The 105,857-nt window shown below is 50.7% G+C and carries 79 protein-coding genes; 56 read left to right on the top strand and 23 right to left on the bottom strand.

Going from position 1 to position 105,857, the window contains the following annotated elements; translation table 11 throughout:
* The 4 genes from MO867_RS01455 to MO867_RS01440 form a co-directional block, all read left to right on the top strand.
* Positions 1–256 (top strand): hypothetical protein (locus MO867_RS01455; RefSeq protein ID WP_252464162.1); only part of this gene is annotated, 256 nt, incomplete at its 5' end.
* Between the two features lie 336 nt (positions 257–592).
* Positions 593–883 carry a serine hydrolase domain-containing protein gene (locus MO867_RS01450; RefSeq protein ID WP_252464161.1) on the top strand — a complete coding sequence of 97 codons (291 nt, stop codon included), beginning with the start codon at positions 593–595 and terminating at the stop codon, positions 881–883.
* Between the two features lie 269 nt (positions 884–1,152).
* Positions 1,153–1,629 (top strand): hypothetical protein, encoded by a 477-nt coding sequence (locus MO867_RS01445; protein ID WP_252464160.1) that lies wholly within the window; start codon positions 1,153–1,155, stop codon positions 1,627–1,629.
* 319 nt (positions 1,630–1,948) lie between these two features.
* Complete coding sequence (locus MO867_RS01440) at positions 1,949–2,278, top strand: hypothetical protein (RefSeq protein ID WP_252464159.1); 330 nt, start codon at positions 1,949–1,951, stop codon at positions 2,276–2,278.
* A gap of 443 nt (positions 2,279–2,721) precedes the next feature.
* On the opposite strand, the gene MO867_RS01435 is transcribed toward MO867_RS01440, so the two are convergent.
* The 9 genes from MO867_RS01435 to gshB all read right to left on the bottom strand — a co-directional run bounded on the left by MO867_RS01435 (position 2,722) and on the right by gshB (position 11,312).
* Positions 2,722–3,762 (bottom strand): alpha/beta fold hydrolase, encoded by a 1,041-nt coding sequence (locus tag MO867_RS01435; protein WP_252464158.1) that lies wholly within the window; start codon positions 3,760–3,762, stop codon positions 2,722–2,724.
* An 86-nt stretch (positions 3,763–3,848) separates the two neighbouring features.
* Positions 3,849–5,099 (bottom strand): heme biosynthesis HemY N-terminal domain-containing protein, encoded by a 1,251-nt coding sequence (locus MO867_RS01430; RefSeq protein WP_252464157.1) that lies wholly within the window; start codon positions 5,097–5,099, stop codon positions 3,849–3,851.
* Positions 5,096–6,403 (bottom strand): uroporphyrinogen-III C-methyltransferase, encoded by a 1,308-nt coding sequence (locus MO867_RS01425; RefSeq protein WP_252464156.1) that lies wholly within the window; start codon positions 6,401–6,403, stop codon positions 5,096–5,098. The genes MO867_RS01430 and MO867_RS01425 overlap by 4 nt, the downstream gene beginning before the upstream one ends.
* 120 nt (positions 6,404–6,523) lie before the next feature.
* Positions 6,524–7,306 carry a uroporphyrinogen-III synthase gene (locus MO867_RS01420; RefSeq protein WP_252464155.1) on the bottom strand — a complete coding sequence of 261 codons (783 nt, stop codon included), beginning with the start codon at positions 7,304–7,306 and terminating at the stop codon, positions 6,524–6,526.
* A 1-nt stretch (position 7,307) separates the two neighbouring features.
* Positions 7,308–8,225 carry a hydroxymethylbilane synthase gene (hemC, locus tag MO867_RS01415; protein WP_252464154.1) on the bottom strand — a complete coding sequence of 306 codons (918 nt, stop codon included), beginning with the start codon at positions 8,223–8,225 and terminating at the stop codon, positions 7,308–7,310.
* Between the two features lie 66 nt (positions 8,226–8,291).
* Positions 8,292–8,714: a Holliday junction resolvase RuvX gene (gene ruvX / locus MO867_RS01410; protein ID WP_252464153.1), complete on the bottom strand. Its 423-nt coding sequence runs from the start codon at positions 8,712–8,714 to the stop codon at positions 8,292–8,294.
* 20 nt (positions 8,715–8,734) lie between these two features.
* The gene (locus tag MO867_RS01405) at positions 8,735–9,319 is read right to left on the bottom strand and encodes a YqgE/AlgH family protein (protein ID WP_252464152.1); all 585 of its coding nucleotides are present in this window, start codon (positions 9,317–9,319) and stop codon (positions 8,735–8,737) included.
* Between the two features lie 34 nt (positions 9,320–9,353).
* Entirely contained in the window at positions 9,354–10,262 is a 909-nt protein-coding gene (locus tag MO867_RS01400) for an energy transducer TonB (protein WP_252464151.1), read from the bottom strand.
* A 93-nt stretch (positions 10,263–10,355) separates the two neighbouring features.
* On the bottom strand, positions 10,356–11,312 hold the full coding sequence (gshB, locus tag MO867_RS01395; protein ID WP_252464150.1) for a glutathione synthase: 957 nt from the start codon (positions 11,310–11,312) through the stop codon (positions 10,356–10,358).
* Positions 11,313–11,664: 352 nt separating this feature from the next.
* Here gshB and pilG point away from each other — a divergent pair, with 352 nt between their 5' ends.
* The 6 genes from pilG (at position 11,665) to MO867_RS01365 (ending at position 22,409) form a co-directional block, all read left to right on the top strand.
* On the top strand, positions 11,665–12,060 hold the full coding sequence (gene pilG, locus MO867_RS01390; protein ID WP_252464149.1) for a twitching motility response regulator PilG: 396 nt from the start codon (positions 11,665–11,667) through the stop codon (positions 12,058–12,060).
* 231 nt (positions 12,061–12,291) lie between these two features.
* Positions 12,292–12,654, top strand: a complete 363-nt coding sequence (gene pilH, locus MO867_RS01385) for a twitching motility response regulator PilH (RefSeq protein ID WP_252464148.1) — start codon at positions 12,292–12,294, stop codon at positions 12,652–12,654.
* 17 nt (positions 12,655–12,671) lie between these two features.
* Positions 12,672–13,211 (top strand): chemotaxis protein CheW, encoded by a 540-nt coding sequence (locus MO867_RS01380; RefSeq protein ID WP_252464147.1) that lies wholly within the window; start codon positions 12,672–12,674, stop codon positions 13,209–13,211.
* Between the two features lie 153 nt (positions 13,212–13,364).
* Complete coding sequence (locus tag MO867_RS01375) at positions 13,365–15,506, top strand: methyl-accepting chemotaxis protein (protein WP_256473671.1); 2,142 nt, start codon at positions 13,365–13,367, stop codon at positions 15,504–15,506.
* Between the two features lie 161 nt (positions 15,507–15,667).
* Positions 15,668–21,883 (top strand): hybrid sensor histidine kinase/response regulator, encoded by a 6,216-nt coding sequence (locus tag MO867_RS01370; RefSeq protein WP_256473677.1) that lies wholly within the window; start codon positions 15,668–15,670, stop codon positions 21,881–21,883.
* 46 nt (positions 21,884–21,929) lie between these two features.
* Positions 21,930–22,409: a chemotaxis protein CheW gene (locus MO867_RS01365; protein ID WP_252464145.1), complete on the top strand. Its 480-nt coding sequence runs from the start codon at positions 21,930–21,932 to the stop codon at positions 22,407–22,409.
* Between the two features lie 71 nt (positions 22,410–22,480).
* On the opposite strand, the gene MO867_RS01360 is transcribed toward MO867_RS01365, so the two are convergent.
* The gene (locus tag MO867_RS01360; protein ID WP_252464144.1) at positions 22,481–25,138 is read right to left on the bottom strand and encodes a penicillin-binding protein 1A; all 2,658 of its coding nucleotides are present in this window, start codon (positions 25,136–25,138) and stop codon (positions 22,481–22,483) included.
* A gap of 148 nt (positions 25,139–25,286) precedes the next feature.
* On the opposite strand from MO867_RS01360, the gene MO867_RS01355 reads away from it, so the two are divergent.
* The 11 genes from MO867_RS01355 (at position 25,287) to MO867_RS01305 (ending at position 41,002) form a co-directional block, all read left to right on the top strand.
* Complete coding sequence (locus MO867_RS01355) at positions 25,287–26,363, top strand: pilus assembly protein PilM (protein WP_252464143.1); 1,077 nt, start codon at positions 25,287–25,289, stop codon at positions 26,361–26,363.
* A gap of 1 nt (position 26,364) precedes the next feature.
* The gene (locus MO867_RS01350; RefSeq protein ID WP_252464142.1) at positions 26,365–26,940 is read left to right on the top strand and encodes a PilN domain-containing protein; all 576 of its coding nucleotides are present in this window, start codon (positions 26,365–26,367) and stop codon (positions 26,938–26,940) included.
* Positions 26,941–26,952: 12 nt separating this feature from the next.
* Complete coding sequence (locus MO867_RS01345) at positions 26,953–27,573, top strand: type IV pilus inner membrane component PilO (RefSeq protein ID WP_252464141.1); 621 nt, start codon at positions 26,953–26,955, stop codon at positions 27,571–27,573.
* Positions 27,570–28,100, top strand: coding sequence for a pilus assembly protein PilP (locus tag MO867_RS01340; RefSeq protein WP_252464140.1), 531 nt, complete (start codon positions 27,570–27,572; stop codon positions 28,098–28,100). Before MO867_RS01345 ends, MO867_RS01340 begins: the two co-directional genes overlap by 4 nt.
* Positions 28,100–30,268: a type IV pilus secretin PilQ gene (locus tag MO867_RS01335; protein WP_252464139.1), complete on the top strand. Its 2,169-nt coding sequence runs from the start codon at positions 28,100–28,102 to the stop codon at positions 30,266–30,268. Before MO867_RS01340 ends, MO867_RS01335 begins: the two co-directional genes overlap by 1 nt.
* Positions 30,265–30,789: a shikimate kinase AroK gene (gene aroK, locus MO867_RS01330; protein ID WP_373565855.1), complete on the top strand. Its 525-nt coding sequence runs from the start codon at positions 30,265–30,267 to the stop codon at positions 30,787–30,789. Before MO867_RS01335 ends, aroK begins: the two co-directional genes overlap by 4 nt.
* A gap of 73 nt (positions 30,790–30,862) precedes the next feature.
* Positions 30,863–31,948 (top strand): 3-dehydroquinate synthase, encoded by a 1,086-nt coding sequence (gene aroB / locus MO867_RS01325; protein WP_252464138.1) that lies wholly within the window; start codon positions 30,863–30,865, stop codon positions 31,946–31,948.
* 339 nt (positions 31,949–32,287) lie between these two features.
* Positions 32,288–36,736, top strand: coding sequence for a glutamate synthase large subunit (gltB, locus tag MO867_RS01320; protein ID WP_252464137.1), 4,449 nt, complete (start codon positions 32,288–32,290; stop codon positions 36,734–36,736).
* A 20-nt stretch (positions 36,737–36,756) separates the two neighbouring features.
* A complete protein-coding gene (locus tag MO867_RS01315) occupies positions 36,757–38,175 on the top strand; it encodes a glutamate synthase small subunit GltD family protein (protein ID WP_252464136.1) in 1,419 nt (472 codons plus the stop codon).
* 216 nt (positions 38,176–38,391) lie between these two features.
* The gene (gene hemE, locus MO867_RS01310; RefSeq protein ID WP_252464135.1) at positions 38,392–39,471 is read left to right on the top strand and encodes a uroporphyrinogen decarboxylase; all 1,080 of its coding nucleotides are present in this window, start codon (positions 38,392–38,394) and stop codon (positions 39,469–39,471) included.
* Between the two features lie 172 nt (positions 39,472–39,643).
* Complete coding sequence (locus MO867_RS01305) at positions 39,644–41,002, top strand: cyclic di-GMP phosphodiesterase (protein ID WP_252464134.1); 1,359 nt, start codon at positions 39,644–39,646, stop codon at positions 41,000–41,002.
* A gap of 55 nt (positions 41,003–41,057) precedes the next feature.
* On the opposite strand, the gene asd is transcribed toward MO867_RS01305, so the two are convergent.
* The 3 genes from asd to rsgA are packed head-to-tail and all read right to left on the bottom strand — an operon-like array spanning position 41,058 to position 43,777.
* The gene (asd, locus tag MO867_RS01300) at positions 41,058–41,921 is read right to left on the bottom strand and encodes an archaetidylserine decarboxylase (RefSeq protein ID WP_252464133.1); all 864 of its coding nucleotides are present in this window, start codon (positions 41,919–41,921) and stop codon (positions 41,058–41,060) included.
* Positions 41,922–41,945: 24 nt separating this feature from the next.
* Entirely contained in the window at positions 41,946–42,740 is a 795-nt protein-coding gene (locus MO867_RS01295; RefSeq protein ID WP_252464132.1) for a sulfurtransferase, read from the bottom strand.
* Positions 42,737–43,777: a small ribosomal subunit biogenesis GTPase RsgA gene (gene rsgA, locus MO867_RS01290; protein WP_252464131.1), complete on the bottom strand. Its 1,041-nt coding sequence runs from the start codon at positions 43,775–43,777 to the stop codon at positions 42,737–42,739. Before rsgA ends, MO867_RS01295 begins: the two co-directional genes overlap by 4 nt.
* Positions 43,778–43,863: 86 nt before the next feature.
* Here rsgA and orn point away from each other — a divergent pair, with 86 nt between their 5' ends.
* Positions 43,864–44,403 carry an oligoribonuclease gene (gene orn, locus MO867_RS01285; protein WP_252464130.1) on the top strand — a complete coding sequence of 180 codons (540 nt, stop codon included), beginning with the start codon at positions 43,864–43,866 and terminating at the stop codon, positions 44,401–44,403.
* Here the strand turns inward: orn and queG are convergent.
* Positions 44,400–45,512 carry a tRNA epoxyqueuosine(34) reductase QueG gene (gene queG, locus MO867_RS01280; protein ID WP_252464129.1) on the bottom strand — a complete coding sequence of 371 codons (1,113 nt, stop codon included), beginning with the start codon at positions 45,510–45,512 and terminating at the stop codon, positions 44,400–44,402. The two genes, orn and queG, sit on opposite strands and share 4 nt — an antisense overlap.
* A 134-nt stretch (positions 45,513–45,646) precedes the next feature.
* Here queG and MO867_RS01275 point away from each other — a divergent pair, with 134 nt between their 5' ends.
* The 13 genes from MO867_RS01275 (at position 45,647) to MO867_RS01215 (ending at position 61,121) form a co-directional block, all read left to right on the top strand.
* On the top strand, positions 45,647–47,128 hold the full coding sequence (locus tag MO867_RS01275; protein ID WP_252464128.1) for an NAD(P)H-hydrate dehydratase: 1,482 nt from the start codon (positions 45,647–45,649) through the stop codon (positions 47,126–47,128).
* Positions 47,128–47,658, top strand: coding sequence for a tRNA (adenosine(37)-N6)-threonylcarbamoyltransferase complex ATPase subunit type 1 TsaE (tsaE, locus tag MO867_RS01270; RefSeq protein ID WP_252464127.1), 531 nt, complete (start codon positions 47,128–47,130; stop codon positions 47,656–47,658). Before MO867_RS01275 ends, tsaE begins: the two co-directional genes overlap by 1 nt.
* Positions 47,659–47,677: 19 nt before the next feature.
* Complete coding sequence (locus tag MO867_RS01265; RefSeq protein WP_252464126.1) at positions 47,678–48,988, top strand: N-acetylmuramoyl-L-alanine amidase; 1,311 nt, start codon at positions 47,678–47,680, stop codon at positions 48,986–48,988.
* A 54-nt stretch (positions 48,989–49,042) separates the two neighbouring features.
* Positions 49,043–50,917 carry a DNA mismatch repair endonuclease MutL gene (gene mutL / locus MO867_RS01260; protein ID WP_252464125.1) on the top strand — a complete coding sequence of 625 codons (1,875 nt, stop codon included), beginning with the start codon at positions 49,043–49,045 and terminating at the stop codon, positions 50,915–50,917.
* Between the two features lie 70 nt (positions 50,918–50,987).
* Positions 50,988–51,911, top strand: coding sequence for a tRNA (adenosine(37)-N6)-dimethylallyltransferase MiaA (miaA, locus tag MO867_RS01255; protein WP_252464163.1), 924 nt, complete (start codon positions 50,988–50,990; stop codon positions 51,909–51,911).
* 190 nt (positions 51,912–52,101) lie between these two features.
* Entirely contained in the window at positions 52,102–52,386 is a 285-nt protein-coding gene (gene hfq, locus MO867_RS01250; protein ID WP_252464124.1) for an RNA chaperone Hfq, read from the top strand.
* 134 nt (positions 52,387–52,520) lie between these two features.
* Complete coding sequence (gene hflX / locus MO867_RS01245) at positions 52,521–53,819, top strand: ribosome rescue GTPase HflX (RefSeq protein WP_252464123.1); 1,299 nt, start codon at positions 52,521–52,523, stop codon at positions 53,817–53,819.
* 186 nt (positions 53,820–54,005) lie between these two features.
* The gene (gene hflK / locus MO867_RS01240; protein WP_252464122.1) at positions 54,006–55,154 is read left to right on the top strand and encodes an FtsH protease activity modulator HflK; all 1,149 of its coding nucleotides are present in this window, start codon (positions 54,006–54,008) and stop codon (positions 55,152–55,154) included.
* A 12-nt stretch (positions 55,155–55,166) separates the two neighbouring features.
* The gene (gene hflC, locus MO867_RS01235; RefSeq protein ID WP_252464121.1) at positions 55,167–56,120 is read left to right on the top strand and encodes a protease modulator HflC; all 954 of its coding nucleotides are present in this window, start codon (positions 55,167–55,169) and stop codon (positions 56,118–56,120) included.
* Positions 56,121–56,293: 173 nt separating this feature from the next.
* A complete protein-coding gene (locus tag MO867_RS01230; protein ID WP_252464120.1) occupies positions 56,294–57,487 on the top strand; it encodes an ATP phosphoribosyltransferase regulatory subunit in 1,194 nt (397 codons plus the stop codon).
* A 116-nt stretch (positions 57,488–57,603) separates the two neighbouring features.
* Positions 57,604–58,926 carry an adenylosuccinate synthase gene (locus MO867_RS01225; RefSeq protein ID WP_252464119.1) on the top strand — a complete coding sequence of 441 codons (1,323 nt, stop codon included), beginning with the start codon at positions 57,604–57,606 and terminating at the stop codon, positions 58,924–58,926.
* A gap of 141 nt (positions 58,927–59,067) precedes the next feature.
* Positions 59,068–59,721, top strand: a complete 654-nt coding sequence (gene trhA, locus MO867_RS01220; protein WP_252464118.1) for a PAQR family membrane homeostasis protein TrhA — start codon at positions 59,068–59,070, stop codon at positions 59,719–59,721.
* A 179-nt stretch (positions 59,722–59,900) separates the two neighbouring features.
* Positions 59,901–61,121, top strand: coding sequence for a lytic murein transglycosylase (locus tag MO867_RS01215; RefSeq protein ID WP_252464117.1), 1,221 nt, complete (start codon positions 59,901–59,903; stop codon positions 61,119–61,121).
* Position 61,122: 1 nt separating this feature from the next.
* On the opposite strand, the gene MO867_RS01210 is transcribed toward MO867_RS01215, so the two are convergent.
* The 3 genes from MO867_RS01210 to MO867_RS01200 form a co-directional block, all read right to left on the bottom strand.
* Complete coding sequence (locus MO867_RS01210) at positions 61,123–62,145, bottom strand: succinylglutamate desuccinylase/aspartoacylase family protein (RefSeq protein WP_252464116.1); 1,023 nt, start codon at positions 62,143–62,145, stop codon at positions 61,123–61,125.
* A 198-nt stretch (positions 62,146–62,343) separates the two neighbouring features.
* Positions 62,344–65,427, bottom strand: coding sequence for a DUF6531 domain-containing protein (locus MO867_RS01205; RefSeq protein ID WP_252464115.1), 3,084 nt, complete (start codon positions 65,425–65,427; stop codon positions 62,344–62,346).
* A 23-nt stretch (positions 65,428–65,450) separates the two neighbouring features.
* A complete protein-coding gene (locus tag MO867_RS01200) occupies positions 65,451–66,314 on the bottom strand; it encodes a Stp1/IreP family PP2C-type Ser/Thr phosphatase (RefSeq protein WP_252464114.1) in 864 nt (287 codons plus the stop codon).
* Positions 66,315–66,504: 190 nt separating this feature from the next.
* Here MO867_RS01200 and MO867_RS01195 point away from each other — a divergent pair, with 190 nt between their 5' ends.
* From MO867_RS01195 to tssH, 18 genes are all read left to right on the top strand, one after another.
* On the top strand, positions 66,505–67,224 hold the full coding sequence (locus MO867_RS01195) for a transposase (protein WP_252464113.1): 720 nt from the start codon (positions 66,505–66,507) through the stop codon (positions 67,222–67,224).
* 80 nt (positions 67,225–67,304) lie between these two features.
* Entirely contained in the window at positions 67,305–68,801 is a 1,497-nt protein-coding gene (locus MO867_RS01190) for a type VI secretion system contractile sheath domain-containing protein (protein WP_252464112.1), read from the top strand.
* Positions 68,802–68,931: 130 nt separating this feature from the next.
* Complete coding sequence (tagH, locus tag MO867_RS01185) at positions 68,932–70,779, top strand: type VI secretion system-associated FHA domain protein TagH (RefSeq protein ID WP_252464111.1); 1,848 nt, start codon at positions 68,932–68,934, stop codon at positions 70,777–70,779.
* Positions 70,757–71,419, top strand: coding sequence for a type VI secretion system lipoprotein TssJ (gene tssJ / locus MO867_RS01180; protein ID WP_252464110.1), 663 nt, complete (start codon positions 70,757–70,759; stop codon positions 71,417–71,419). The genes tagH and tssJ overlap by 23 nt, the downstream gene beginning before the upstream one ends.
* Before the next feature lie 72 nt (positions 71,420–71,491).
* On the top strand, positions 71,492–72,829 hold the full coding sequence (gene tssK, locus MO867_RS01175; RefSeq protein WP_252464109.1) for a type VI secretion system baseplate subunit TssK: 1,338 nt from the start codon (positions 71,492–71,494) through the stop codon (positions 72,827–72,829).
* A gap of 1 nt (position 72,830) precedes the next feature.
* Entirely contained in the window at positions 72,831–73,694 is an 864-nt protein-coding gene (gene icmH / locus MO867_RS01170) for a type IVB secretion system protein IcmH/DotU (RefSeq protein ID WP_252464108.1), read from the top strand.
* Between the two features lie 56 nt (positions 73,695–73,750).
* Positions 73,751–77,293 carry a type VI secretion system membrane subunit TssM gene (tssM, locus tag MO867_RS01165; protein ID WP_252464107.1) on the top strand — a complete coding sequence of 1,181 codons (3,543 nt, stop codon included), beginning with the start codon at positions 73,751–73,753 and terminating at the stop codon, positions 77,291–77,293.
* A gap of 14 nt (positions 77,294–77,307) precedes the next feature.
* A complete protein-coding gene (gene tagF, locus MO867_RS01160; RefSeq protein ID WP_252464106.1) occupies positions 77,308–77,985 on the top strand; it encodes a type VI secretion system-associated protein TagF in 678 nt (225 codons plus the stop codon).
* A gap of 17 nt (positions 77,986–78,002) precedes the next feature.
* Positions 78,003–78,728: a SapC family protein gene (locus MO867_RS01155; protein ID WP_252464105.1), complete on the top strand. Its 726-nt coding sequence runs from the start codon at positions 78,003–78,005 to the stop codon at positions 78,726–78,728.
* Between the two features lie 155 nt (positions 78,729–78,883).
* Positions 78,884–79,654, top strand: coding sequence for a hypothetical protein (locus MO867_RS01150; protein WP_252464104.1), 771 nt, complete (start codon positions 78,884–78,886; stop codon positions 79,652–79,654).
* Between the two features lie 179 nt (positions 79,655–79,833).
* A complete protein-coding gene (tssA, locus tag MO867_RS01145) occupies positions 79,834–81,126 on the top strand; it encodes a type VI secretion system protein TssA (RefSeq protein ID WP_252464103.1) in 1,293 nt (430 codons plus the stop codon).
* Positions 81,127–81,170: 44 nt separating this feature from the next.
* Positions 81,171–81,692 carry a type VI secretion system contractile sheath small subunit gene (gene tssB, locus MO867_RS01140; RefSeq protein WP_252464102.1) on the top strand — a complete coding sequence of 174 codons (522 nt, stop codon included), beginning with the start codon at positions 81,171–81,173 and terminating at the stop codon, positions 81,690–81,692.
* Positions 81,689–83,176, top strand: coding sequence for a type VI secretion system contractile sheath large subunit (gene tssC / locus MO867_RS01135; RefSeq protein ID WP_252464101.1), 1,488 nt, complete (start codon positions 81,689–81,691; stop codon positions 83,174–83,176). The genes tssB and tssC (MO867_RS01135) overlap by 4 nt, the downstream gene beginning before the upstream one ends.
* Positions 83,177–83,285: 109 nt before the next feature.
* A complete protein-coding gene (tssC, locus tag MO867_RS01130) occupies positions 83,286–84,800 on the top strand; it encodes a type VI secretion system contractile sheath large subunit (RefSeq protein ID WP_252464100.1) in 1,515 nt (504 codons plus the stop codon).
* Between the two features lie 5 nt (positions 84,801–84,805).
* On the top strand, positions 84,806–85,279 hold the full coding sequence (gene tssE / locus MO867_RS01125; protein WP_252464099.1) for a type VI secretion system baseplate subunit TssE: 474 nt from the start codon (positions 84,806–84,808) through the stop codon (positions 85,277–85,279).
* Positions 85,279–87,108 carry a type VI secretion system baseplate subunit TssF gene (gene tssF, locus MO867_RS01120; protein ID WP_252464098.1) on the top strand — a complete coding sequence of 610 codons (1,830 nt, stop codon included), beginning with the start codon at positions 85,279–85,281 and terminating at the stop codon, positions 87,106–87,108. Before tssE ends, tssF begins: the two co-directional genes overlap by 1 nt.
* Positions 87,072–88,202, top strand: coding sequence for a type VI secretion system baseplate subunit TssG (tssG, locus tag MO867_RS01115; protein ID WP_256473668.1), 1,131 nt, complete (start codon positions 87,072–87,074; stop codon positions 88,200–88,202). Before tssF ends, tssG begins: the two co-directional genes overlap by 37 nt.
* Before the next feature lie 39 nt (positions 88,203–88,241).
* On the top strand, positions 88,242–90,905 hold the full coding sequence (gene tssH, locus MO867_RS01110; RefSeq protein ID WP_252464096.1) for a type VI secretion system ATPase TssH: 2,664 nt from the start codon (positions 88,242–88,244) through the stop codon (positions 90,903–90,905).
* A 155-nt stretch (positions 90,906–91,060) separates the two neighbouring features.
* Here the strand turns inward: tssH and MO867_RS01105 are convergent, their stop codons facing one another.
* From MO867_RS01105 to MO867_RS01080, 6 genes are all read right to left on the bottom strand, one after another.
* On the bottom strand, positions 91,061–92,227 hold the full coding sequence (locus tag MO867_RS01105) for a lipase family protein (protein WP_252464095.1): 1,167 nt from the start codon (positions 92,225–92,227) through the stop codon (positions 91,061–91,063).
* 233 nt (positions 92,228–92,460) lie between these two features.
* Positions 92,461–92,880 (bottom strand): DUF6795 domain-containing protein, encoded by a 420-nt coding sequence (locus tag MO867_RS01100; protein WP_252464094.1) that lies wholly within the window; start codon positions 92,878–92,880, stop codon positions 92,461–92,463.
* Positions 92,881–92,939: 59 nt separating this feature from the next.
* On the bottom strand, positions 92,940–93,233 hold the full coding sequence (locus MO867_RS01095; RefSeq protein ID WP_252464093.1) for a PAAR domain-containing protein: 294 nt from the start codon (positions 93,231–93,233) through the stop codon (positions 92,940–92,942).
* A gap of 3 nt (positions 93,234–93,236) precedes the next feature.
* Positions 93,237–93,815: a DUF6931 family protein gene (locus tag MO867_RS01090; protein ID WP_252464092.1), complete on the bottom strand. Its 579-nt coding sequence runs from the start codon at positions 93,813–93,815 to the stop codon at positions 93,237–93,239.
* 16 nt (positions 93,816–93,831) lie between these two features.
* A complete protein-coding gene (locus MO867_RS01085) occupies positions 93,832–95,739 on the bottom strand; it encodes a type VI secretion system Vgr family protein (protein WP_252464091.1) in 1,908 nt (635 codons plus the stop codon).
* 160 nt (positions 95,740–95,899) lie between these two features.
* Entirely contained in the window at positions 95,900–96,388 is a 489-nt protein-coding gene (locus MO867_RS01080) for an Hcp family type VI secretion system effector (RefSeq protein WP_252464090.1), read from the bottom strand.
* Between the two features lie 586 nt (positions 96,389–96,974).
* On the opposite strand from MO867_RS01080, the gene MO867_RS01075 reads away from it, so the two are divergent.
* The 3 genes from MO867_RS01075 to MO867_RS01065 form a co-directional block, all read left to right on the top strand.
* On the top strand, positions 96,975–99,626 hold the full coding sequence (locus MO867_RS01075; RefSeq protein WP_252464089.1) for a bifunctional serine/threonine-protein kinase/formylglycine-generating enzyme family protein: 2,652 nt from the start codon (positions 96,975–96,977) through the stop codon (positions 99,624–99,626).
* An 81-nt stretch (positions 99,627–99,707) separates the two neighbouring features.
* On the top strand, positions 99,708–101,669 hold the full coding sequence (locus tag MO867_RS01070) for a ShlB/FhaC/HecB family hemolysin secretion/activation protein (RefSeq protein WP_252464088.1): 1,962 nt from the start codon (positions 99,708–99,710) through the stop codon (positions 101,667–101,669).
* A 59-nt stretch (positions 101,670–101,728) separates the two neighbouring features.
* Positions 101,729–105,857: beta strand repeat-containing protein (locus tag MO867_RS01065; RefSeq protein WP_252464087.1), on the top strand; the 4,129-nt coding region annotated here is incomplete at its 3' end.

Here is a 105,857-nt window from a genome sequence, read left to right as displayed (position 1 = left end):
TATCTGGCCGTGGTTCCTACCTATTTCGCCCCCTAAAACTGTCCGAAGTATTGTTCTATTTAAGGTAGATAATCTGCATATAAAAGACGAAAAAATCACGCCTAGACATCTGGCCGTCACTCCGCAGCAATTAAAGATTACTATGACTACGCCACTTGCTCTGAAAATCGTAATCGCTCCATTAGCTGGGAGCGGCACCTTCGCTTTCTTCTTGTTAAAGGAGGAGGCCTGTATGGTAGTGGGGATTATTATTTGAAAAATAAATCCGGGGAGCACAGGCAATACAGTAATCTTTCTGCCGGTTTGGCGGGATACTTTATTTCGCAGTTGGGATATGGAGAGTACCAGTTGGAGACTGAATGGACTAGATCTGGGGTCTATAACAGCACCCTATAAAGTGGAACAATGTATACCATTTGTTGGCCTGTGTACTAGTAGTGAATCTGGAAAGCTGAATTATTCAACAGGAAGATTTATCAATCCCCCTTTTAGCTATAAGAAATGTATCCGTATGCCCACAGTGGGAATCTAGTATCCACAGTATCCTGATGGTGCTGTTCGAATAAGTATTGCCGACCCCAGAGATTTCTTATTGGCGGTACTTAATAACCGTGACAAATCTGGATCTCAGATTTTATCAGAGGCCATGTGCCAGGAAATGTTTCGTCTGCAACTACCTGAGTCAATTTCAGGTTCACAGCGCTTCTTTTGGGGAGACCGTAATGGAATTGTGGCGCATATAGGAGCTGACCTGGGCATATTTTCGGATAAGTATTTTGAACCGGAACATAAGGATGGTTTTGTTATCTTGATGAATCGTGATATGGATAGTAAATCTGAAAATGCGATGAAGGGAATTGCCAATCGGCTCATGAACATTTAAATATAGGAACTGATCTGGTAGCTCCATAATGCTATGGGGCTACTGTTTTGCAAAATCTATTTTCTTGGTGGGTTTGTATTAAATTTTTTAGGGCGAAATTAGCTAAATTCGGTATACTCCTCTATCGACTGAAATCGAGTTGAAAAAGTAGATGGTAGTATTTAGTCCCACTTTAATTCTATTCGTTATATTGCCGTAACTACTTTGTTTATTTTTTTGTGTAAGGAAAGGATGGCTGAGCTATTCTGATTCAGAAAGTACAGGTATTTTTGATCGCTCTCTCTTTGGTGTCGGTAGCGACGACGGCAAATGAGTTTGATCTGCAAAAAAAAGAACCATTCGAACGAATGAAGTCCCTGCTAGGGGATTGGGAAAAAGAAGGGGGAAATGGCGAGAAATTTCACATAAAATTTTCCCAGACGGCTGGAGGCACAGTAGTAGTTGAGGATTGGATAAGTAGAGGAAAATCCCATTCGCTTACTCTCTACCATATGGATAACGGCAGCCTGTTGGCTACCCACTATTGCCCTCAAGGGAATCAGCCTCGTTTGCAGCTGGAAGCTGATAACAGGAATGAGCAAATTATTTTTTCTTTTAAAGATGCTACAAATCTTGTGGATTTAGACGCAGATCATCAGCATAGCCTAACCTTTGAGTGGTTAGAGCATGACAAGATACTTCGCAAGGAAAGCTATCTCCAGAATGGGAACATTACGCCTTCAACAATGACGCTTGTACGTAAATAAGCTGTCAAGCCGCTATAACCGAGCATTTTAAAGCGTTTAATTATTTAAAACTGGCGTGTATTTCTCGCCAGTTTTTACACGTGGGCGCCACGGCTTTTGGGGATGGGTGTACAGTGCGGCTACATAAATAGTGTGTCATAGAGTAAATTACAGGGTACTTTAATAAACTTGGCTCAGGATGGTTAAAAGCACTTTTCCTGACGCATTATTTTTCATTTGGCGACATCCTGGTGTGCCAGCAGTACTTTTTGAATTGATAGGGAAAATAGACGTCGTAGAAAGTACTTCAAATAACTAAAAAATTATGGAGTGGTAAGAAATGGAATTAATCATATTTGTACTGATTATGGTGGCGGTACTTGTGCTGCCGCTCAAGATGGCGGCGGCGCTCCTCGGCGCGAAAAACACGGGTGTGTTTTATTGCTTATTTGCCTTGCTGCTCGCGTTGATCATTCAGAGAATAGTTGGCGGTATGTTGCCGGGTGTGACAGACAGCGCCGGTATTCTGATGACGATTCCGCTGGCAGCCATTGCCTATATGCTTGTGCTCGGTACTGGCTTTTTAAAGGCTATCCTAATTGCACTTTTGCAGGGCGTAATTACCTACTTTGCCATGCTTATTTTTGCCAGTATGCCCTTGAATATCTAGTAATCGTAACTTAATAAGCATTTCTTATCTCGGGTGTGGAGAAACTATTATCAAGCTATTGGAAATTTAAGAAAAAACATTGAATCTCTGTATGTCAAACCTTAGTAAGGTTTTCAGTATTCGAATGCTTAAGTTAAACTTCCACAGAAAATTTATTAGCATTATCTGTCTGTTTTTCGCAGCATCGATTTCTATAGAGAGAGGTATTGTCAATACTGACTACGGTGCTTGCAGACCATTGAAATAGCATTGATCGGCAGATTACGAATGTGAATAGGGGGCTCGGGCTAAGGAAAATTTCTGAATAATTTTTCAACAAGCTGCTAGTAATCTAATCTTCCATTTGTTGATGCCAAGATTCACTTTTTAGCGGTTTTTGGCTCACTGCTTTTCCTGATGTCCGGCTTGTAATCGGGTTTACTTGGGCCATATACATGTAGGTGCTATTGAGGTGCAGTTTTAGGTGTAGGAGCCTTCAGAAACTGGCTGAGGGCCCCAAAATAGCTGGGGAAGGCTTCAAATTGCGGCAGGTGTCCCACGCCGTTCATCTCTACCAGTTCGGCATTGGGAATGGAAGAAGCTGTTTTTTTACCTAACTGGTCATATCGTCCCAGTTTGTCTTGTGTCGTTGGGGTGGCGCGGGCGCGACCGACTGCAGTGCGGTCGCGGGTGCCAATAATGAGCAGGGTGGGCACTTTCAGGTCGGCGAATTCGTAAAGTACAGGTTGGGTAAATACCATCTCTGAGGTAAGGGCATCTACTGTGGCCATATGTTTGGCATCGGGGCCCAGGGTCCAGCCGGCTTGGATGTCCAGCAAAGGGTCGTACGGCTTGCGCCACTGGCCGGAGAAGTAAGCGTTGCTCATATAACGCTTTATACTCTTGGGAGTTTGTCTACTTTCCCGTGCAATGGCCTCTGGTAGAGGTTCATAAGGCACCCAACGTTTCCAGTCTTCCAAGCCAATAGGGTTTACCAGTGCCAGTTTTTCGACGGATGCCGGGTACATCAATGTAAAGCGGGTAGCCAGCATTCCCCCCATGGAGTGCCCGACCACGGATACCTTTTTCACCTTTAATGCATCCAATAACCTCTTAGTATTGTTGCTCAGGCTGTGTAGGTTGTATTGCATCAGCGGCTTGCTGGATTTACCAAAACCGATTTGGTCCGGCGCAATGACTCGGTAGCCCAATTGGCTAAGTGAAGCGATAGTGTCTTTCCAGTAAGCCGAAGAAAAATTCTTACCGTGTAACAGCAGTACAGTGCCTTTAGGTTTATTGCCTTTAGCGGGTGGTATATCCATAAAGGCCATTGTCAGCGAGTAACCTTGAAGCTCAAGCGGGAAGTTGTTAACGGGGTAGGGGTAGTCATAATTACTCAAGAGTTTGTCTTGAGGGCTTATAGGATGTTCTGCGGTAGCCCATGAAGAGTAAAGTAGGGCGAGGAAGCATATCGTTATGGCGCTGTAGCGCGTAGGGGAGGTCACAATGGCATCCTTGTCGGTGGGGAAGAGTTTCGCACTAAAGTTGTATTTGCCGAAAGGCCCTTTTGCGGGTCTTTCGGCAAAATGGATTATGCGTGTGCGCCCAGGAGGGGGGTGTCCTGGCTTGGCATCGGGAGCTGGGGTAAATCACTGACGGCTTGCATCAAGCCCTCTTTGTAGAGCTTTGCTGCTTTTTCTTTCTCCCCGAGAGATTGAAACAATCGTGCCAGCTCAGCAGAGGTAACTGGGTCCTGACGCAGTAGTAGGCTCTTTTCAAAATATTGTTGCGCTTTACCCCACAGTTCATTGCGCATCGACAGGCGTCCAAGGCATGTGAGTAAGTTGGCGCTCTCACCGTATTCTTTAAGCCAGCCCTCGGCAGCGGATATTTGTGCGGATGGGTCGGCACCGATAAGACATCCGTATAGCTCGGCAAGCTCTGGATTCCAGGCCCGATTTAGTAGCCAGCGCAGGTGCTTCTCTGCCTCCGTATCTTCTCCTGTTCGATGAAGTTGCCGGGCATACAGGCTACGCAGCGCCTCGTTGCGTTGCCAGCGCCCGCTCAGGCTCTGCCAAGCATTATGCAACTTATCGAGATCATTGCGGTTGGCCGCTTCTGTCAGTTGGTGTTGGTAGACTTCCAGCTCCAGCTGTTGCAGTTCCCCATCTGGCATATTGGCGTGCTTTTCAAGCTCTGGCAGCAGTGCGCGAAGATTGCTCCAGTCGCCCAGTAAGTAATAGGCCTGCTTGAGCAGTTGCAACAGAGCTGGATGTTTGGGTTCCAGCTGTTTGGCGCGCTCGAGGCTGGCGATACATTGCTCGTAGTGCTTATCCAGCAGCTGCATCCGCGCCTGACTTAAGGCAACCGCAAGTCGAGTGTCCTCGCCGCAGGCTTCCGCTTTTGCGAGTAATTCGTTGGCTTCCTCGCGAAAGCCCAACTCAAAGGCGCTGCGTGCCGCAGCCAAATAATTGATCAAGGGGGCTTCGGAGCGCGGTGCACTTTTCAATAGTTGGCGGCGGGCGCGAGACCAGTTGCCCTCCATAAACTCCACAAGGCCACTGGTAAGACGCCGGCGCGCGACGCGCTGACGGCCAAACCGCAGGCGGTCGACACTGCCTCTGATACCGCGGAACAAGCTGCGTGCCAGCCAAACCACAAAGAACAGGATGATCAGCACGGCCACCAGGGTGAAGGCTGCGAACCAGAGGTTCATTTCGTAGCCTTTGTTCAGCTCACCGCCGATACCGATAACAAGATAGCCGGGATAATTATTGATTGCTTCAGGCAGGAAGGCGCCGAGCAGCAGTAATACCAAGGCAGTGAATAACAGTTTCTTCACTGGCTGTCCTCCTGTTGTGGCGCAGAGGTTTCCTGGCCTGAAGTCTTGTGCAGTCGCTCTATATAATTGCGCAAGGCTAGTTGAGAGGCACTCAAGTCGGGAATTTCCACCTGGATTCGCTGCTCGCTGAGCTCGGTCAGCTGCTGGGCCAGCGCCTTTCGCTGAGGGCTGGCGGTGCTGTAGGTCAGTAAAAGGTCTCGCGCACTGTCCAAGGCATCTTTGTAGACAGTAGTGTCACCGCGCAGTAAGGCCAGCTGGGCTTGCTCCATGTACAAACGCAGGGTCTGGCGGAAACGGGCCTCACTTTGTGGCGACAGCATGACCGGGTTGATATCACCGTCAATGGGGCGTACGGAGTCGCGCATAAAGCGAGTAAAGTTGTGCCATTCGCGTTCCCATAGAGGGGCACCATCATCACTGGTCGGTTGCATTTCGCGGGGCTGCTTAACCGACTCCATATTAAATTGAGGCTGGATATTAGCGCGTATCAGTTGCTCTTCCAGTGCGCGTAGGCGCAGATAGAGGCCCTGCCGGTCGATATTTTGGACCAGCTTCAGGGCGGTAATCTCTCGGGCCAGCTGCTGGCGTACACCGTAAAGATCTGGCAGGTCCACCTCACGCAATATCTCATCCACACGCTCCACCAGTCCCAGAGCTGCACGGCTGTCATCCTCGAGAAGCAGGCGCTGGTTGGCGAGGCGCAGTAGATAATCGGCCTCCGCCAGTAGCCAATCGTCACGGCTTACATTGCCAAGCTGGCCCAGCCGGCTAGCTTGGGCAGTGACGCTGCGTTGCATCACTGCCAATTGCTGTCGCAGTCCGGCGATAGCTCGATTTTGGTGTTCCATTTGATCGCGCAGGGTGGCGTTAGCCTGTTCCAGTTGATGAAAGTCGCTGGAGTAATCGGGAGCTTGGGCTTGGGTGGGGGCCGGCGCAGGATTCTCAGGGGCAATATCAGGAGTTGGGGTTTGTGTTGCAGCTTCGTTGCTGGTTGGTGTTTCTGCTTGTGGCGCACTCTCAAGCGGAATTTCAGAAGTTGGTTGGGTGGTGGGAAGGAAATCCAGGTGGGCACCGACACGCTCGCGGAATTGTGGCCAGTTAAACCAGGCGAGGGAGGCCAGTGCGATTAGTACAACGATAAATAGCAGCCACCAACCGTATCCGCTGGATTGGGCGACAGTAGCGCCACTTTTGGCCTTCTCTCCCTGAGTCGAGTTTGCGAAATTACTCTTGCTATCCGCTGTCTTGGCACCTTTTGGGGATTCGCTGGTTGCGGCTACATTTTGATCTTTCTTTTCGGTCATGGGTATGGCGGCGCAGATGGAAAATGTCGTCAGATTATAGCGAGTGACGTGGGCCTTTATAGGAGGCTGAACGCCGTTTTAAGATTTTTACCGCAAAGCGACAAAGAATTCGACAGCAAATTAGCAGACCGCTTTGCGCAGTGCTTCCAGCATAGCGCTATCACCGGCATTTAGCGCCGCGTGACAAGCGGTGAAGCCGAGCTCCCCAGCTAGTTTGGCGACTCGCACGCTAGGGCAGACTAGGGGTGTCTGAAAAAGTGTACTTTGGCCGGTCTGGTGGATGCAAAAGGTCAGGTTTGTGAGGGTCTCGCCACTGTGAACACAGATGGCATCGGGTTGAAACCCGTACTGTGCCAGGCTATCGGCGGCTTCCTGAGGCAATATCCGACGATAGAGTTCACAGTAGTTTACCCTTCCGCCCCTTTTACGCAGTGTATCGCCAATCAGGGTGCGGCCACCCAATCCGCGAAAGATCAGGATGCGTTGGCCGTTGAGCTGCTGCAGCCCGGGCAGTAGTAGCAACTCCTCGGAGTTCATTGAGATCCCACTTTGCTCGCAGGGGATACCGCAATCCTCGAGTGCTCTCGCAGTGGCTGCGCCAATTGCTAAAAAGCGTGGCCCTTTGGGGAGTTGTGGCCAGTAGCTATCGAGCCAATCCAGCCCGTAGCGCACGGCGTTTTGGGAGACAAAGATAGCTTTGTCGACTAGATCGAAATCGAGTATCGATTTCTTAATGGCTTGCGTGGATTCATCGTCCTCAAGGGGGGCGATAGCGAGCATCGGGATATTATCTACCAGGGCACCGCTATCGCGCAGGAAGACACACCAGCTTGCAGATTGCTGTGTAGGTCGCGTACTCAGAATACGCTTGCTGCGCAGCAAATCAGGTAGGACTTTATCCATCTCAGAGGGCGGCGAGAATCTTGTCAGCACCGTCGGTCAGTAACTGTTCTGCCAGCTGAGTACCGAGTTGCGATCCGTCGGCGGCGTGGCCGTGATTCTCAGCGCGTATCATGTTTCGACCATCGGGGCTGCCAACGAGCCCGCGCAGCCATAGTGCGTCACCTTGTAGTTCCGCATAGCAACCGATAGGAACCTGACACCCGCCGTTGAGGCGTTTTACGAGTGCGCGTTCGGCCGTCAGTCGGCTTGCGGTCTCACCACAGTGCAATGGTTGCAACAGAGCTTCGAGCTGACTGTCACGGCGCGATTCGATACCAACGGCACCTTGGCCTCCGGCGGGAAGGAGAACATCTGTTGGCAGAAAGGTGCGGATACGCTCGTGCATTTCTAGCCGTAACAATCCGGCGGCAGCGAGAATAATTGCGTCGTAATCGCCTGCGTCCAGCTTAGCTAGCCGGGTATTCACATTGCCGCGAAGGAATGTCACCTGCAGGTCGGGGCGACGGGCAAGTACCTGGCATTGGCGGCGCAGGCTTGAGGTGCCGATCACTGCGCCCTGGGGTAGATCGTCAAGGCTGTCATATTGGTTGCTGACAAAAGCATCGCGAGGGTCTTCACGCTGGCAAATAATCGGCAGGTGAAGTCCTTCGGGGAACTCCATGGGGACATCTTTCATTGAATGTACGGCGATGTCCGCACGACCTTCAAGCATCGCTACTTCCAGCTCTTTGACAAAAAGTCCCTTGCCGCCCACTTTTGTTAGCGGGATATCCAAAATTTGGTCGCCGCGACTGGTGAGGGGAAGTAATTCAATCTGCAGATCGGGATGCTCCCGCTGCAGTCGATCTTTGACAAAGTTGGCCTGCCACAAGGCCAGAGCGCTCTGGCGTGTGGCGATGCGAATGCGGTCTATAGGCATGCTGCTAAATCACTTATTAACTGAAGGGCAATTCTAACAGAGTCAGATTGCGGTGACTTTTACGGTTTATGCCCGGGCACGTAACCAATCTTCGAGGATAATCCGTGCGGCAATGGAGTCGACGGGGTCCTGTGCATAATTGCCCCGGTGCCCGCGTTCAAGGGCTTCCTCTTTGGCGGCACGGGTACTTAGGCGTTCATCAATCAACTCCACGGGCAGGCCATAGCGGCCGTGAAGACGTTGGCTGAATTTGCGCGCGCGCACGCCAAATTCGCTTTCACTGCCGTCCATATTGAGGGGCAGTCCGACTAACAGAAGCTGTGGTTGCCACTCCTTGATCAGGCTTTCGACCGAATCCCAATTCGGCTTGCCATCTTTTGCCGGCAGTGGCAAAAGTTCCCGCGCGCTAGAGGTGAGGCTCTGGCCGAAGGCGACGCCAATGGAGCGGGTGCCGAAGTCAAAGGCTAGGGCGGTGATGGGTTTACTCATAGTGTTCCGGTAATGTTTTATTAGGCGTGGCCCGCTTGGGAGCCGAGGCCGGAGAGGTCTATGCCGTGTCGGGCAGCGGCGCTTTCCCAGCGTTTCTCGACGGGAGTGGCAAAGAGGATCTCGGGCTCTGCCGGCAATGTGAGCCAGGCATTTTCAGCCAGCTCCTGCTCGAGCTGACCGGGCCCCCAGCCGGCGTAACCCAGAGCGAGCAGCACGTCGTCAGGGCCGCGTCCGGTTGCCAGTGATTCGAGAATATCCTTGGAGGCGGAGAGGCTGATATCGGTGTTGATTTCAGTGGTCGAGTCAAACTGCATTCCAGTGCCGTGCAGCACAAATCCTTGCTCTGGGGACATGGGACCTCCAAGCAAGACCGACTCGTCACCGCGCAGGCTGATATCTTCTAGCGACAGCTGCTCAAAAACCTCGCGCCAATGCACTTTGCTGAGGCTGTTGATCACAATTCCCATGGCGCCGTCGCTATTGTGCTCGACGATGAGCGCGATAGCGTGCTTAAAGCGAGGATCTTCCATTCCGGGCATCGCCAGCAAGAACTGTCCCCGCAGGTTCCCGTGAGTCAGGTCGCTATCGATATTCGAATTAGGCATATATTAGTAATAAGCCGCCAATGGAAAGCCAATTCTAGCCTCGGCTGGGCGGATCTCCCGCTGAAGTGGAAAACCCGGTCATTTCGAATTGCCAGGTACGGATGATTTCCAGGCGATCGGCCTCGCGGCTTATCTCCGCCGGGAAGGGCGAGAATGGCGCTGCCAGGCGCACAATCTGTTGGGCAGCATCGTCGAGAATGCGCTCACCGGAAGATGCAAGAATAACAACGTCCTCCACGGCTCCAGAGGGTAACAGTCGCACCTTCATGCGCAAGCTGCCGGTAATCTGATTTCTGAGGGCCTCCTCGGGAAAGTTATCGTTCCCGATGGCCTCCACTTTTTGTCGCCACTCATGTAAATAAGCCGCATCGGCAGAGGCCTTGGTTGCCACTGAAGTAAGGCGGCGGACTCGGGGGCGCTGGGCAATAGTCTGTCGAATTTTGTCCAACCGTGCTTGCAGGCTGGCAACTTTGGGGTTGTTCTGTGCCAAGTCGCTGGGCGCATCGCCGCGCTTTTCTTTAGAAAACTTGTCTTCGGCGGGGAGCTCTGGCGCCTGGAAAGAACTGTCGCCAATCGTGGTAATTATCAAGCGGCGCTGATCCGCTGGGCGCGCAGCTTGTTGTTGTGGTAGTGGATTGACATCGTGAATTTGAGTGTCAGCAAATTCTGCGCGGCGGTTGGTAGATAATTCCCTGGGTGAATCTGCACTACCACTGGCTAATTGGTTATGTTGTGCCAGGTAATCCGCGTCTTCCGGGGCTTGTGCTGAGCGGTGCTGGGCCAGGGTGACTTCCAATGTCGGCGGTGCTTGTGAGCCTTCTGGGCGAGTGAAATCCAGCCCTACAATAATTAGCACGTGAAACGCGGTGGCAAGGAAAAGTAAGAACACAAAGCGCTCGCGTTGTATCGCATGAGTTTGTGTCGCGTTGGCAGAGGAATTCATTATCTATTATCAACTACTACTTGTTCTGGCTCAGCGTTTCAGGCAGCTTTGTGCTCAGTGGTAAACAGCTCTGAGAGTTTTCGAGCACCCAGTTTACCTTTTTTGTGCCAGCCGGTGTGTGATCGCGCTCATTAGTCGTGAGCCTACATCAGTATTGTAAGCCGCATCAATTTCACGAACGCAAGTGGGGCTGGTGACATTAATTTCTGTTAGGAAGTCTCCGATAACATCCAGGCCGACAAATAACAGCCCCTTTTCTTTTAACGTGGGGGCGACTTGTTTGACGATCCAGCGATCCCTATCAGTTAAGGGACGTGCTTCACCGCGACCACCGGCGGCAAGATTTCCGCGAGTCTCACCCGCTTCGGGAATACGTGCCAGGCAATAGGGTACCGCCTCACCATCGACGACCAGAATACGCTTGTCGCCATCCTTAATTTCGGGAATATAACGCTGCGCCATAATTTGCTGGCGGCCATGGTCGCTAAGCATTTCCAGGATTGCACCCAGGTTGGCACCATCGGGTTTGCAGTGGAAGATGCCAGCGCCCCCCATTCCGTCGAGAGGTTTGAAGATGACATCCTTGTGCGCCTGGTGAAACTTCCGCAGCCTGGCCATATCGCGGCTGACCAGGACTGGGGGGCAGCACTGAGGAAAAGCGGTAGCAAAAATCTTCTCATTGCAATCGCGCAATGCTTGGGGCTTGTTAACCACCATGGCGCCGTCACGCTCTGCCGCTTCGAGAATATATGTCGAATAAATGTACTCATTATCAAAGGGGGGGTCGACGCGCATCAGGATGACATCCAGATCGCCCAGAGGTATCTCTCTGGGTGGCTCCAGTGAAAACCACTGCTGTGCGTTATCAAAAACCTGCAACAGGCATCCGCGGCCAACCGCACGGCCGTTGTCCAGATAAAGATCACTTTGTTTAAAATAAAACAGCTGAAAACCACAATCTTGTGCGGCTTGTAACAGCGCGAGCGTCGTATCTTTTTTAAAATTGATCTGGGCGATGGGGTCCATCACCACACCGAGGGAGTATTTCATATGGGTTTCCATATCGTTGGGTATTTCTATCCCGGTCACTGGTGGTTATGGTCTCACTTTTTGTGACCACTTCCTGTACTCATCGAAATGATAAGGTAAGAGCAGCTTTGCTTGGGCGCAACTTTTTAAAGCAAAACCCTGAGTAATTCCCGAAGTGACGATAATTTGAACTGCGTCGCTTGCGGTGTGTCGACTCCGGTAGATTCGCCTGGGGTTCTGTGATAAAAGTTCGTTTCAGTGTGCGACCTTAGCCAGGCTAGGCACCCAGACCCCGAAAGCGGTTTGAAAAAAAGGGCGCAACTAAAATTCTCGCGTGCCCGAAAATAAGTAAACAGGGGATTCAAAAAAGACTATGGAGCTTAACTGGGAAAGTCTGACTGTAATGGTGATCGACGACAGTAAGACAATTCGCCGCACTGCGGAGACGCTGCTGCAAAAAGCGGGCTGTACTGTTGTCACTGCGACAGACGGTTTTGATGCGTTAGCAAAAATTGCGGACTCCCGTCCGGATGTCATTTTTGTGGATATTATGATGCCGCGCCTGGATGGCTACCAAACTTGCGCATTGATTAAAAATAATAGCGAATTCCGCTCTACTCCAGTGATTATGCTGTCAAGTAAGGATGGATTGTTCGATAAGGCAAAAGGACGCGTTGTTGGTTGTGATCAATACTTAACCAAGCCCTTCAGTAAAAGTGAATTATTGGGTGCTATCTCTGCGCATGCCAAACCGCATCATGCTGCTTAAATGGTACGATTAAGAAAAGATAAACAGATTTTATCGTAGGCCTGCGAGCCGAGTACCATAAATTTAATGAAGTACAGGATCTTGAGGTTTTCGATAACCCGTCGGATTCTGTACTCGGACAGACGGTAGTCATAGTGCGGCCTTGGCACATGCTAGCGAAAATAATCACAACAAAACTGCCGAGCGCTTTACTTGTTGCGTAGTTGCCGAATAGATGTCATGGGGGAAATGATGGCAAGAGTACTAATAGTTGATGACTCTCCTACCGAAACACACAAGCTGACTACCATTCTGGAAAAGAATGGCCATGCCGTAATCACGGCTACGAATGGTGAAAACGGAATTGAAGTGGCTCGCGCTGAGCGTCCAGATCTGATCTTGATGGATATTGTGATGCCGGGTCTTAATGGCTTCCAGGCGACCCGCCAGCTGAGCAAAGACAGCAACACCGGTGAGATTCCAATCATTATGGTGACCACCAAAGACCAGGACACTGACCGCGTTTGGGGTATGCGTCAGGGCGCCAGAGCTTACCTGACCAAGCCTGTCGAAGAGGGTAAGTTACTGAATGCTATCGAGGAGGTGTTGGTCTAACTGGCCAGCTGCGAAAAGTGCAGTCACAAACACCATATTTAGCACTGGTTGATATCGCGCGGCGCGCCAAAGCGCAGGCCTCGGGGTTGCCCGGCCGCCGGGAAATCAAACCTTATTGGACCGGTATCGGTTTCTCGCTTCTAGATAACCACTTTGTCGCCTCTATGGACGACGTGGTGGAACTACTTGAAGTGCCACAGCATACCTTTATTCCCGGCGTTCAGCCCTGGGTAAAAGGTGTCTCCAATGTACGCGGCCGCCTGCTTCCTCTGATCGATCTCGCAGCCTTTTACGGTGGCCATCTTTCCGGTCCTCGGCAACAGCGTCGGGTATTGGTGCTCGAGCGCGATAAAACCTATGTCGGCTTGATTGTCGATAGCTTGTACGGAATGCAGCACCTGGCATTTGAATATGCTCAGGAGGCACCGACAGATTTAGTTGAGCCGTTCGCACCGATGGTGCACGGGCAATTTGTTTTGCAGCAGCAGCGCTGGCTTGTACTCGATATGCGCGCGCTGATCAAAGATGCGCGATTTATGGATGCGGCTATACGCTGAGTAGCCCAGCTTTTTCCCCGGCTGTCGGTTGGCCGAGGTGGCCCGCATTTAGTGTAAGGATGTACAGCACTGTCTGAGGGGTCTTGTCGTTTAAGCGTTAAAACAATAGTGGTACTAAACCGGCCTAATACAATGGCCCGCTAGGAGTAAATTATGAAACCAGGCTCCCAGAGTTCCTTTTCCGCGCTGCGCAGTAACCCTGCCGCGTTGGTATTAGGTCTACTGGTACTCGCCACGCTGGCGGGGCTTATTGTCAGTATGTATTTGGTGCAGACCCGAGACGACCAGGACAAACAGTATCTGCAACAAGTAGCGGAGTTGCGGGCTCTCTCCTATCAGGTGGCCTCGTTTGCCTCGGCGGCAACGGCAGGTGATGCCGAGGCTTTCGTTGAGCTTGAAACTGTCACTGAAGAAATGGCTGATACTTGGAGTCAGCTAAACAGTATGGAGAGCGTTAGTCGTCGCGCACTGGGTGGGCAGCTGTCAACCTACGGTCAGGTATGGCGCAATCTGCGCGGGCAGGTTGATACCATCATTAGCAACAGGGAGACCATTGTCTTTCTTAACGATATTGCCTCCACGCTGAGTGACTCGCTCCCGGAATTGCAGGCAGAACACAACAACATTGTGGAAATCCTACTGGCTAACAATGCCCCGGCAAACCAAGTGGAGCAGGCCCAGTTACAAGTTTGGCGTGCTGAACGTATCGGTCGGAATATCGATAAAATGTTGCAGGGTGGCGATGACGCTGAAGCTGCTGCTGACCAGTTTAATACCGATGCCAGCCTCTTCGGTAAAGTGGTTGATGGTATGAAAAGTGGCGACGTCGTGATGGGAATTTCCCGCATTACCGATGAAGAAGCTCGTCACTCTCTGGATGAGATCACTGAACTATTCGGATTCGTAAGTACGTCTGTGCGCGATATCTTTGAGGCGACACCGGCTCTGTTTGCCACCCGCCAGGCTTCCGATGGCATTATTGTGTCGTCACCAGAATTGATTGAAGCCCTCAGTACCCTGAATGACCGAATCGTAAACCTTTCTGATGATCGTCAGCCGAATAACCTGACCATTGCCGCGCTGGCACTGGTCTTCGTTCTTCTGATCTTCGGTATGATGGCGATGGCCTTCTCCGGTACCCACCGTAACCTGAAGAAAGAGGAAGATAATAACTATCGTAACCAGCAGGCAATTATGCAGTTGCTGGATGAGCTGGGAGACCTAGGCGATGGTGACTTGACAACTTCTGCAACGGTAACCGAGGCCTTTACTGGCGCGATTGCCGATTCCATCAACTTTACCATTGACCAGTTACGCGTGCTGGTATCACGAATCAACAGCGCTGCGCAGGAAGTATCCGGCCTGTCGCAGGAAACCCAGCAAACCGCTCTTCACCTTGCTGAGGCTTCCGAGCACCAGGCGCAGGAGATCGCTGGAGCCTCTGCTGCAGTTAATGAAATGGCCGTGACCATTGATCAGGTATCTGCCAACGCCTCTGAATCTGCCCAGGTAGCCGAACGTTCGGTACATATCGCGGGTAATGGTGCAAAGGTGGTACAAAATACCATCAAAGGAATGGATAACATCCGCGAGCAGATTCAGGATACGTCGAAGCGAATCAAGCGATTGGGTGAGTCCTCGCAAGAGATTGGCGATATCGTAAGCTTGATTAACGACATTGCCGATCAGACCAACATCCTGGCCTTGAATGCTGCGATCCAGGCAAGTATGGCCGGTGACGCGGGTCGAGGCTTTGCGGTGGTTGCGGACGAAGTTCAGCGACTTGCAGAGCGCTCTGCCGCAGCAACGAAGCAGATTGAGGGCCTGGTAAAGGCGATTCAGTCTGATACCAACGAAGCGGTGATTTCCATGGAGCAGACCACCAGTGAGGTGGTACGCGGTGCCCGATTGGCTCAGGATGCGGGTGTTGCTCTAGAGGAAATTGAGAGCGTATCTAACAACTTGGCATCGTTGATTCAAAACATCTCCAACGCGGCTCGTCAGCAGGCTTCCTCTGCAGGCCACATTTCCAATACGATGAACGTGATCCAGGAAATTACCTCGCAAACCTCTGCCGGTACACAGGCTACGGCCCAGTCTATTGGTAACCTGGCGCAGACTGCTAGCGCACTGCGTGAATCTGTTGCTGGCTTCAAGCTGCCTCAAGAAGAAAGCGTTGAGAGCAACAGCGACCTGTATGATGTGGAATTACCGGAAATGGATACGGATACCTTCACTATTGAGGGTGAAGGAACTCATTCATTGGAGTCCCGCGAAGACCGGGCTTTGGCCTAACCCACACAATAATGCCCGGCTGTGTACAGATCGGCCGGGTGCAAAGGGGCGCACGGAATTGCTTCCGAAAATCCACGAGTTTTTGCTCGCAGCGGACTGTAGCGCCTGAGTACTGAATAAATTATTGGGGACTTGGCGTGAGTCACTACAGTCCGAACTTCATGGCCTTGGATTGGCTGATCGGTGAAATTAACGAGACACTGGCGCAAGCCCGTCAGTTTCTCGAAACTTTCGCTGTAGAACCCGATACGGGTGTTTCTCTTCTGCAAAACAGTTTGACGCTGGTACATCAGGTGCACGGTAGCCTGCATATGGTGCAGCTAAATGGCGCGGCTATGCTGGCTGAAGAGATGGAGCAACTTATCCAAGCTCTCGCCAGCGGAGCCGTTGAGAATACCGATGAAACGCGCGAATTTCTTATGCGCGCACTGCTGGAACTGCCGCTCTATCTTGAGAAGGTTTCCTTTCAGCGCCGTGATAATGCAGTGCTTTTATTGCCTCTATTGAACGATTTACGTGCGGTGCGCCGCGAGCGTTTAATCAGTGAAAGTGCACTTTTTTCTCCGGAATTATCTCCACTGGATAAGGTGGTTGGCAAACGCCAGCCCCTTACTGCAGATAGCGCGCGTTTAAATGACCTGGTCACAAAACTGCGCAAGATGTATCACGTCGCTGCTGCGGGATTGATCAGAGATGTAAATAGTGGAGAGAGCCTCGCCTACCTCGCTAAAATCGTCGAGAAAATGCAGCTGCTCTATAGTGGCAGCTGCCGGCAGTCCTTATGGGAAGTACTGCTCGGCATCCTGGAAGCCCTCGGCGAACACCGTATTAATGTACAGCCGGCTCTGCGCCACCTGCTGCGTAAGGTTGATATAGAGTTCAGGTTGTTACAGGGGCGCGGTGTAAAAGTACTGGATGCGGGTCTCGACACAGGTTTCCTTCGCAACCTGCTTTTCTATGTTTATCTCGCAGGCCCCAGCGGCCCTCGCTGCGAAAAAATCTACCAGAGATTTGCCCTCGATCAGGCCGTTCCCGGAACACCGCGCCCGGATACTGAAGATGTGCTTGCTATGGGCCCCGAAGCCCTGGGTAGTGCGATTGTGGCTGTGCGTGATGAATTGCAGTTGGTTCGCGAGGCCTTGGAGCCCAGTACAACAGGTGCCGAGCAAGCTTCGCTGTCTGAGACGGCTGCAGTCGCTAAACGACTGGCGGACACCCTAGGCATACTGGGCCTGGAATCCCAGCGGGCCCGCGCGCGTAGTGTTTATGAGTATCTGCGAGATGCCTCCCGCGGTACGGATGTAGAAGAATTTCTGATGCGGGCGGCTGGTGAGCTGGTGCAGCTAGATTCTGCACTCGCTGCAACCGTTGATCGAAACAAAAATGTCGACGACGAGCAGCCCATTATGGGCGACGCCACCGACTCGGTACTGCGTGAAGCCAGGCTTGCTCTTGAGGCCGTTAAAGAAGCCGTAATGGAGTATGTTGCCAGTCACTGGGATATCAGTTATCTGAGCCGTGTACCTCAGCGCCTCCAGGAAGTCTGTGGCGGCTTGGAAATGGTCGGATACCAACGCGCCAGCAAGATTATTTCAGCCTGCAATCGCTATATTAGTAAAACCCTTATGGAGGCTGCAGAGCAACCAGAGTGGACGATGCTGGATACTTTGGCCGATGCCATTACCAGCGTCGAATACTACCTGGAGCGTCGTGCTGAAGGCCTGACCGACACGGAAATGCTATTGGCTCTGGCCGAGGAAAGTATTACAGCGCTCGGTGTTTCGATACTTGGCGATGAAGAGGTCGCAGCAACGACGACTGCTGATAAGCCTCTGGTCGATCAAGAGACAGTGCAGAACCTCGTCGATGATGAACTACTGGCCGTCGCAGAGGCCCCTGTTCTGATTGACGAGGGTGTACATAATTTTGTTGAGGAAGTGTCGTCAGCGGTCACTTCGGACCTGGCAGAAACTGCCCAGAGCGGATTCGAGGCGGAAGAAGCGGCAATTCCAGCTGAGCGCGAAAATGAGTCGATTGTCGAGGCATCCTGGTTCTCGATTGAAGATTCCGCAGCTGACAATACTCTTGCTCCACAGCCTGAAGTTGAAGTCTCTGGTTTAGAAAATAAAGCCGCAAAGGCCATTGATATTGCTCCGACTGTGGCGCAGATAGATCACCAGGAATCGTCTCAAGTAGAGCAAGTTACAACTGAGGCTGGGGAACTCGGTGACGATACTGAGAGCCTTATCGACGATGAAATCATCGAAATATTTCTGGAGGAGGCGAATGAAGTTCTAGGGAACATCAGTGGCTATTTCCCGGAATGGGCCGCCAATTTTTCCAATCAGGATGCGTTAATTGAGTTCCGTCGAGGGTTTCACACCCTGAAAGGGTCCGGCCGTATGGTCGAGGCCGTGGATATCGGTGAGCTGGCTTGGGCGGTGGAAAATATGCTCAACCATGTGATTGACGCTAGCGTAACACCCGGACGCCCTCACGTTTACCTGATCGAACAGGTCTACCAAAAGCTGCCCTCCATGATCGAGGCATTCAGGCTTGGTCAAAATGATCCGGATCAGCAGCTTACCCTGCAGTTACAGGCCTGGGCGGAGCAGCTAAGTGCCGGGCAAATTCCGGCTGACCTGGAACTACAAAGTGTTGATGGCACTACAGCGATTATCCCGGAGGAAGAAGATTCGAGCGAGGACCTCGCACAGCTGTGGGAGATTTTCGCCCAGGAGGCCGAGACACACCTCGTGGTTGTAGATGGCTACTTGGAAGAGATGCAGGCTACGGCTCCCGTATATGGTGTCCCGAGTGATCCATTACACCGTGCATTGCATACACTAAAAGGCTCCGCACATATGGCGGAAGTCAAAGTGGTTGCCGAGATTATGGCGCCCTTGGAACGCTTCGCTAAAGAATTGCGTATCTACCAAGTGCCGATCGATGCGGATATTTTTGAGCTGCTCAGCGATGGTGCGATTTATGTGCGGCAGGTTTTGGAGCAAATCCACTCCATTGAACCTCTCGCGATTGAAAAATCTGAGCAATTTCTTGCCCGTGTAACTGAGTTGCAAGAGCGTTCTGTGGGCCACTTGATCAGGGAGCGCGAGGGTGATGAGCCCCGTGCGGTGGACCCGCAGCTACTCGAAGTTCTGATGGCCGACGGCATGCGGGTGCTGCTGGATGCAGACCAGATGCTCGCTGAATGGCGTGCTAACCCCACAGATAAAAGCCGTGTGGTACTGGTTGCCGAAGAACTGAACGTATTGTTGGAAGCTGCCAGCCGTGCGCAGTTACCCACCCTGGCTGAACTCTCAGAGTTACTGTTGAATGTCTACGGTAAAGTGCTCGCTGGTGAATTGGAGCAGGAACCCGCATTCTGGGCGTCCCTGGAACAGGGCCACAATGAGCTTCTCGACTTGGTGGATGCGGTCGCTGCGGCACAGGATTTGCCAGAAGTCAGTGAAGCTGTTGAAGAAGCACTGCGCTATTTGGTCCAGGGTGAAGATAATGCCCCTTCTGACGATGATTACGATTTATGTGAGCTGGGAATTGATAGTGACGCGCTAACTATCGCAGAAGCCCAGGATGAGCCCGCGAAGACTGACATCATTGAAAACGAAGATCCGGTGCTGCTTGAGGCGGATGAAGCTTCGACTGTTTCTGTAGACGAGTGGATCGAATTCCCGGCTACCGAAACAGAGGACGAGCGCGTTTTGCCAGTTGCAGAGCCGGTAACGGAGCTGGAGTTCCCTTATTGGCAGCCCGGTGAAACCGATCTGGCAGCGTCGGAAGAAGCACAGATTACCCCGATCATTGAGGTGGAAACAGCGGAAGATCTCGCCGCAGATTCAACCGATCTATCACCAGGGGCGGTCAGTGTAGCGGATTTGCAAAAGTTACTGGCAGACATTGATCCGGATATTGTCGATGTATTTATGGAAGAGGCTGATGACCTCAACGATGAGCTTGAGGAGCTGATCCAAAGCTGGGAAGAAGCGCCGGAGAGCCACGAGCAGGCGGAAGCTTTAAAACGCGTGTTGCATACCTTTAAGGGTGGCGCTCGTATGGCGGGTTTGATGGGGCTAGGAGAAGTAGCGCATCGCTTCGAGACCGTCATTGAAGGGATGCGCGATAACGCCCGCCCTTCAGCAGACTTTTTTGCAGATGCCCACGGCATTCACGATCGTCTTGTTGATGGTGTAGACACGGTGCGTGCCTGGATGACGGGTGAGCAGCTGGAGGCTTTTGCTCAGCTGGTCAGTGCAAATTGGGCAGACTTGAAGCCTTCTAAGACCGCCGTCGCTGAGCCAATCGTTGAACCTTCTGTAATTCCGGAAGAAGTTGGCCTTGTCGCCGGAGCCGAGATGGTTCAGGGCCCCGAGGGCTCTGAAGGCAATATAGTTGCTGCACAATTGCCTGAGGTGGTTGCAAATCCAGATAGCGACAACATTTTGCCGTTTATTCGCAAAGCGGGTAGCTCTGATCAGGACGTGGCTACCCCGGGTAGGAACCAGCCCCAGGAAATGGTACGCGTTGCAGCTGAACTTCTTGAGGAGCTGGTAAACCTCGCCGGTGAGACGGCAATTTCTCGCGGTCGTCTCGAAGAGCAGATGAGTGAGTTCGGTGTTGCCCTCGATGAGATGGACATGACACTACTTCGCCTCAATGAGCAGTTGCGTCGTCTCGACCGGGAGACGGAAGCTCAGATACTGTTCCGACAGGAGCAGCTGGCTGAACAAGATGGCGATTTTGATCCACTGGAAATGGATCGCTATTCGTCTATTCAGCAGTTGTCGCGCTCACTTTTGGAATCCACCTCTGACTTGATGGAGCTTCGCTCCACTCTGGACAACAAAGCACGGGACACAGAGACTCTGCTACTTCAACAGTCCCGGGTAAATACCGAGCTACAGGAAGGCCTGATGCGCAGTCGCATGGTGCCTTTCTCTCGCCTGGTGCCCCGTTTACGTCGGATTGTACGCCAGGTCAGTGCCGAGCTCGGCAAGCAGGTTGAGTTGGCGTTTTCCAATGTTGAGGGAGAGCTGGATCGCTCTATGTTGGAGCGTATGGTGGCCCCGCTGGAACATATGCTGCGCAATGCCGTGGACCACGGTATTGAAATGCCAGAAGAGCGCTTGGCTGCCGGTAAGGCTGAACGAGGGCACATTGATGTTGCCCTGAAAAGGGAGGGCAGTGAAGTTGTTCTCACAATCCGCGATGACGGCGCCGGCATCAATCTGATCCGGGTACGTGAAAAGGCAGTGGAAAGCGGCCTGATGAGACCGGATGCAGAACTCTCCAACAATGAAGTTCTGCAGTTTATTTTGCAGGCTGGTTTTACCACTGCAGAGAAAGTTACCCAGATATCCGGTCGCGGTGTGGGGATGGATGTCGTTTCCGCCGAGCTGAAACAAATCGGTGGCAATGTTCACATCAATTCAGAGGCTGGTGCGGGCACAGAATTCGTGGTGCGACTACCATTTACCGTATCGGTCAATCGGGCGTTGATGGTAAAAATTGGCGATGATCTGTTTGCACTGCCGCTGAATACGATTGAAGGTATTGTGCGTCTCAGCCCCTTTGAGTTAGAGCACTATTATCGCTCCGATGGTACGCGCTTTGAATATGCTGGAGAACACTATCAGGTCAGCTATTTCGGTACCCTGTTGAAGTCCGGTGCTCAGCCAAAACTCAGTGTCGATGATATGCAGTTGCCGGTATTGTTGGTGCGCTCTGAGGGGCATGCTATGGCCCTACAGGTGGATGCGATCAAGGGCAGTCGAGAGATTGTGGTGAAGAGCCTCGGGCCCCAGTTTGCGGGAGTTCAAGGGGTGTCGGGCGCGACGGTAACCGGTGATGGTAGCGTCGTGGTGATTCTGGATGCGCATGCTCTGTTGCGTCGCCAGGCTACTCAACTGGCCAGGCCGGAAATGCCACAACTTGAAATTCAGCTGCAAGCCGATACACCGCTTGAAATCGAAGCGCGGCAGCAGACAGTGATGGTTGTGGATGACTCGGTAACCGTGCGTAAAGTAACCAGTCGCTTCCTGGAGCGTGAAGGTTATCTGGTTAGTACGGCTAAGGATGGTCAGGATGCAGTGATTCAGCTACAGGACAAGATTCCCGATCTGATACTACTGGATATTGAGATGCCGCGTATGGATGGCTTTGAAGTAGCGAGACATATTCGCTCCAGCAGCCGCCTGCGGGATATCCCCATCGTTATGATCACATCCCGTACAGGCAATAAGCACCGCGATCACGCCATATCCTTGGGTGTGAATCACTACTTGGGTAAGCCCTATCAGGAAGATGTGTTGTTGGCGGCGATCCGCGAATATGCAGACGCCGAAGCGGTAGGCGGCTGATCTGGTCTGCCCATCAAGCGGCAGGCTGTAAAATAAGAGATAGGCAATGAGTGAAGTTGAAGCACTGTCAGTCGATGTACCTGAGGAGGTTAGCAGCCTGCTGCTGCCACTTGAACAGGGGCAGATATTGGTGCCGGTGGATAGCCTCTCGGAGGTTATTGCAATGCAGACGCCAATGGCGGTTCTCGATGTCCCGGAGTGGTATCTCGGAGACCTGATTTGGCGGGAACAGCGCCTGCCTCTAGTGTCTTTTGAGGTGATGCGTGGCGGCACTTTGGGCAATGTTGCCGAAGAGGAGCGCATAGCTGTACTGAGCAGCGGAAATCCCGATGGTGATCTGCCATTTTTTGCGTTGATACTGTGCGGCACGCCAAGACTGGTCAGGGTGACCCCTGAGGAGTTGGTGCTGCGTGAGCAGGCATTAAATCCCGGTGAATTGATGCATGTGGCGCTGTCTGGAGAGGAGGCGGTTATTCCCGACTTACAGGGGGTGGAGCGGGCCTGTTTACGCTACCGGAATGCATAAACACGTTTATTAATGCGGAAAGTAGATAAAAAGGGGCCCTCAGGGCCCTTTTTTCTGTTTGGCAAATCCAACTAGAAAAGCTCTTCTGGAAGCGAGTCGCCCGGTGCATCCTGGTCGGGCATATCCCTATCTTCATCAGTGTACCGATGTCGATAGGGATTGTAGACCTCACGGCCCGGGACACGATTGGTTCTGAAAATTTCAAACATGCCATCGTAAGATGTGCGGAGGCCATTTTTGGGATTGATGCGAACGGTGACTATATCGTCGGGTTGGGGCAAGTGCCGCTCGGGAAGCCCCTCCAAAGCGCTGCTCATGAAGTCGATCCAGATCGGCAGCGCAGCAGAGCCACCGTATTCATTTTTACCCAGCTCGCCATAGGAGTCGAATCCGACCCACGCACTGGTTGCCAAGTGGGGGCTGTAACCCGAGAACCAAGCATCCCGTGGGCCATTGGTTGTGCCGGTCTTGCCGGCAATATCACCGCGCTTCATCGAACGAGCCCGGCGCCCGGTCCCCTTCTTGATAACGTCTTTTAGCATGGAGTCCATGATATAAGCCGTTTGCGCGGACATGGCTCGGGGCGCCTGGGGCCGAGCTTGATTCTTGTTGGGGTCAAGTGGCTCCAAGGGCAGTATGCGAAGTTCTGCCGGCTCTTCTCCCGGATTCGGTGCCTCTCCCTCCATTTGCAACTCAGCCAGACCGACAGGCTCAGATGAGAGGCGCTCCGAGCCGGTACCTGGCTGTGGGCAGCCCCTACACACAGTCAGGGGCTGGGCTTGATAGCGGACTTCGCCATTGACATCCAGTATCCGGTCTACCAGGTAGGGCTCTACGCGATAACCTCCATTGGCGAAGGCGGCGTAACCGCGCACCATATCCAGAGGTGTGAGAGCGGAACTCCCCAATGCGATTGTCAGGTTACGCGCCAGCTTGCTGCGTTCAAACCCGAAGCCTTCCACAAAACCCAGCGCGTAGTCGAGCCCAAGGGATTGCAGTAATCGGATTGAGACCATGTTGCGGGATTTATAAAGCGCCATGCGCAAACGAGTGGGCCCGAGGAAAGTGCCGCCGTCATTCTCTGGGCGCCAGACATCCTGCAGGTTGGTCTCCTCAAAGATGATGGGGGCGTCGTTGATAATGCTTGCTGCGGTATATCCGCGTTCGATGGCGGAAGCGTAGATGAACGGTTTAAAACTGGAGCCGGGTTGCCGTGCGGCCTGGGTGACGCGGTTGAAGTGGCTTTGACGGAAGTCATAGCCCCCCACCAGAGCACGGATGGCGCCATCCTCGGGCTCAATGGATACCAGGGCACCCTGTGCCTCGGGTACCTGTGTCAAAACCCACTCTTCGACTACTTGGGGTTCAGTGGGTTCAGGTTTTCCGCTGGGGTCTGCTAAGGGATCAGGCTGGGGGGGCTCGTCCACCGCGGTCACTATGGTTTCGCTGTTGCTTTCGGTGGCTTTGGTATTTTTTTCAACTCTGCGGAGCCGGATTACATCTCCCGGTGCAAACATCTTATCGGCGGACTGTAGGCGGGCACCGCGCGTGCTTTCGGAAATATAGGGTCTGATGGAATCGAGCCCGTTGCTCCAGGGTACTTCGATAACGCGTCGGTCCCGCAGTTGAACCTGTAGTTTTTTAGGCTCTACTACCGTCACCACGCCGGGTTCCAGCCCCCCGAGAATTGGGATTTCATTCAGTAAGTCGATCAGTTGGTCGCTGTCGTGCAAAAGTTCAGCTGGCAAGCGCTGCTCGGGACCCCGATAGCCGTGTCGAGCATCATAGGTTTCCAGTCCGTGTTGCAGTGCGTCGCGTGCGGACTCTTGTAAGCGGCTATCTATCGTCGTTATGACTTGGTAACCATCGGTATAGGCATTGTCGCCAAAGAGATCTACTGCCTCTTTTCTCGCCATTTCGGCGATATAGGGAGCATCCAGATCCAGATCGCGGCTGTGGTAGCTGGCGGTGACTGGTGCAGTAATAGAGTTTTTGTATTCGTCTTGGTCGATATATCCCAAATCCAGCATCCGCTTCAGAATCCAGTTGCGGCGTACCAGAGCGCGGGTGGGGTTGGCGATAGGATTGAACGTCGAGGGGGCTTTGGGCAATCCGGCCATCATCGCCCACTGAGCCAGGTTCAGGTCTTTGATGCCCCTGCCGTAGTAAACCTTTGCGGCCGCTTGGAAACCGTAAGCGCGGTTGCCGAGAAATATTTTGTTGATATAGAGCGCAAGGATTTCATCCTTGGTGAGTTCCTGTTCAATCTGGAGAGATAGTAAAATTTCATTGAACTTGCGCACAAAACGCTGCTCTCGACTCAAAAAGAAGTTGCGCGCCACCTGCATAGTCAGTGTACTACCCCCTGATTGGATAGATCCTGTCTTAATCAGCTGCGAGGCTGCCCGCATCAGGCCCTTTATGGAGACCCCGTTGTGGGAGTAAAAGCTTGAATCCTCCGCAGCGAGAATTGCTTTGATAAAGGGTTCTGGCGTTTGCTCGATCGTGATAGGGTTGCGCCGCTTTTCACCGAACTCACCGATCAGTTTCATATCGCTCGAGTAGACCCTCAAGGGTGTTTGTAAGCGAATATCGCGAAGGCTCTCCACAGAGGGCAGTCCTGGCTTTAGATAGAGATAGATGCTGGCCAGGGCCATAGCGGTAGCGGCTACACCGGCAAGGCCGAGCCAAAGCAGTGCGAGCAGACGATTGCGGACTTTTACGGTCATGAAACTGCTTCTTTGTACTTCATCAAAGTGATTAGGTGAATAATTATACGAATATTGTGCGCTATTACCTATGCAAATGCAGGTTGAAGCGGTAATTTAAAGTGCTATAACATCAAACTCTCATAACCCACGGAAAAGATAAGAAAAAATGGGAATTTTCCCTTTTCTGAGTAAAGGCCCTAAGGCCATGTTGGGACTCGATATTAGCTCTACAGCGGTCAAGTTGCTGGAGCTAAGTCGCAACGGCGATAAATATCGTGTCGAAAGTTACGCCGTGGAACCCCTTCCCCCCAATGCTGTGGTTGATAAAAATATCAACGATGTCGGGGCAACGGCTGAGGCTATCCGCAAAGTGGTACGCCGTTCCAAAACACGTCTACGTCAAGCCGCTGTCGCCGTATCCGGGTCAGCGGTCATCACTAAGACGCTTGAGTTGCCGGCAGACCTCTCCGATGAGGGACTGGAGGCTCAGATTGCGTTAGAGGCAGATCAGTATATTCCCTATCCGCTAGAAGAGGTGAGTCTGGACTTTGAAGTGCAGGGACCCTCTGAAAAAGGGGCTGATCAGATGGAAGTTCTCCTCGCTGCGTGTCGTACGGAAAATATTGAGCAGCGGGTGTCAGCACTGTCGGAAGCCGAGCTGGAAGCGGGAGTGGTGGATGTAGAAGCCTATGCAATAGAGCGTACCTACACCTTACTAGAAGATCAGTTCCCCCCCCAAGAGCAGCTGGTGGTTGCTGTGATTGATATCGGTTCCACCATGAGCGCCCTATCAGTCTTAGTGGATGGCAAGACGGTATACACGCGCGAGCAACTTTTTGGTGGGCGCCAGCTGAGCGATGAGATCCAACGCCGCTACGGACTGTCAGCGGAAGAGGCGACTCTGGCTAAGCGCCAAGGTGGTAGTGGCTTGCCAGATGATTACTTTGCTGAGGTTTTAGAGCCGTTCCACGATGCGGTGGTTCAGCAGGTAACCCGCTCTCTTCAGTTTTTTTACTCCTCAACTTCGTACAGCGATGTGGATTACATCCTCCTCGGTGGCGGTGTCGCTGCGATGGAGGGATTGGGCGATCTTATCAGCGAGAAACTGAGCCGGCCTATTTTGGTGGCCAACCCATTCCTCAGAATGAGTGTCTCATCTCGAGTGAACCAACAGGCGCTAGTGAGTGAGGCACCCTCGTTAATGATTGCTGTAGGCTTGGCAATGAGGGAGAAGGATTACTGACATGGCAAAAATTAACCTTCTCCCCTGGCGCGAAAAATACCGTGCGCGTAAACAAAAAGAATTTCAGCAGGTGGCTGTGGTGGTGGTTATTGCTGCAGCGGTTGCGGCATTTCTTTGGATGAAGACTGTAGATCAGCAGGTGCTTCTTCAAAATGAGCGAAACCAGATTTTGCAAACCAAGATCAATGCGCTAAATATTCAGGTTAAAGAAATTCAGGAGTTAAAAAAACGGCGTCAGGAACTCATTGACCGCATGCGGGTGATTCAAGAATTGCAGGGCAATAGGCCACTTGCCGTACGCTATTTTGATGAGATCGTTCAGGCAACCCCAGAGGGGTTGTGGCTGAGTAGCGTGAAGCGAGAGGGGGATCGATTAGACCTGTTAGGCGTGGCCGAATCCAATAACCGGGTTTCCTCTTTTATGCGTAATCTGGATCAATCAGACTGGTATGAATCTCCCAACCTGACCGGAGTAACCGCAACTCCTCAATTTGGTGACCAGGCGAGCGAGTTCAGGCTGACGGTTGACGTCAGTGGGCGCAAACAAGGCGATGATAAAGATAGTGCAAAAAAGTAAAGGATTTCGGTCATGGCATTGGCAGATACGATAAAACAGCTGAATGAACTCAGCGTCAATGATATCGACCCCTCTCGAATGGGGATTTGGCCCTTGCCGGGCCGTATTGCTGTATTGACTCTTATTGCAGTTGTCATAATTGGCGGTGGTTATTACTTCTTTATCAAGGATTTATACGGGAAACTTGATTTAGCAGTTAACAAAGAGAGGGAACTCTTTACTCAGTTTGAGCGAAAACAGTTTGAGGCCGCAAATCTTGAGGCTTATCGAATTCAGTTGGTCGAAATGGAAGAAACTTTTGGCGCACTACTAAAGCAACTGCCAAAAGACACAGAGGTGCCTGGATTACTTGAGGATATTGATGAATATGGTCGGGGTGCAGGTCTAACGATCAATAAAATTGCTTTGCAAAAAGAGCGAGTTGGCGAGTTTTACGTTGAATTGCCGATTAGAATAGAGGTCGAAGGCGATTACCATGGATTTGGAGCATTTGTCAGCGGTATTGCGGGTATGCCTCGAATAGTCACCCTCCACGATTTCAATATCTTAAGTGATCGGGGTGAGAGGGGTCTCCTGAATATGGTGATAAACGCAAAAACTTATCGCTATAAAGATCAGGGTGAAGAGGGATGAAGAGATATCTACCTATATTAACAACCCTGCTTTTTGTTTCTGGCTGTGATTTAAATACGGATCATGGCGATCTGCATACAAAAATGGCTGATGTCGAACGTAAGCCGAAAGGGCAAATTGAACCGATACCCACCTTTACTCCTTATAGTCCGTACATATACCGTGCTACTGCGCAACGAAGCCCTTTTTCTCGACCAATACTGGAGTCTGAGCAGCGTATAGTGGGGCGCAGGCTCGATGTTGCTCCGGATGTGACTCGACAGCGAGAGTTACTTGAGGGAATTGGTATTGATCTCTTGTCAATGGTGGGTAGCCTGTCCCGTGAGGGGCAGATTTGGGCCCTAATTAATGATGGTGGAGGTGGGATTCATCGAATTACGGTGGGCAATTACTTGGGTAAAAACCACGGCCGCGTAGTGAACGCGACAAGTTCACAGCTCGATATTCTTGAAATTGTACCGGATGGCACCGGTGGCTGGATCGAACGGCCGCGGGCACTGGCGTTGGAAGAGAGGGACAACGGATAATGAACAACAAGCAGTTCGCCATTTATATGGCTCAATTCCAGCTGTTGCTATTGGGGTTGTTGGTATTTCCAGTAGCTTTGTATGCCCAGACAAATCAACTAAATGATATCCAGTTTGCTGAATTGCCAGGCAGCCGTGTGCAGCTCCGCCTTACTTTTAGCGATACGCCTCCAGAACCTACCGGCTATACCATAGAGCAGCCGGCTCGTATTGTTTTGGACTTCGCTGGGGTGGAAAGTGTTCTGCCACAGAAAAAATACTCATTGGGTATCGGCGCCGCTCGAAGTGCCGTAATTGTCTCCAGTGAAGATCGCACGCGCCTTATCGTTAACCTGGACCAGCTGCCGGTTTATTCCAGTGAGCGACAGGGTAACCAGTTGGTGATGGAAATCGGCGTAGAATCTTCTGAAAGCGCTGCTTTGGCTTCGTCCGCTCCACAACATAAAAACGGTTCGACTTTGGGTCTCAAAAAGCAGTTCCAGACCGCGGAAAATATAGCGGTTAACAATGTGGATTTTCGTCGAGGAGAGGAGGGTGAGGGCAAGGTTATCGTCAGCCTGACAGACCCGGCGGTGAATATTGATGTAGAGCGCACCAATGGGAAAATTTACTTAACCTTTTTGGGCGCGGAACTGCCCGAGTCCCTGCGGCAGAAATTGGATGTTACAGATTTCGCTACTCCGGTGAGCAGTATCACCGTAGATTATGATGGGCGTAATACGGTAATTGCGGTGGATCCAAATAAGTCTGAGTATGATTATTTAGCTTATCAGGCTGATACTGAATACGTGCTGAGTGTTAAGCCTCTCACGGCCAAGGAAATCCGTGAAAAAGAAAAAGAGTTTCAGTTCAATGGAAAAAAATTGTCATTGAACTTTCAGGATATTGAAGTCCGTTCCGTGTTGCAGGTGATTGCTGACTTTACAGATCTCAACTTGGTAGCCAGTGATACCGTTCAAGGGCGTATTACACTTCGCCTTGACGGGGTGCCATGGGATCAGGCTTTAGCCCTGATTTTAAAAGCAAAGGGATTGGATAAACGTCAGGAAGGGAGTGTTATTATGGTGGCGCCAGCAGCTGAAATTGCTGAGCGCGAGCGCCAGGAGCTCGAGACCCGCAAGCAATTGGAAGAACTGGCTCCGCTACGTACAGAGTTTGTCAGTGTTCGCTATGCTGACGCGGGAGAGATATTCAATCTATTTTCAGGTCAGGGCGGAGCTGAGGGTATTGCTGGAGGTAGCGGCGGCAGTGCGAATCAGCAAACCAGTATCCTTTCTTCACGCGGCAGAGCGATTGTTGATGAGCGTACAAATACAATCATCCTCACCGATACCGAGGACAAAATTGCCCAGTTTCGTGAGTTGATCGAGGCCATTGATATTCCGATCCGTCAGGTTATGATTGAGGCGCGTATTGTAAATGCCAACAGTGATTTCCAAAGAGAGCTGGGGGTCCAGTGGGATTTTGTTGATGGCACTGATATCAATGATGATGCCTATGGCGTTGGTGCTGGTGGAATTTCTCTAGATACGGATGATGCTTTAGGGAGCCTAAGTGGAGGAGATTTTGATCCGCTGCTAGTGGATCTGGGCGTTAGCAACCCTGCAGGGAGCATTGCCTACGCGATATTAAAAAATGACTTTTACCTAAGCCTTGAGTTATCAGCATTAGAAGATACCGGTATGGCGGAGATCGTGTCACAACCTAAGGTGGTTACCGGTGATAAACAGGAAGCTACCATCCAATCGGGTGTAGAGGTTCCATACCAAGAAACCACCTCTTCGGGAGCCGCGTCTATTACGTTTCGGGAGGCAGTGTTACTGTTAAACGTCACTCCACAGATTACTCCAGACAATAATATTATTATGACGTTGAATCTTGAGCAAAACAGCGTGGGTGAGTATGTCAGTGTAGGCGAGGGAGAGGTCCCCACGATCAACATAAATACTTTAGCCACTAAAGTATTGGTCCGCAACGGCGAAACAATAGTGTTGGGTGGTGTTTTTGAAAGTACTGTGGTAGAAGGTGAAACAAAGGTCCCTCTACTGGGTGACATTCCCTATATCGGCAATTTGTTTAAGAAGACCATCAGGACCGATGATAAGCGCGAAATCCTGATGTTTATTACCCCGCGTATTATGGAAGACGAGGCTTTTTACACTAAGTGATCACCCGCTCCATTTTTCTGGTCGGTCCCATGGGGGCCGGCAAGTCTACTATCGGGAAATTAATGGCGGCTCAGTTACAGCTGCCATTTGTTGATACCGACAAAGTACTGGAAGAACGCACCGGTGCGGATATTCCTTGGATATTTGATGTCGAGGGGGAGGCAGGTTTTCGCCGGCGGGAGAGCGAAATACTCGAAGAGCTTTGCCGCGGGGATAGCCATATTATTGGCACCGGTGGGGGCATCGTGCTGCTGGAAGAGAACCGGCGCCAGCTGCAAAAATATGGTTATGTGGTCTACTTACAGGCAAACATCGATCAGCTTTTAGAGCGCACTTCAAAAAATTCCAATCGTCCACTTTTACGTGTCCCCAATCCCCGACAGCGTATCGCCGAGATATTGCAGGAGCGGGAGCCTCTGTATCGTGAAGTTGCAGATATTATTTGCGATACCAATGACCTGTCCCCCAAACAAGCTTCTCTTCTGGTGGCCGAGCGCCTAAGTAATCTACTGTCCGGTTAGCTAGCCAACGCCTGTGCTAAAGTGCGCTTCACTTCTGTAGACATAGATTAAGGCTGGCGGGATGGAGAGTCGTATGCAACGTCTAAATGTAGAACTCGGCGCGCGCAGTTACCCGATTATTATTGGATCAGGCTTTCTCGGGGCCCCGCAGCAGCTTCTCCCCTATATTCATGGTCGGCAAGTTTGTATCGTTACCAATGAAACAGTCGCACCACTCTACCTCGCAAAGTTAATCGAAGCTTTACAGGGGTTTAATAAGTTGGATGTTGTCGAGCTGCCTGACGGTGAAGCTTTTAAGAACCTCGATACCCTCAACCGTATTTTTGATGTTCTGCTGGAAAAGCGTCACAACCGTACCACTACCCTAATTGCATTGGGAGGCGGTGTTGTTGGCGATATGTGCGGCTTTGCCGCAGCTTGCTACCAACGCGGAGTCAATTTTATCCAGGTACCCACCACTTTGCTGGCACTGGTTGATTCCTCCGTAGGTGGAAAGACGGGGGTTAATCATCCTCTCGGCAAAAATATGATTGGCGCCTTCCACCAGCCCCGGCTTGTTTTGGCGGATACCGATACTTTGAACACATTACCAGCAAGAGAGCTTTCCGCGGGTCTCGCCGAAGTTATCAAGTATGGGTTGATCTGTGACAAACCCTTTTTCTATTGGATCGAGGAGAATCTGCAGCGGCTACTCAATAGGGAGCCTGAGGTCCTGGCTTATGCTATAGAGCGTTGCTGCCGGAATAAGGCCGATGTTGTTGCCAGTGATGAGCGCGAGGGAGGTCGGCGTGCAATTTTGAACTTTGGCCACACCTTTGGTCACGCCATTGAGGCCGTACAAGGCTATGGAAACTGGCTGCACGGAGAGGCCGTGGCAGCGGGTATGGTTATGGCGCTGGAGCTTTCACGGCTGCGCGGCGATATTGATAATGACTTGGTGGAGCGTTTGCGACAGATGCTGCAAATTGCAGGTCTATCGCAGCGGGCACCCGTGGGCATGAGTGCAGCTAGTTTTTTGCAGTCGATGCAAATCGACAAGAAAGTTCTGGATGGAAAGTTGCGACTGATTCTTTTACAAGCTTTGGGCGAGGCTGTGATTGTTGATGACACTCCACGAGAAATGATTATGGATGCGCTGCGAAACTGTGGGGCGGAGTGATGATAGTGTGCAAACTTGGCAAAAAAGAGGACTGAATACCAGAATGTTTGCCGTGCAGAAGATAAGACCAACTTTATTTTGTTTTGCAGGCTAATAATCTGTTAAATATTGAAAATGCAGTGACAATCAAGTAATATTGCGCCCCCCCGAAAGGAAAGGCGGGGCAAAAAACCGCCATTAACAACAAAAAAAGCCCCATTGGAGGGCTTTTTTTATCTCGGGATCTTTTACCAAGGGACCGCAGGAGAGCGTAGCGCGAAGCTGAAAGTCACATTCGCCCATAGCAGGCACTTCTTTTAAGCGCCAGTGGTCCCCCAATCGATAGCGACGAGGAATTCTATGGGTAACAGTCTGTATCAGTTGGATGAGTTTAAAGACAACTGCGGTTTTGGTCTGATCGCTCATTTGCACGGTGTGGCAAGTCACAAATTAGTGCAGACCGCCATCGAATCCCTTACCTGCATGACCCACCGGGGCGGTATTGCTGCTGATGGGAAGACGGGCGACGGCTGTGGACTTTTACTGCAGAAACCGGATGCCTTTCTTCGTTCAGAGGCTAAGAAACTTCTCGGGACAGACCTCACAGAAGCCTACGCGGTGGGTTCAATCATGCTGCCCCTGGATGAGCGCGCGGCGCGAGAGGCTAGGGAGGTTCTGGAAGCAGAGCTCCAGGCGCAAGGTTTGCGGATTGCAGGCTGGCGGATGGTGCCGACGAATCCGGAGTGTCTGGGGCCTATCGCCAGGGAATGCTTACCGCAGTTTGAGCAGCTGCTGATAAATGACGCGGAGCAACCCCTGGGTGAGGCGAAGTTTAATGCCCGCCTCTATGTTGCCCGCCGCAAGGCTGAGCAGCGACTGAGCAGCGATGTGTATATCGCCAGTTTATCGACCAGCGTACTCTCCTACAAAGGCCTGATGATCCCGGCCGATCTGCCGAAGTTCTTTCCCGAATTGGCCGACTCGAGTCTCGAGACCGCTATTTGTGTTTTTCATCAGCGCTTCTCCACCAATACCATGCCCCGCTGGCCACTGGCACAGCCCTTCCGTTTATTAGCCCACAATGGCGAAATCAACACCATTACCGGCAATCGCAATTGGTCGGTAGCACGTACCAACAAATTTTCGACAGACTTGATTCCCGAGTTGAACGAGCTGGTACCGCTGGTGAATCGGGAAGGTTCAGATTCCTCCAGTCTGGATAATATGCTGGAAATGCTGCTCGCTGGCGGTATGGAACTCCACCGGGCGGTGCGTATGTTGGTGCCGCCAGCCTGGCAAAATGTTGAAGGCATGGACGCAGACCTGCGCGCGTTTTATGAATACATCTCGATGCATATGGAACCCTGGGATGGACCGGCCGGGCTGGTGATGACCGATGGTCGCTATGCGGTATGTACTTTGGATCGAAACGGCTTGCGCCCATCCCGCTGGGTGATCACTAAGGATGACCTGATTACTGTGGCATCCGAGGTTGGCGTATATAACTATGTGCCCGAGGATGTGGTGGCCAAGGGGCGTCTTGGGCCTGGGCAAATGCTTTCAGTGGATACTCGCGAAGGCAAGCTCTATCACACTGCTGATATCGACAATATGCTCAAGCGAGCGCAGCCCTATAAGCGTTGGCTGAAAGAACAAGCTCGTCGTATTCGCTCGACTCTGGTCACAGCACCGGTGGATAACAACTTTTCCCACCAACAATTCAAAATCTACCAGAAACTGTTTAGTTCCTCACTGGAGGAGCGCGATAAGGTTGTTCGCCCCATGGCTGAAGCCGGTCAGGAAGCCGTTGGCTCCATGGGTGATGACACACCGATGGCCGTGCTGTCACGCGACAACCGTTCGCTCTTCGATTACTTTCGTCAGCAATTTGCCCAGGTGACCAACCCACCGATAGACCCTTTGCGGGAGACGGTGGTGATGTCCCTGGAGACCTGCCTGGGCCGTGAAAAACCTGTATTTGAAGAGACTCGAGAGCACGCCGACCGGGTGATTCTATCTTCACCCGTGCTTTCCCATATGAAGTACACGGCGTTGCTGTCTATCGACCGCCCGGGTTTCGAGGCAGAGATTTTTGATCTTAACTATGATCCGGCTGAGCAGGATCTGAAAACAGCGATTGAGAGACTCTGTGCGACAGTTGAGGCCTCAGTGCGTGCTGGTGCGGTTATCGTGGTGTTGTCCGACCGGAATATCCGCGATGGTCAATTGCCTATAGATGCTTTGTTGGCCACGGGTGCCGTGCATCACCACCTGGTACACGCGGGCCTTCGTTGCGACTCCAATGTTGTGGTCGACACTGCCAGTGCCCGCGATGCCCATCAGCTTGCGTGTCTGGTGGGTGTTGGGGCGACAGCGGTGCACCCCTATTTTTCCTACAGTATTATCAATCACCTGATCGATACTGGAGAGCTGTTGTTAGATGCTGCGGAAGCACAGAAAAATTACCGCAACGGCATCATCAAGGGGCTTTTGAAGATTCTGTCCAAAATGGGGATCTCCACGGTCGCCTCTTATCGGGGAGCCCTTTTGTTTGAGTTGGTGGGGATTTCCAAAGAAGTGGTAGACCTCTGCTTCCCGGGTGCACCAACCCGTATTGAGGGAGCCGGCTTTGCCGAACTTCAGGCCGACATGGAGGCGCGGGCGGCAAGCGCCTGGAAGGCGCGCAAGCCGGTCTCTCCCGGCGGTTTACACAAATTTGTTTACGGCCAGGAATATCATGCGTTTAACCCGGATGTAGTAACTACCCTGCGTCGTGCAGCGAGTACGGGTGACTACGCGGCCTGGCGGGATTATGCGGAGCTGGTAAACCGACGCCCGGTTGCCACATTGCGAGACATGCTTGATTTTAAAGAAAATATTGAGCCGGTTGCGCTGGAGGACGTAGAGCCTGCCGCACAGATTTTGCGCCGCTTTGATACCGCAGCTATGTCCTTGGGGGCCCTGTCACCAGAGGCCCACGAATCCCTAGCTCAGGCTATGAACCGGCTGGGAGGCCGCTCGAATAGTGGTGAAGGGGGCGAGGACCCGGCCCGTTTCGGTACCGATAAAGTCTCCAAAATTAAGCAGATTGCTTCTGGTCGTTTTGGAGTAACGCCCAACTACCTGGTTAATGCGGATGTGCTACAGATCAAGGTAGCTCAGGGCGCCAAACCCGGTGAGGGGGGGCAGTTGCCCGGAGGCAAGGTTAATGAACTGATCGCACGCTTGCGCTACTCAGTACCCGGTGTGACCCTGATCTCTCCTCCTCCACATCACGATATCTATTCGATCGAGGATCTGGCGCAGCTGATTTACGACTTGAAACAGGTTAACCCCGATGCGTTGGTGTCAGTCAAACTGGTGTCTAGACCGGGAGTGGGCACCATTGCTGCCGGTGTCGCCAAAGCTTATGCGGACTTGATCACCATCTCAGGTTACGACGGCGGCACGGCAGCGAGTCCCATTACGTCGATTCGCTATGCAGGTTCTCCCTGGGAACTGGGCTTGGCAGAAACTCACCAGACCCTGCGCGCTAATGACTTGCGCGGCAAGGTAAGAGTGCAAACGGACGGTGGCCTAAAAACCGGCCTCGATGTTATCAAGGCGGCAATTCTCGGTGCTGAAAGCTTTGGTTTTGGTACTGCTCCGATGGTGGCGATCGGCTGTAAGTACCTACGTATTTGTCATTTGAACAATTGCGCTACCGGTATTGCTACCCAAAAGAAAGATCTGCGTGACGAACACTATATTGGCACCGCAGAGATGGCGATGAATTTCTTCCGCTTTGTCGCCGAAGAGACTCGTGAATGGATGGCTCAACTCGGTGTGCGCACCCTTGAAGATCTGGTGGGACGCGTTGATCTACTGCGTGTGCTGGATGGAGAAACCGACAAGCAGAGAAAGCTGGATCTCTCTCCTCTACTGCATACCGATGAGTTGCTCGATAGTAAACCGCAGACCTGCCAGTCTGCCACCAATGATCCCTGGGATAAGGGGGTGCTGGCGGAGCGTATGGTGGCAGATATCTTGCCGGCGATTGAGAGCTTTAGCGGCGGCGAGTTCAACTATACGGCAACCAATTGTGATCGCTCTCTTGGCGCACGCCTGTCAGGGGAAATTGCTAAGCGTTACGGTAACCAGGGCATGGCCGAGGCCCCGATAAAGCTCCGCTTAAAAGGTGTAGCTGGACAGTCTTTTGGGGTTTGGAATGCCGGCGGCCTGGAAATGTACCTGGAGGGTGATGCCAACGACTATGTGGGCAAGGGTATGGCCGGTGGTAAGTTGGTTATTCGTCCGCCGCAAGGCAGTTCTTTTGCTTCACAGGAAACCAGTATTGTCGGTAATACCTGCTTGTACGGTGCTACCGGCGGTAAATTGTTTGCGGCTGGCTGTGCCGGTGAGCGTTTTGCTGTGCGCAACTCCGGGGCCTTCGCAGTTGTAGAGGGCGCTGGTGATCATTGCTGTGAATATATGACCGGAGGGATGGTCGCGGTTCTGGGCCGTACCGGTTTTAACTTCGGTGCAGGAATGACTGGGGGTTTCGCCTATGTATTGGATATGCAGCGCGATTTCTTTGACCGCTGCAACCATGAGCTGATTGAGCTGCGTAGGATCAGTAGCGAGATTCTGGAGCCGCACCAAAGCCACTTGCGTGAAGTCATCGCGGAGTATGCTGCGGAGACTCAAAGTGAATGGGGCGCAGAGCTTCTCGACAACTTTGACGACTACTTGAGCCGTTTCTGGCTGGTTAAACCAAAGGCGGCGAGCCTTGCAGATCTTCTATCCGACGTGCGCAAGCGCGGCGAATAAAGGCGGGGTGGAGAAACAGTATGAAAGACAGATTGAACAACGACTTCCAGTTTATCGACGTGGCTCGTATTGATCCGCCGAAGAAGGACATCACTACCCGCACCGGCGAATTTGTGGAAGTTTATGAGCCCTTCAGCGAGCGACAGGCGGCGAGTCAAGCACACCGCTGTCTGGATTGCGGTAACCCTTACTGTGAATGGAAGTGCCCAGTGCACAACTACATTCCCAACTGGCTCAAACTGATCAGCGAAGGGAATGTGATCGAGGCTGCCGAACTCTGCCATGAAACCAATACCCTACCGGAAGTTTGTGGGCGAGTTTGCCCCCAAGACCGCCTGTGTGAAGGGGCCTGTACCCTCAATGATGGCTTCGGCGCGGTGACCATTGGCAATGCCGAAAAATACATTACCGATACCGCATTTGCCTTGGGTTGGCGGCCGGATCTCAGCCATGTGGAAAAAACCGGTAAGCGTGTGGCGATCATCGGGGCCGGCCCTGCCGGTTTGGGTTGTGCCGATATCTTGGTACGCAATGGCGTGCAGCCGGTGGTTTTTGATAAGCACCCAGAAATTGGGGGTCTGATCACTTTTGGTATTCCGGAATTCAAGCTTGAAAAATCGGTAATGCAGCAGCGCCGCGAGGTGTTTGCTGGAATGGGTGTCGAGTTCTGCCTCAATACCGAGGTGGGCAAGGACATCAGCATTGAGCAGTTGTTGAAAGACTATGATGCCGTGTTTATGGGGATGGGTACCTACAACTATATGAGAGGGGGCTTCCCTGGCGAAGACTTGTCTGGAGTCCACGATGCCCTGCCATATCTGATCGCCAACGTAAATCGCAATATGGGCTGGGAGCGCGATGCCTCGGAGTTTGTTTCGGTTGAAGGCAAGCGGGTAGTGGTGCTCGGTGGTGGGGATACCGCTATGGACTGCAACCGCAGCTCCATCCGCCTTGGTGCAAAAAGCGTCGCTTGTGCCTATCGCCGCGATGAAGAAAATATGCCGGGTTCCCGCCGCGAAGTAGCGAACGCCAAGGAAGAGGGCGTGCAGTTCCTTTTCAACCGCCAGCCGGTGGAAATTGTGGGGGATGGCCAGGTTACGGGCGTTAAAGTAGTCACTACTGAGCTTGGGGAGCCCGACGAAAACGGCCGCCGCCGCCCCCAAGTCGTGCCCGGTTCTGAGGAAATTATCCCTGCGGATATCGTCCTGATTGCTTTTGGTTTTCGTCCCAGTCCGGCGCAGTGGTTTGCTGAGCACAATATTGAAGTGGCTGATTGGGGTGGGGTTATCGCGCCAGAAAAGCAGAAGTACAAGTTCCAGACCTCTAATGACAAGGTTTTTGCGGGGGGTGACATGGTACGCGGTTCTGACCTGGTCGTGACCGCTATTTGGGAAGGGCGTCAGGCTGGTGAAGGCATTCTCGACTACCTGGATATCTAGCTGACTGTTGCGGAAGGCTATTCGTGTCTGGGACTGCGGTAGTTGCCCGCAAATATTCCAGGCCAGCCCAAGCGGTTACGTGCTTGGGCTGCGGCCCTCACAGTACCGCCTCTCTTTATATGTTTGTACCAGTAATAGCGGTATATTTTTGCCACCCTGTGTCTAGACGCCTCGCCCCTGTACAATGGCCGTTTTTTTAGCCCGCTCGGTGTGCATATGTCTGATACCAAACCGTCCGAATTGAAAAATGATCGATTTCTCCGCGCCCTGCTGCGCCAGCCAGTGGATCGCACGCCTGTATGGATGATGCGACAGGCGGGTCGCTATTTGCCGGAATATCGCGCCAGTCGTGCTGAAGCCGGCAGTTTTATGGATCTTTGCCGCAATACAGAGCTGGCTTGTGAAGTCACCTTACAGCCGCTCGAACGCTACCCACTGGATGCTGCTATTCTGTTCTCGGATATCTTAACCATTCCCGATGCCATGGGACTCGGCCTCTATTTTTCCGAAGGTGAGGGCCCTAAATTCCATAAGCCTCTGCGCACTGCCGCAGATATCGAGGCACTGGAAGTGGTTAACAGCGAGCGCGACCTGGACTATGTGATGAATGCTGTGTCCAGGATCCGCCATGAGCTGAATGGCCGTGTCCCCCTAATCGGTTTCTCCGGCAGCCCGTGGACCCTGGCGACTTATATGGTCGAAGGCGGGTCCAGCAAGGACTTTGCGCGCTGTAAAGAAATGCTCTACAACCGCCCCGAACAGATGCACCAATTATTGACTATATTGTCGGATTCGGTAATTGATTACCTGAATGCCCAGATTCGTGCTGGAGCTCAAGCAGTACAGATTTTTGATACCTGGGGAGGTGCCCTGAGCCACGGTGCTTACCGGGAATTTTCCCTGCAGTACATGGAACGAATTCTCCAGGGCTTAATTAAGGAAGCGGATGGTCGCCGTGTGCCAGCGATTTTGTTTACCAAAGGGGGTGGCCAGTGGTTGGAAGCTATGGCAGCTACCGGCGCGGATGCCCTAGGCCTTGATTGGACAACAGATATTGGCGGCGCCCGTGCTCGCGTAGGAGACAAGGTCGCCCTACAGGGCAATTTGGACCCGGCAGTACTCTATGCCAGCCCCGAGCGAATCCGGAGCGAAGTAGCAACAATTTTGCAGTCCTTTGGACAAGGTAGCGGACATATTTTTAACTTGGGCCATGGCATCACTCCGAAGGTCGACCCCAAGCATGCCGGTGCCATGATTGATGCGGTAGTGGAGCTTTCAGGCCGGTATCACGCTTAATTTAGGTGGCGATATTCTGAGTCTGTGAATGTAGTCTCACTTTGGGCGGGTGAACCTTAATATCCCTCCGTGATATAAAGGTGAACTTGCCCATGAGACCTAGGATTTAACGCCACGCGGTCTATTTGGGGCAATTTTGTAGCAATAATTACAGTTGTTGGCATCTTCCCCAGTGGCAATCGAACAGGCAAAAATCTCGGTAGACGATTTACAGCGCGGCATGTTTGTCTCCAGGCTCGACAAGCCCTGGACGCGAACCCCATTTGCGTTGCAGGGCTTCTATATCCGCGATTTAGAAGAGATTCGGCAGTTACAAAAGTACTGCCGCTTCGTTTACGTCGATATTCATAAAACAGTAGGCAGCGCCGGTGTCACCCTGCGCCGCTTGATGAACGCTAGTTCAGCTTCCATCGGTCAGGGTCGCGGCAGCTCCGCCCGTACCGTGATCACCATCCCCTCCCGACCTGTTGTCATTTCCCACAAGGCCTACCCGCCTCCACAGCCTGTACAAAGGGAAGCAAATACTGCCCGCAAACTGCACGGACAGATCCTCTATGGAATGAGTGAGGTGATGGGACTGGTAGCGAGTAATCGGCCTCTCCCGGTACAGCAAGTTAACCAGGTCGTTGAGGACCTGGTTGAGAGTGTTCTGCGCAGTCCCGATGCTTTTGCCTGGCTGGCCCGAGTTCGAGATAAGGATGAACACACCTACAGTCACTCGGTGCGTGCCAGTATTTGGGCGGTGTTATTCGGTCGCCATATTGGTCTCACGCGCAGAGAGCTGGTGCAACTGGGGGTGGCTACCCTGCTCAAGGATGTGGGTAAACTGGCGATCGAAGGAGAGGTGCTGCAAATGAAGCAGCGCGATCCGCGCAGTGAGTTGGAATACCGCAAATTTGTACAACACAGCGTGAAAATGCTGGCGGCAGATCCGAAAATTGATCCGGAGGTGATAAACATTGTGCGCGGTCATTGTGAGCGCCACGATGGCAGTGGTTATCCCAGTGGGTTGCGGGGAGATAAAATTCCGGTACTGGCGCGTATGTGTGGGATAGTGACCTTTTATGATGAAGCCACTAACCCCCGCGGTTCCAGCCAGCCGGTAGCACCGTCGCGTGCTGTTGCAAAGCTCTATGATTTACGGGGTATCGCTTATCAAGAGCAGCTGGTTGTGGAGTTTATCCAGGCTATAGGCCTTTATCCCACCGGCACCCAAGTGGAGTTGTCGACGGGAGAAGTTGGCGTGGTGGTCGAGCAGACCTACGATCGTCGCTTGCGCCCCAAAGTCATGATTATTCTGGATCGGGAAAAGCGTGAACTCAGCAGGCCCCGGCTCTGCGATTTGGCCGAAGTTGAGGATCGCGAACAGAAACTGATTGAGCGTGGCAAAATGAGTGCTCAGGAAAAGATGAGCATCCTCAGGGATATAGAGCCCGGTGCCTATCCTCAGGTGGATGCGGCCGCTGTGCGCGACAGTTATTTGTTCCGTGGGGGCCGGCTAGGCCAACTACTCACGCGGCTGACAAAGTAATTCGAATTATTTAAGGTACGGTGGCCTGTGCGCCACCGTTCTTGTCCTTGTTTTCTTATTCGCCAGTGGGCACACAGTTACCGAAGTGTTCACCCATGCGAACTGGCGACTCCGCCTCAAGTTGGTCCAGCCAGCGAACTTGGTCGGCCCCGAACAGCATGATGACTGTAGAGCCCAACTTAAAGCGGCCCATCTCCTCACCCTTCTCCAAATGGATAGGTGCTTTTTCGAGATAATCGGTAGTGCGCACATGGCGCTGTAGCGGAGCCACTTGGCCAGCCCACACCGTTTCAATACCGGCGACAATCATCGCACCCACCAGAATCATGGCCATAGGGCCTGCATCGGTATCGAACACACACACCAGACGTTCGTTGCGGGCGAAGAGGCGGGGAACATTCTCGGCGGTGATCGTATTTACCGAAAATAGTTGCCCGGGTACATAGGTCATACTGCGCAGTGTCCCCGCAAGCGGCATATGCACCCGGTGGTAATCTTTCGGCGACAGGTAGACAGTGGCGAAATGGCCATCGTTAAATTGTGCCGCAACCTCAGGATCTCCGCCCACTAGTTCGAGCAGGCTGTAGTCCTGGCCTTTAGCCTGAAAGATCCGACTGTTGTGGATCTGTCCCAGCTGGCTGATTGCGCCGTCAGCTGGGCAAGCGAGGCTTTGTTGGCCATCGACAACAGGCCGCACACCATCCACCAATTCGCGAGTGAAAAATTCATTAAAAGTGCGGTACGCGGTGCAGTCAGTTTCTTTGGCCTCCTGCATATCCACGCCGTATTTATTCACAAACCAGCGGGTAAAAGGGTCTTTGATCCACTTGATTTCGGTGTTCGCCAACCAGCCAGCGGCACGGGATAGTGCGTGTTGCGGGGTGAAGTATTGCAGGGCGGCAAAAAGTTTTGGATTCATAAAGCTACATCTTTCTCAGTGTTTTTACTGCTCTACCGGTGTATTGGGCAGGTTGCCCCACTCACTCCAGGAGCCAGGGTAAGCGCGGATATCAAACCCTAGGGATCTGCCGACGAGCCAGGTAAAACCGGAACGGTGATGGCTCTGGCAGTGGGTTACGATTGTGTGCGAGTCATCTATTCCTCGGGCTGCGAGAAACTCGCGGACGTCGGCTCTGATCCGTAAATCTCGCTGTGGGTCCATCAATTGGGTCCACTCGCAATTGACAGCGCCTGGAATATGTCCGCCTTTCATGGCCAGTACACGTTCGCCACGATATTCCTGCGGTGAACGGGCATCCCAGATCAGGAAGCCTGGATTGCCGAGTTGTGCCTGTATCTGTTGGGCGTCCATAGCGGCCGCTGCGTCTACAGTGATTTCAGTATTGCTGGGAGTGATTGCTGCATCATCGATGGACAGTGGCAGACCGGCACCGCGCCAGGCGTGCATGCCACCATTCAGATAGCTGCAATTGCGGTGTCCGATGATTTCCAGGGTCCATAGAAAGCGTCCGGCCCATCCACCACCCTCGTCGTCGCAGGCAACGATATGCTGATCCGGTTTTAGGCCGATAGCGCGAAACACCTGGGTCAGCTGTTGGATATCGGGAATTTTGCCCGGGGCGGGTGTAGTACCGGCCATCAATGCTTGGAAAGGTAGGTGCACGGCTCCCGGAATATGACCATTGTAGAAATTCTGTGGTGAGCTCAGATCCACGATCAATAGCTCTTGGTGCTCCAGCTGCGCAGCGAGTTCTTCCGCTTCAATAATCAGTTTCAAAACTTGTTCTCCGATTCCAGGCTGTTGCGCAGATGCAAAAAACTGTTCATACGGCGTTCGCTGATATCCCCATCGGTCAGTGCCTTTTGGATGGCACAGCGGGGCTCACTCTGATGGCGGCAATCGCGGAAACGGCAGTGTCCGATAAAGGGGCGGAACTCGATAAACCCCTCGAGCAGTGCCGCTTCCTCCATATGCCAGAGGCCAAATTCGCGAATGCCCGGGGAGTCTATCAGATCCCCGCCAGAGGGCAGATGAAACAGCTCTGCCGCAGTAGTAGTGTGGGTCCCTTTCAATGTGGCTTCTGACAGGGCGCCGGTGCGCGCCCCAGCACTGGGGAGCAGCGCGTTAACCAGAGATGACTTGCCCACGCCGGACTGACCGACAAAAACACTGCAGCCTTGCGCTAGGGTGTGCAGCAGCTGTGGTAGGCCTTCCTCGGTCTTGGTGGACAATCGGAGGACCGGATAACCCAAATCGGGATAAGGAGCGAGTAGCTCCTCTAGCTGTTCACGGTTGCTATCGTCGATCAGGTCGGTTTTGTTGAGAAGCAACATCGGCGCTATACCGGTGGTTTCGGCAGCAACCAGGTATCGGTCTATGGCATTGGCAAAGGGCTCGGGATAGGGAGCAATGACAATTAAAATGCGGTCGATATTGGCTGCTACGGTTTTAAGATCGCCATAGCGATCCGGGCGCTGCAGTTCCGAATCGCGCGGCAGCCGAGCACCGATAACACCAATGCCCCCATCGCTATCCTCCGTAGCCGGGTGCCAGGCGACGCGGTCACCGGTTACCAGGGGGTCGATATTGGCGCGCAGGTGGCAGCGCTGACGCAGCGTTGGATCGCTCTTACTCTCGACCAGCACCTGCGTACCGTAATTGGCGATGACTAGACCAACTTGCTCGCGGCCCAATTGTCCCTCTTCTAGGGACTCTTCGGCAGATTGCTCGCGCTTGCGGGCGCGGGCTTCACGCTCTTGCTGGATCTTATTGATACGCCACTGTTGGCGGCGGTTTAACTTACGTTTACTCATGCACTGACACCTGGGGACGAGCGGCGGATTATAGCTATTGGTGAGTAGTTGCGGTAACTTGCGCGAAAAGTTTGAGGAGGCCTGCTGTGGATCAGAATAATCTGGTCTGGATTGACCTGGAGATGACCGGTCTGGATCCAGACAAAGAGCGCATTATTGAAATTGCCACCATCGTGACGGATTCGCGCCTTAATATTCTTGCTGAGGGCCCGGCGATGGTGATTCACCAGGGGGATGCCCTGTTGGATGCCATGGATGAGTGGAACACGGAGCAGCATGGAGGATCGGGGCTGGTTGCGCGGGTAAAACAGTCTTCCATTTCTGAGAGAGAGGCAGAGCGGGAAACGATAGAGTTTCTGCGCCATTGGGTACCTAATGGCGCATCGCCTATGTGTGGCAACTCTATCGGACAGGATCGTCGCTTCCTGGTCAAATATATGCCCTCGCTGGAATCCTACTTTCACTATCGCAATCTGGATGTGAGTTCGGTTAAGGAACTGGCACGACGCTGGCGGCCGGAGGTTTTGGAGGGCGTGAAGAAGCATAGTAATCACCTGGCGCTGGACGATATTCGCGATTCTATTGAAGAGCTGCGCCATTACCGTGAGACGTTCTTTCGCCTCTAGTTATCGGCGGGTTTACGCTTAATTTTTCGCTTGCGTTTGCGCCCGCTGCGCAATCGCTCAAGTGCCCACTGGATATGCTCTAAAACCAATGGTGATGCGAGGGTCCGTGCGCTCTCCAGTGTTTCTATCACTGCGGTATTGGCCTCGCCATTACCCAGTGCGACTGCCAGGTTGCGCTGCCAGCGCTGGTGGCCGATGCGACGAATGGCCGAGCCCTCAGTTTTACGCAGGAACTCCTCCTCATCCCAGGTAAACAGCGTGAGTAGCTCGCCACTATCGAGGCCGTGACGAGGGTGAAAATCCTTTTCGTCGGTGGGTGTGGCAATTTTATTCCAGGGACAAATGATCTGGCAATCGTCGCAGCCGAACACCCGATTGCCGATGGGCTCGCGAAATTCCTCCGGTATTGGGCCTTTGTTCTCGATGGTGAGATAGGAAATACAGCGGCGCGCATCGAGTGTGCGGTCGTCGACAAAGGCATCAGTGGGGCAAACCTTCAAGCAGGCGACACACTCGCCACACTGGTCCGTTTCCTCGCTGATATCCACAGGTAAAGGCAGGTTGGTGTAAATCTCACCGAGAAAAAAGTATGACCCTGCTGTTGAATTGATCACTAGGGTATTTTTGCCAATCCAGCCCAGGCCGGCTTTTGCCGCCAGAGCCTTCTCCATGACCGGGGCGCTGTCGGTAAAGGCACGGCCCTTTGATTCGATGCCCCGCTCAGCACAAAAGGTATCTATTTTCTTTGCCAGGTTGGCGAGCCGTTTGCGAATTAGTTTGTGGTAATCGCGGCCATTGGCATAGCGGGATACGTAGGCCTTGCTCGCATCCTTTAACACCTTTATCGGTTGGGTATCCGGTGGCAGGTAGTCCAAACGCGCGCTAATCACACACAATGTCCCCGGCTCAAGCAGCTCTGGGCGCCAACGCTTCTCGCCGTGCGCGCCCATCCAGTCCATGTCCGCATGATAGCCTGCATCTATCCATGTGCGCAGACGTTCGCCTTCTTCTTCCAGGCGGCAATCGGTGATCCCTACTTGTTGGAAACCCAGTTCTCGGCCCCAAATTTTGATCAGTTGGGCTAACTCGGCGAACAGTGATTCGGTCATAAGTAATGCGGCTCGATATTCCCGGCGAGCACAATGCCTGGCAGGGACGGTATACTTTGCTGTTCGCACAAATGGCGGCGACGTAATCGCCTATTTTGCCACAGAAGAATTCTTGACCACATCGCGGGAGCTGCATGGACACGCCTCAACCTCTATACAGTGCCGAATCGGTACGTGAGTTGGATCGACAGACAATCGCTGCACTGGAAATTCCCTCTATTCAACTGATGAAGCGCGCCGGTCGCGCGGCATTCTCACACTTGCAAGCACGCTGGCCCGATATTGGCCGCCTGCAGGTCTTCTGCGGCGGCGGTAATAATGGCGGCGATGGTTATGTCATTGCAGCGCTGGCCGCGCAGAAAAAGCTCCCGGTCACCGTATTTGCATCTACTGACCCCGAGCGCCTGAACGGAGACGCGCGAGAGGCCTACGGCTATGCCTGCCGGGAGGGTGTTCAGGTAGTGTCCTCCCTCACGGAACTGGATACCGCCGATGGCGATACCCTGGTTGTGGATGCTCTGCTGGGCACAGGTTTCAGCGGTGAACTGCGTTCAGATGTGGCACACGCTATAGAAAGAATCCATAAAAGCCCGGGGCCAGTATTGGCGGTGGATATCCCCTCGGGCCTGAGTGCGGACACCGGTAGTGCGGGTGAAGCGGTCTCTGCAGACATGACAGTGACTTTTATTGGGCGCAAATTTGGTCTTTATGGCGGCCGTGGTCCGGCGTTGTGTGGCGAGGTGGTCTACGAAAACTTGGGGGCCCCGGCAGTGCTTTTCAGTAAGGTACAGCCATTGGCAATGCGCTACGAGGGGTCAGCGATACGCCGCTTGCCACCGCGCTCGGCGGACAGTTATAAAAACCAGTTCGGACATATTCTGATTGTCGGTGGCGATACAGGATTTGGCGGAGCCGCACTAATGGCCGCGCAGTCCTCTGCGCGTTGTGGCGCAGGCCTGATTTCCCTCGCAACCCGCCCCGACCATCTGTCCGCAGTGTTAACCCGCTGTCCTGAGGTGATGGCTCACCCGGTCATTTCCGGACAGGAGCTGGAGCCTCTACTCGATGGGCCCAGCGTGATCGCCGTAGGGCCGGGATTGGGGCGTTCGCCCTGGAGTGAGCAACTACTGGCTCGGGCCGGGCGTGCGGAAGTGCCGCTAGTGGTGGATGCCGATGCGTTGAATATTCTCGCGGAAGGTCGAGTATTGGCCGGAGTAAGGCGGGATGATTGGGTATTGACTCCGCATGTGGGAGAAGCGGCTCGCCTATTGGATTGCGATACGACGGAAGTGCTCGCCGATCCAGTCGCAGCTGCCGTTGCCATTCAGCAGAAATTCAGTGGGGTGGTGATATTAAAGGGCGCCGGTACACTCATTGCGCACGCTGGCGGCGTCGACCTGATTAACAGTGGTAATCCGGGTATGGCCTCCGGAGGCATGGGAGACCTGCTCACCGGAATTGTGGCGGCACTTATCGGCCAGCATCTTCCTGTAGCGGAGGCGGCACGCTTAGCGGTATGGCTGCATGGAGAAGCTGGCAATCGTGCTGCTAAAGACGGCCAGCGTGGATTATTGGCGACTGATTTATTGCCCTGGGTGCGGCGTTTGGTGGATTGATGGCAACTGAACTGACATTGTATTTGGCTGACGAAACGGCCACGGTATCCTGCGGGGCGTGCCTAGGACAAGCTTGTCTGGCCGCCGGGCTGCAAGAGGGGCTTACCCTATACCTGCACGGCCAACTGGGGGCGGGGAAGACAACTTTTTGCCGTGGGGTATTGAGAGCTTTTGGTTATGAGGGTGCGGTAAAAAGTCCCACTTATACTCTGGTGGAGCCCTATGAACTCGGGCTTCAGCGGGTCTATCACTTTGACCTCTATCGTTTGGGAGACCCGGAGGAATTGGAGTTTATGGGGGTGCGGGATTATTTCTCTACGCAGAGCCTGAGCATGGTGGAGTGGCCCGAGCGGGGAGAGGGCATACTGCCGCCGCCAGACCTGCAAATAGAGTTGGAAGTACCTGATAGCGGCCGTCGGCTTCGGCTGTTTTCCCACTCTCTGCGAGGGGGGCGGGTAATTGACCTCCTACAGAAGCTGGTACGGAAAGTCAGCGCTGAACCGGGTATCGGCATGCACGAAAAAAAATAAGCGAAGGGGCTGGGAAGTAATGAGTTTTATATGGCGGTCTCTGTTGTTTGTCGCACTGTGGTTGGCAATGTTATTGCCGGCTTCGGCGGCGCAAGTGGAAGGTGTGCGTCTGTGGCGCGCCCCGGATCACACGCGCCTGGTTTTTGATTTGAGCGGTCCCGCAGAACACAAATTGTTTACCCTTGCCAATCCACACAGGGTAGTTGTGGATTTGTCTGATACCGATCTGCTGGCAGAGTTGGATCAGCTGGATTTGAACAATACGCCTATCGACCGGGTACGCCATGCTCGGCAAAATAAGAAAGATCTGCGTGTTGTATTGGATTTAAAGCAGCAGGCCAATCCGCGCAGCTTTGCTTTGCGGCGTCACGAAAGCTTGCCGGACCGTCTGGTTATTGACCTCTATGACAAAGTTGAGAACCGGGAAAAGACCCTTCAGCAGGTCAGTGGTGCGCGCGATATTGTCATCGCTATTGATGCAGGTCACGGTGGCGAGGACCCAGGTGCATCGGGACCTGGCAGGCTGAGGGAAAAAGATGTGGTGCTGGCGATTGCCAAGCAACTTCGCAAAAGTATCGATAGTCAGCGGGGCTTTGCCGCTACTTTGGTCCGCACCGGGGATTACTATATCCCCCTGCGCGAAAGGGTGAATATTGCGCGCAAGATACGCGCTGACTTATTTGTTTCTATTCACGCGGATGCGTTTACCCGCAAAGATGCCCGAGGTGCAGGGGTTTATGCCGTCTCATCCCGTGGTGCTACCAGTGAAACCGCCCGCTTTCTCGCCGCCCGGGAAAATGAATCCGATCTAATCGGCGGTGCCGGCAGTTTGAGCCTTGGAGATAAGGATGACACCCTCGCGGGAGTGTTGTTGGACTTGTCCATGACGGCCACCATGAACGCCAGTTTGGATATTGGCGCCAGCGTGTTGTCTCAGTTGGGTGCTGTCACCCACCTGCATAAGAAACGGGTTGAGCAGGCTAACTTCTCCGTACTACGCTCGCCGGATGTACCCTCGATTTTGGTGGAGACGGGTTTTATTACCAACCCCCAGGAGGCCCGGCGCCTACGTGACCCAAAATTCCAACGGAAACTGGCGCAGAAACTCAGCGACGGTATAGTGGCGCACTTTAAAAGTCGCCCACCGGCGGATACCTGGCTCGCTTCCCGTCAAAGCAGCGAGTCCCGCAGCCATGTGATTGCCCGCGGGGAGACGCTTTCGGGTATTGCTGCGCGGTATAATGTCTCTGTCGCCACCCTGATGAAAACCAACGATATTAGCAATTCTGTCATTCGGGTAGGGCAGACCCTGAGCATTCCTTCTGGCTGAGATCGGTAAGGTCGAGCACCGGGCCGGTCACTGCAGCATTAACAGGCCAAATCCATGCATGAAAAAATCCAGCAACTATCCCCTCGTCTCGCCAACCAGATTGCCGCCGGTGAGGTGGTGGAGCGTCCGGCATCGGTAATTAAGGAACTGTTGGAAAATAGTTTGGATGCCGGTGCTACACGCCTGGAAGTTGATGTGGATAGCGGCGGATCCAAGCGCATGAAGGTACGCGACAATGGCAAGGGTATTGATCGTGAGGATTTGGCCATGGCCCTGGCCCGCCATGCGACATCCAAGATTCACGCTCTTGAAGATTTGGAAGCGGTGGCCACTCTGGGGTTTCGCGGTGAGGCCCTCGCGAGTATTTCGTCGGTAGCACGCCTGGCGCTGACCAGTAGTCGCGATGAAAGCGGCCAGGGTTGGCAGGTCAGTGCTGAGGGTCGGGATATGGAGGCGCAGCTGGCGCCTTCGGCCCATCCTCGTGGCACTACCGTGGATGTTCGCGACCTGTTTTTTAATACGCCCGCCCGGCGCAAGTTCCTGCGTACCGAAAAAACCGAATTCAACCGCATTGACGAGACTATCAAACGTCTGGCGCTATCTCGTTTCGATGTCTCCATCAGCCTGCGACACAATGGTAAAGGTGTTCACAATTTACGTGCGGGCACCGGGCGCGTAGAAATGGAGCGCCGTGTTGCGCAGGTTTGTGGGCCGGCGTTTATGCAAAATGCCTTGCATATCAATGTAGAGCGCAGCGGTTTGCGCCTATGGGGGTGGGTGGCGGAACCCGCGTTCTCCCGCTCTCAGGCGGATCTACAGTTTTTCTATGTTAATGGTCGTGCCATACGGGACAAGGTGGTCAGCCACGCAGTTCGTCGCGCTTTTGCCGACGTGCTCTATCATGGGCGCCATCCGGCGTTCGTGCTTTACCTTGAGTTAGACCCGGCCTCTGTGGATGTCAATGTGCACCCTACCAAACACGAGGTACGCTTTCGCGATAGCCGTTTGGTGCATGACTTCCTGTTTGGCAGTTTGCATCGGGCCCTGGCAGATGTACGTCCGGGTCAAAAAGATGAGTCGGAAGTTGAGGCGGAAATTGAGTCGGGGCACCAACCGCAGGAGCCGGTAACCGGTGTTCGGGCTGGTGAGTTTGCCGGGCAGCAAAAGATGCCCTTAAGCAATCGTCCCTCGCCTTCCAATTTGCGTGAGCAAATGAACACATATGGTGCACTGCACCAACCCTTCCAGGAATCATCTCAGTCTGTGCAGCCACACGAGGTGGCTGCCGTTACCTCGACAGTTTCCTCTGTTAGCGCTGGCCCGGCAGCTGAGGTCGGGAGTGAAGTGCCACCCCTGGGTTTTGCCCTGGCGCAGTTACACGGGATTTATATTCTGGCGCAGAATGAGCAGGGGCTTATTGTTGTAGATATGCACGCAGCGCATGAGCGTATTGTCTATGAGCAGATGAAAGTGGCTTACGGGGCGGGCGGAATCCAGGCGCAACCGTTATTGGTTCCCGTGAGTTTGGCGGTCAGCCAGAGGGAGGCGGATTGCTTTGAAGAGCGCAGTGAGGTGTTTACTGCGCTCGGTTTTGTTTTACAGCGAGCAGGCCCTGAAACCCTTTTAGTGCGTCAAGTACCAACTATGTTACACGGCGCGAAAGTGGAGCAGCTGGTCCGCGATGTACTCTCTGATTTACTCGGTCAGGGAGACAGTGCACGTATCGCCGAGCGCATTAATGAAGTACTGGGAACCATGGCTTGCCATGGTTCTGTACGGGCCAACCGACGTCTGACGGTCCCGGAAATGAACGCCTTGCTGCGAGATATGGAATCGACAGAGCGTAGCGGCCAGTGCAACCACGGCCGCCCGACCTGGACCCAGGTTAAGCTGGCAGATATGGATAAGTGGTTTATGCGTGGCCAATAGCGGCGCAGTGGAAGTGGGTAGTGATTTGAGCAAGCGTTTACCGGGTGAAAAACCTCAGGCTATTTTCTTGATGGGTCCGACGGCTTCAGGCAAAACTGCCTTGGCTATGGCGCTGGCCGACCATCTGCCAGTTGAGTTAATCAGTGTTGATTCGGCACTGGTTTACCGCGGCCTTGATATAGGCTCGGCAAAGCCCTCCGCGAACGAGTTGGCCAGCTACCCTCATGCTTTGATTGATATTTGTGACCCCGCAGAGTCGTACTCGGCGGGTCGCTTTCGCAAAGACGCCCTCGGAAAGATGGCAGAAGTTACAGCGACTGGTAAGGTGCCATTACTGGTTGGCGGAACTATGTTGTATTTCCGTGCTCTGTTGGAGGGAATGGCAAAACTGCCGGAAGCCAACGCAGAAGTGCGTGCGGCTATTGAAGCTCGTGCTGAACGGGAAGGCTGGCCGGCCCTGCATTCTGAGCTCGCCAGGATCGACCCTGACTTGGCGGCAGAACTGCACCCGAATCACTCGGTTCGTATAGAAAGGGGGCTGGAGGTTTACCGGCTCACTGGTGTGCCACTTTCGACGTTGCACCGGGAACAGGAGGCGAGTGGGATACAGCAACACTATCAGCTGAGCCAGCTGGCAATAATGCCGCGAGACAGGGCCCTGCTGCACCAGCGGATTGAAATGCGCTTTCGGCAAATGCTCTCCTCGGGCTTTATTGAGGAGGTGAGTGGCTTGCGTGCGCGTGGCGACTTACACCAGGACCTGCCAGCGATCCGCGCGGTGGGCTATCGGCAGGTTTGGCAATACCTCGACGGCGAGATTGATTACGATCAAATGGTCGCTGCTGGAATTGCGGCGACGAGGCAGCTTGCCAAGCGCCAGTTGACCTGGCTGCGGCGCTGGCCGGACCTGCTAACTTTGTACACTCAGGATGAAAAAGGCAGGGTGCGCGGGAATGACGAAATATTGCCTGAAGCCTTGAAATTTCTCGCTTAAGCATCCATAACGTGGTTGGGCTATTAAACGACAAGCCTGTTCAGTCAGTTTCGCAGAGTCCGGCCTTTTCCGGCTCACTACTACACTATTTATACGCGTATTCAACCTCAGTCGTTTTTTGATCCGCGCTTTTCGCGGGTGCGATTGTGGCCTGTATACCGCACTCAGCTTTTGAAAAAGGAGAAAAAAGATGTCAAAAGGGCACAGCTTACAAGACCCTTACCTAAACGTATTGCGCAAAGAGCGTATACCGGTTTCTATCTATCTGGTAAACGGCATCAAGCTCCAAGGGCAAATAGAATCTTTCGACCAGTTCGTGGTGTTGCTTAAAAATACTGTGAGCCAAATGGTATATAAGCATGCCATTTCAACGGTTGTTCCGTCACGCGCGGTACGCGTCCCCCTGCTAAACCCTGCAGCTCCGCAAGGTGGTGAAGGCGGCGGTGAAGGCGGTGAACACGAATCCTTTAGTTAAGAGATCCGTATCCATATCACCTGTGCCCCACGTTGGTGGGGTGCCAGCAGCTTGGTGAGCCCATCTCTGGGCTTGCCGGTTGTTATCTCAGTCAGGGCCCTGATAGGCGCCCTCTTCGTAATAGAGAATCCCCATTGTTTTTCGATCGACCGGAATCCGGTGAGCTGGCAGTGCTGGTACACCTTGAACTCTCCGCCATCGACAGCCCCGAAGACCCCCGTGAATTTGAGGAATTGGCCCTCTCCGCTGGGGCGGATCCTGTCAGTTTTATTTTTGGTCAGCGCGCGGCCCCCGACCCAAAAACTTTTGTTGGACGCGGCAAGCTGGAAGAAATTCGTGAGGCGGTCAAAGAGCAAGACGCAGCTTTGGTTATCTTTGACCACATTTTGTCTCCCAGCCAAGAGCGCAATATTGAACGCGAATTAAAATGCCGGGTTCTCGATCGGACCGGGCTGATCCTGGATATTTTTGCCCAGCGTGCGCGAACTCATGAGGGCAAGTTGCAAGTCGAATTGGCGCAACTGCGCCATATGGCCACACGACTGGTGCGCGGATGGACTCACCTTGAGCGCCAGAAGGGCGGTATTGGCTTGCGGGGCCCCGGTGAGACCCAGTTAGAAACTGACCGGCGTTTATTGCGTGCGCGTATCGACTCTATTGAGAAGCGCTTGGGAAAGGTGCGTCGTCAGCGAGAGCAGGGGCGTCGCGCACGTTCCAGGGCTGAACTGGCGACGGTATCTCTGGTGGGTTACACCAACGCCGGTAAATCGACACTTTTCAATCAGCTGACTAACGCCGATGTTTATGTACGGGATCAGCTGTTTGCGACACTCGACCCGACGATGCGTAGGGTTGAATTACCCAATGTTGGCGCCATGGTATTGGCTGACACGGTGGGGTTTGTCTCGCACTTGCCGCACAAGCTGGTCGAGGCTTTCCGAGCGACCTTGGAAGAGGCGGCCAGTGCAACGTTACTGTTGCATGTTGTCGATGCGGCTGCAGATGATCGCGTGCACCTGATGGCAGAGGTGCAAACGGTACTCGAAGAAATTGATGCTGCAGAGTTACCGCAATTAATTGTCTACAACAAGATTGATTTACTCGTGGACTTTGAGCCGCGCATCGACCGGAATGAGCAGGGAGTGCCCCTGGCGGTTTGGCTGTCTGCTGCTACAGGCGCTGGTTGCGAGCTTTTGGTTGAAGCGATTGCCGAGCGGCTAGGTGAGCAAATGGTGCGGGGGCAGCTATTGGTGAAGCCTCACCAATCCCGGTTGCGTGCTCAGCTGTTTGAAATCAATGCGGTTCAGTCTGAGACCTACCGAGATAACGGCGACTGTGAATTGCAAATACTCTTGCCGCGCAGTGATTTCCAGCGTCTACTGGCACCATATATGAGCGGTAGCGAGGCCCCTGAGTGGTTGGCGGAGGAGTAGAGTAGCGTATCTACGATAGTTTTTGGGATGTGGTACTCAGTACCATATACCTTGGTTTCGCTGGAGTTGATCCCCTGGTTTGGCCCATTTGCCTCAGGCAAGGGGCTGGCGGCAATATTTTGTCGGCAAGGGATGCTAGAATCCGCCGAAGTAAAAGATTAAATGATCATAGTTGGAGTAAGTTAAATGGCCTGGAATGAGCCGGGTGGCAACAATAAAGACCCCTGGGGTGGTGGCGGCAACCGCAAGAATGGCGGAGGCCCACCGGATCTCGACGAACTGTTGCGAAAAATTCAGCAAAAGTTGGGAGGTTTGTTTGGCGGTGGTGGCGGTAGCTCCAAGGGCGATTCTGTAAACTTTCCCTGGGTATTGGTCATTGGCTTGGCCGTGTTGATTTATGCCGGTCTGGGAATTTATCAGGTAAATGCCAACGAGCAAGCGGTGGTGCTGCGCCTGGGTAAATACCACTCCACAGAAACTGCCGGTTTACATTGGAATCCGCCGTTGATTGACGATGTCACAAAGGTCAATATGACTGAGGTACGTACCGAGCGTACCACCGGACAGATGTTGACCAGAGATGCCAATATCGTAGAGGTGGTGTTGACGGTGCAGTGGCAGGTTGGCGATGCCGAGTCCTATGTACTGCGTGTCCGCGAGCCGGTGAAGAGTTTACAGGAGGCTACCGATAGTGCTTTGCGCCACGTAGTGGGCTCCGAGACACTGAATGGTGTGATCTCCCAGAACCGGACCCAGGTTTCTACCGACACCCAAAAACGCTTGCAGGAGTATCTGGATTTATACCAGACCGGCATTCGTATCGACGTAGTCAACCTGACGGATGCGAAGGCCCCCCGCGAAGTCCAAGATGCCTTTGATGATGTAACCAAGGCGCGTGAGGATGAGGTTCGCTTGCAGAACGAAGCCCAGGCTTACGCTAACCAGGTGATACCGGTAGCCCGCGGTCAGGCGCAGCGCATTATTGAAGAGGGCGAAGCCTACAAGGCTCGTGTTGTCGCCAGTGCCCGAGGTGAGGCCGTACGCTTTGAAAAGCTGTTGGCCGAATATGAACTTGCCCCAGAAGTAACCCGTGAGCGTCTCTACCTAGATGCGGTTCAGCAGGTGATGTCCAGCACTTCCAAAGTGATGGTGGATGTCGAGGGTGGCAACAACATGATGTACTTGCCCCTAGATAAGTTGGGCCAGAAAAGTACAACCGGAACGGTACAGGGCAAAGGCACCTCTCCGGTGGTCATTGAGGAAGTCTACCAGCGTATTATCGAGCGCTTGCGCAACGACACCGCCAACAGCCGCCGCAGCCAGACTGTCCGTTAGAGAGGGGATGAAATGAATAACAGAACACTAGGTATTATCGTTGTCGTTCTGCTCAGCGTACTGGTCCTTTCCTCTAGCGCCTTCGTGGTGAAGGAGACAGAGAGGGCGGTGTTGCTGCGTTTTGGTAAGTTGGTTCATTCTTATTACGAACCGGGTCTCTACTTTAAAATACCGTTTGCCGAGAGGTTGCGTAAGTTTGATGGCCGTATTCAAACGGTGGACTCAAGCCCTGTGCGCATGCTCAACAGTGAAAACAAGTTCATGATGGTTGATTCATACGCCAAGTATCGAATCTCCGACGTGGGTAAGTTTTATACGGCCACTCGCGGTAATGAACGCAATGCGGTGCGGCTTCTTTCAGAGCAGATTAATGATCGCCTGCGTAACCAGTTCGGTGTCCGTGACCTGCACGAAGTTGTCAGCGGTGAGTCTACCGAAACGACTGAGTCTGAGTCTGAGTCTGCGGCTCCAAGTCAAGCCGCAGCCAGGGAAAAGGATGAGGAAGATCAGCGCGACAAGTTGATGGCTGATATCACCGCGAATCTCAACCAGGTTGCGCAAGAGAACCTGGGTGTGGAGGTGATTGATGTTCGGGTAAAGCGTATCGACTTGCCGCCAGAAGTGTCTGAATCTGTGTTCCAGCGCATGCGCGCCGGCCGCGAGCTGGAAGCTCGTGACCACCGCGCCAAGGGTGAAGAGGCGGGCGAGCGTATCCGCGCTAGCGCGGATCGCCAAAAGGTTGTGATTGAATCTGACGCCTATCGCCAGTCCGAAGAGCTGCGCGGTGCGGGGGATGCCGAGGCGGCGTCCATCTATGCTGTGGCTTACAAAAAAGACCCCGAGTTCTATCGCTTTACCCGCAGTCTGCAAGCTTATAGGGAATCTTTCCAAAGTAAGTCGGATATGCTGTTGGTGGACCCGGACAGTGAATTCTTCCGTTATTTGAAAGACCCGAAGGGAAAGTAGGACTCAGGGCTGTAAAAGGCACCGGGCGACCGGTGCTACTGGCACCTGGATAGTTTTAATAACCCTACCTTCCTGTCAGCAGTTGATGCTAAAATCACGCAAACCGGGCCTAGCCCGGTTTTTTTGTGGGGAGTGCCGCGGCACCGCAATTTCGCTGACGAATTCATTTCATCATGACTCAAGCCGATCGCTGGATGTTGCCGGATGGTATTGCAGAAATTTTGCCCGCCGATGCCGTGCAATTTGAAACTCTGCGCCGCCGACTACTGGACCTCTATCATTGTTGGGGATACGAGTTGGTGATACCGCCAATGCTCGAATTCACAGAGTCCCTTTTGATAGGCATGGGCCATGATGTCGATCTCAGCACGTTTAAGGTCACTGACCAGGTGTCTGGCCGCACTTTGGGCATACGTGCAGATATGACTCCGCAGACCGCTCGGATTGACGCTCATAGCTTTCCGCGCCGGGGCGCAAACCGGCTTTGTTATGCCGGGCAGGTGGTATATGCCCGACCGCGAACGCCCATGGGATCACGGGCGCCGATCCAGATCGGTGCCGAACTCTTCGGTGTGGACAACCTCAACGCGGATCTTGAAGTTATCTCGTTGATGCTGGAAAGCCTGCAGGTGGCCGGGATCAATCAGGTCCATCTGGATCTCGGTCATGTGGCCATTTATCAGAGCCTGGTGGAGGCTGCGGGTCTCAACGATGAGCAGCGCGGGGCGCTATCGGCAATGCTGCAGAGCAAAGCGACTGCAGACCTGTGCGAGTGGGTTGAGGGCAATGTGGCAGAGCAAAAGGCAGCCGAATGGCTTAAGGCTCTCCCGGGGCTGGTCGGTGACCAGAGCTGCTTAGGCAAGGCTCGCCAGTTATTTTCCGGAGCTCCAGAGAAACTGCTGGCAGCAGTTTCTGATTTGAGCCAGGTGGCCGAATCGCTGAGTAAGCGCTACCCGGCCGTGACGCTATTTTTCGATTTGAGTGAAGTGCGCGGCTACGACTATGAAACCGGACTGGTGTTCGCCGCTTATACGCCGGGTCACGGTCAGGCATTGGCCAACGGCGGGCGTTATAACGGCATTGGCGCGGTATTTGGGCGTGACCGCCCGGCTACCGGCTTCAGTAGTGACCTGATGGCACTGAGCAATTTAGGTGGCGCCTCAGCTGATGAGCGCGCCGCGGTGTTGGCACCCGATATCAATGGCCCTGATAGGGCTGCACTGTGGGATGTGATTAATGAGTTGCGTGGTCGAGGCGAGATCGTAATCACTGCCCTGGCCGATGGAGCGGACAGCGAATTGGATGCGCGCTGTGATCGCGAGTTGGTTGCCGAAGGGGATTCCTGGGCGGTTAAACCGCGGCAATAATTTGTTTCGGGGGCGCAGTGGATGTGCCTAACACCGAGCGGGGTAGGCCCGCAGACATCCATTTATGTGGGGCTCCGGCTCCTGCAGAGAGAAACCTGAGTTAGAGATTTATACAGATGGGCAAGAACGTAGTAGTACTGGGTACCCAGTGGGGCGATGAAGGCAAGGGTAAGATTGTCGATTTGCTGACAGAGCAGGTCTCGCTGGTAGTGCGCTTCCAGGGCGGCCATAACGCCGGCCACACTCTGGTTATCGACGGCGAAAAAACCGTACTGCACCTGATACCGTCGGGTATTCTGCGCCCCAGTGTTACCTGCCTGATCGGCAATGGCGTGGTACTGTCGCCCGAAGCTCTACTGAAAGAGATGGCAGAGCTGGAAGAACGCGGAGTGCCCGTGCGTGAACGACTGTGTCTGTCGCCAGCTTGCCCGTTGATCCTACCGGTACATGTTGCTCTTGATCAGGCCCGCGAAAAAGCGCGTGGCGATAAAGCAATCGGCACAACCGGCCGCGGTATTGGCCCGGCTTATGAAGACAAGGTGGCCCGCCGCGGCCTGCGCTTGGGCGATCTGTGTAACTGGGATAATTTCTGCGGCCAGCTCAAGGAGTTGATCGACTACCATAACTTCGCCCTGACTCAATACTATAAAGTTGACCCGGTGAGCTACGAAGATACTTTGGAGCAGGCCAAGATTTGGCGTGATCAATTGTTACCGATGATGATGGATGTGGCTGATCATCTGCACAAGGCCCGTGAAAACAACGAACATATCCTGTTTGAGGGAGCTCAAGGCTCACTTTTGGATATCGACCACGGTACTTATCCTTTTGTAACTTCTTCAAATACCACCGCTGGCGGCACCGCGACTGGTTCAGGTTTTGGTCCTCTGTATCTGGATTATGTACTGGGTATTACCAAGGCCTACACCACACGCGTTGGCAGTGGCCCCTTCCCAACTGAATTGGATTGTGAAGTTGGTCGTCACCTGGGCGAGAAAGGCCATGAGTTTGGCGCTACGACTGGGCGCCAGCGCCGTACCGGTTGGTTCGATGTAGTCGCCGTGCGTCACGCGATCCGCATCAACAGTATTTCTGGCCTGTGCTTGACCAAACTGGATGTGCTCGATGGCCTTGAAGAAGTGAAGGTCTGTGTCGGTTACCGCAACAGTGCCGGCGAAGACATGCCAGTACCTTTTGACGCGGCAGGTTGGGAAAACGTTGAGCCGGTTTATGAATCCATGCCGGGCTGGACGGAAAATACTTTTGGTGTGCGTCGCGAAGCGGATCTTCCGGCCAATGCGCGCGCCTATATAGCTCGAATCGAAGAACTGGTGGGCGCTCCTGTAGATATCGTCTCTACTGGCCCCGATCGGAATGAAACGATTGTTCGGGAATCCTCGGCACTTTGCGAAATGGGTATTCACAGCGCCAGTATTTAAGCGCTGACTGCCTGGATGTGAGTTTACAGCCTAGTGGTGGCCTTGCTATTTTAAGTGAGGCCTCTGATCATTAGACCTGTTCCAAGTTATTGGTCGAGCATTGCATGCAGGCTTGTGACCTGAATTTAACCGGGCTAATTTATGTCTTCATCCGTCTCCTTTGTCAGTCGCTACAGTTTTGCAGAAGAAATCGCCAATAGTGTGACTCATGGCGTCGGCGCCCTTTTAGCGATTGCGGGCCTCGGGGTTCTGTGTGGGTTTGCCGCCCTGCGCGGCGATACTTGGCACATCGTCAGTGCCAGTGTCTACGCATCCACCCTGATTCTCTGTTTCCTCGCCTCGACCCTGTACCATGCAGTCAGTCATATCGGTGCCAAGGCAATATTACGAACCTTGGATCATTCTTCGATATTTCTGTTGATAGCGGGAACCTATACACCGTTTACCCTAGTTACCTTGCGAGGTCCTTGGGGCTGGTGGCTGTTCGGGATTATCTGGGGGCTGGCGCTGATTGGTTTGATAATCCAGTTTACGCCCCTGAAAAAAAATCGCGCCCTGTCGATCACTCTCAGTGCCTTGATGGGCTGGGTGGTGGTTGCTGCGATCAAGCCTTTGGCAGACAGCTTGGAAACCGGTGGGCTTTGGCTGCTGGTTTTAGGGGGACTCTGCTACACCGGCGGTATTGCCTTTTACCTCTGGCGCAGTCTCCGTTTCCATCATGCGATATGGCACCTTTTTGTGCTGGCAGGCGGTATTCTGCATTTCTTTGCGGTGCTATTTTACGTAATCCCATAGTCTTTTCATTTTTTGCGGCACTGCTCACTGCAGCAGTGAGCAGTGCGAACTTCCCCCGGCAATGACTGTCCAGTTTAATAGTGGTTTAAAGTTCAGCGGTTTAGCGGCAAATTCACCTTTCGGATAGGGGTGGCTCGTTCTACCCTTGAGCGAGCAAAAGTTGTGTCGAAGGTAACTCCATGCCCAGATTGCAATGGTTCCAATACTTATCCTATGCCCTTACTGTCAGTGCGGTATTGCTATTCTCCAGTGCCCAGGCGCAAGAGAAGGCCGATCCGGCATTTGAACAATGGGTAAAAGAGTTTCGTAAGACGGCCCTTAAAAGCGGCATATCTGCAGAAGTCTACGACCAAGCCTTCCGAGGCATCACCTCCCCTGACCAATGGGTGCTAGATCGCGCCAGTTATCAACCGGAGTTCAAAGCGCCGGTCTGGCAGTATTTTGACAATCGAGTACAAAAAAGGGCAATTGAGCGCGGTCAGCAGGAAAAGGAGAAGATGAAGCCCTGGCTAGATAAAATTGAAAAGCGTTTCGGGGTGGAGCCGAATATTCTTCTGGCGATCTGGTCAGTGGAATCCAGTTTCGGCGGTATTTTAGGCAATGATCAAGTGATGCGCAGTGTAGTCCGTTCCCTGGCGACACTGGCTTACGCAGATCCTCAGCGCAAAAAATTTGGCCGCCAACAATTGTTAGCCGCGCTAAAGATATTGCAAGCCGGGGATGTTGAGGGGAAGCACCTGCTTGGGTCATGGGCTGGAGCTATGGGGCATACACAGTTTATTCCCACCAGTTATCAAGCTTACGCAGTGGATATCGATGGAGATGGTAAGCGCGATATCTGGAATTCTATTCCCGATGCCCTAGCGACTGCAGCCAACTTGCTCTCAAGTAACGGATGGCAGAAGGGGAAGCCCTGGGGATACGAGGTGAGTATTCCCGCACGCAAGTTGCCCGCTGGGAAAATGACCGTGGCGGAATGGGAGAAGCTTGGCGTTAAACGCGCAAACGGAGAGTCCTTCCCGAGTAAAAAAGCCGTTGCTGAGATAAAGCTGCCTGCTGGGCGCAATGGTCCCGCATTTCTGGTGTTCAAAAATTTCTTCGTGCTCAAGCGTTACAACAATTCGGATCGCTATGCGATAGCCATTGGCTTACTCGCAGACAGAATTGGTGGAGCCACTCCACTGGTGAATGATTGGCAGCGCCCCTTCACACCACTGAATAGCGTACAGGTGGAAGAGCTACAGAAACTGCTGAAGCAAAAGGGATTTTATACGGGGGATATCGACGGTAAGGCCGGCCCTGGGACTCGAAAAGCCGTAAAGGAATTTGAGAAACGTGCGGGGATTGAAGTTAAAGGCTATCCGAGTAAAGAAATACTGGAGCTTCTGAAGAAGCAATAGCTCAAAAATTCTCATTCGGTAGCAGGCTATCTTGAAGTAATTCCAGGTTCTCGATCACACCCTCGGGTTCACGGAAGTAGGCGATGTGATACATCGCCTCTCCTTCTTGCACCAGGGGGATATTTTGGCAACCAATAATGATACCGTCTTCACCGCAAAGTAGTTGGTCGAGTTCCTGGCCGTAGGGGTCGGCAATAGTTGCCAATAGCTCACCCTTATGGACTTGGTCCCCCAAACTCTTCAGGTGATTGGCGATACCGCTATCTCCCGCACGAAGCCAGCCACTGCGGCGAGCCACAAAGGGTTCAATAAAATTGGTTTGTCGAGTTTTGGGGAGCATTTGTAGGTGCTTCATTACATTGATCACGCCTTTCACACCGGCCCGGATGCTGAGTTTATCAAATCGCAGGGCCTCTCCCGCCTCATAGAGTAAAACCTTTACTCCGAGGTCTGCTGCCGCTTGGCGCAGGGAGCCATCGCGTATAGAAGCATTGAGTAATACGGGTACACCAAAGGCTTTGGCCGTTTCGAGTGTCTGCGTATCATCCAGGTTGGCGCGAATCTGCGGCAAGTTACTGCGGTGAACCGCGCCGGTGTGTAAGTCGAGACCATAGTCGCATTTGGCCACTATCTCTTTAAGGAACATGTGGGCCATTCGCGCTGCAAGGGAGCCTTTCGCCGATCCTGGAAATGAACGGTTTAAGTCACGTCTATCTGGCAAATAGCGGGTGTGCTGCAATACCCCGTAGACATTGACCATAGGCACTGCGATTAACGTGCCGCGGAGGGATTTTAGCCGGCTACTTTGAATCAGGCGGCTGATTATCTCAATGCCATTGAGTTCATCTCCATGCACTGCTGCACAGACAAATATCTTTGGGCCGTCCTTCTTGCCGCGTTGCACGTATACCGGGATTGCCATCTCCGTACTGGTATATAACCTGACAACCGGTAAATCGATATGGCAGGATTCCCCCTTTTTAACGGTGACACCGCCAATCTCAAAATCTGGACACTCTTTCATGGCCCTGTCGAACAGATGGATAGAACAATAGTGTATAGGTAATCGCGGTGGCTTTAGGTTATCCAAAGTTGCAGGAACCGCCTGGCCAACTCTTTAACTAGTCACAGTTCAGATGTTTAAGTGCCGGATATGTCGTGTGGAGAGTGTGCCGTAAACGCAGATAGGAAAAGGCCTATATTGGCCTTTTCCTATCACCGGCTAAAGTTGTCCGAGTGAGGTTCCCGAGCTCGTCAAATTAAGTGCACGATCGCCATTCAGCCAGATGCCGAGGGCTGGGCTCCAATATCCAGATGGGTGATACCAGAGTCCGGTCTCCACATCTGCGACAAGGTTTGTTCCACGCCATGTACTGGGACCGTGGCTGTAGGGGGCCTTATCCTTTTCTCCTCTCTCGCTCCCTTGGGACCATTGCAGTGCGCCCTGAGCATCGAAAATAGCGAGGGGCCTTCCATCGGGATCGGTGAGATAGTGTTCAGTGCTGCCGGTAGTCCACTGGCAGAGGATACTGTTGGTTTGTGGTTGGTGAATCCAATGACCCATGTCACGGGATTTGCCATCTATATTGTGGGTTTCTCCCCAAATGCCCAGACTGCTCCAGGTAGTAACAATACGTCGTTGACGGGTCGACTTTCTGTGGGTGCAGGTTTTACTCAGTCTTCTCCCAAAAGGGTCATAGCGGAAATAGGTTTTGAATTCGCCACACTCCGCGTGGCTCATAAGGCCCCAGCCATCGTATTGGTATTGGTAGTCCTTGCGGCCGGGGATATCGCGTTCACAGGTGATATTACCGCGCTTGTCGCTCTCGGTTTGAGGCTGGGTAAGGCCTTGATGGCCTCTCAATGGGTTCGTAAGTTGTAGGGGGGGCATCGTATCAAAGTGCCAGGAGAGCGCCTGACCACTTTCCAGGGCGGAAAAATATCCGAACTGGTGCTTGCGATGACTGCGGACTTCCCCTTGTACCTGAAGGAGGTCCTGGCCCTTGGTTTCTGTGCGCAATACAGCTTCGCCATTGGCATCAATCCCATACAAGGCTCCGCAGGGGGCGAAAGTATATGAGAGGTCAAGGTTGTCGGAACTGGCACTTTTTAGCCAGCCTCGGGCGTCATACTGATATCGCAGGCCAAAATCGCGAACTTCTGGGTTGTCGTGATGTTCGGCAATGACACGATTGCGACGATCATATTTAAAGCGTACTGATGAGTGCGAATTGTTCGCTTGAGTTAGTCTCTGTTGTTGATCGTAGTGAAATTCGCTGTTCTGGCCGCTGTTATTTCGGATCCCAGTTAAGGCACCGTTGCTGTTATAACTAAAGTACCAGCGGCAATCGTTGTCACAGTATTCACGTAAACTGCCATTCAAGTTGTAGTGCCAATGCCAAATATGGTTTTGAGCAGATTTATGGCAGGTTAATTGTCCATGCAAATCGTACTCCCAGTGGTAACTGTCATTGGGAGTTTGTAGCGAAGTCAGCTGGCCCTGGGGGCTAAAGCACAAGTCCCAGCTGTTTCCATCGGCAAAACTAATATGATAAGGCAGGCCTGCCTTATCATAGTCACAGAGAATACTTTGGCCATTATCTCCGTGGACCGCACTTGGCAAGCCGCGTTCGGAGTAGTCTAGGCCGTACTGATGAATGCCAATGTGGGCTTCGCGCAACTCACCCGCGCCACCATAACTCCACTGACGCCACACGTCGCCATTGATAACAAGGGCGGTCATTCGCTGCCAATGGTCATACTCGAAGCGCCATAGTTTCCCCTCCCGGCGCAGTGTCTGCAACTGCCCTTGCCCATCCCAAGCCAGGTCTACCTTGCCGCCCTCAGGATCTTTGATCTGTGTGAGCTGTCCCCGGTCAGTGTAGAGAAATTTCCAGGTTTGGTTTTCAGGGTCGGTGATACATTCGGGGCGACCTTTGTCGTTGAGTTGGTACCGCCATAATATTTCATCACTAATCAGGGCCGCGCTCAAAAGGCCGAAATTATCATATTCGTACCGGTTGCTTACGCCGCGGGAGGTGCGGCGTAGAAGACGCCCAAATTCATCGTAGCGAAAAAAAATTCTTTGTTCATCCGCCTTAATCTCTTCGCAGAGATTGCCGTACGAATCGAACAGCCAGCTGAGTTTGCGCGATGCCTGTTGTTCAGAGATTTGCTGACCAAACTTGTTGAAGCGCAGGTAGATGGGGCTTGTGGAGTCTGCTTTGATCGTGCAGCGGTATTTGCTTGATGGCCAGCTGATGCTAGAGACTAATTCATTGCTTTTTATTAAGTGGCAGCGACCGTTTGCATCATATGAAAATTGACAGATACCAGATTGGCTATTAAGCAATTGTGTCAGTTGTGTCGTTTTATATTGGTATTTTTCTCTTTTCAGCCCGGCGTGAACTTCCGCTAATTGACCTTCCTGGTAATCGTAACTACAGAGATTATTTTGTCCTTCCGCAGCGTGACTATTGATTAGGTTGCAGATATGACCGTTCTGACAGTCAAATTCAATAACACGTCCCCAGGAGCTCACAATCTTTTTGGGTAGCCCCTCTTGATAATCGATTGTCAGGACATTACCAAATTGATCTCTGATTTCAGTCAGTGGCAACGCGCTATTAACGCCGTCGGCACGAAAAACCTTGTGATACTGATCAAAAGTCGTCAACCGATAACTGTGCAAGCTCTGCCTGAAAAGAAGTAGACGGTCAAAGCGGTTATAACAGCCGTGACCAATGGCTGGTAATTTAAACTCCACCGTTCGCCCCTCGGCGGTATACAGGTCAACTCTATTGTCATGCACGACAATATTTTCGCTCAATGAATGCCGCCAGCCTGCGCCAATACCCGTATCCTGGCCAAGTGATGAGCGGTAATAGCGCTTCCACTTAAAGGGAAGAGGCCCAGGTATGGCCACGTCTGTGCGCTCAAAGGCCACTTCTCCAGTTGAGGAAATAACGTAGTCAGCGGCTTGATGGCAGCGATCCAGTGCGGGCACCACCGTGTTTTCAGGATTAACCCCGGCAGCATTAATGAACTGTATTGGAATACCGCTGACATCGTATAACAAGGGCACTGTGGGTGCGGTATCGATACTATATAGGTTGGCCTCTATCTTCGGCAGTTCGGGCCAAAGGTTTGTTCGCAGCGAATGCTTGGGTATGTTCTGGGATAGTTGCTCTATTAGGGTGAGCCATCGGCAGGCCGAAGCAGGGCTCCCGTGGGAGAAGGCTATCGGCAGAGGGCTGAGGGTATCGAGCAAACTGGGTATTAGCTGGGTGAGACGTTCCGGTGTCATTTTGCAGCGTCCGGTAAATCGAATTAGCGGTGTAACTTTCGGATTGTTACGTCGGGTGGGGTGGGACGTTCAGTAACGCTTTGTTCATGAGGGAGTATTTGGCGCAGAGATTGTGACGAATACTCCAAGATTCCTGCGGTTATATTGTCCCGTCCACCGAGACGGTTTGCATCGTCAATAAAACGGTAAACACACTCTAATGCAGGGCGATGTGTTGCCAGTACCCGCTCTATTGCATGATCATCGAGATACTCTGTGAGGCCATCGCTACAAACCATGAGAAGAGCATTTTGGGTGAGTTTCCAGCTGTTGATATCGGCTTCGACATTTCCCGAAACGCCCAGTGCACGGGTGATGTGATTGCGAACATTGGATTCTTTGGCCTGTTGTTGGGTGAGTTGGCCGCTATCAACCATTTCCTGTACAACGCTGTGATCTCTTGTAAGGCGCTGCAATCCATAATTGTTCCATAGGTATGCGCGAGAATCGCCGATATGTGCAACGATTAAAAAATCGCGCCACATGACCGCAGCCACCAAAGTGGTTCCCATGTTGGAGAATTGGGGATGTAGGTTTTTCGTGTTGAGAAGAGCAGTGTTTGCACTGTTCACCGCATCTATCAATGTTGCGCGTAGAATCAGTTGTTGTTGTTCTGAAGTGCAGGAGAAAAACGTATGTTTCAGAAGGTCGTCGAGGTGAGCTTGAACGGTTTCAGCGGCAATTTTACTGGCGGTAGCACCCCCGGTATAGCCTCCCATGCCATCGGCAACCACGATATACGCAAAAGGCTGGTCTGCAGAGGCAAACCAGCGAATACTATCTTCGTTTTCCTCACGAACCTGACCGATGTCAGTACGCCCGTTGACCGCCAGACTTATCTGATCCATGTCTGGTGCAACTCCCCTTTAATAAAAAGCAATACAATGCGGCGTAATATTATTACAGCCGATCACCGAGGGTAATGTTAACTTGCTCGCATACCAAGTTTGAAATACTTTTCACTGGTTTGCGATAATAAGACTTTTATCTCTCAATAGAAAAGGCTTCAAGCCCGCTAAAAAAGGACCCACAGGCAAAATGCCCCGTTTGCCCAGGCTCAACTTAATAAATGTTCCACAACACATTGTGCAGGTCGGCCACAACAATCTGCCGTGCTTCTTTGATGAGGAGGATTACCAATATTATTTGATTAGTTTGCGTAACGCGTCAGACCAATATGGCGTTGATGTTCACGCATATGTTTTGTTGCCCAACATGATCCAGATCATAGCTACGCCCACCATCCCGGATGGGATATCATCTATGATGCAATCTCTTGGGCGCCGCTACGTGCAGTTTGTAAACCACCGCTACAAGCGCTCAGGAACGATTTGGCGAGGGCGTTATAAGTCCAGTCTGATCGACTCAGACGCTTATCTGCTGACTTGCTATCGCTACGTGGAGCTGCGCCCGCTGTATTTGGGGTTGGCGGACTCACTCGAGGACTATGAGTGGTCAAGCTTTCATCACCACGTAAACAGTAAGAAAGATAATTTGATTAAGGACCACCGCTTGTATCTGTCTCTGGGAGAGGCGGTTCTTGAAAGGGCGCAGTCCTATCGGAAATTATTCCAATATAGCTTTGATCGAAAGTTGCTCGACTATATCGCTGAAACGATAAAGCTGGGTCATGTGCTCGGTGGGGATGTTTTTAAAGAAAAGATCGAACAAATTGTCAATCAAAGAGTGCGGCCGTTAAAGCGCGGGCGCCCAAAAAAGTCAAATAATATCGAAAAAGAGCCTAATGAAACCGCCTAGATTAAGGCAATGAGTTCAATTTAGGTGTTAATAAGAACACAAAAAACAGGGATATTAGCCCTGTCGTCAGGTGAAAAATTGTGAGCAGGCCCACCGTTTCAACGGGATACCAGATTCTCGGCGATAACAATAAGGAGAAACCCGTTATGGATTTCAGCACTGATAAGTTGAAAGTAGTGATCCTTGGTGACTTCAGCGGTAGAGCAAGTCGCCGCCTGTGTGAGCCTGACACGATTTCCAGCCGCCGGGTATATCTGCTGAACCGGGATACTTTCGAAGGTATCTTTGCCGATCTCGGAGTCAGTTTGCAGTTGCCGGTTATGGAGCAACCCCTGGCACTGCCCTGTTTCGACGATTTGCACCCGGATTACCTCTACAGTCGACTGCCACTGTTTAAAAAATTTATTGAACTGGAGCAGAGGCTGCTTGACCCAGATCAATTCCAGCAGGCAGCCGAAGAGATTCAGCAGTGGAAGCCAGAGTTAGCCTCGCAATCAGAGGGAACCGGTCGTTATGGTGAGCAGTCCATACTGGATGAGATCCTGGCCGCTGGCCGAGAGCGCCATGCCCAAGAGAGCCAGAATACCTTCCAGGTAGATCAACTGATCAAAGATATTGTCGCCCCCTATGTACAGAAGAGCGAGGACCCTCGTCAAGGCGAATACCTGGATGCACTGGCGGAGGCGGCATCTGATGCTATGCGCAAGGTGATGCACCATAGCGATTTTCGCCAGCTGGAGGCCAGCTGGTTAAGCTTTCAATTTTTGCTAAGGCGAATTGAAGAGCATGGCAATCTGGATTTGTATCTGGTTGATGTCAGTAAAGAGGAGTTGCTCGCGGACTTTGCCCAAGCAGAGAGTGATTTGGAGAAATCACAGGTATTTAAATTGCTTGTCGAGCGTGAAACCATTTCTGGAAATATCCCCTACAACTTGGTTGTGGGAGATTACTTTATTAGTGATGAGGAGCGCGATCTCCACTTATTGATAGATCTATCAACTATTGCCGAGGCTGCAGGAAGTGCACTTTTACTGGGCGGGGAGACCAAACTTGCCGGTTGCCCCAACTTATCGGGCTCCGTTGACCCTGATGATTGGTACTACCCGCTGAGCGACCAATTTGAGGCGAGCTGGCAGGCTGTTCGGGAATATTCTGCCAGTAATCATGTTGCCCTAGCTGCTCCCCGATTTATGTTGCGTCTCCCTTTTGGCAAAGAGGCCTCGACTACAGAGTACTTTAATTTCGAAGAGCTAACTTCTGAGCAGAGCCACGAATATTATCTGTGGGGAAATAGTGTTTATTTGTTGGCGCTGACGCTCTGCCAGGAATTTTCACAAAGTGGAAAGTTAAACCTGCCTGAGGCGGCGCGTTATGAAAACCTGCCTTTGCACTTACGTAAACTGCCCCATGGTGAATGGTTAACGCCTTGCGCAGAAGCCCTGCTGACTGATAGGGCCGCAGCGAAGTTTATACGGGCTGGAATTAGTACCCTGCGCTCCGTGCAAGGGCGTGATCAGGTGGTCCTTCCCAAATTAATTTCTCTGGAGGGTGGTACTCTCAAAGGCCCTTGGAGCTGAATACTTTGAGTATCTCAGCGATGACTGCTTCAAATTTTAGCGAGAATCTCGGAGAGCTTGTGCCGACTGCGGCAAGTAAAAAATTACCTGAAGGCTGCGAACAAACCACTATATAGTGAGCCAGGAATAAATGGATCTAATTTTATCTGTATTGGCCGACCCATCCGGCGCCAATATGCTCAAGCATACGAAACTGTTTACAAAAGCAGGCGGAAGTTTGGGGCGCTCTGCCGATAACTACTGGGTATTGCCAGATCCTGATCGAGTGGTGTCCTCAAAGCATGCGCAGATTGCTTTTGTAGAAAGTCAGTATTTTTTGATCGATACAAGTACCAATGGTACTTATTACAATGACTCGGAAAGCCCGCTGGGGAAAGGTAACCAGGTCCCTTTGAAAGAGGGTGATATTATAGTTCTTGGCGAATATCGGCTAAAAGTAGCCTTGCGCCAGCCCAAAGCGGGAAGCGATTTGCCTAAGGGGCTGGATAGTGCTGATTTCCTGGATACTTCCGATCGCACAACTTTTAGTTCCAGTGCTATGGCGAAAATGCAAAGCCAGGCGGAAGCAAAAGAACTGGATAGTTGGCTTGAGCCTGGATCCGGGGCACCTGCTGCAGAGGTTTCTCAAACTGGCGAGTGGGGCTATGTCGGAGCGAACAGTCAAGGCTCGCCCAACAGTGGCGGTTTACTCGCGTCAGAGTCTGAGCCACTGGATCCTCTCGCTGCCTTTGAACAGCCCAACATGGGCGGTGGAGCCTCTGAAGGTGCATCACTGGGAGGCTTGGTAGGTTCTGCGGGTCTACAGCAGAGCGCTAATCAGTGGTCTGAAGATGAATGGTGGAAGGATGGGAGTGGAGAGGACCACGTACCGGCTGATCGCCATTCGATGCAGGTTACCCCACAGCGAGTGCCAGAGCCGGTTGCTGAAACAGTCTCGGTGCCACAGCCACCAGTGATACCACAGCCCTCGATTCATCAAGCTCCTATGGCGGAGTATCAAGGTATGCCGCAAAAACCTGCGATTACCCCGCCGCCCCAGGCTGTGCCGCCACAACCACAACTACAGCCGCAACTACAGCCGCAACCAATAGCGCCGGGACCCGCAGAGTACTCTTCCACACCACAACCGACTCCACCATCGACACAGGATAATCCCTTTGCTGACTCTTTTGCAGCGATACAGGGGCAGCAAGTCGATGGGGCACCGGGATTTGATATAGGGCAAGGACAGGGTTCCGCACCGATAGATTTAGCTTCTCAGGCCCAGAACTTTTCTCATCTGCAACAGCAACAGCAACAGCAACAGCAACAGCAACAGATTCCCGCGACCCCACAACAGGCCCCAGTGATACCGCAACAAGGGCAGGTGCCTCCACAACGCCAAGGCCAGCCAGTCGCCTCTGTGGGTGCCAGCGTTTTTGCCGCGACACTGGGATTAAATATGAGCCCCACACAGTTACAGCAGGCGGACCAGCAGGCAGCGGAAATTGTACGGGAGACCACTGCCCGCTTGATTGATCTTTTACGGGCTAGAAATAGTATAAAAAATGAGTTACGCGTGCAGCGAACGATGATTCAGACAGAGGCCAATAACCCGCTCAAGTTTAGCGCTACCGAACGGGATGCACTGGAGGCAATGTTTGCGGGAACCGGCGCATTTATGAACCCGTCAGAGGCGGTCAAGGATAGTTTTGATGATTTGTCCGATCATCAAGTTGCCGTATTGGCGGGTATGCGTGCAGGCTATAACGCAATGCTGAAATTTTTCAGCCCGGATAATATTGAGAGAAGGTTAGGGAATACTTCTGGAGTTTTTGGCAATAAAAATGCAAAAAAATGGGAAGGTTTCACCATGATGTATAAAGACCTGATGGGAGACCCCGATAGCTGTTATCGTAAATTATTTGGCGATGAGTTCGCAGTAACTTATGAAAATCAATTATCAGAATTGAAAAATGCACGAAGCATTAAAAATTAACAAGTTGACGAAAAAGAGGGAGTTGGTTGTGTCGATTAAAAAACTATTTCAGATCGGTCTAATTGGAGTTTTGGCACTTACTGTTGTCGGATGTCAGACCACTAGGCGTACTTTGAATTTGAATACCACTGTGGAGCTGGTAGTGGATACTCGGAACAATGTGAATCCAGATGATGATGGCCGTGCGTCGCCGGTGGTCGTTCGGGTCTTTATGCTTGCGGATGAGCGTCAGTTTGCTCGGGAAGATTTTCTAAATCTCTATGAGAATGCCCAATCCCGACTCGGAAAAGACTTGATTGATACTGTCATCCTCAAGGAATTTGCTCCAGGAGAACAGCGGATTGAAGAGCTGGCGTTGACACCGGATGTGAAATATATCGGTCTTTTGGCTGAATTTGTTCAGTATCAAGATGCAGAGGCGTTAATAGTCCTGCCAATTATGGATCACAAGAAAAACGAATATCAAATATCGCTTGCGGACATCAGAATCGGTACCCCCGATGAGATTGCCAAGCGTCGTCCAGAAAAGCTATCCAATCTCTCGCAGCGTGATAGCTCTGATGGAGATACCGTCACCATCTCCAAAGAAGATTATGAAAAAATGAAAAAAACGCTCCCTGATATGCAGCAGTCTCAGTAGAGCAGAGCACTCTGCTCGGACCTGGGCGATTCGTGCCTGGGAAATGTTACGCGAGCTTTTTAAGGAACATTTATGTCGGCAAACAATAAAGTGGTCTGGAGTGAGGGTATGTTTTTACGCCCTCAACATTTCCAGCAGCAGGATCGCTATCTCGAACAGCTTGTCGAAGCGCGTACTGCTTCTCTCGGGCCCTATACTTGGGGCGTAGTGGAGTTGGCTATTGATAGTGAACCGCTTTCAATGGGAAAAATATCCCTCTCAAGGGTAAAAGCTATTTTCCCTGATGGCACCCCGATTCTTGCTCCCGAAAATGAGCACTTGCCGGATGTATTGGATGTTCCAGTTAATGCTCGCGATGAAGTAGTTTACCTGTGTGTACCAATGAAGCGCCCCGGAAGCCAGGAATCAATTCGGGATCAGGAAGACTTTCCCCAGGCGCGTTACCAAGCTTCAAACTTTGATGCGCGAAATAGTGCCGCATCGTCCGGTGAATCCGCCCGTATACAGGTAGGAAAGCTGAGAGTCTGCCTTAAGTTGGAAAGCGATGATTTGAGTGGTTATGCGGCGATTGGTGTTACCCGAATCAAAGAGCGGCTGCCGGAAAAGCCCGTTGAGCTGGATACAGATTATATCCCTCCGCTCCTGAATGCTGAGACGTCGTCTGTGATCAACGCATATATCGAAGAGGTCAAAGGTTTATTGGACCATCGTGGTTCGGCCTTGGGTCATCGTCTTAGCGATAGCGGAAGAAGCGGCTCGGCAGAGATCGCCGATTATTTACTGCTGCAGGTAATCAACCGTTTCGAGCCACTGTTAAAACAGATCACGGCGCAACCGCGTTTACACCCACACAGTTTGTTTCTTGAATTACTTCAATTGGTCGGTGAATTGTCGACTTTTACCTCACAGTCCAAGCGCCCCCCAGAAATTCCAAATTATTCGCATGAAAATCTTCAGCTAAGTTTCGCCGGTCTGTTTTCTGGGCTGCGACAGTCGCTCTCCACCGTTCTGGAGCAAACGGCGATTGCGATGGAGTTGGTACAGCGCAAATTTGGTATTTTTGTCGCGCCAGTTACAGATCCCTCTCTATTAAAGTCGGCCAGTTTTGTTATGGCCGTAAAGGCAGATATGCCTGGAGATCTGCTCCGCAGCCGCTTCCCAAGTCAGGCAAAAGTGGCTCCTGTGGAGGCTATTCGGGAGTTAATCTCCGCCCAGTTAGCTGGGTTATCGCTGCGCCCGCTACCGGTGGCTCCACGACAGATTCCCTACCACGCAGGGTTTGCTTACTTTGAAATTGAGCGAAGTGGTGAGTTGTGGCAAGCAATGACCCGCTCGGGTGGCTTTGCAGTACATCTTGGCGCAGAATTTCCAGGGCTGACCATGGAACTCTGGGCCATAAGGAATAATTGATATGAGTAATGAGAGCTTTACGCCACCGCGAGCTCCCAGTGCTGGCGACAGAACAGTATTGATACCCACGCCGGGCGCAGCCGCTCCGGCAGCTGCGCCTCAGTCTCAGCCGCAGTTTTTTGCCAACCAAGACGCGCCTGTAGAGGTTCAAATTCGCAATAGCTTGAACCCACTGGTCTCTGCTGCTTCCAAGTTGTTGGGTGTAATTATCAAATTACGCACAACGATGAATCATACCAATGTGCCAGATCTGCACAAACGGCTTACCAAAGAGATACAGGGCTTTGAGCGCGAAGCAAAGCAGCTTGCGCTAACGCCTGAATCGGTTCTTACCGCCCGTTATTTACTGTGCACCGTAGTGGATGAAGTGGTTTTAACCACACCTTGGGGTACAGCGAGTGGCTGGAGTCAGCACTCTTTGCTCAGCCTGTTTCACAAAGAAACATTTGGAGGGGAGAAGTGCTTTGTCATTCTGCAGCGAATGCTGGAAACCCCCTCCACGCACCTGGAACTGTTAGAGCTGTTTTACCTGTGCTTGAGTCTTGGTTTTCAGGGCAAGTATCGGCTTGTACAGCGCGGACATGAGCAGATAGAGCAGATCCGGGATGAGCTTTACCGAACTATAGAACAGCACAAGCAACCGATGGACAGGGATTTGTCGCCGCGCTGGCAAGGTTGTGTAGAGCGCAAGTCCGGGCTGATTCATTACATCCCTTTATGGGTCATTATGAGTGTCGTACTGGGGTTGCTGGTTGCAACCTATAGTGGTTATCGCTGGTGGCTGTATGAGACCACAACACCGGTTGCAGACCGAATTCTAGATTTGTCCAAAAGTGATAGTGAGTCTCCGCAAGGGGAAGGGTAGCACTGGGCTGATACTGATCCGGGGTACAGCTGAGTGCCTGGAAGATGGAGCAATTCATGAAACGCTTGCGCAATTTTTTTACCAACAAGTGGGTGCTGGGGCTCATAGGGCTATCAGCCTTGTCCCTTCTTATTTGGTTCGGGGCGGATTACATCAAGTTTGGCAGCGATAACGCCACACTTTCCTATTCGGTTCGTACAACCATCATAGTTTTTGTTTTTGCTATTTGGCTGGTCTGGAATATAAGCCAGTGGCTGGTTGAACGGCGTCAAAATCAAGCTCTGATCAAGGGTATTGAAGAGTCTCAAGCGGAGGATTCAGCCGATCCGGATGAAGAGCATTCCCGCGAAGAGCTGGGCGCTCTGGCTGGGCGTTTTCGCGAGGCGATGGATGTGCTGCGCAACGCGCGATTTAAATCTGATAAAGGTAAAGTGTCCCTTTATCAGCTTCCCTGGTACATCATTATCGGCCCCCCCGGTTGTGGTAAAACTACAGCACTGGTCAATTCGGGGTTGAAGTTTCCCTTGGCTCAGAGTCACGGGAAAGAAGCACTCGGGGGTGTTGGCGGCACTAGGAATTGTGATTGGTGGTTTACCAATGATGCCGTTTTGATCGATACCGCCGGACGCTATACGACTCAAGATAGCCATCGGATTTACGATAACAGTGCTTGGAAAGCTTTTCTGAGTTTGCTTAAACGATACCGTCGTCGACGCCCAATCAATGGTGCCCTCGTTGCCATAAGTTTGCAGGATTTGATGGTGCAAACTGAAGAGCAGCGCCAGCATCAAGCTAAAATCATTCGCCAGCGCGTGAATGAATTACAGCAGGAATTGGGTATTCGTTTCCCTATTTACCTGACTTTTACCAAGTGTGATCTCGTTGCGGGTTTCACTGAATTTTTCGATAACCTATCTCAAGCGGAGCGTGAGCAGGTCTGGGGAATGAGTTTCCCCCGCGAAGCGAATGCCACCCATGGGGCCCCTCTCGATAATTTTAAAGCGGAGTTTGAACAGCTCGTAGAGCGTTTAAATCAGCGAGTATTGTGGCGTGTCCACCATGAACGCAATGTAGAAAAACGTGCACTTTTGCAAGGTTTTCCTGCCCGTATGGAGAGCCTTACAGACATACTCACTGATTTCGTAAAGCAGACTTTTAGTCCGAATCGCTATGAAACTGTGCCCATGGTCAGGGGAGTCTACTTTACCAGTGGAACCCAGGAAGGGAGCCCGGTTGATCGTATGATGTCGTCCGTTACTGCGGATTTTGGACTGGAACGCAGCGCGGGACAAAAATTCCAGGGAGTCGGCAAGAGCTTTTTCTTACATCGGCTTTTGATGGATGTCATTTTTCCCGAAGCTGAACTTGTAGGGGTGAATAGAAGGATAGAGTCGGCAAACTTGTGGCTAAGGCGGGGTGTTTTTGCATCACTGACAACGGCTTTTGTCGGCGCTATTTTCTTGTGGAGTGGCAGCCTTGCACAAAATAAATCATCCATGAGTGAGGTGAGGGACAACCTTGCCGCTTATGAGGGTGCCGAAGGTGAGCTGAAAGGAAAAAGTATCACCTCAATCAATGCATTAAAAATGCTTGAACCGCTCAAGACTGCCAGCGCAGTGTACGATCGTGAAGAGCACCCATGGATTGGCAATTTGGGCCTATACGATAGCAGGATTGATAGCGCAGCAAATGATCTGTATCGGTATAAACTTGAAGGTGTTTTCCTTCCAGCCTTGTTGCGTGACATTGAAAGTGATTTAAGTCGACTTGGCAGCAACGACCCGGGGCTGGTGAGCACACTTAAAACCTACTTGATGTTCTTTAATACGGATAAGCTTGATCTCAAGACGATCGAGGACTATTACATCGCACGTTGGGAACGACAACTACCAGGCGAAGCCCAGCAACAAGAAAACCTGCGTTTTCATCTGGACCAGCTGTTTACTCAAGCACTGCCAAGTACTATCCAGGAAAATGACAGAGTGGTAGCCCGTGCACGTCAGCAATTGCGCCGTATACCGGTTCCACAGCGTCTATTTGCCCAGCTACAAAATAGTGATTTTGGGCAGACGTCTGTTGATCTCTATCAGGAGATTGGTGGAGATACACAGCAGGTTTTTGGTATGGGAGCCAATAACTCACGCTTTAGTATCCCTTTTCTTTACACAAAATCTGGGTATAAAGACCAGGACTTTGGTGCTGACTCGCAGCTGATGACGAGTATGGCTGAAGAGCGTTGGATTTACGGCGGCGATCTCAGTGGTGAGGACTTTACCGAGGCCGATAGGGAAAAATTGGGAGAGGAAGTGAAGCGAATTTATCTGGGAGAATACTTGCAGCGCTGGCAGGGCTTTCTCGGTGGGTTCAAAATTCAGAAATTCAGTAGTACTTCCCAGGCGTTGGAAACGTTATCGAAATTATCGGACCCTATTTATTCGCCATTGCTCGCGATAACAGAGATCACTTCGGATAATACGCGGCTGACGTTGCGCCCTGAAGTGCCCGTAGATGCTTCGGGAGTGCCACTGCCAGTATCCAGCACTACTCGCCAGTTGGGGCGTGTGGCAATAGGTAGCGCTGCGGGTGCTTTGCAGGACCGTTATAAGCCCAACATAGTGGATGTGAGGTTTGAAGAGATTCAACGCATCACCCAAAGCGAAAAGGGCAGACCTGCTCGTATCCAAGAGTATCTGGTCACAATCAATAAGATTCAGGAATACTTGACTGAGATTGATAGTGCGCCAGATTCAAACCAAGCAGCTTTTGCTCGTGCCACAGCGCGTTTTGCCGGCGGCAGTGACGCGATTAAACAGCTGAGAGTTAAGGCTGCAAATGCACCGGCACCCTTCGATCAGTGGCTGACAGATATTGCAGATAGTACCTGGGGATTGGTTATGGCCAAAACCAAGGCCCATATTAATCGGATGTGGCGTGAGGAGGTTTACTACAGTTACAGCAACAGTCTTGCCAATCGCTATCCACTGCGTAGTGATCGCGAGCAAGAAGTACCGGTTATGGAATTTAATCAGTATTTTAAGCCCGGGGGCATTGAAGAAAAATTTGTTGATCAGTTCCTGAAGCCATTCGTAGATACCAGAAACTGGAAAATAAAATATGTGGAAGGGCAAGGCATCCACCTTTCCCGTGAAGCCCTTTCACAGTTGAGGCGAGCTGAGCGTATTCGTAAAACATTCTTTAGTACTGGTGGAGCTGCCTCTTACACATTCCGTATTGAGCCTACAAAGCTGGATTCCAGTGTGCGTCTCTTTGAACTGGAGCTTGGGGAGCAACGGGTGCCTTATTCCCATGGGCCAAAAACGGCTAAAAAGTTAACTTGGCGTGGCGGTGAAAGTAATCGGGTACGTATCATTTTTGAAGATTTGAATGAAACGGTACATCGTAAGCACTTTGAAGGTGATTGGGCCTGGTACCGCTTGTTGGCCAGTTCGGATCTTGAGGCAGGTAGAAGTAATGCTGAGCATTTTGTTACTTTTACTGAAGAGGGTCGCAGAGCCCAGTTTAAATTGATCGCATCTAATGTGAATAATCCATTTGATCGCAGTTTACTACGCGGCTACCGATGTCCTGAGACCCTTTAAGCGGAGTGAGTAGGTTGCATAATACAGTAGGTATTTTCGGTAAATTGCCGGGACATGGTGATTTCGTTCAGCGCCAATTACCTGGCAGTTTTGTTTCTGTTTGGGATGGCTGGTTGCAGCGTTCAGTTTTTGGTTCCCGTGAACTCGTTGGGCAAGAATGGCTGGATTACTACCTGACCAGCCCGGTATGGCGGTTTGTTCATGGTAAAGGCATTATTGATAATCATGCCTGGGCTGGAATTCTGGTTCCGAGTGTAGATAGTGTTGGACGCTATTTCCCTCTGACATTCGCGGCACCATTGTCTCCAGTAATCGATGCATTTGCTTTTATGTCAGATGCCAAGAATTGGTTCCAAAATCTGTCAGAGCTAGCCATTACGGCTTTGCAGAATATGTTACATGCGGACCAACTATGTGAGGCATTCAGTGCTCCCCCGGATAGAGCAGGAATAATTTCCCTACCACCGACACAGGGTGATTTTATTGTATCGACCAGCCAATCGAAGAGCCTAGAAAGGGGCTACGCTGGCTTATTGGGACAGGTGAGCAAGAACCATTTCTCTGCGTATAGTTTGTGGTGGAGTGAAGGATCGCAGCACTTGGCGCCCACAACTTTGCTGTGTCCCTCTCTGCCGAGTCCAGAACTTTACAGCTCTATGCTGGGTGCCCGGTTGCATCAAAATGCGACTTAAGTCGTCGGGAGTGTAATATGAAAAAGCTGGTTATTTTAGATAAAAAAAGACACCGTAAATATCAAGTTTTAAAGGCTGATATTTCACATAGCCATGATCTGCATATTTGCACAGTTTCGCTGGCTGAATTTAACCCGCTAGCGAGAGCGTGCCCTATTATTTTTACAGCCTCAAAAGAGACTGGCAGGCTCGAAAGCTGCGCTCTTCTTGGAGTTAAACCAGGTCAAAATCTATTTTGGCAGAATGGTGAGTGGCAGGGTGATTACATTCCCTCTGCAATCCGAAATCATCCTTTTTATCTGAGGTATAAACCGGGTGATTTTACGAGTGCATATGTGTGCGTTGATACCTCACAGTTACTCTTGGGTGAGGGCAGGGCTGAGGGGGTTGATTTATTTGATGACAAAGGGGAACCCAGCCAATATCTGTTAGAAACGCAGCATCGTTTGAAAGTCATGCATGCTCGACGCCTTCAGGATTGGGAATTTGTGAGTTGTCTGCAGAAGTTGGGTTTGCTTCAAGAGAAAGTGATACTTGTCGACTTGCCAGGTAATACAAAGCATAAACTTAAGGGCGCCTTTTGTATTTCTGAGGAGCGGCTCGGAAAACTTGCACAGGCTGAATTTCTGAGTTTACGTAATAAAGGGTATCTTCCCTATATTTATGCACACCTTTTTTCCCTGCAGCAATCATCGAAACTGAGTGCTTTACACAAAAGCAACCAGACGCAAATACTTCATTGATACAATAATCAATGTTTAGCCAGTTTTAGTGGGGTTTACTGGACTAGGCAGTTAAATGGATCACTTGCCGAGTAGAGTTTGACTGGAATTGATAGTGGGAAATCGAGAGTTCTGGTTTACAAAAAGTATCAGAGCAGGAAGCTAAGGTTACTGATATGTCTTATAAGGTAATTTTTACCGGGGAAATTAGAGGTTCTGCAGAACGACGTCATGCGATAGCCGCATTGGGTCGGGAATTTGGCTTGGGGTTTGGCCAAATTAAAGGACTCCTGGCTGGATTGAACCCCCAGATAAAAGTAACGGAAGATAGGGGGGAGGCCTGCCAGATGATGAAGAAATTCTGGCTGGCTGGGTGGCATACACAGTTGTGTCTGGGCGATCAGTTAATGCACTGTACTGTGAAGTCCAGTAATTCAGGTGATCCGCCTTTACCCAGCGCATTTGACTATTTACAAAGTGTCGATAAAGCGATATCTATAGGTGTTCCGAGTGGTTGGCAAGCATTTGACAACCTGAATAATGAAGCGGAACTTCAGGCGGGAAGCGCGCAATCAAATCGTTACCTGATTGTCTTGCGACAGCTACGAAAACAGCTTCCCCAGAGCTTGACTATTGATGAGTTTGGTACAGCTCAGATTCAGCAGTGCTTGGCACGGGTAGCGAACGGAAAACTAATATCCGGGCCCAGATCTACGCAGAGTAATGATCTGCAAGGCTGTGTCTTTGAGATGTCCGCGGATGTGGCCAATACGCCAGTTTGTTACCAGGTCACATTTTTTCAGAATCAAGAGAGTTTTTACTCGGTATTTTTATGGTCTGATCAGGAGAGTTTTCCAAAAAGCAAAATAGAGTTTGTGCAAATTTTTGCCACATTTAAGGCAGTGACCAATAGGGATAAATGTGTCTCAACAACAGTTCCTGCGTAATAGCTTGGAATAAGAAGCCAAAATCTAACAAAAATAAATCGCGTACAATTGTCAACAGTGCATGTTTTTCGAAGTAATGGGTATCCAGCGCATCATTTGCCTTGATTAGATATCTACAACGTGTACTCTTCTCAGAATTCTGATTAAAGCATTTGATTCGGTATAAGGGACTTTATTTGATGGCATTCCCAAACACGATAAATATCGATGAATTAGTTGCCCCAATCTCGGCAGATAATCCTGTAGGGGAAGATATCCGCGAGGATCGTTCGCCAACTTCAGACTATTACTCAATCAAAGATGCACGGAATAGTGCACGGGCCGCTGAGCGCTCGGCCATGTTTGATGATGTCGACACGGATTTGCTTGCCCCCTGGAAAGATGTTGCCAAAGCTGCGGAAAAAATTCTCAGCAAAAAAAGCAAAGATTTAGAGGTGGCAAGCTGGTATACCGAAGCATTGATTCGCTTGCAAGGTTTTACCGGGTTGAGAGATGGCTTGCAACTGATTGACCAGCTTGTCGAACAGTTCTGGGATGGTTTGTACCCCCTTCCGGATGAAGATGGCCTTGAAACCAAGGTCGCTCCCTTGACCGGCCTGAATGGCGATGGCGGCGACGGTACCTTGATGATGCCTATCCGCAGTGCAGGTATTACGCCTGAGGGAGATTACGGAGATTATTCCTTCGTCCAGTTCCAACAGGCAAGAGATGCTGACAGGATCGCCGATGAAGATGCCAAAGTAGCTCGGATTGAAACCCTGGGTTACAACCTTGAAGCTATAGATCAATGTGTAAACAGTGCGAGCGCTGAATGGGCTCAAAATTTGGTTCAAACGATTGAGTCGGCGTTTGACCACTACAAAGCCATCAATAGTAGTTTGCGCCAGAGCTGCGGCCATGATGCTCCACCGTCGACCAATGTTTCTTCTCTGTTGGATGAGGTTCTGCGCACCAGTCGTTTTATCTATAAGACACACCTTGAGTCCTTAGAGCAGGCGAAGGAGGAGCAAAGTAGTTCAAGCGCCAATGAGCCGGTGGCAGAGGTGCAGATTGATAGTACCGCAGTCACTATGGCTGCGGTCGGCGTACCTATTCCCAGTGGACCAGTGACATCCAGAGAGGATGCTTTGAAGTTGCTAGAGCAGGCGGCAAAGTATTTTCGTACCTATGAGCCCCATACCCCACTGGCTCCAGGGTTGGAAAGGTTGATCGGCTGGGGGCGTATGACCGTTTCGGAATTGATGTCGCAGCTATTGCCCGACGACCAATCAAAGGCCATGTACTCCCAGCTGACCGGAGTACGTCTCGATGGCACTGATACTCAAAAATATGTAGCCCCACCAGTGACAACAAGTGGCACTTCATCAGCTCCTGCGGTTGCCGCCGATGCGCCTTCAGAAAGTGCGTCTGCGCCAGTCTCTGATGAGGGTTGGGGTGAGCAACCGCAAGAAGAAGCCAGCGCTGGTTGGTAGTTAACTAAGAACAGCAGTCCCTAAAGTCGGAAAGGAGACCTGAGATGTCTGAGAGCATCCACAATAAACTCAAGCGCGTGCGTAAGCCGCGTGTGCATATTACTTACGATGTTGAAACGAATGGAGCCGAAGCTAAAAAGGAACTTCCTTTTGTGGCGGGTGTGATGGGCGATTACTCTGGTGACAATGCAGAGAGTCGTAAGGCATTGAAAGATCGTAAATTTATCCAGATTGATCGAGATAACTTCAACGATGTCATGGGTAAGGTTAAGCCAAAGCTAAACCTGCAGGTGGAAAACACCTTATCCGGTGATGGCAGCAAAATGGCAGTTAATCTCGATTTCAATAACATGGATCAGTTCTCTCCTGAGCAGATTGTTGAGCAGGTGGAACCGCTCAAGCAGTTACTTGAAGCCCGCAGCAAGTTGCGTGACTTACTGAGTAAGGCTGATCGTTCAGAAGAGCTTGAGAAGGTGCTCGAGGATATTCTTAAAAGCACAGAGAATGTAAGTGCTATATCCGAGCAACTGGGCCTGAACGAGGATAAAGGAGAGGATTCAGAATGAGCACTGAAGTAGAAAATGTTGCCGGTAGTGAAGCTGAAGAGCAATCAGCCAATCTTCTGGATCAGGCAATTGCTGCGACTAAGCAAACCGAACCTCAAGAAGCACAGGACTTACTGGCGAACCTGACCGAGCAGGTATTGAAAGGGACTGTTACTTGGGATCGTAACCTCACCCAAACAATTAAAGCTGCAGTCAGTGCGATTGATAACGCAATGTCACAACAGCTATCTGCCATTCTGCACGATGAGAAATTCCAGAAGCTTGAAGGCTCATGGCGCGGCCTGAATCATTTGGTAATGAACTCTGAAACAGGCGCTACCATGAAGATCCGCATGCTCAACTTGAGCAAGCGAGAGCTATTCCGCGATTTGGATAAAGCGGTTGAGTTCGATCAGAGCCAGACTTTCAAGAAAATTTATGAAGAAGAATTTGGCACTGCTGGTGGTGAGCCTTATGGTGTGATGATTGGTGATTTTGAATTCACCAGCCACCCTGAGGATATTGAACTTCTTAGCAAAATGTCCAATGTAGCGGCTGCGGGATTCTGCCCTTTCGTTGCAGCCGCTGGCGCTGGCATGTTTGGATTTGACGACTACACAGAGTTGTCCAAGCCTAGAGATTTGGGTGGAATTTTTGAATCGGCAGAGTACATCAAGTGGCGCAGTTTCCGGGATAGTGACGATTCCCGTTTTGTCACACTGGTGATGCCGCGCACCTTGGCACGTACCCCATACGGCGCCAACACCAAGCCGATTGAAGCTTTTGATTTTGAAGAATTTGAAGTGGACGAGAGTGGCGTGTCCCGTCCTGCAGATCACGATCAGTACTGCTGGATGAATGCTTCTTATGTTATGGGCACGACCATGACAAAAGCATTTTCGGAGAACTCCTGGTGTACCGCCATTCGCGGTGCTGAGGGTGGTGGTAAGGTAGAAGGTCTTCCGTCACACGTTTTCAAGAGTGATGATGGCGACTTGGACCAGAAGTGTCCCACCGAAATCGGTATTACTGATCGCCGCGAAGCTGAGTTGAGTGCTCAGGGTTTCCTGCCTTTGTGTCATTACAAGAATACGGATTACTCGGTATTCTTCGGTGCGCAAAGTGCCCAGGACCCAAAAGCGTATGATGACCCCGATGCAACTGCAAATGCGGCTATCTCTGCACGCCTTCCTTATTTGATGGCAACCTCACGTATCGCCCACTACCTGAAAGTGATGGCGCGCGATAAAGTCGGCTCCTTTATGGAAGCAAGTGACTGTGAGCGCTGGTTGAATAAGTGGATTTCCCAATATACCAATTCCAATCCGGATGCCAGTCCTGAGATGAAAGCCAAATACCCGCTTTCTGAGGCTCGGGTAGAAGTTAAGGAAATTCCTGGACAGCCTGGATGCTACAGTGCGATTGCCTATCTGAAACCTTGGCTACAGATGGAAGAACTGACAACATCTATGCGTATGGTGGCGAATATCCCGTCTGCGGGATAATTACCCCAGGTCCACTCCGTAGGGGGTGGACCTTCTCTTCGAGAGGTCTTGCTCAAGGCCTGAGTTTACCGCTACTTATTCAAATAATAATTCATGTTGGAGTATACCGGTGCCCCGTGCAGCACATGACCAAATATCGGAAGATCAGACTGATGTTCTACCGGAAAAATTGGCGAGAGGGCAGCAGAATGAACTACGAAAGTTTCTGCAAGAACTGGATGACCTTTTTGCATTTGAATATTGGCTGAAAGAATTATGCCCCTGTACCAATAGGGATAATTACTCCGTTCGTCAGTACCTGAATCGAATAATCGTTGAGCTGGATGAAATTATCTGCGATCAATTAAATCGGATAATACACCATCCGCGATTCCAGCGACTGGAAGCCAGTTGGCGTGGCTTATCCTTATTGGTATTTGATACTCCACATACGGAAAATATCAAAATAAAACTTCTGGATGCTAGCTGGAAGGATCTGACCAAGGATATTGAAAGGGCTCCAGATTTCGACCAGTCCGGCCTCTTCCATCTTGTATACAATGAGGAGTTCGGCACTCCAGGAGGCGAGCCATTTGGGCTGTTACTGGGGGATTACTATGTCTCCCATCGTCCTCTGCCTGATCATCCGTATGATGATGTTTTCACCTTACAAGGCATTGCACACACAGCAGCAGCGGCTTTTGCACCTTTCGTCTGTGCCTCTGCTCCCCAATTATTTGGTATTGATCATTTTTCTGATTTAGCTAAGCCCATTAATTTTTCCGAAGTGTTCCGCCAGAAAGAATATATTCGCTGGAACAGCCTAAGAGATCTTGAGGACAGCCGCTTTATAGCTCTGACTCTTCCACAAATTTTAATGCGCGAACCCTATAATCAAGAGTTCTCCTCATATCGTGGATTAAGATTTCAGGAACAAGTTGCTGCTTCCCACAGTCGGAACTATTTGTGGGGCAATGCCTGCTTTGCTTTGGGTGCGGTTTTACTCCGAGAGTTTAGTGAGGTGGGGTGGTTTTCCCATATCAGGGGTGTTGCACGCGATCATTTGGGCGGTGGGCTTGTCACTCAGCTGCCGATGGTGCCCTATAAGCCGGATAGTACGCCGGGGATGATTCGCATGGCCACTTCAATTTTGGTGACTGATTTCGCAGAGCGTGACTTAAGTGAACTGGGGTTTGCCTGTTTAAATCACTGCTATGACACCCCTTACAGTGCCTTTAATAGTGTTCCCTCATTACAGCGAGCAAAACAGTACAGCTCCAAAGCAGCTACAGCCAATGCCCGCATTAGTTCTATGTTGCAACAAATACTTTGTGCTTCCCGTTTTGCCCATTACATCAAGGTGATGATTAGAGATAAAGTCGGTGCCTATATGAATGCCGCTGACTGTGAGCGACAACTTCAGCATTGGCTGGATCAATATACAACGGGTAGAGATGATCTCTCTTGGGAAATGTTAGCGAGATACCCCTTGCGTGAGGCGCGTGTTCGAGTTGCAGACGAGCCCGGAAAAGCCGGTAGTTATCAGAGTGTGATTCATCTAAAGAGCCACTATACCGTAGATCATCTTGTGTCTGAGCTAAAACTTACTACTGCATTGGCAACAATCGGTGTAGGGGCCGCATAGCGATTATGGCAAAAGAAAAACGTTTATTAGCACCAGTCCTGGATCGTCTATTACAGTCCTCCAGCAAACTGGACATGCATCAGTCTCACCAGGTTTTGAGGCAGTTAAGAGAGGGTGTGCGCCGGGATTTGGAATACTTGTTTAATACACGTTTTAAATGTATTTCGGCCCCAGCAGCGCATGAGTACTTGCAAAAATCCAATATTAATTATGGTTTACCAGACTTATCAACCGTAAACCTATCCTCTTCAGATAGCCGAAAACAGTTTTGTCGGGATATTGAGAAAACGGTTTTAAGTTTCGAGCCCAGAATACGCTCGGTAAAAGTTACAACACAAGATAAAGTGGATGTCGAAGATCCCAGCATCCGATTTCGAGTGGAAGCTGTGTTGCATATAAACCCGGCATCAGAAATTATAGTATTTGATTCGGCACTAAACCCGGTTACCCAGTTGGTAGACGTGTCTGAGATTATGTGATGAGTGAAAAACTGATAGATCTCTACGAGCGTGAATTGGCATTTATTCAGCAAACTTCTGCTGAATTTGCCAAGATGCATCCCGCTGCGGCATCCAGGCTTCAGCTGGATGCAGATACAGTTGATGACCCTCTGGTAGGGCGATTGTTATCTGGGTTTGCCTACATGAACGCGCGGGTACAGCAGAAGTTAAGTGATGACTTCCCAGAGTTAACAGATGCGATGCTGGAAACTCTGTACCCCCATTATCTTCGTCCAATCCCCTCCTGTGCCATTGTTCAGTTTGAACCGGAGAAGGACCTAGATGCCATTACTTCCGTAGGGGCAAGGACATTGTTAGAGAGCGATAGCTTCCAAGGGCAAACTTGTCGCTTTACAACCAGTTATCCTACAGAAATCTGTCCCTTTCAGGCTGTCAGCGCGAGTCTCATGCCCAGACCCTTTATAGCTCCTGGGTGTAATGATATTCAGGGTGCAAACGCAGTATTGAAACTTTCGCTAAAAACACTCAGTCCTGATATTAGTTTTTCAGAGTTAGGCCCGGATAGTTTCCGATTCTTTTTGCGTGGCCAGCCATCGCATATATTTAGTTTGTACGATTTACTGTTGAGCAAATGCGTAAAGTTAGTTGTCGCCAACGGCGAGAGTGACCCCAAGCCAACTTTCCTTTCACCTGAGGAAATAAACCAAGTGGGCTTAGGTGTTGATGAAGGGTTGCTACCCTATCCAGAGACTGCATTCATTGGCTATCGTTTGCTCACTGAATATTTTGCATTTCCTGAAAAATTTTTATTTTTGGATATTTTAAATGTACAGAATGCGTTGAACGATAGTTATGGAGACACTCTAAATCTATATTTCTATCTTTCAGAAACTCATGAAGAGTTAGAAAAGCAACTTGTCCCAGGAATGTTCGCGCTGGGTTGTACGCCGGCTGTTAATTTGTTTAATCAAAGTGCAGACCCGATACCGCTTAGCCATACACAATATAGTTATCATGTTGTTCCAGATGCCCGCCGTAGTGATGGCCTGGAAATATACTCAGTCGATGAAGTAGCGGCTACCGATGGAGATGGAGAGACGACTCGATATCGTCCTTTTTACGGCATACAGCACAGTCAGTATCACTCGGAGCAGACGGCATTCTGGTTTAGTCGCCGAAGAGATGTTATCGAAGGTGAGCATCGTAATGAACAAGCGTCTGAAATCGATATTAATCTTGTTGATCTTGACTTTAATCCACACCGGATTAGCGATCAGACGCTTGATATAAAGCTGACTTGCTGCAACCGTAATTTACCGAAAAAATTACCTAGTGGTAGCTCTCAACCTTACCTGGAAGTTGTTGATGGAGATTTGCCTGCAAGCAGAATTAGCTGTGTAGTATCACCGACAGCAACACTACGGCCACCGCGCCGTGAAAGAGGGTACTGGCGATTGATTTCTCATCTTAATCTGAACCACCTGTCATTATCAGGTTCAGAAGGATGTAATGCTCTAAAAGAAATATTCAGGCTTTACGATTTTCGTGACTCAGCGAGTACGCGTAACCTGATTGAGTCGTTATTAAAATTAAATACCAAGCCGGTAACCGCTCCGATTCAGATCGATCAAAGTGTCGTTTTGTGCCGTGGTACAGAGGTGGAGATTGAACTGGATTCAATGATGCTGACCGGTACAAGCCCATTACTTTTTGCCAGTATTATCGAGCGTTTTCTGGGTTTGTATTGTTCGATTAATTCGTTCACGAAATTAATAGCCACTATGAGTGGTCGAGATGGAGAATTAAAGAGATGGCCACCTCGCGCCGGCGAAAAAGCTTTACTGTAATTGAGCGTTTGCGTCGTGAGCCCTATAGTTTTGACTTTTTTCAGTCAGTAAGGCTTGTTGAACGCGCAGTCCACTTGGCAGGTTCAGATTTTTGTAAAGAGTCTATAGGCAGTGCTGCACCGCCTGCAAAGGAGTTGATACGTTTTAGTGCGCAATCTGGGCTCTCATATATTAGCTCAGATGTTTTACGCCTTGAAAAAAAGACGATTCAACAAGATGAGTCGAGTGATGAAGAGTCGCATCAGTGGCACATGGAGGTGGGCTTCACTGGATTGATAGGTAGTCAGGGAGTAATGCCCTATTACCTGACTGAATTAGTGCAAAAAGAACTCCGGGAAAATAATACGGCCCTTCGTGATTTTCTCGATATGTTCAACCATCGCAGTATCTCATTATTTTATCAGGCTTGGCATAAATACCAACTGCCAGTTAATTATGAGCGACAGCGGTTACAAAATTCCCGGGAACCGGATAAATTTACCCATGCCTTAGCATCATTGGCGGGGCTCGGCACTAGCGAGATGCGTTATCGTATGCCGATCCCGGATGAAGCTCTACTGGGAATGACGGGGCATTTATCCAGTGGACGCTGCTCAGCGACTGCCTTATCCAGTATGATCAAACATTATTTCGATCTCTCGGTTAGGATTGAGCAATTTCAAGGCCAGTGGGATGAGTTGCCAAGTGATATTTTGTGTCGCCTACCCAGTGATGAAATTCCTCGAGGAATAAATAATAGCCTGGGCGTAAATACAATTTTAGGAACTCATTGTTTTCAGGCACAAAATAAATTCCAGGTGATTATTGAGTCAATGGCCTATGAACAGTTTATGACCATTGCACCAGGAACAAAAAAACTTGAAGCATTGAAAGAATTTATAAGATTTAGTGCCGGTATAGAATTAGATTTTGAACTTTCAGTAACGCTCTCTACCAGCCAAGTGAGCCCTATCCAGCTGAATAAAAAAGCTGAAAATGAACCTTTGCTTGGCTGGAATACCCATATGGCTAGCGAACAAGATGGCGAGAGACTTGTCCAGATTACCCTGAGTGCTGACAACATTTCACCTGATGAAGCTTTACCTGCAGCATAAGTAATAACTAACAATACTATTTAGGAAAGGAAATTCAACGTGATCAATATCGATTTAAAGCGGCTGGTCGATACCATGACGCCGCATATGCGCGACTCGCTTGAGGGAGCTGCAGGACTGTGTTTATCACAGAATCAATATAATGTTGAGTTGGAGCACTGGTTGCTAAAGTTACTGGATCAGTCTGATACAGACTTGTATCATTTGCTTGAAAAGCATGACTGTAATGCTGCGACCTTTGCCAAGCAACTTGCCACTGCTATCGCAGCATTTCGTTCCGGAAGCAGTCGCCCCCCAGCTTTGTCTCCTACCATTGTCGAAGCAGCTAAAAACTCCTGGATGCTCGCTTCTATTGATTACGGCCATAGAGCGATTAGTTCTGGGCACATGCTGGCCGCACTCTTGTTGGAAGAAACCTCACGACGTCAGATTCTGGAATCTTGCCCTGAACTGAAACAAATTGCGCCTGAATCTATCCGTGAAACAGCACGGGCGATGTTTGGACAAAGTGGAGAGTCCAGCCATGTCGGTGCGGTCTCGGGCATGGACGACGGTGCCGCTGCGGTTGCAGCTGCAGCGAGTAAGGCCCCAGCATTGGACAAGTACACGATAAACCTGACCGAGAGAGCTAAGAAGGGCGAAATCGATCCTGTATTGGGCCGTGACGAAGAGATTCGCCAATGTATAGATATCCTGACTCGCCGCCGACAAAATAACCCAATTCTTACCGGTGAGGCTGGTGTTGGTAAAACTGCGGTGGTTGAAGGGTTTGCTCTTCGTATTGCCAGTGGCGACGTTCCTGGGCCTCTTCGCGGTGTTGCCGTGCGCACACTGGACTTGGGCCTATTACAGGCTGGCGCCAGTGTAAAAGGTGAATTTGAGAGCCGCCTGAAGTCTGTAATAGAAGAAGTGCGCGCATCGGTGACACCAATTATTTTGTTTATTGATGAAGCTCATACCATGATCGGTGCGGGTGGCAAGGAAGGGCAGGGGGATGCCGCTAACCTGTTAAAACCAGCGTTGGCTAGAGGTGAATTGCGCACACTGGCCGCAACGACCTGGGTTGAATACAAAAAGTACTTTGAGCGCGATCCGGCCTTAACGCGCCGATTTCAAGTGGTGAAAGTAGAGGAGCCGAGTGAGCAAAATGCCATCGATATGATGCGTGGTATTGCCACCTCCCTAGAGCAGCATCATAAAGTGCGTATTCTTGATGAAGCAATTATTGCCTCAGTTAAGCTTTCTCACCGTTATATACCGGGGCGCCAACTGCCTGATAAATCTGTCAGCCTATTGGATACCGCCTGTGCTCGCGTTGCTCTCAGCCAGTCTGCTACACCCGGCGCAATTGAAGACGCACGAATTAATATCGATCGAACCAATACCACTCTGGCTAAACTTGAGCGGGAAAATGCGGCTTTTGGTGAGCATGAAGAGCAACTCAAAGAATTAACAGAGTTCAAACAATCTGAAGGAAAGCGTTTACTCGTCCTTGAACAACAGCTTGTTAATGAGAATGAGTTGATTGAGCAAATTCAAAACCTTAGGGATCAGATTGATATTGAGTTTAGTAAAACTCAGAGTACTGACGAAACACCGGATGAAGCGCTCTTAGCGGATTATCAGCAGCAACTTAAGAGCTTAACTGCGGACTTGCACGCTATCCAGGGTGATACACCATTGATGCAGCCGGCAGTTGATGAGCAATCTATTGCCGCGGTTGTTGCCAACTGGACAGGCATTCCCGTTGGAAAAATGGTCAGTGATGAAATTGTTGCCATTAAAACCTTAGCCGCACGCCTGAATAATCGTGTAATCGGGCAGCCTCATGCTATCGAAGCCGTTGCCCAGGCCATTCGTACCTCACGGGCAGGATTAACTGATCCGCGCAAGCCGGTTGGTGTGTTTATGTTTTGTGGCACCAGTGGTGTCGGCAAGACCGAAACAGCTTTGGCTTTGGCTGATGAACTATTCGGTGGTGAGCAGAATATCACCACAATCAATATGGCTGAATTTAAGGAGGAGCATAAGGTATCTATGCTTTTGGGTTCTCCTCCCGGGTATGTCGGCTATGGTGAAGGTGGTGTTCTCACAGAAGCTGCGCGCCGTAAACCGTATTCGGTCATTTTGCTGGATGAAATGGAAAAAGCTCATCCTGGTGTTCAGGATATTTTTTACAACTTGTTTGATAAGGGCACGATCAAGGATGGCGAAGGTCGGGATATCGACTTCAAGAATACCGTTATCATAATGACATCCAATGCTGGGGAGGACGCAATTAGAGCGATATTTTCTCAGGTTGAGGAAAAGCCTGAGCCAGATGTACTACTGGATAATGTACGTCCGCATCTATTACAAAAATTTAAACCGGCATTTCTCGGCCGCGCAAATGTAGTAGCTTACTACCCTCTCGACGATGAGAATTTGGTGGAAATCTGCAAAATTAATATGCGTAAGATTGAGAAGCGAGTTCGGGAGCACTACGGTGCTTTATTCAGTTATGATGAGGATGTTCTGATCAATATCGTTGCTCGCTGCCACGAAGCAGATACCGGGGCTCGAAATATTGAAGTTATTCTGAATAAGACACTTTTGCCAGAGCTAGCCAGTGAATGCCTGGATAAAATGGCTAGAGGAGAAGAGGTTAAAGAGATTAGAGTATCTGCTACAGAGGAAGGTGACTTTAGCTATATGGTGCATTAAAATATAAGGGAGGCTCGATGGTATATTTTGATACCATCGAGCCTTTAAACGTATGCCAAGCTTTGGACTTTCAAACTCATATAGCTCAAAGCAGCTTTACCTAGATATTAGTTTTTTGTGAGAGCTCACTTGTAATTTATAAGTGTAAATTGGCTCTAATTTCCAAATATTGATCTAGCTGCTTTCTCGACAAGAAGGTCAATTTTTTGTTTTAGGGTGGTTAAGATATGTCGTATGAATTGATAGGTTAAGCTGATGTCTTCTTTTATTTTCATTCCCAGCGCAATCATAATTTTCTTTACTAAGTAATAAACCCAGGAAGATAGGCTCTTTGAGAAATCTATCCCTTGCTGGAGGATATAGGCCAGCATGTCTAATAAGGTTACCCCAGATGCTAATCCTAATTGAATACTAATTCCAGTTAGCTTAAGAATTTTAAGTATCACATAAGAAATTGCTTTATTTATCATATTCATTGTGTTGATAGTAAAGCTAACAGGCCCTTCAGAAGACAGCCATTGCTCAATTGCTGACGTTGGAATTTCAGGCTCTAGCTCATACATGGTGTCCCAAGATGAGGCTTTGTTGACACTTTCGATATATCTGCCCATTTTATGATATTCCCCGGATGGTGAGTTTCCAGGGCTGTTTAAGCAGTATGCTTTTTCGCCATATGGTAAGTGGTAAAATGGCCACATTGGTACCATTGGGACGACATCGGTCTTATGGAATACGCGGTATATATTCTTACCGTTATCTAGCTCGCTTGTCATTAATTTAACAAAACTTAAGGCTCCAACTCGAGGACTGCCAAAAGTATAGAGTTTGACGTCATCCGTTGGTGATATTCCTGCTTTTTTTAGCCACTCACTTGTTAGTGTTGCCAAGGCACCGCCAAGGCTATGTCCAACACAGTGAATCGTTCTTATATTTTGCCCTAAAGACAGTACTCGTTCTTTTAATTCAGGCAATATGGTGTCGAAGCACTTGTTAAACCCGGTATGAACAAATCTTCCTGTTTCTGACGAGGAAAAACCGACAGTTGCATCAGTTGCCCAGTCAAAATTATTATCTGTTCCTCTTAGTAGAATAAGCGCATCGTGTTTAAACTCTCCCCTTCCCGTAGCTACAATACCAAATCCAGTTCTCTTTTTAATAATCCAAAGTGTGCCAGAAGATCCCCCCACGACATCATCATGATTGGATAAATCCCATTGATTTTTAAAGCGATCAATAGTCGGTGGTGTAAATCTATCATTTTGGATTTCGTAAACTGAGCTAGCTAATAATGCCGCATCTTTGTGTGTTATTGTACTTCCCATCTTAGTCCTCCTAACCATTTTGTGAGATATTTTCAATAGATCTATAAGATAAACACTTCCTGCATATGTTTGTGACAGATCGATGCTCAGAGCTAAGTTACTCTGTCCGTGATAAGGATATTAATTTATTGAAAGTGTTGAGGTTTGCGCCCATGAATTAATATTTATTTTAATATTGCTGCTGAAAGGCGAATTGGCAGAATTGGAATATTTTTTTTGTGTATGGCAGCTCCTTACTGGTTTTCTTGGGGTTCCCATTTGCAGTTTGTGCCAATGGAGTTGAATGTCATGTGAGTAAATTTGTATTCATCTGTTATTTCACATTTAAAATCTAATTTTTGACCTTCCAGTTCTGAATTTAATTCTTCACTTCTTTTTACAGTTTCCCAGATTAAATAATCTTTTCCGTTGTGGTTAACGATTATTTTTTGGTGGGAAACAAATTCTTTGGGAAGAAAGTTTTTCTCAAATTTTTTTAGTGGCTCAAAAGAAAAGTGTCCATAGCTATCGGTTATCGTAACGTCTTCGTAGCTTTTGCCATCACACTCTACTAATCTCTTTACCGAGGTGTTTGAAGCAGGTTCCTTTTCATAAGTTAAGTAACCATTAACTGGCGAAAACAAAAAAACCTCATCCTTTTTAAAGATCGACATGGGTACTCCCTTAGTGGATGAAAAAATTAATACAAATAGTAAAAGGAATCTAACCATTTTTACCCCCCAACTAATACAGTAGGGCAGCCAATAACTATCTTCCCACCATGTCCTGTGGTGTCTCCCATACGTGCGGCTGGTTTACCTTGCAGCATTACCGTGGTACTTCCCATAGCGACGGTATCGGGAGGGCCTACACAAGTGCAGGTGCTCCCGACAGTTGCCGAGGGCATACCGCCAATAATGACAGTGGGTGCGCCTGGGCTTAAAATCGGCCCTCCAACATGAGGGACTGTTCCGGTAACCATCGGACAAACGTGCATATCGGTAATACGAGAAGCTGGCTTGCCCATGGTTTACCCCTCCGCTCTGCCATTTCCGCCCCGTGCCAGGTCGAGGCCTTGTTCCATATAGCGCATGAATCGTTTATTTGGATCCACTGGGTCCGATAGCACTGCGGCCAAAGTAATACTGCCGGCAACGGCATGGGCATAAAGGTGCTCGGGGGGCTCAACCGCGGGCTCCCCTTCTGCAGCAAGACTGCCGTGGCACCAACTTGCAGCAGTAGCTGCCCAGCTGGCTGGAGTTTGGTGTTTGGTTTTAGTACCAAATAACTTACAGCGTTGCCGGGCTTCCTCGCTTGGCTTTTTTGCCCAGGTCTCTGCAGCAATCAGAGCGTTAACATTATCTTCATCGGTTTGCGGGCTTTGAATATCTCGGGCCGCAAGGCATGCCCACCAAACGGCTTCCCGTTTAGGTAAGCCGTGAGCAAGTAACTTTATAGCATCTGGAAACAAGCCTGCATCAATAAGACGGTTAATGCTGACTTCTGGTGCGGTATCCGGTACCAGATGTTCTTCTGCTTCGTCACTAACTTCAAAATTTTTAAGAAGTTCTTCTGCGGTCAGAGCTTGTACTTTATTGAGGTCTGTCATTTGATCTCTATCCCCATCAATTGATCATGGTGACGCCGCCTTTCAGCGTCAGCATGCCGCCACCCTTGACTTCTGCGGTCGCGTCGCCCTTACAGGAAAGCATTGTTCCTTTGATGGTGATACCGGCTGGGGTGAGCTTTATACTGCTCCCACCGACTTTTAACTCTATAGAAGCTTTGGATGAGATCTTTATCGCACCCATTGCGTCAGTGGTTTGAGAACCTTTACTGATTTTTAGAGTGTGGTTGCCGGATCCGATAGTGACAACTTGATTGCCCTTGTCTACATTCAGCTTTTGATCACCTTTTGCGATAGTGACCACTTCACTACCGTCAGTGACGGTGACGCTGCGATCCTGTTTTATTTCCAGGGTCTGCTTGTTCTCTATTTTACCTGTCTGGTCATTATGGATGACAAAATTATGATCTTTGCCTGCTTCCATATAGACTTCTTCACTTCCGCCTTTGTCATCAAATCTGAGTTCGTTGAAAGCGCTGCCTTCGTACTCAGTTTTCCAACCACTTTGCGTCGCGGTGTAATTAGGGCCCGGGTTATCACCATTGTATACAGCGCCGGTAACCAAGGGTCTATCGGGATCACCATTGATATAGGTGACAATGACTTCCTGGTTAACTCGGGGAACAAAGTTTGCCCCCCAATTTTTACCGGCAAAAGACTGCATCACACGAACCCAGCAGCTATTTTGCTGAGAGTTCCATGGAAATTTAACTTTAAGCTGAGTGTACGGGTCCTGAGAGCTGTCAGAGGTTGTTGCCTTAACTTCTAATACTCGTGCGACTTGAGGGGAGTGAACTTTCTTTGCGTAAATATTGGGTTCTGGCCTTGGCATTACCGAGGCGGGAATACAGCTAAAGGTATTATGGAAGTGGGTTTCGTTACTATTGCCGTCAGCGGCAGAGATGTGTACAGAAGAAATGAGATACTTCCCTTTCTCTGATGACAGGGTGTGATCAAAATTAAATCGGCCGCCAGCTGTGAACGACGGGCAGTCACTGCGCCCATGACTCACATCGAATAGTGCTTCTTGGGCCTCCATGGCGCGTTCGCCAAGTGCTTTATGATAACTGTCTGTGAATTTATGTTTATGTTCACCGTCAGCTTGAAAATGGTTCAAACCGTAAAGCCCACGCATATAGCTGGCGACATCATTGAGCTTACTCGTAGTCTTTACTTGCTGCTTATTATCTTTTGTTGCAGTAAATTCAGAGTAATCTTTGAGCTCAAAGCCGCCACCGTGGTAGTTGAAATTCCGCTGCCAGCTACTTACCGTATTTTTTGTTGGGTGACTGCCGCTTCCATCGTATTCAATTTGTTCGCTTTCGCAGTCATAAAAATCCTGGCTATCATCGCAAAGAACCAACTCATGTTGTCCATTTGCATGTTTGAAGTAATATGAAATCCCTTCTTCAGCCATTAGGCGATTTATAAATTCAAAATCACTCTCATCAAACTGAACACAATACTCCCGGGCAATATATTCAGCATTTAATTTAACGCTTAATTTAACAACCTTACTGTATTCACCTAGAACTTCTTCGAGAATTTGTTTTGCAGATTTTTTTTCGAAAATCCGATTGGATCCCCCTAGGCTGGTGAACCAGAGCCCAGGCTGAATAGTGGCACTATAGCTGCGTACACCTTCAGCATTTACATCACGAAGAGATAGCTGAGTAACATACCCGTTAATATACCGAGGTGTTTCTGAGTGATGTACAGAGATAGTGGCAGGCTTGCCAACAATATCTTTTTGGCTAATAGCGTGATCATCGGACAGAAGCTGAACTTCATAGCGAAACAGCCTGGATATATGTTCTTCGCCCTGCAGGCTGGTAGCGATCAGCGCATCCGTGCCTAAAGGACTGTCGACCTTAATCAGTCTTCTATCTTGATTCAGTGTAGTCATGGCCAGCCCCAACTATCCCTACGGTGCCTTGTAGAATTGTAATTCTTATATCTTCAGTTCTTTAGTTGAAAGCTCAAAAAGCGCTCAATTAATGAACCGCTAGGCAATGGTCTGCAGGAATTTCTGCAGACCATTGCCTGTGCGAAAATACTCTGGTGGCTTACAGCGGGGTAGCTGTTTCCAGGCAGTATCCAACGCGCATGTTTTTCGGGTTTTTGTTGGTTTTGTCTGCGTGATTGAGGTCGGCCTCAATTTTCGCATAGCTCAGGGAAACCGATTCCTGGGGAGCGCCACCAGCGGATGCGCCGATGCTGTAAGAGGAGATCAGGGTGTTATCCAACTTGTAAACCGCGTACTTCTCTACAGAGCTAGCGCCGGTCTGCACTACGTGGATCTCTACAGTTACACCCTCGTCACCCGTTACAGAAGACTTGAACAGGCCGCCGGAAGCAGCATCGATGCGCTTGGTGAAGCTGACTTCGCTCAGGCTCGGGCGAGAAGCTTCGCGGTTTGACATGGCGCCGGCTTCCATGGTAATGCCGCGGCCAACACCAAAGTTGAAGCTGTCAACTTCAATCCAGTCTTCATAACCTTTGGCGGTCACGTTACCTTTGATGGCTTTGTTGTTGAAGTTCATGTAGATAGCCATGGGATATCCCTCTTTGGTTGGCTTGAGATGTTGGTGGTTAATCCCTTACCACCGCGATAGTGCAGTAGTTCAGGTATCGTCGCAGTGGCAACTGGGATGATTTAAACAAAGAGAAAGGCAAAAACAAACTTCTTTTCGAGTTATTTAATCGACTCTGGCACCAATTTGTGAGGGCAGATTTGTGACTTACCGTGTCATGCCTGCTGCACATATTTGACTCTGACACTATTTAATTTTAAAAATTATTGGAAGGCAGGCTTGAGCGGTTTGCTCGATTTTGGTTATGGATATTCAGTGGCAGTCAAATTATGCTTTTGAAGAACTTAGTGGTATTTTTTTGAAAAGATTCCACTGTAATATTATGTAATCTGACACCAAAGCTAAGTGATAGGTAGTGGTTTCGGGGGTTGGCTAGATGCGGTATTTTGATGGCGCGTTAAGGCAAATATATTTGAATATTGTTTCATTGTTGCCCCATAGGCTGTCCGATATACTTTGCCCCCTACTTTATTGCCTTACCGATTAAATCTATAACATAACTTTTGCGGATCTGGATGTGTCGTAATGGTTTTCCATGGAGGCGGAATTGAACGATAAGACGCGTATTGTTCGGCCGAGTGGCACTCCGCCCGGCCCAGACCAGTCTAAGAATGGACTGACAGAAGACGGTGATATCACCGTTGTTGTTCAGCAGGACAAGACTGGAGCAAATGATCACCCATCGATAAAAGGGGCTGAGCCGGTCAAGGGAACTCAGCCCGTAATCCCAACGGCTGCCGCGAACTTTGGTTCAGATGCTACGGTGTTCAGCCCCGGGCTGAAGAAGACGCAGGAACAATCTGGGCAAAATGGATTGTTGGGCGGAGTTCCTGTAAGCCCTGGCGTTCCTTCTGAACCCTCTGCACCTTCTGAACTCTCTGAGCCTGTAGGCTCAAACGCTGTGACCAAAACCGTGATTAAAGGGCGGTTTGAGCTTGACAAGCTCCTCGGAGTGGGCGGGATGGGGGCGGTTTATAAGGCTTTAGACCGACGAAAGTTGGAAGCTAGTGATAATGAGCCCTATGTAGCTATTAAGCTTCTGAATGATGACTTTCAGAAACACCCCGATGCTTTTATATCCCTTCAGCGGGAAGCGCGGAAATCCCAGACGCTGGCACACCCCAATATTGTAACTGTTTACGATTTTGACCGTGACGGAGATCGCGTTTTCATGACAATGGAGTTCCTCGAAGGGGCTCCTTTGGATAAATTGCTGCGTGATCATGTTGATGTCGGTCTGGAGCCCGAGCGAGCACGCTCAGTACTTTGGGATATCTCCCAAGCCCTGATTTATGCCCACTCCCACAAAATTGTTCACTCAGACTTTAAGCCGGGCAATATCTTTGTAACCAATAAAAAGGGTACAAAGGTATTTGACTTCGGTATTGCCAGGGCGGTCTCGGAAGGCGGTATTGCCAATAAGGCAGGTGAAACAACGCTATTTGATGCCGGCACCCTCGGGGCGCTGACGCCCGCATATGCGAGCCTTGAGATGCTCAAGGGTGCAGAGCCTGCGCCGAGTGATGATGTTTTTGCCTTGGGCTGTGTCGCCTACGAGCTGTTCTGTGGACGCCACCCATACAATAAGACGCCCGCAGATAAGGCGCTGGAACAAGGGCTGCGGCCGAGACGAATTAAGGGCTTAAACCGTCGTCAATGGCGTTCACTCGAGTCTGCGCTTGAGCTCAAGCGGGACAATCGCACAGACACAGTTGACAAGTTTGTACAGGCATTTTTCGTCAGTAACACCTGGAAATGGCTTCTGGGAAGTGCTTTTGTCATGGTCTTGGGCGGCGCCGTAGCGGGTTATAGTCACCTGCAACAGCAAAATACGGTAGAGCAGGAGCGGGTCAGGGTGGAGCTGGAGCGCAAGCACGAGCAAGACCTCTTGGTGCGACGTATCGCGGATAAGAAAGAGGCTATCACCAGATTGATCGGGCTGAGTATTCTGACACCGGCGTGGGCGGATGATCTTCAGCTTGAATTAACAGAGTACTCAAAGCTGAATCCAGAGGACACAGAATTTCAGGACAATTCGCGGCGTCAAGTATCGGAGCTGTTCCTGGCAGCAGCGACGGGCCAGTTAAATCTGGGCAACCTTGATCAGGCAGATGTGATGCTTAAAGGGGTCGCCACCTGGTATGGCGAGTCCAGCGAGGCTGCAGCGATCAAATCGCAGTTAGCCACTGACAGGGAGAATTTACGGGCCCGTCTCGAGGCGGAGCGTATAACGGAAGAGCGCGAGGTCGAGCGTATCCGTCTGGCGGAGGAGCGTGCGGAGCGTCGTCGCCTGGCTGCGCAGAAGCAGAGGCTGATCGATGCTGTGCTTGATGATATGGAGACAGCGCTTACATGCAGTTTCTCTATGAATGCTACCGCAGTCGGTTCGCAGTTGGCTCGCCTGGCAAAGTTGGATAGAGCAAAGGCCTTGAAAATACGCCCTGTGGTGGGTGGGGAGTTGGTAAATTGCGCATCCAGTCTGGGCACCAAAGACCCACTTCAGACCGAGATTCTGGTGGATCAGTTCAGGGCTCTCCTGCCCGCATATCAACCATTGAGAGACTTCAAATTGGATTTTTGCGGTCACTTGGTGCCAGGAAGTGGTCGGCGAGGTGATCGTTACACTTGCCATGATCGACTCGCTGATGGCAGTAAAGGGCCGGCAATGGTTGTTATTAAGGGATTGAGTGGCAGGCCTTTGGCTGTTGGCAAATATGAAGTTAGTAGTACTGAGCTTGCTCAATTCTGCCGGATTGCCGGCCAGTGTGAGGAGGAGACTCCGACTGCATCAGACCTTCCTGTAAACAACGTATCTCTGGCGACAGCAGAGTCTTATCTCAGCTGGCTCAGTGATGAGACAGGCTATCGCTATCGCCTGCCTTCCGAGCAAGAGTGGTTTGCTGCCGCCAGTGCCAGGGGGGAGGGTGAAGTAGCCGACCGAAATTGTCACTTGAAGTATGGTGGTATTGAAAAGGGGGGGGAGCTAGTTCCTGTCCGTGCCGGGTCTTCCAACGGGCTTGGATTGCTCAATGCTGTAGGCAATGTTCAGGAGTGGGGTCTTGGCACTGATGGCGAATTGCTTGCCCTTGGAGGCAGTCGTATAGATCCGATGAGCCGCTGTCTGGCAACAACCAAGAAGCTTCATAATGGCCAGCCCGATGAGTTCACTGGTTTCCGCATCGTTAGAGATGTCAATTAGGTTAAATAAATACCAGCGAATATCGATACGATAGTCAAGTTGGTTAGATTATAGATTAAGACATTATAAACTGGGGGAAATATGCTAGGGCTAGAAAAGAGAAAGTTGGCATTATTTTTAGGTGCTGGCTTTCTTGTATCGCAAGTGCAGGTTTTCGCTCAGGACGAAGGGTCCAGTTTTCGCAGTCTTGTTAGGGAGGCTTTTGACCAGAATACGCCTACCGTAAATGAGGTAGATGTTACTAAAGACTTCTTACAGCGCACCTATGAAGCCGAAGACCCAAACTTAAATACAGAGATTCCTGAGATCTCCCAGCGTAACCAGGGGCCTCGAATCACTGTAAAAGAATTTATATTTCACCGCTTAGAAGAGTATCCCGAGTTTGGCATTTCCCGAGAAGCCGTCGAAGAGATGGCGGAAGATCTTCGGGTGAAGTTTATGAAAGAGGATAAAATCCTCGCTAGTGGCTATACCGTAGAAAACCTGGAAGAGTTAGCGGTGCTACTCGATGGTATGAATGCTCAATTTAAACCTGGCGGTTTAGGCCCTGCAGAGCTTAAGAAACTCGTTAATATAATTGAAAAACAAAATAAAGAGCGCGGTTTAAGTTACGGTGATCTCGAAGAAATTGCCGCTGATCTAACAAGTTTTTATCGTCGCCAGGGGTTATTTTTGGCCCAGGTACAAATCCCTGCTCAAGATGTAGAAAATGGGGTGGTTACCCTAACGGTGCAAGAGGGGTTGCTGGGCCAGATTGCTGCAGAAGATAATGATGTTTATACAGAAGCAAAACTTGCAGAGCCTTTCGAAAGCCAGCGCGGGCAATTGGTTAATCATGAAAATATTGAAGAAGGGCTATATTTGCTAAATGACCTGCCTGGTTTAAATGTTACTGGATATTTTAGTGCAGGGGATAACCCTGGCGAAACCAAGCTTAATTTAAAGGTGCGCGAGTCGGACTCTTGGCGAGCTACGTTTAGGGCGGATAATCACGGCTCGCTTTATACCGGAAGTGAAAGGGTTTATGCGACTGTTGACTGGTTGAATCCCTTAGGTTTTGGTGATGCGTTAACTTTGGGCTATTTGAAATCCAATCCTGAATCAGATGATGATTTTGGTTCTGATCTTGGTCAGTTCAGATATAGCTTTCCTTTGTTTGGTCCTCGCACTCGATTGGAGATATCGGCAGATCATAATGAATTCGAGCTTTATAACGAAGATGATGAGGGTGATGTCGTTAACTTGTTGGAAATTTCCGGCGTAAATAAAAGTTATGCAGTTTCCTTGGATCATAAGTTCCGGCGCTCTCGGGACTTTAATTTCACAGGTTCTTTCGGCTTTACAGAAAAGAAATCTGATCTCGAAGGTATTATTGAGTTCACCAATGACCACGTTTATGGCGGAGAAGTTGGTGTTTATATGGATAGCCTTTCTAACGGCTTTCTTTCAATGTTGAATATATTGAGTGCCACTGTGCAATATGGTGAGCATCAAAATACGGTTGAAGAAGGAAGAGGGGATGACTTTAATAAAGTGGCAATTAACACCAGCTCTTTGATCTTCTTACCCATGCCCTTTGTCGATGATCATTCAAGGCTGATTATGAAAGGGCGGGCCCAGTTTAGCGAGAGTAATCTACCAGGCTTTGAGCAGTTGTCGCTCGGTGGTGCAAATGGTGTGCGTGCATTCTCCGCAAGAGACTTTTCTGCAGATATTGGCGCGGTTCTCTCTGCAGAATGGTATGTCAATTTTCCTGAATTTATGAATCCTGTTCTGTTTGATCAGCGGTTAAATGACATTTTCCAAGTTGCACTTATTGCCGATGTTGGGTATGGCTTTGTGAATAACTATGAGGAAGCGGTGGAGGACGATTGGGCACGACTCTCCGGGGGTGGGATGCTGTTTAAAATGAATTGGAGTGACAGCTTCTCGAGCAAGGTCTCTGTTGCCTGGCCAATTATGTCGAGTTCCTCGATAGTAAATACTGCAGTTGGTGAAGACGAGCCCACCGTCTACGCTGATTTTTCGATTTTTTATAACTGAACAAATACTGTTTCCTGAATCCTTAATAGTAGCAAGGTCCCTCTTCGCAAGGTGCTGGTATGAAAGTTAAAAACAAAAAGCTTGAGTTAAGAAAATTAGCAAGTGCCATTAAGGTGTCCAGTTTTGCCTATGCCGGCCTGTTTGCAGGGTTGATTAGCCCGATGGCCCATGCTGGGCCTGAAGGTGGAACGGTAACTGGCGGTAGTGGCACCATTGATGTTAATGGGACTACAACAACGGTCGACCAGGTTACTGACCTGCTATCAATTGATTGGGATTCTTTTAATTTAACCGAAGAGGAACTGATTCAGTTCCTGCAGCCAGACTCCTCCTCTATCGTACTTAACCGGATTTTGGATCAGGATGTTACCACGATCCAAGGTGCGATAGAGGCCAATGGCCACGTTATCCTGGTAAACCCGCGAGGGGTTCTCTTTACCGAAACTGCCACCGTGAATGTCGGCGCGATTACAGCTTCTGGCCTCGATATGAGCCCCGAAGATTTTATGAATGGTAACTTCGCCTTTAAAGGGGAATCCGGCTCCTCAGGGGTGGTAATTAATCGCGGTGTGATTAATGCATCCAGCGCGGTACTAGTAGGTAAGCAGGTTACAAACGCCTCTACCGGTTTGATCAGTGCTGAACTCGTCAGCCTAGCAGCCGCAGATGAAGCACTGCTCACCTTTGATGCCGATGGATTGATCGGCCTAAAAGTGACTAAAGAGGTAATGGAAAATGACCTCGGCCTTGATAGTGCTGTATTAAATGAAGGGACCATCGACGGCGCTCAGGTTTTAATGGAGGCCAGCGTCTCCGGTGACCTGTTTACTGCTGCGGTTAACAACGAAGGCACGATAAAAGCGAGTGGTATTGATACCAGTGGGGGCAAGATCCGTTTATTTGGCTCCGGTTCTGGAGTTGTGAATAGCGGGACCTTGGACGCTTCTGGTAGCACGGGTGGTGAGGTTGTCCTAGAAGGCGATTTTGCCGAGCACAGTGGAGATATTTCAGTAGCGGCTGACTCGGGCAGTGGTGGTGATGTTGCTGTTTTAGGTGATGAAGTGGTTGTTAGCGGGAATATTGATGCCCGCGGCACTGCCTCCGGTGGTGAAGTCCTTATTGGAGGCGACTACCAGGGGAATAATGAAGATGTTCACAATGCCGAAACCACCATGGTTACGGCGGAAGCCACTATCGATGCCAGTGGTGTAGGCGATGCCGATGGCGGCACCGTTATTGTTTGGGCCGATGACACTACCGATTTTGGCGGTACGATTTTCGCCGAGTCTGGGGAAAATGGCGGTGATGGCGGCCTGGTAGAAACTTCCGGCAAGATTTACTTGAATCTGGATGAGGACAATATGTTTGTCTCCACCCTGAGTCACGGTGATGGAGAGACAGGCCTCTGGCTGTTAGACCCAGGTTGGATGGAAATACTGGATGACTGTACTGGATTGTCCAACTGTACTACATCAGGGTCAATCGAAACTGCGCTAGAGAGTACTAGTATTGGTATTAGTGTAACTGATTCAGGGGATACTGAATACGGTATCCTGGTTGGTAATGATATTGAGTGGAGCGAGAATACAACACTTACGTTAACTTCTTTTAGTGGTGTTACAGTCGATACGGGGGTCAATATTAATGCCACTGGTAATGGTAATGGTGATAGTGAAAGTGAGGCGGGTGGTTCTCTAGTTATTAATGCAGGCGGAGCTTTTACTAACTCAGGCTCAATTAATGTTAATACGTTTACATTAACTGTAGGTTATGAAAGTGATGTTATTACCGGGTCTGATGCAACAGCAAATACCCTGGGTGACCTTACTGTAAGAGATTCCGGTACTGTTACAGGTAACAGTGATGCAGATTCTTTTTTATTTTCAGATGATGATGATGCAATTAGCATCACTGGAGATAACAGCTTTACGCTCGGTGTTGTTTCCTTCACGGGTATTGAAGGAGTCGACCTCGGGGGTGGGGCCAATAGTATTGCAGCACTCGGTACAACGATCCTAAACGGAGTCGATAACGCAGCCGAAAGCAATTCAATTGACTTTAGTAATATTAGTAGCGTGACAGGCGGTAGTCTGGAAGGCTCTGATAATGCAGATATCTTCGAGGTGAATAGTGGCACCAGTGTGACCGCTAACAGTATTAGCTTTAGCGGTTTATCTGGCTCGATCGATGCGAAAGGCGGTACAGATACTGTCACCGGAGCTGACGGTGAGGATTGGACACTAACCGGTAATGATTACGAAGCTGAAAATAGTGGCATTACTTTTAGTAATGTAGATGAGCTGACAGCCGTTAATGCGAATCTGGTGGGTACGACCAGTGATGATTCTTTTGAGTTGCTGTCCGATGCGGATGTTAAAGTTAATAATATAACTATTTCCGGTATGTCAGCGGTAGATGGGAATGGCAGTGGAGGTACAGGAGATCATCTAAATGCCAGTGCCTACAGCGCGGGCTTGGCCCTTACTGGAACTGATAACCAAGTTACTGCTGAATCTGGCGCCCTGATTTTCAATAATATTGATACCGCAGAAACCACTGAGCTAATTGGTAGTACCGGTGCCGATAGCTTTACGGTAACTGATACCAACGCTGTTACTAGTTACGATATTGATTTTACAAGCGTTAGCATAATTAGTGATGCCGGTAACAGTGATACTGTCACCGGCGAGAGCGGTAAAGACTGGGAATTAACTGCCAACACTAATGAAGTTAAAAGCAGCGAAATTATTTTTACCGATATAGAGAATATTAATGTAAGTAGTAGCGCCGATCTTGTAGGTACCACTAGTGCAGAGAGTTTCAAATTACTTTCCAGTGGTGATATCGACGTTAATGGCATGATCTTTTCTGACATGAAGCGGGTCCTTGGTGATGGTGGGGGGGCGACCAAAGATGAGGATAACCTGGATGCCAGCGAATATGCCGGTGGTTTGACACTTACTGATGCAATCGGAAAAATTGAAACCGATTCGCTGATTTTCAAAAATATTGCTACCGCGACTGCTGTTGAATTAACGGGACACAGCGGCACAGATACCCTCACAATTACTGGCACGAACACTTTAGATCATGCTCAATCTGAGATCAGCTTTAGTGGGGTGAGCACGGTAAACGCGGACTCCGGTGATGATACCGTAGCCGTGATTGATACCGTGACTCTAACCGAAACAAATAATAAAGCAATTTCCTCCGATATTACTTTCAGTGAAATAGAATTTATCAATTATGCCAGCGATGACGGCGGTAGCTTTAGTCTTGTAGGTTCCGCGACTGATGACACTTTTGAGGTGGTTTCTGCTGCTGAAATTATTGCCAATGCAATCAGTGTTACAGGATTTAGCAGCACGATTGATGCCGCAGGTAGCGGTGATACAGACAGTGTTACTGGTACGAGTGGCGAAGACTGGACTTTAACCGGCAACAATTACGAAGCCACCAATAATGGCATCACCTTTAGCAATGTAGAAACGCTCACAGCTACCAATGCCAGTTTGCTCGGCACAAGCAGTGCAGACGCCTTTGTTCTGCAGTCTGACGCAGATGTAGCCATCTACAACATGACCATCTCCGGTATGTCAGCGGTCGATGGCAATGGTGGAGATGACAGCCTGGATGCCAGTGCATACAACGATGGCCTGGCGCTAACCGGCGCTAATAATCAAGTCACGGCGGAATCTGGTGCCCTCACTTTCGACGGTATTGTGAGCGCAGTAACTTCAGCGCTCACCGGCACCAGCGGTGCGGACAGCTTTACCGTCAATGGCGATAACGCGGCAACCAGTTACGACATCGCCTTTACTGGCCTGAGCACCGTGGATGCCGCCAGTGGAACGGACAGTGTTACCGGCGCCGATGGTGCCGACTGGACCCTGGCCGGCACGGATAATGAAGCGGTTAACAGCAGCATCACCTTCAGTGACGTCAATACGCTCACCGCAGTCAATGCAGACCTGATCGGAACCACAAGTGCCGATGCGTTTGTTCTGCAATCCGGTGGCGATGTCGAAGCCTACGCCATGACCGTGTCCGGCATGTCAGCGGTGGACGGCAATGGCGGCGATGACAGTCTGGAGGCCAGCGCATACAGCGATGGCCTGGCGCTAACCGGTACCAATAATCAAGTCACGGCGGAATCTGGTGCCCTCACTTTCGACGGTATTGTGAGCG

Origin of the sequence: Microbulbifer okhotskensis (assembly GCF_023895975.1) — a bacterium.
Classification (GTDB): domain Bacteria; phylum Pseudomonadota; class Gammaproteobacteria; order Pseudomonadales; family Cellvibrionaceae; genus Microbulbifer; species Microbulbifer okhotskensis.
This window is presented reverse-complemented; position numbering and strand designations above follow the sequence as displayed.

Excerpts from the sequence above, each read along its gene's own strand:
- tssB (WP_252464102.1), top strand. The coding sequence starts at position 81,171 with ATGTCTGAGAGCATCCACAATAAACTCAAGCGCGTGCGTAAGCCGCGT.
- MO867_RS01375 (WP_256473671.1), top strand. The coding sequence starts at position 13,365 with ATGAAACCAGGCTCCCAGAGTTCCTTTTCCGCGCTGCGCAGTAACCCT.
- tssJ (WP_252464110.1), top strand. The coding sequence starts at position 70,757 with ATGCACGAAGCATTAAAAATTAACAAGTTGACGAAAAAGAGGGAGTTG.
- queG (WP_252464129.1), bottom strand. The coding sequence starts at position 45,512 with ATGACCGAATCACTGTTCGCCGAGTTAGCCCAACTGATCAAAATTTGG.
- MO867_RS01355 (WP_252464143.1), top strand. The coding sequence starts at position 25,287 with ATGGGAATTTTCCCTTTTCTGAGTAAAGGCCCTAAGGCCATGTTGGGA.
- MO867_RS01205 (WP_252464115.1), bottom strand. The coding sequence starts at position 65,427 with ATGACACCGGAACGTCTCACCCAGCTAATACCCAGTTTGCTCGATACC.
- MO867_RS01155 (WP_252464105.1), top strand. The coding sequence starts at position 78,003 with ATGAAAAAGCTGGTTATTTTAGATAAAAAAAGACACCGTAAATATCAA.
- MO867_RS01225 (WP_252464119.1), top strand. The coding sequence starts at position 57,604 with ATGGGCAAGAACGTAGTAGTACTGGGTACCCAGTGGGGCGATGAAGGC.
- MO867_RS01070 (WP_252464088.1), top strand. The coding sequence starts at position 99,708 with ATGCTAGGGCTAGAAAAGAGAAAGTTGGCATTATTTTTAGGTGCTGGC.
- MO867_RS01370 (WP_256473677.1), top strand. The coding sequence starts at position 15,668 with ATGGCCTTGGATTGGCTGATCGGTGAAATTAACGAGACACTGGCGCAA.
- MO867_RS01265 (WP_252464126.1), top strand. The coding sequence starts at position 47,678 with ATGAGTTTTATATGGCGGTCTCTGTTGTTTGTCGCACTGTGGTTGGCA.
- MO867_RS01085 (WP_252464091.1), bottom strand. The coding sequence starts at position 95,739 with ATGACTACACTGAATCAAGATAGAAGACTGATTAAGGTCGACAGTCCT.
- MO867_RS01350 (WP_252464142.1), top strand. The coding sequence starts at position 26,365 with ATGGCAAAAATTAACCTTCTCCCCTGGCGCGAAAAATACCGTGCGCGT.
- MO867_RS01340 (WP_252464140.1), top strand. The coding sequence starts at position 27,570 with ATGAAGAGATATCTACCTATATTAACAACCCTGCTTTTTGTTTCTGGC.
- pilH (WP_252464148.1), top strand. The coding sequence starts at position 12,292 with ATGGCAAGAGTACTAATAGTTGATGACTCTCCTACCGAAACACACAAG.
- ruvX (WP_252464153.1), bottom strand. The coding sequence starts at position 8,714 with ATGAGTAAACCCATCACCGCCCTAGCCTTTGACTTCGGCACCCGCTCC.
- miaA (WP_252464163.1), top strand. The coding sequence starts at position 50,988 with ATGGGTCCGACGGCTTCAGGCAAAACTGCCTTGGCTATGGCGCTGGCC.
- MO867_RS01345 (WP_252464141.1), top strand. The coding sequence starts at position 26,953 with ATGGCATTGGCAGATACGATAAAACAGCTGAATGAACTCAGCGTCAAT.
- MO867_RS01210 (WP_252464116.1), bottom strand. The coding sequence starts at position 62,145 with ATGAAAGAGTGTCCAGATTTTGAGATTGGCGGTGTCACCGTTAAAAAG.
- tagH (WP_252464111.1), top strand. The coding sequence starts at position 68,932 with ATGGATCTAATTTTATCTGTATTGGCCGACCCATCCGGCGCCAATATG.
- MO867_RS01200 (WP_252464114.1), bottom strand. The coding sequence starts at position 66,314 with ATGGATCAGATAAGTCTGGCGGTCAACGGGCGTACTGACATCGGTCAG.
- aroB (WP_252464138.1), top strand. The coding sequence starts at position 30,863 with ATGCAACGTCTAAATGTAGAACTCGGCGCGCGCAGTTACCCGATTATT.
- hflK (WP_252464122.1), top strand. The coding sequence starts at position 54,006 with ATGGCCTGGAATGAGCCGGGTGGCAACAATAAAGACCCCTGGGGTGGT.
- MO867_RS01215 (WP_252464117.1), top strand. The coding sequence starts at position 59,901 with ATGCCCAGATTGCAATGGTTCCAATACTTATCCTATGCCCTTACTGTC.
- MO867_RS01315 (WP_252464136.1), top strand. The coding sequence starts at position 36,757 with ATGAAAGACAGATTGAACAACGACTTCCAGTTTATCGACGTGGCTCGT.
- MO867_RS01405 (WP_252464152.1), bottom strand. The coding sequence starts at position 9,319 with ATGCCTAATTCGAATATCGATAGCGACCTGACTCACGGGAACCTGCGG.
- tsaE (WP_252464127.1), top strand. The coding sequence starts at position 47,128 with ATGGCAACTGAACTGACATTGTATTTGGCTGACGAAACGGCCACGGTA.
- icmH (WP_252464108.1), top strand. The coding sequence starts at position 72,831 with ATGAGTAATGAGAGCTTTACGCCACCGCGAGCTCCCAGTGCTGGCGAC.
- trhA (WP_252464118.1), top strand. The coding sequence starts at position 59,068 with ATGTCTTCATCCGTCTCCTTTGTCAGTCGCTACAGTTTTGCAGAAGAA.
- MO867_RS01360 (WP_252464144.1), bottom strand. The coding sequence starts at position 25,138 with ATGACCGTAAAAGTCCGCAATCGTCTGCTCGCACTGCTTTGGCTCGGC.
- MO867_RS01095 (WP_252464093.1), bottom strand. The coding sequence starts at position 93,233 with ATGGGCAAGCCAGCTTCTCGTATTACCGATATGCACGTTTGTCCGATG.
- MO867_RS01100 (WP_252464094.1), bottom strand. The coding sequence starts at position 92,880 with ATGTCGATCTTTAAAAAGGATGAGGTTTTTTTGTTTTCGCCAGTTAAT.
- MO867_RS01150 (WP_252464104.1), top strand. The coding sequence starts at position 78,884 with ATGTCTTATAAGGTAATTTTTACCGGGGAAATTAGAGGTTCTGCAGAA.
- rsgA (WP_252464131.1), bottom strand. The coding sequence starts at position 43,777 with ATGAGTAAACGTAAGTTAAACCGCCGCCAACAGTGGCGTATCAATAAG.
- MO867_RS01275 (WP_252464128.1), top strand. The coding sequence starts at position 45,647 with ATGGACACGCCTCAACCTCTATACAGTGCCGAATCGGTACGTGAGTTG.
- hflC (WP_252464121.1), top strand. The coding sequence starts at position 55,167 with ATGAATAACAGAACACTAGGTATTATCGTTGTCGTTCTGCTCAGCGTA.
- MO867_RS01080 (WP_252464090.1), bottom strand. The coding sequence starts at position 96,388 with ATGGCTATCTACATGAACTTCAACAACAAAGCCATCAAAGGTAACGTG.
- MO867_RS01365 (WP_252464145.1), top strand. The coding sequence starts at position 21,930 with ATGAGTGAAGTTGAAGCACTGTCAGTCGATGTACCTGAGGAGGTTAGC.
- tssC (WP_252464101.1), top strand. The coding sequence starts at position 81,689 with ATGAGCACTGAAGTAGAAAATGTTGCCGGTAGTGAAGCTGAAGAGCAA.
- MO867_RS01230 (WP_252464120.1), top strand. The coding sequence starts at position 56,294 with ATGACTCAAGCCGATCGCTGGATGTTGCCGGATGGTATTGCAGAAATT.
- hemE (WP_252464135.1), top strand. The coding sequence starts at position 38,392 with ATGTCTGATACCAAACCGTCCGAATTGAAAAATGATCGATTTCTCCGC.
- MO867_RS01425 (WP_252464156.1), bottom strand. The coding sequence starts at position 6,403 with ATGACCGAAAAGAAAGATCAAAATGTAGCCGCAACCAGCGAATCCCCA.
- gshB (WP_252464150.1), bottom strand. The coding sequence starts at position 11,312 with ATGAAATACTCCCTCGGTGTGGTGATGGACCCCATCGCCCAGATCAAT.
- hemC (WP_252464154.1), bottom strand. The coding sequence starts at position 8,225 with ATGCCTATAGACCGCATTCGCATCGCCACACGCCAGAGCGCTCTGGCC.
- MO867_RS01090 (WP_252464092.1), bottom strand. The coding sequence starts at position 93,815 with ATGACAGACCTCAATAAAGTACAAGCTCTGACCGCAGAAGAACTTCTT.
- pilG (WP_252464149.1), top strand. The coding sequence starts at position 11,665 with ATGGAGCTTAACTGGGAAAGTCTGACTGTAATGGTGATCGACGACAGT.
- tssE (WP_252464099.1), top strand. The coding sequence starts at position 84,806 with ATGGCAAAAGAAAAACGTTTATTAGCACCAGTCCTGGATCGTCTATTA.
- asd (WP_252464133.1), bottom strand. The coding sequence starts at position 41,921 with ATGAATCCAAAACTTTTTGCCGCCCTGCAATACTTCACCCCGCAACAC.
- MO867_RS01440 (WP_252464159.1), top strand. The coding sequence starts at position 1,949 with ATGGAATTAATCATATTTGTACTGATTATGGTGGCGGTACTTGTGCTG.
- tssK (WP_252464109.1), top strand. The coding sequence starts at position 71,492 with ATGTCGGCAAACAATAAAGTGGTCTGGAGTGAGGGTATGTTTTTACGC.
- MO867_RS01400 (WP_252464151.1), bottom strand. The coding sequence starts at position 10,262 with ATGAATTCCTCTGCCAACGCGACACAAACTCATGCGATACAACGCGAG.
- MO867_RS01420 (WP_252464155.1), bottom strand. The coding sequence starts at position 7,306 with ATGGATAAAGTCCTACCTGATTTGCTGCGCAGCAAGCGTATTCTGAGT.
- MO867_RS01105 (WP_252464095.1), bottom strand. The coding sequence starts at position 92,227 with ATGGGAAGTACAATAACACACAAAGATGCGGCATTATTAGCTAGCTCA.
- MO867_RS01195 (WP_252464113.1), top strand. The coding sequence starts at position 66,505 with ATGCCCCGTTTGCCCAGGCTCAACTTAATAAATGTTCCACAACACATT.
- tssM (WP_252464107.1), top strand. The coding sequence starts at position 73,751 with ATGAAACGCTTGCGCAATTTTTTTACCAACAAGTGGGTGCTGGGGCTC.
- tssA (WP_252464103.1), top strand. The coding sequence starts at position 79,834 with ATGGCATTCCCAAACACGATAAATATCGATGAATTAGTTGCCCCAATC.
- mutL (WP_252464125.1), top strand. The coding sequence starts at position 49,043 with ATGCATGAAAAAATCCAGCAACTATCCCCTCGTCTCGCCAACCAGATT.
- MO867_RS01335 (WP_252464139.1), top strand. The coding sequence starts at position 28,100 with ATGAACAACAAGCAGTTCGCCATTTATATGGCTCAATTCCAGCTGTTG.
- tssF (WP_252464098.1), top strand. The coding sequence starts at position 85,279 with ATGAGTGAAAAACTGATAGATCTCTACGAGCGTGAATTGGCATTTATT.
- tssG (WP_256473668.1), top strand. The coding sequence starts at position 87,072 with ATGGCCACCTCGCGCCGGCGAAAAAGCTTTACTGTAATTGAGCGTTTG.
- hfq (WP_252464124.1), top strand. The coding sequence starts at position 52,102 with ATGTCAAAAGGGCACAGCTTACAAGACCCTTACCTAAACGTATTGCGC.
- gltB (WP_252464137.1), top strand. The coding sequence starts at position 32,288 with ATGGGTAACAGTCTGTATCAGTTGGATGAGTTTAAAGACAACTGCGGT.